This is a genomic window from Rhodopseudomonas palustris HaA2, from assembly GCF_000013365.1.
Taxonomy (GTDB): Bacteria; Pseudomonadota; Alphaproteobacteria; order Rhizobiales; family Xanthobacteraceae; genus Rhodopseudomonas; species Rhodopseudomonas palustris_J.
Genome location: NC_007778.1, coordinates 285,436 through 398,606, shown reverse-complemented (window position 1 = coordinate 398,606; position 113,171 = coordinate 285,436). Strand labels below are relative to the sequence as shown.

At 66.8% G+C, this 113,171-nt stretch carries 107 protein-coding genes and 2 tRNA genes (2 of these 109 only partly in view); 56 read left to right on the top strand and 53 right to left on the bottom strand.

What is annotated here, in order from left to right:
- The 3 genes in view from RPB_RS01805 to RPB_RS01795 are tightly spaced (at most 4 nt apart) and all read right to left on the bottom strand, a layout consistent with a single transcriptional unit that may run on beyond the window.
- On the bottom strand, positions 1–386 hold the start of the coding sequence (locus RPB_RS01805; protein ID WP_011439257.1) for an MBL fold metallo-hydrolase. The gene continues 676 nt to the left of window position 1, outside the view; the window shows 386 of its 1,062 coding nt (coding positions 1–386); it begins with the start codon at positions 384–386; the stop codon falls past the left edge of the window.
- A 4-nt stretch (positions 387–390) separates the two neighbouring features.
- Positions 391–792, bottom strand: a complete 402-nt coding sequence (locus RPB_RS01800; RefSeq protein ID WP_011439256.1) for a type II toxin-antitoxin system VapC family toxin — start codon at positions 790–792, stop codon at positions 391–393.
- Between the two features lies 1 nt (position 793).
- Positions 794–1,039 carry a type II toxin-antitoxin system Phd/YefM family antitoxin gene (locus tag RPB_RS01795; RefSeq protein WP_011439255.1) on the bottom strand — a complete coding sequence of 82 codons (246 nt, stop codon included), beginning with the start codon at positions 1,037–1,039 and terminating at the stop codon, positions 794–796.
- A 266-nt stretch (positions 1,040–1,305) separates the two neighbouring features.
- Between RPB_RS01795 and ffh the strand changes: the two genes are divergently transcribed.
- From ffh to leuC, 7 genes are all read left to right on the top strand, one after another.
- The gene (gene ffh / locus RPB_RS01790; RefSeq protein ID WP_011439254.1) at positions 1,306–2,850 is read left to right on the top strand and encodes a signal recognition particle protein; all 1,545 of its coding nucleotides are present in this window, start codon (positions 1,306–1,308) and stop codon (positions 2,848–2,850) included.
- A 1-nt stretch (position 2,851) separates the two neighbouring features.
- Positions 2,852–3,445: a hypothetical protein gene (locus RPB_RS01785; RefSeq protein WP_157038765.1), complete on the top strand. Its 594-nt coding sequence runs from the start codon at positions 2,852–2,854 to the stop codon at positions 3,443–3,445.
- Complete coding sequence (gene rpsP / locus RPB_RS01780; RefSeq protein ID WP_011439253.1) at positions 3,445–3,777, top strand: 30S ribosomal protein S16; 333 nt, start codon at positions 3,445–3,447, stop codon at positions 3,775–3,777. The genes RPB_RS01785 and rpsP overlap by 1 nt, the downstream gene beginning before the upstream one ends.
- A gap of 6 nt (positions 3,778–3,783) precedes the next feature.
- Positions 3,784–4,332 carry a ribosome maturation factor RimM gene (gene rimM, locus RPB_RS01775; protein WP_011439252.1) on the top strand — a complete coding sequence of 183 codons (549 nt, stop codon included), beginning with the start codon at positions 3,784–3,786 and terminating at the stop codon, positions 4,330–4,332.
- A gap of 148 nt (positions 4,333–4,480) precedes the next feature.
- Entirely contained in the window at positions 4,481–5,239 is a 759-nt protein-coding gene (gene trmD / locus RPB_RS01770) for a tRNA (guanosine(37)-N1)-methyltransferase TrmD (RefSeq protein WP_011439251.1), read from the top strand.
- Between the two features lie 112 nt (positions 5,240–5,351).
- Positions 5,352–5,747, top strand: coding sequence for a 50S ribosomal protein L19 (gene rplS / locus RPB_RS01765; protein ID WP_011439250.1), 396 nt, complete (start codon positions 5,352–5,354; stop codon positions 5,745–5,747).
- Between the two features lie 315 nt (positions 5,748–6,062).
- Positions 6,063–7,475, top strand: coding sequence for a 3-isopropylmalate dehydratase large subunit (gene leuC / locus RPB_RS01760; RefSeq protein ID WP_011439249.1), 1,413 nt, complete (start codon positions 6,063–6,065; stop codon positions 7,473–7,475).
- Between the two features lie 156 nt (positions 7,476–7,631).
- Here leuC and RPB_RS01755 read toward each other — a convergent pair whose 3' ends face one another.
- The 4 genes from RPB_RS01755 to RPB_RS01740 form a co-directional block, all read right to left on the bottom strand.
- Complete coding sequence (locus RPB_RS01755) at positions 7,632–8,297, bottom strand: hypothetical protein (RefSeq protein ID WP_011439248.1); 666 nt, start codon at positions 8,295–8,297, stop codon at positions 7,632–7,634.
- A 146-nt stretch (positions 8,298–8,443) separates the two neighbouring features.
- A complete protein-coding gene (locus tag RPB_RS01750) occupies positions 8,444–8,791 on the bottom strand; it encodes a hypothetical protein (protein ID WP_011439247.1) in 348 nt (115 codons plus the stop codon).
- 136 nt (positions 8,792–8,927) lie between these two features.
- The gene (locus RPB_RS01745; protein ID WP_011439246.1) at positions 8,928–9,206 is read right to left on the bottom strand and encodes a hypothetical protein; all 279 of its coding nucleotides are present in this window, start codon (positions 9,204–9,206) and stop codon (positions 8,928–8,930) included.
- 268 nt (positions 9,207–9,474) lie between these two features.
- The gene (locus tag RPB_RS01740) at positions 9,475–9,807 is read right to left on the bottom strand and encodes a hypothetical protein (RefSeq protein ID WP_011439245.1); all 333 of its coding nucleotides are present in this window, start codon (positions 9,805–9,807) and stop codon (positions 9,475–9,477) included.
- A 115-nt stretch (positions 9,808–9,922) separates the two neighbouring features.
- Between RPB_RS01740 and RPB_RS01735 the strand changes: the two genes are divergently transcribed.
- Both RPB_RS01735 and leuD read left to right on the top strand, forming a co-directional pair.
- Positions 9,923–10,324: a metallopeptidase family protein gene (locus RPB_RS01735; protein WP_011439244.1), complete on the top strand. Its 402-nt coding sequence runs from the start codon at positions 9,923–9,925 to the stop codon at positions 10,322–10,324.
- A 230-nt stretch (positions 10,325–10,554) separates the two neighbouring features.
- Positions 10,555–11,160, top strand: a complete 606-nt coding sequence (gene leuD, locus RPB_RS01730) for a 3-isopropylmalate dehydratase small subunit (protein ID WP_011439243.1) — start codon at positions 10,555–10,557, stop codon at positions 11,158–11,160.
- A 284-nt stretch (positions 11,161–11,444) separates the two neighbouring features.
- Here the strand turns inward: leuD and RPB_RS01725 are convergent, their stop codons facing one another.
- A complete protein-coding gene (locus RPB_RS01725; RefSeq protein ID WP_011439242.1) occupies positions 11,445–12,323 on the bottom strand; it encodes an HpcH/HpaI aldolase/citrate lyase family protein in 879 nt (292 codons plus the stop codon).
- 184 nt (positions 12,324–12,507) lie between these two features.
- On the opposite strand from RPB_RS01725, the gene RPB_RS01720 reads away from it, so the two are divergent.
- On the top strand, positions 12,508–13,152 hold the full coding sequence (locus RPB_RS01720; RefSeq protein WP_011439241.1) for a carbonic anhydrase: 645 nt from the start codon (positions 12,508–12,510) through the stop codon (positions 13,150–13,152).
- A 174-nt stretch (positions 13,153–13,326) separates the two neighbouring features.
- Here RPB_RS01720 and RPB_RS01715 read toward each other — a convergent pair whose 3' ends face one another.
- Positions 13,327–13,890: a TIGR00645 family protein gene (locus RPB_RS01715; protein WP_011439240.1), complete on the bottom strand. Its 564-nt coding sequence runs from the start codon at positions 13,888–13,890 to the stop codon at positions 13,327–13,329.
- Positions 13,891–14,147: 257 nt separating this feature from the next.
- A complete protein-coding gene (locus RPB_RS01710; RefSeq protein ID WP_011439239.1) occupies positions 14,148–15,182 on the bottom strand; it encodes an aspartate-semialdehyde dehydrogenase in 1,035 nt (344 codons plus the stop codon).
- Positions 15,183–15,340: 158 nt separating this feature from the next.
- Between RPB_RS01710 and RPB_RS01705 the strand changes: the two genes are divergently transcribed.
- Together RPB_RS01705 and RPB_RS01700 are read left to right on the top strand one after the other, a co-directional pair.
- On the top strand, positions 15,341–16,144 hold the full coding sequence (locus RPB_RS01705; RefSeq protein ID WP_011439238.1) for a hypothetical protein: 804 nt from the start codon (positions 15,341–15,343) through the stop codon (positions 16,142–16,144).
- 163 nt (positions 16,145–16,307) lie between these two features.
- Positions 16,308–16,700 carry a hypothetical protein gene (locus RPB_RS01700; protein ID WP_011439237.1) on the top strand — a complete coding sequence of 131 codons (393 nt, stop codon included), beginning with the start codon at positions 16,308–16,310 and terminating at the stop codon, positions 16,698–16,700.
- 286 nt (positions 16,701–16,986) lie between these two features.
- Here RPB_RS01700 and leuB read toward each other — a convergent pair whose 3' ends face one another.
- Positions 16,987–18,099: a 3-isopropylmalate dehydrogenase gene (gene leuB, locus RPB_RS01695; protein WP_011439236.1), complete on the bottom strand. Its 1,113-nt coding sequence runs from the start codon at positions 18,097–18,099 to the stop codon at positions 16,987–16,989.
- Between the two features lie 223 nt (positions 18,100–18,322).
- Here leuB and RPB_RS01690 point away from each other — a divergent pair, with 223 nt between their 5' ends.
- Positions 18,323–19,510, top strand: coding sequence for a YbfB/YjiJ family MFS transporter (locus tag RPB_RS01690; protein ID WP_011439235.1), 1,188 nt, complete (start codon positions 18,323–18,325; stop codon positions 19,508–19,510).
- A 134-nt stretch (positions 19,511–19,644) separates the two neighbouring features.
- On the opposite strand, the gene RPB_RS01685 is transcribed toward RPB_RS01690, so the two are convergent.
- The 4 genes from RPB_RS01685 to RPB_RS01670 form a co-directional block, all read right to left on the bottom strand.
- Positions 19,645–20,424 (bottom strand): molybdopterin-dependent oxidoreductase, encoded by a 780-nt coding sequence (locus RPB_RS01685; RefSeq protein WP_011439234.1) that lies wholly within the window; start codon positions 20,422–20,424, stop codon positions 19,645–19,647.
- A 3-nt stretch (positions 20,425–20,427) separates the two neighbouring features.
- Complete coding sequence (locus tag RPB_RS01680) at positions 20,428–21,060, bottom strand: cytochrome b/b6 domain-containing protein (protein WP_011439233.1); 633 nt, start codon at positions 21,058–21,060, stop codon at positions 20,428–20,430.
- Positions 21,061–21,281: 221 nt separating this feature from the next.
- Positions 21,282–21,863: a fasciclin domain-containing protein gene (locus RPB_RS01675; protein ID WP_011439232.1), complete on the bottom strand. Its 582-nt coding sequence runs from the start codon at positions 21,861–21,863 to the stop codon at positions 21,282–21,284.
- 559 nt (positions 21,864–22,422) lie between these two features.
- The gene (locus tag RPB_RS01670; RefSeq protein ID WP_011439231.1) at positions 22,423–23,172 is read right to left on the bottom strand and encodes an SDR family oxidoreductase; all 750 of its coding nucleotides are present in this window, start codon (positions 23,170–23,172) and stop codon (positions 22,423–22,425) included.
- An 89-nt stretch (positions 23,173–23,261) separates the two neighbouring features.
- Between RPB_RS01670 and RPB_RS01665 the strand changes: the two genes are divergently transcribed.
- A complete protein-coding gene (locus tag RPB_RS01665; RefSeq protein WP_041798507.1) occupies positions 23,262–24,773 on the top strand; it encodes a malonate--CoA ligase in 1,512 nt (503 codons plus the stop codon).
- Between the two features lie 155 nt (positions 24,774–24,928).
- Here the strand turns inward: RPB_RS01665 and RPB_RS01660 are convergent, their stop codons facing one another.
- Entirely contained in the window at positions 24,929–25,918 is a 990-nt protein-coding gene (locus RPB_RS01660) for a cation diffusion facilitator family transporter (protein WP_011439229.1), read from the bottom strand.
- 377 nt (positions 25,919–26,295) lie between these two features.
- Here RPB_RS01660 and sdhC point away from each other — a divergent pair, with 377 nt between their 5' ends.
- From sdhC to RPB_RS01625, 7 genes are all read left to right on the top strand, one after another.
- Positions 26,296–26,694 carry a succinate dehydrogenase, cytochrome b556 subunit gene (sdhC, locus tag RPB_RS01655; RefSeq protein WP_011439228.1) on the top strand — a complete coding sequence of 133 codons (399 nt, stop codon included), beginning with the start codon at positions 26,296–26,298 and terminating at the stop codon, positions 26,692–26,694.
- Positions 26,691–27,113, top strand: a complete 423-nt coding sequence (gene sdhD, locus RPB_RS01650) for a succinate dehydrogenase, hydrophobic membrane anchor protein (RefSeq protein ID WP_011439227.1) — start codon at positions 26,691–26,693, stop codon at positions 27,111–27,113. Before sdhC ends, sdhD begins: the two co-directional genes overlap by 4 nt.
- A 3-nt stretch (positions 27,114–27,116) precedes the next feature.
- Positions 27,117–28,940 (top strand): succinate dehydrogenase flavoprotein subunit, encoded by a 1,824-nt coding sequence (gene sdhA, locus RPB_RS01645; RefSeq protein ID WP_011439226.1) that lies wholly within the window; start codon positions 27,117–27,119, stop codon positions 28,938–28,940.
- A 107-nt stretch (positions 28,941–29,047) separates the two neighbouring features.
- The gene (locus RPB_RS01640) at positions 29,048–29,830 is read left to right on the top strand and encodes a succinate dehydrogenase iron-sulfur subunit (protein WP_041797866.1); all 783 of its coding nucleotides are present in this window, start codon (positions 29,048–29,050) and stop codon (positions 29,828–29,830) included.
- A 148-nt stretch (positions 29,831–29,978) separates the two neighbouring features.
- Positions 29,979–30,467: a pyridoxamine 5'-phosphate oxidase family protein gene (locus RPB_RS01635; protein WP_011439224.1), complete on the top strand. Its 489-nt coding sequence runs from the start codon at positions 29,979–29,981 to the stop codon at positions 30,465–30,467.
- A 2-nt stretch (positions 30,468–30,469) separates the two neighbouring features.
- Positions 30,470–30,724: a hypothetical protein gene (locus tag RPB_RS01630; RefSeq protein ID WP_041797865.1), complete on the top strand. Its 255-nt coding sequence runs from the start codon at positions 30,470–30,472 to the stop codon at positions 30,722–30,724.
- A gap of 274 nt (positions 30,725–30,998) precedes the next feature.
- Positions 30,999–32,954, top strand: a complete 1,956-nt coding sequence (locus RPB_RS01625) for an OmpA family protein (protein ID WP_011439222.1) — start codon at positions 30,999–31,001, stop codon at positions 32,952–32,954.
- Between the two features lie 259 nt (positions 32,955–33,213).
- On the opposite strand, the gene RPB_RS01620 is transcribed toward RPB_RS01625, so the two are convergent.
- The 6 genes from RPB_RS01620 to tsaD all read right to left on the bottom strand — a co-directional run bounded on the left by RPB_RS01620 (position 33,214) and on the right by tsaD (position 40,079).
- Positions 33,214–33,741 (bottom strand): L,D-transpeptidase, encoded by a 528-nt coding sequence (locus tag RPB_RS01620; RefSeq protein ID WP_011439221.1) that lies wholly within the window; start codon positions 33,739–33,741, stop codon positions 33,214–33,216.
- 358 nt (positions 33,742–34,099) lie between these two features.
- A complete protein-coding gene (gene acs / locus RPB_RS01615; protein ID WP_011439220.1) occupies positions 34,100–36,058 on the bottom strand; it encodes an acetate--CoA ligase in 1,959 nt (652 codons plus the stop codon).
- A gap of 429 nt (positions 36,059–36,487) precedes the next feature.
- Positions 36,488–37,147 (bottom strand): class I SAM-dependent methyltransferase, encoded by a 660-nt coding sequence (locus RPB_RS01610; RefSeq protein WP_041797863.1) that lies wholly within the window; start codon positions 37,145–37,147, stop codon positions 36,488–36,490.
- Between the two features lie 191 nt (positions 37,148–37,338).
- Positions 37,339–37,752 (bottom strand): EVE domain-containing protein, encoded by a 414-nt coding sequence (locus RPB_RS01605; RefSeq protein ID WP_011439218.1) that lies wholly within the window; start codon positions 37,750–37,752, stop codon positions 37,339–37,341.
- Between the two features lie 3 nt (positions 37,753–37,755).
- Complete coding sequence (locus RPB_RS01600) at positions 37,756–38,745, bottom strand: NAD(P)H-dependent glycerol-3-phosphate dehydrogenase (RefSeq protein ID WP_011439217.1); 990 nt, start codon at positions 38,743–38,745, stop codon at positions 37,756–37,758.
- A 260-nt stretch (positions 38,746–39,005) separates the two neighbouring features.
- Positions 39,006–40,079: a tRNA (adenosine(37)-N6)-threonylcarbamoyltransferase complex transferase subunit TsaD gene (gene tsaD / locus RPB_RS01595; protein ID WP_041797862.1), complete on the bottom strand. Its 1,074-nt coding sequence runs from the start codon at positions 40,077–40,079 to the stop codon at positions 39,006–39,008.
- A gap of 194 nt (positions 40,080–40,273) precedes the next feature.
- Between tsaD and RPB_RS01590 the strand changes: the two genes are divergently transcribed.
- The 6 genes from RPB_RS01590 (at position 40,274) to RPB_RS01565 (ending at position 47,341) form a co-directional block, all read left to right on the top strand.
- Positions 40,274–41,017, top strand: coding sequence for a uroporphyrinogen-III synthase (locus RPB_RS01590; RefSeq protein WP_041797860.1), 744 nt, complete (start codon positions 40,274–40,276; stop codon positions 41,015–41,017).
- 220 nt (positions 41,018–41,237) lie between these two features.
- Complete coding sequence (locus tag RPB_RS01585; protein ID WP_157038764.1) at positions 41,238–42,506, top strand: COG4223 family protein; 1,269 nt, start codon at positions 41,238–41,240, stop codon at positions 42,504–42,506.
- 7 nt (positions 42,507–42,513) lie between these two features.
- Positions 42,514–44,265 carry a heme biosynthesis HemY N-terminal domain-containing protein gene (locus RPB_RS01580; RefSeq protein ID WP_011439213.1) on the top strand — a complete coding sequence of 584 codons (1,752 nt, stop codon included), beginning with the start codon at positions 42,514–42,516 and terminating at the stop codon, positions 44,263–44,265.
- A 193-nt stretch (positions 44,266–44,458) separates the two neighbouring features.
- Positions 44,459–44,534: transfer RNA gene (locus tag RPB_RS01575), tRNA-Thr, on the top strand.
- A 207-nt stretch (positions 44,535–44,741) separates the two neighbouring features.
- The gene (locus RPB_RS01570; protein ID WP_011439212.1) at positions 44,742–46,214 is read left to right on the top strand and encodes an MBOAT family O-acyltransferase; all 1,473 of its coding nucleotides are present in this window, start codon (positions 44,742–44,744) and stop codon (positions 46,212–46,214) included.
- 2 nt (positions 46,215–46,216) lie between these two features.
- Positions 46,217–47,341 carry an alginate O-acetyltransferase AlgX-related protein gene (locus tag RPB_RS01565; protein WP_011439211.1) on the top strand — a complete coding sequence of 375 codons (1,125 nt, stop codon included), beginning with the start codon at positions 46,217–46,219 and terminating at the stop codon, positions 47,339–47,341.
- Positions 47,342–47,600: 259 nt separating this feature from the next.
- Here the strand turns inward: RPB_RS01565 and RPB_RS01560 are convergent, their stop codons facing one another.
- From RPB_RS01560 to RPB_RS01535, 6 genes are all read right to left on the bottom strand, one after another.
- Positions 47,601–48,434: an ABC transporter permease gene (locus RPB_RS01560; RefSeq protein WP_011439210.1), complete on the bottom strand. Its 834-nt coding sequence runs from the start codon at positions 48,432–48,434 to the stop codon at positions 47,601–47,603.
- Positions 48,431–49,675 carry an ABC transporter substrate-binding protein gene (locus tag RPB_RS01555; protein WP_011439209.1) on the bottom strand — a complete coding sequence of 415 codons (1,245 nt, stop codon included), beginning with the start codon at positions 49,673–49,675 and terminating at the stop codon, positions 48,431–48,433. Before RPB_RS01555 ends, RPB_RS01560 begins: the two co-directional genes overlap by 4 nt.
- 12 nt (positions 49,676–49,687) lie before the next feature.
- Positions 49,688–50,569, bottom strand: a complete 882-nt coding sequence (locus RPB_RS01550) for an ABC transporter ATP-binding protein (protein ID WP_011439208.1) — start codon at positions 50,567–50,569, stop codon at positions 49,688–49,690.
- Positions 50,570–50,645: 76 nt separating this feature from the next.
- Positions 50,646–51,527: a sulfurtransferase gene (locus RPB_RS01545; RefSeq protein WP_011439207.1), complete on the bottom strand. Its 882-nt coding sequence runs from the start codon at positions 51,525–51,527 to the stop codon at positions 50,646–50,648.
- Positions 51,528–51,666: 139 nt separating this feature from the next.
- Positions 51,667–52,797, bottom strand: a complete 1,131-nt coding sequence (locus RPB_RS01540; protein WP_011439206.1) for an acyl-CoA dehydrogenase family protein — start codon at positions 52,795–52,797, stop codon at positions 51,667–51,669.
- Between the two features lie 29 nt (positions 52,798–52,826).
- The gene (locus RPB_RS01535; RefSeq protein ID WP_011439205.1) at positions 52,827–53,399 is read right to left on the bottom strand and encodes an OsmC family protein; all 573 of its coding nucleotides are present in this window, start codon (positions 53,397–53,399) and stop codon (positions 52,827–52,829) included.
- Positions 53,400–53,721: 322 nt separating this feature from the next.
- Between RPB_RS01535 and RPB_RS01530 the strand changes: the two genes are divergently transcribed.
- Positions 53,722–54,270 (top strand): TetR/AcrR family transcriptional regulator, encoded by a 549-nt coding sequence (locus RPB_RS01530; RefSeq protein ID WP_245258294.1) that lies wholly within the window; start codon positions 53,722–53,724, stop codon positions 54,268–54,270.
- A gap of 10 nt (positions 54,271–54,280) precedes the next feature.
- Here the strand turns inward: RPB_RS01530 and RPB_RS01525 are convergent, their stop codons facing one another.
- Positions 54,281–56,263 (bottom strand): acyltransferase family protein, encoded by a 1,983-nt coding sequence (locus tag RPB_RS01525; protein WP_011439203.1) that lies wholly within the window; start codon positions 56,261–56,263, stop codon positions 54,281–54,283.
- Positions 56,264–56,529: 266 nt separating this feature from the next.
- Here RPB_RS01525 and RPB_RS01520 point away from each other — a divergent pair, with 266 nt between their 5' ends.
- Both RPB_RS01520 and RPB_RS01515 read left to right on the top strand, forming a co-directional pair.
- Complete coding sequence (locus RPB_RS01520) at positions 56,530–56,958, top strand: secondary thiamine-phosphate synthase enzyme YjbQ (RefSeq protein WP_041797858.1); 429 nt, start codon at positions 56,530–56,532, stop codon at positions 56,956–56,958.
- A 99-nt stretch (positions 56,959–57,057) separates the two neighbouring features.
- Positions 57,058–58,353, top strand: a complete 1,296-nt coding sequence (locus RPB_RS01515; RefSeq protein ID WP_011439201.1) for a RuBisCO large subunit C-terminal-like domain-containing protein — start codon at positions 57,058–57,060, stop codon at positions 58,351–58,353.
- Positions 58,354–58,375: 22 nt separating this feature from the next.
- Here RPB_RS01515 and RPB_RS01510 read toward each other — a convergent pair whose 3' ends face one another.
- Complete coding sequence (locus RPB_RS01510; protein ID WP_011439200.1) at positions 58,376–59,461, bottom strand: hypothetical protein; 1,086 nt, start codon at positions 59,459–59,461, stop codon at positions 58,376–58,378.
- Positions 59,462–59,684: 223 nt separating this feature from the next.
- Positions 59,685–60,473 (bottom strand): cobalamin B12-binding domain-containing protein, encoded by a 789-nt coding sequence (locus RPB_RS01505; protein ID WP_245258293.1) that lies wholly within the window; start codon positions 60,471–60,473, stop codon positions 59,685–59,687.
- Between the two features lie 918 nt (positions 60,474–61,391).
- On the opposite strand from RPB_RS01505, the gene RPB_RS01500 reads away from it, so the two are divergent.
- On the top strand, positions 61,392–62,174 hold the full coding sequence (locus tag RPB_RS01500; RefSeq protein WP_011439198.1) for a HAMP domain-containing protein: 783 nt from the start codon (positions 61,392–61,394) through the stop codon (positions 62,172–62,174).
- Positions 62,175–62,519: 345 nt separating this feature from the next.
- Here RPB_RS01500 and RPB_RS01495 read toward each other — a convergent pair.
- Positions 62,520–62,594 (bottom strand) — tRNA-Gly (locus tag RPB_RS01495).
- A gap of 409 nt (positions 62,595–63,003) precedes the next feature.
- On the opposite strand from RPB_RS01495, the gene RPB_RS01490 reads away from it, so the two are divergent.
- The 3 genes from RPB_RS01490 to RPB_RS01480 all read left to right on the top strand — a co-directional run bounded on the left by RPB_RS01490 (position 63,004) and on the right by RPB_RS01480 (position 64,911).
- Positions 63,004–63,924, top strand: a complete 921-nt coding sequence (locus RPB_RS01490; RefSeq protein WP_011439197.1) for a thioredoxin family protein — start codon at positions 63,004–63,006, stop codon at positions 63,922–63,924.
- 27 nt (positions 63,925–63,951) lie between these two features.
- Positions 63,952–64,626 carry an LON peptidase substrate-binding domain-containing protein gene (locus RPB_RS01485; protein WP_011439196.1) on the top strand — a complete coding sequence of 225 codons (675 nt, stop codon included), beginning with the start codon at positions 63,952–63,954 and terminating at the stop codon, positions 64,624–64,626.
- Positions 64,627–64,713: 87 nt separating this feature from the next.
- Positions 64,714–64,911, top strand: a complete 198-nt coding sequence (locus tag RPB_RS01480; protein WP_011439195.1) for a Trm112 family protein — start codon at positions 64,714–64,716, stop codon at positions 64,909–64,911.
- Positions 64,912–65,065: 154 nt separating this feature from the next.
- Here RPB_RS01480 and RPB_RS24450 read toward each other — a convergent pair whose 3' ends face one another.
- From RPB_RS24450 to ccmA, 3 genes are all read right to left on the bottom strand, one after another.
- Positions 65,066–65,242 (bottom strand): hypothetical protein, encoded by a 177-nt coding sequence (locus RPB_RS24450; protein ID WP_157038763.1) that lies wholly within the window; start codon positions 65,240–65,242, stop codon positions 65,066–65,068.
- Between the two features lie 88 nt (positions 65,243–65,330).
- Complete coding sequence (gene ccmB / locus RPB_RS01475) at positions 65,331–65,999, bottom strand: heme exporter protein CcmB (protein ID WP_011439194.1); 669 nt, start codon at positions 65,997–65,999, stop codon at positions 65,331–65,333.
- Between the two features lie 370 nt (positions 66,000–66,369).
- On the bottom strand, positions 66,370–66,972 hold the full coding sequence (gene ccmA / locus RPB_RS01470; RefSeq protein WP_011439193.1) for a heme ABC exporter ATP-binding protein CcmA: 603 nt from the start codon (positions 66,970–66,972) through the stop codon (positions 66,370–66,372).
- A 219-nt stretch (positions 66,973–67,191) separates the two neighbouring features.
- On the opposite strand from ccmA, the gene acnA reads away from it, so the two are divergent.
- The 3 genes from acnA to RPB_RS01455 all read left to right on the top strand — a co-directional run bounded on the left by acnA (position 67,192) and on the right by RPB_RS01455 (position 71,552).
- Entirely contained in the window at positions 67,192–69,909 is a 2,718-nt protein-coding gene (gene acnA, locus RPB_RS01465) for an aconitate hydratase AcnA (protein ID WP_011439192.1), read from the top strand.
- A 158-nt stretch (positions 69,910–70,067) separates the two neighbouring features.
- Positions 70,068–70,823: a DUF1223 domain-containing protein gene (locus RPB_RS01460; RefSeq protein ID WP_041798501.1), complete on the top strand. Its 756-nt coding sequence runs from the start codon at positions 70,068–70,070 to the stop codon at positions 70,821–70,823.
- A gap of 360 nt (positions 70,824–71,183) precedes the next feature.
- Entirely contained in the window at positions 71,184–71,552 is a 369-nt protein-coding gene (locus tag RPB_RS01455) for a DUF2794 domain-containing protein (protein WP_011439190.1), read from the top strand.
- Positions 71,553–71,698: 146 nt separating this feature from the next.
- Here the strand turns inward: RPB_RS01455 and RPB_RS01450 are convergent, their stop codons facing one another.
- From RPB_RS01450 to RPB_RS01435, 4 genes are all read right to left on the bottom strand, one after another.
- Positions 71,699–72,250: a GNAT family N-acetyltransferase gene (locus RPB_RS01450; RefSeq protein WP_041797856.1), complete on the bottom strand. Its 552-nt coding sequence runs from the start codon at positions 72,248–72,250 to the stop codon at positions 71,699–71,701.
- Positions 72,251–72,496: 246 nt separating this feature from the next.
- Positions 72,497–73,288 carry a Bax inhibitor-1/YccA family protein gene (locus tag RPB_RS01445; RefSeq protein ID WP_011439188.1) on the bottom strand — a complete coding sequence of 264 codons (792 nt, stop codon included), beginning with the start codon at positions 73,286–73,288 and terminating at the stop codon, positions 72,497–72,499.
- Between the two features lie 318 nt (positions 73,289–73,606).
- A complete protein-coding gene (locus RPB_RS01440) occupies positions 73,607–76,189 on the bottom strand; it encodes an ABC transporter permease (RefSeq protein WP_011439187.1) in 2,583 nt (860 codons plus the stop codon).
- A 3-nt stretch (positions 76,190–76,192) separates the two neighbouring features.
- Entirely contained in the window at positions 76,193–76,933 is a 741-nt protein-coding gene (locus tag RPB_RS01435; RefSeq protein WP_011439186.1) for an ABC transporter ATP-binding protein, read from the bottom strand.
- Between the two features lie 91 nt (positions 76,934–77,024).
- On the opposite strand from RPB_RS01435, the gene RPB_RS01430 reads away from it, so the two are divergent.
- The 12 genes from RPB_RS01430 (at position 77,025) to RPB_RS01375 (ending at position 90,670) form a co-directional block, all read left to right on the top strand.
- Positions 77,025–77,633, top strand: a complete 609-nt coding sequence (locus RPB_RS01430; RefSeq protein WP_011439185.1) for an arylesterase — start codon at positions 77,025–77,027, stop codon at positions 77,631–77,633.
- Between the two features lie 192 nt (positions 77,634–77,825).
- Positions 77,826–78,392: an RNA 2',3'-cyclic phosphodiesterase gene (gene thpR / locus RPB_RS01425; protein WP_011439184.1), complete on the top strand. Its 567-nt coding sequence runs from the start codon at positions 77,826–77,828 to the stop codon at positions 78,390–78,392.
- A 57-nt stretch (positions 78,393–78,449) separates the two neighbouring features.
- On the top strand, positions 78,450–79,631 hold the full coding sequence (gene zapE, locus RPB_RS01420) for a cell division protein ZapE (RefSeq protein WP_011439183.1): 1,182 nt from the start codon (positions 78,450–78,452) through the stop codon (positions 79,629–79,631).
- Between the two features lie 189 nt (positions 79,632–79,820).
- The gene (mdh, locus tag RPB_RS01415) at positions 79,821–80,789 is read left to right on the top strand and encodes a malate dehydrogenase (RefSeq protein ID WP_011439182.1); all 969 of its coding nucleotides are present in this window, start codon (positions 79,821–79,823) and stop codon (positions 80,787–80,789) included.
- A 91-nt stretch (positions 80,790–80,880) separates the two neighbouring features.
- Entirely contained in the window at positions 80,881–82,077 is a 1,197-nt protein-coding gene (gene sucC, locus RPB_RS01410; protein ID WP_011439181.1) for an ADP-forming succinate--CoA ligase subunit beta, read from the top strand.
- Between the two features lie 60 nt (positions 82,078–82,137).
- Positions 82,138–83,022, top strand: coding sequence for a succinate--CoA ligase subunit alpha (gene sucD, locus RPB_RS01405; protein WP_011439180.1), 885 nt, complete (start codon positions 82,138–82,140; stop codon positions 83,020–83,022).
- A 128-nt stretch (positions 83,023–83,150) separates the two neighbouring features.
- Positions 83,151–86,108 (top strand): 2-oxoglutarate dehydrogenase E1 component, encoded by a 2,958-nt coding sequence (locus RPB_RS01400; protein WP_011439179.1) that lies wholly within the window; start codon positions 83,151–83,153, stop codon positions 86,106–86,108.
- Positions 86,109–86,208: 100 nt separating this feature from the next.
- Positions 86,209–87,444 carry a 2-oxoglutarate dehydrogenase complex dihydrolipoyllysine-residue succinyltransferase gene (gene odhB / locus RPB_RS01395; protein ID WP_011439178.1) on the top strand — a complete coding sequence of 412 codons (1,236 nt, stop codon included), beginning with the start codon at positions 86,209–86,211 and terminating at the stop codon, positions 87,442–87,444.
- A gap of 60 nt (positions 87,445–87,504) precedes the next feature.
- Entirely contained in the window at positions 87,505–87,906 is a 402-nt protein-coding gene (locus RPB_RS01390) for an MAPEG family protein (protein ID WP_011439177.1), read from the top strand.
- Positions 87,907–87,913: 7 nt separating this feature from the next.
- Complete coding sequence (locus RPB_RS01385; RefSeq protein ID WP_011439176.1) at positions 87,914–88,660, top strand: SDR family oxidoreductase; 747 nt, start codon at positions 87,914–87,916, stop codon at positions 88,658–88,660.
- 30 nt (positions 88,661–88,690) lie between these two features.
- Positions 88,691–90,094: a dihydrolipoyl dehydrogenase gene (lpdA, locus tag RPB_RS01380; RefSeq protein ID WP_011439175.1), complete on the top strand. Its 1,404-nt coding sequence runs from the start codon at positions 88,691–88,693 to the stop codon at positions 90,092–90,094.
- 36 nt (positions 90,095–90,130) lie between these two features.
- Positions 90,131–90,670 carry a hypothetical protein gene (locus tag RPB_RS01375; protein WP_011439174.1) on the top strand — a complete coding sequence of 180 codons (540 nt, stop codon included), beginning with the start codon at positions 90,131–90,133 and terminating at the stop codon, positions 90,668–90,670.
- Between the two features lie 35 nt (positions 90,671–90,705).
- Here RPB_RS01375 and RPB_RS01370 read toward each other — a convergent pair whose 3' ends face one another.
- Both RPB_RS01370 and RPB_RS01365 read right to left on the bottom strand, forming a co-directional pair.
- Positions 90,706–91,296, bottom strand: coding sequence for a DUF4337 domain-containing protein (locus RPB_RS01370; protein WP_011439173.1), 591 nt, complete (start codon positions 91,294–91,296; stop codon positions 90,706–90,708).
- Between the two features lie 129 nt (positions 91,297–91,425).
- On the bottom strand, positions 91,426–92,379 hold the full coding sequence (locus RPB_RS01365; protein ID WP_157038762.1) for a tyrosine recombinase XerC: 954 nt from the start codon (positions 92,377–92,379) through the stop codon (positions 91,426–91,428).
- A 219-nt stretch (positions 92,380–92,598) separates the two neighbouring features.
- Between RPB_RS01365 and RPB_RS01360 the strand changes: the two genes are divergently transcribed.
- Positions 92,599–94,806 (top strand): primosomal protein N', encoded by a 2,208-nt coding sequence (locus tag RPB_RS01360; RefSeq protein WP_011439171.1) that lies wholly within the window; start codon positions 92,599–92,601, stop codon positions 94,804–94,806.
- Between the two features lie 151 nt (positions 94,807–94,957).
- Here RPB_RS01360 and RPB_RS01355 read toward each other — a convergent pair whose 3' ends face one another.
- A complete protein-coding gene (locus tag RPB_RS01355) occupies positions 94,958–95,440 on the bottom strand; it encodes a septal ring lytic transglycosylase RlpA family protein (RefSeq protein ID WP_011439170.1) in 483 nt (160 codons plus the stop codon).
- A 622-nt stretch (positions 95,441–96,062) separates the two neighbouring features.
- On the opposite strand from RPB_RS01355, the gene RPB_RS01350 reads away from it, so the two are divergent.
- The 5 genes from RPB_RS01350 (at position 96,063) to RPB_RS01330 (ending at position 101,210) form a co-directional block, all read left to right on the top strand.
- Positions 96,063–96,623 (top strand): F0F1 ATP synthase subunit delta, encoded by a 561-nt coding sequence (locus tag RPB_RS01350; RefSeq protein WP_011439169.1) that lies wholly within the window; start codon positions 96,063–96,065, stop codon positions 96,621–96,623.
- A complete protein-coding gene (gene atpA / locus RPB_RS01345) occupies positions 96,623–98,155 on the top strand; it encodes a F0F1 ATP synthase subunit alpha (protein ID WP_011439168.1) in 1,533 nt (510 codons plus the stop codon). Before RPB_RS01350 ends, atpA begins: the two co-directional genes overlap by 1 nt.
- A 141-nt stretch (positions 98,156–98,296) precedes the next feature.
- Positions 98,297–99,172, top strand: coding sequence for a F0F1 ATP synthase subunit gamma (locus tag RPB_RS01340; protein ID WP_011439167.1), 876 nt, complete (start codon positions 98,297–98,299; stop codon positions 99,170–99,172).
- 70 nt (positions 99,173–99,242) lie between these two features.
- The gene (atpD, locus tag RPB_RS01335; protein ID WP_011439166.1) at positions 99,243–100,673 is read left to right on the top strand and encodes a F0F1 ATP synthase subunit beta; all 1,431 of its coding nucleotides are present in this window, start codon (positions 99,243–99,245) and stop codon (positions 100,671–100,673) included.
- Between the two features lie 129 nt (positions 100,674–100,802).
- Positions 100,803–101,210: a F0F1 ATP synthase subunit epsilon gene (locus tag RPB_RS01330; RefSeq protein ID WP_041797853.1), complete on the top strand. Its 408-nt coding sequence runs from the start codon at positions 100,803–100,805 to the stop codon at positions 101,208–101,210.
- A 183-nt stretch (positions 101,211–101,393) separates the two neighbouring features.
- On the opposite strand, the gene RPB_RS01325 is transcribed toward RPB_RS01330, so the two are convergent.
- Positions 101,394–101,888 carry an RNA pyrophosphohydrolase gene (locus tag RPB_RS01325; protein WP_011439164.1) on the bottom strand — a complete coding sequence of 165 codons (495 nt, stop codon included), beginning with the start codon at positions 101,886–101,888 and terminating at the stop codon, positions 101,394–101,396.
- A 23-nt stretch (positions 101,889–101,911) separates the two neighbouring features.
- Positions 101,912–102,859, bottom strand: a complete 948-nt coding sequence (locus tag RPB_RS01320; RefSeq protein ID WP_041798496.1) for a UDP-glucuronic acid decarboxylase family protein — start codon at positions 102,857–102,859, stop codon at positions 101,912–101,914.
- Positions 102,860–103,080: 221 nt separating this feature from the next.
- On the opposite strand from RPB_RS01320, the gene RPB_RS01315 reads away from it, so the two are divergent.
- Positions 103,081–104,151 carry a glycosyltransferase gene (locus RPB_RS01315; protein ID WP_011439162.1) on the top strand — a complete coding sequence of 357 codons (1,071 nt, stop codon included), beginning with the start codon at positions 103,081–103,083 and terminating at the stop codon, positions 104,149–104,151.
- A gap of 118 nt (positions 104,152–104,269) precedes the next feature.
- Here RPB_RS01315 and RPB_RS01310 read toward each other — a convergent pair whose 3' ends face one another.
- From RPB_RS01310 to proB, 9 genes are all read right to left on the bottom strand, one after another.
- A complete protein-coding gene (locus RPB_RS01310) occupies positions 104,270–104,773 on the bottom strand; it encodes an RNA pyrophosphohydrolase (RefSeq protein WP_011439161.1) in 504 nt (167 codons plus the stop codon).
- A gap of 132 nt (positions 104,774–104,905) precedes the next feature.
- Positions 104,906–106,123, bottom strand: coding sequence for a divergent polysaccharide deacetylase family protein (locus RPB_RS01305; RefSeq protein WP_011439160.1), 1,218 nt, complete (start codon positions 106,121–106,123; stop codon positions 104,906–104,908).
- 147 nt (positions 106,124–106,270) lie between these two features.
- Positions 106,271–107,644 carry a S41 family peptidase gene (locus tag RPB_RS01300; RefSeq protein WP_011439159.1) on the bottom strand — a complete coding sequence of 458 codons (1,374 nt, stop codon included), beginning with the start codon at positions 107,642–107,644 and terminating at the stop codon, positions 106,271–106,273.
- A complete protein-coding gene (locus tag RPB_RS01295) occupies positions 107,641–109,026 on the bottom strand; it encodes a murein hydrolase activator EnvC family protein (protein ID WP_011439158.1) in 1,386 nt (461 codons plus the stop codon). The genes RPB_RS01300 and RPB_RS01295 overlap by 4 nt, the downstream gene beginning before the upstream one ends.
- A 19-nt stretch (positions 109,027–109,045) precedes the next feature.
- The gene (rlmH, locus tag RPB_RS01290; protein ID WP_011439157.1) at positions 109,046–109,528 is read right to left on the bottom strand and encodes a 23S rRNA (pseudouridine(1915)-N(3))-methyltransferase RlmH; all 483 of its coding nucleotides are present in this window, start codon (positions 109,526–109,528) and stop codon (positions 109,046–109,048) included.
- Positions 109,529–109,631: 103 nt separating this feature from the next.
- Positions 109,632–110,039: a ribosome silencing factor gene (rsfS, locus tag RPB_RS01285; RefSeq protein ID WP_011439156.1), complete on the bottom strand. Its 408-nt coding sequence runs from the start codon at positions 110,037–110,039 to the stop codon at positions 109,632–109,634.
- 217 nt (positions 110,040–110,256) lie between these two features.
- Positions 110,257–110,886 carry a nicotinate-nucleotide adenylyltransferase gene (locus RPB_RS01275; protein ID WP_011439155.1) on the bottom strand — a complete coding sequence of 210 codons (630 nt, stop codon included), beginning with the start codon at positions 110,884–110,886 and terminating at the stop codon, positions 110,257–110,259.
- Positions 110,887–110,916: 30 nt separating this feature from the next.
- The gene (locus tag RPB_RS01270) at positions 110,917–112,209 is read right to left on the bottom strand and encodes a glutamate-5-semialdehyde dehydrogenase (RefSeq protein ID WP_011439154.1); all 1,293 of its coding nucleotides are present in this window, start codon (positions 112,207–112,209) and stop codon (positions 110,917–110,919) included.
- A gap of 152 nt (positions 112,210–112,361) precedes the next feature.
- Positions 112,362–113,171 carry the 3' portion of a glutamate 5-kinase gene (gene proB / locus RPB_RS01265; RefSeq protein WP_011439153.1) on the bottom strand. It continues 321 nt past the right edge of the window, so only the last 810 of its 1,131 coding nucleotides appear in the window; its start codon lies beyond the right edge, outside the window — the gene reads right to left on this strand; the stop codon is at positions 112,362–112,364.

Here is a 113,171-nt window from a genome sequence, read left to right as displayed (position 1 = left end):
CCGGCGAAGCTGACCGGCGACACCCGCTCCGACCACACCGGATCGACCAGGATATTGAGCCCGCCGGTCTGAATCAGCCAGCTCGCATGACCGACGAAACTCAGCCGCGCCCTGGCGCCTTCGACGCGCGGCGGCGGGGTGTCGGCGAACGGGCTCGGCGCCCAGTCCGGCCATTTGGCCGGCTTGGTGGTGAAGCGCCAGCGCAGCACGTCGAGCCACCCCTTCGGCGCCGCGCCGTCGCGATCGAAGAAGCGCTCGCCGTCGAAATGATCGGTGATCGGGCCTTTGTAGGAGGTCATGCGGGAAACCCAGAACGAGGAAAGCCCGGCCGTGGCGGCGAGGGCGGCGAGGCTCGCCAGCAACGTTCGGCGCGAGATCGGGTTCATCGGCTCATGCGATCAGCGCGACGTCTTCGGACTTCGCCGCGCGCGCCAGCGCCTTGTCGAGCGTCGCCAGCTCGATTCGCTCGCGTTGCGCCAGTTCGAGATAGGCGGCGTCGTAGAAGGTCAGGCGATGGCGCTGGGCCAACGTGATGAGAGAGCGGTCGTCAGGAATTGGAGCAATCTCGATCGCCACAAGATTGAGTTGCAGTAAAAAGCTCTCGAGACGTGGAAGCTCCAATCGCTTACGGCGAACTGCCACCAGCAATGCATTTCGTGTTTCGAACCACCAGTGAGCTGGAACGATTGCGGTCGCGATTCTCGAAAGATCGAATGCTCTATCCGCTATAGCCGAAGCTTCGTCCTGCATGCACCACGACACGGCAACGGACGCGTCGACAACGAAGCGCACGTTAGCTCCGTCCCTCGTCGCGCCAGGACAGGATCTCTTCCACAGTGGCACGCGGCGCGGTCTTTCGGAGCTCGCGAATTTCTTCGATCGCTCGGCGAGCTTCTTCTCTTCTGCTCTCGTCGAACGGCGGCGCGATGTCGAACGATTTTGCCCCATCTCGGCTGATCGTGACCGTCTCGCCGCGCTCGACCTCGTCGAGCAGCTCCGCGATGTTGGCGCGCGCATCCGCCAGGCTGACGTGCTTCATGACTTTCGACCTCTGTTAAGTCACCGATATATAGCAGTTTTCCGTCCGCCCGGCAGTCCCGTCGAAAGCGCCAAATGCCGCAATTCTTGACTTCGGCGCGGCGTCGCGTCTAGATGCCCGCGAAATCTCGGAAAGTTTTCTTTTCGATCCGCCGACCGGCCCTCGAGACCGGAGGTCAACGCCCGACAGCGCGATGCGCCCTCGGGCGCCATAAGTGTTTGCTTCTGTAGGCCTTTCACCGGAAGGCCGTCGCTGGAACTGGGCCGATGTTCGACAATCTGTCGGAAAAGCTGGGTGGGATTCTCGATCGGCTGACCGGGCGCGGGTCGCTGAGCGAGGCCGATGTCGATGCGGCGATGCGCGAGATCCGCCGCGCGCTGCTCGAGGCCGACGTCGCGCTCGAAGTGGTGCGCTCGTTCACCGACAAGGTCCGCGAGCAGGCGGTCGGCGCCACCGTCGTCAAATCGGTCAAGCCCGGCCAGATGGTGGTCAAGATCGTCAATGACGAGCTGATCGCCATGCTGGGCTCCGACAGCCAGGCGATCGACCTCAATGCCGTGGCGCCGGTGCCGATCATGATGGTCGGCCTGCAGGGCTCGGGCAAGACCACCACCACCGCCAAGCTGGCGCGCCGGATGACCAGCCGCGACAAGCGCAAGGTGCTGATGGCGTCGCTCGACGTCTATCGCCCGGCGGCGATGGAGCAGCTCGCGGTGCTCGGCCGCGACCTTTCGATCGACACGCTGCCGATCGTCGCCGGGCAGAAGCCGCCGGATATCGCGCGGCGCGCGATGGAAGCCGGACGGCTCGGCGGCTACGACGTGGTGCTGCTCGACACCGCCGGCCGCACCACGCTCGACGAAGACATGATGACCGAGGCGGCCGAGATCAAAGCCGCCGCCAATCCGCACGAAGTGCTGCTGGTCGCGGACTCGCTGACCGGCCAGGACGCGGTCAATCTGGCGCGCGCCTTCGACGAACGCGTCGGCCTCACCGGCATCGTGCTGACGCGGATCGATGGTGACGGCCGCGGCGGCGCGGCGTTGTCGATGCGCGCGGTCACCGGCAAGCCGATCAAGCTGATGGGCACCGGCGAAAAGACCGATGCGCTGGAAGATTTCCACCCGAGCCGGATCGCCGGCCGCATCCTCGGCATGGGCGACGTCGTCTCGCTGGTCGAGAAGGCCGCCTCGACGCTCGACGCCGAGAAGGCCGCCGCTGCCGTCGAGAAGATGCGCAAGGGCAAGTTCGACCTCGCCGACATGCGCGAACAGCTCGAGCAGATGACCAAGATGGGCGGCATCGGCGGGCTGATGGGCATGATGCCCGGCATCTCCAAGATGAAGAACCAGATCGCCGCCGCCGGCGTCGACGACAAGATCCTCAAGCGCCAGGTCGCGATCATCGATTCGATGACCCGCGAGGAGCGCAAGAACCCCGACATCCTCAAGGCCAGCCGCAAGAAGCGGATCGCCGCCGGCGCCGGCATCAAGGTCGAGGACGTCAACAAGCTGCTGAAAATGCACCGCAACATGGCCGACATGATGAAGGCCGTGGGCCGCGGCAAGGGCGGCCCGATGGCCGGCCTGGCGCAGGCGATGGGCTTCGGCGGCGGCTTGCCCTCGGCCGAGCAGATCAAGGCGATGCAGGACAAGATGCAGTCGGGCGAGATGCCCGGCGGGCTGCCCGAGCTGCCGAAGGATCTGCCGCCGAGCCTGCGTGGCGGCCTGCCCAATCTGCCCGGCCTCACGGGTCTTTCCGGCAAGCCGACCCTGCCCGGCCTCGGCGGCCTGTTCGGGAAGAAGAAATGACATGTTTGAATCCGCCTCTAATCTGGCAGTTCCGATCATATCCGCCCTTGCCTCGATCGGAGCTTCGGTGGTCTCAGCTAGCGTTTCCGTATGGGCATCAAGGCGCAGTGGCTCGCAAAAGCTTGCCGAAATGCGCGAGGCTTGGATCGACGATCTTAGGAATAAACTTGCTGAGTTCGTCGGTACGATGCATCGGATTATGAACGAGGCTGATACTTCAGTTACTAAGGAGCGGGAGATGCTTCTCAGGCAACTGAATTCGGATCTGATGCGAACCGAGAGCTATATCTCCATGAAAGTAAATCATGGAGAGGCAGTGTCGCAGCGACTGCTGGATTCTATGGCTCAGTCTCGCGGCTGCGCAGCATATATTTCGAACGGAGCGCGAGACCTCGTGGAACGAGCGCAGCTTCACTTGGATGAGATGCAGGCAATCAGTCGCTTGGTAATGAAGTCAGAGTGGAACCGTGTGAAGAATGACTTCATTCGACCAAGCAAGAGAATTCTAGAATCTCAGCAATCAAACCTTCAGCGCCAACTCGATCAAATTCCTAATAGTTGCGCGCCGTTCCAACCCAAAGGAGAAATACGTTAATGTCCGTCGTCATCCGCCTCGCGCGCGCTGGTACCAAGAAGCGCCCGTTCTATCACGTCGTCGTCGCCGATTCGCGCTTTCCCCGCGACGGCCGCTTCATCGAGCGGCTCGGTTACTTCAATCCGCTGATGGCGAAGGACAACGAGGCGCGCCTCAAGCTCGACCTCGACAAGGTCAAGGATTGGCTCGCCAAGGGTGCGCAGCCGTCCGACCGCGTCGCCCGCTTCCTCGACATCACCGGCGTCAAGAAGCGCGAAGCCCGCAACAATCCCGAAAAGGCGGTGCCGCGCAAGGAGCGCAAGGCCGCCGCCGAAGCCGCCGCCAAGAAGTAAGCGCGGATGCCGTCCGGGCCGATTTCCGTCGCCCGGCAAGTCTGCGTCGCGCGAATCGGCGCGCCGCACGGCGTGCGCGGCGCGATGCGGCTGTGGAGCTTCACCGCCGATCCGCTCGCCGTCGGCGACTACGGCCCGCTGTCGACCAAGGACGGCACACGCTCGTTCGAGATCGCCACCGCGCGCGCCGCCAAGGATCATCTGGTGGTGACGCTGAAGGGCGTCACCACGCGCGACGAGGCGGTGCGCCTCAACGGCCTCGAACTGTATGTGCCGCGCGACGCCCTGCCGCCGACCGAGGACGACGAGTACTATCACGCCGACCTGATCGGCCTGCCGGCGATCACGACGTCCGGCGAGCCGCTCGGCCGCGTGCTGGCGATCCACAATTTCGGCGCCGGCGACATCATCGAGATCGCGCCGGCTTCCGGCCCGACGCTGCTGCTGCCGTTCACCAACGCGGTGGTGCCGACGGTCGACCTCGCCGCCGGGCAGGTGATCATCGAACTGCCCGCCGAGATCGAGGGCGACACGCCGAACCATCCGGAGGCGTGAGGCGCGAGGCGGCATTGTTTCGCGGACGCGTCGCAACACTTATGATCGTCATCGCCGGGCTTGACCCGGCGATCCATCTTCTTGCGAAGGCGATGGATGCCCGGATCAAGTCCGGGCATGACGTCCGAATTCGCTGCACGGCCTACACATGACCTGGCGCGCCACCGTCCTCACGCTGTTTCCGGAGATGTTTCCCGGGCCGCTCGGCGTCAGCCTGGCGGGGCGGGGGCTGGCGGCCGGGCTGTGGGCGCTGGAGGCGCGCGACATCCGCGACTCGGCCACTGACCGACACCGTAGCGTCGACGACACCCCGGCCGGCGGCGGGCCCGGCATGGTGCTGCGCGCCGACGTGCTGGCGGCGGCGATCGACGCCGCCGATCCTGTGCCGGGCCGTCCCCGGCTGGTGATGAGCCCGCGCGGTCGGCCATTGACCCAGGCGCGCGTCGCGGAACTGGCGGCTGGGCCCGGCCCGCTGATCGTCTGCGGCCGGTTCGAGGGCATCGACCAGCGCGTGATCGACGCCCGGAACCTGGAGGAGGTCTCGATCGGCGACTACGTGCTGTCCGGCGGCGAGATCGCCGCGCTGGCGCTGATCGATGCCTGCGTCCGGCTGCTGCCCGGGGTGATGGGCAAGCTCGATTCCTCGGCCGAGGAGAGCTTTTCGGCCGGGTTGCTGGAATATCCGCAATACACAAGGCCGAAGAGTTTCGAGGGCCGTCCGATCCCCGAGATCCTGACCTCGGGCGACCACGCCAAGGTCGCCGCCTGGCGGCAGGCCGAGGCCGAGGCGCTGACCCGGGCGCGCCGGCCTGATTTGTGGGCCGCAAGATCTGTGGCAAGACCCGCCGCAAACGCCCCCGCAAAAGGCGAATCGCAAAAAACGCCAAAAAACAAGACGGACGGGTGACAAACCCCCAGGATTGCCGTATAGCACCGGCAAATCCGTGCAATGGCAGGACAGTGATCTTCGCGCAGCCCGCGCCGGGATGGTCGGGCGCGCCGCCGATGGAGAGTTACCGATGAACCTCATTCAGACGCTCGAAAAAGAGCAGTTCGACAAGCTGTCCGCCGGCAAGACGATTCCGGAATTCGGCCCCGGCGACACCGTCATCGTCAACGTGAAGGTCGTCGAAGGCGAGCGCTCGCGCGTGCAGGCCTATGAGGGCGTCTGCATCGGCCGCTCCGGCGGCGGCATCAACGAGAGCTTCACCGTCCGCAAGATTTCCTACGGCGAAGGCGTCGAGCGCGTGTTCCCGCTGCTGTCCCCGATGATCGACTCGATCAAGGTGGTGCGCCGCGGCAAGGTGCGTCGCGCCAAGCTGTATTACCTGCGCAACCTGCGCGGCAAATCGGCCCGCATCGTCGAAAAGAAGCAGGACCGCCCGGCCAAGGTCGCCGCCGGCGCCGCCGAGTAATTCCACCCCCATCCGGGTGACAGATAGCGCGGCCTTCGGGTCGCGCTTTTTTGTTGCGGCTGCCGTGCCGGCGCGCGCGACCTCGGTACATTGTCGGCCGCGCCTGACGTGCTATATGGATGGAATGTTTCCAGACAGCCCGCCCACCTTGCCGATCGTACTCGACGACCGCAGCCGCCTGCCATGGCGGTTCTTCGGGCGGCTGACGACGTCGGCGCTCGCGGCCTGAGCGCAAACGCTTTCGCGCGGTTGTCGCGCTGATGCGACGCACGCTTCCCAAACTCCGCTTCAAATTCCGGTTCGAGGACTGACACGATGTCCGCTGCAAAACCCACCACGCTGTACGACAAGATCTGGAACGACCATCTGGTGCACGAGGCCGAGGACGGCACCTGCCTGCTGTATATCGACCGTCATCTGGTGCACGAAGTGACCAGCCCGCAGGCCTTCGAAGGGCTGCGCACCGCCGGCCGCAAGGTCCATGCGCCGGAGAAGACGCTGGCGGTGGTCGATCACAACGTGCCGACCACCGATCGCTCCAAGCCTAATCCGGATCCGGAGAGCGCCGAGCAGATCGCCGCTCTGGCCGAGAACGCCCGCGACTTCGGCGTCACCTACTACAACGAGTTCGACAAGCGGCAGGGCGTGGTCCACGTCATCGGCCCGGAGCAGGGCTTCACGCTGCCCGGCACCACCATCGTCTGCGGCGACAGCCACACCTCGACGCATGGCGCGTTCGGCGCGCTGGCGCACGGCATCGGCACCTCCGAGGTCGAGCACGTCCTCGCCACCCAGACGCTGATCCAGAAGAAGGCCAAGAACATGCGCGTGACCGTCGACGGCGATCTGCCGGACGGCGTCACCGCCAAGGACATCATCCTGGCCATCATCGGCGAGATCGGCACCGCGGGTGGCACCGGCTACGTGCTGGAATACGCCGGCGATGCGATCCGCGCGCTGTCGATGGAAGGCCGCATGACGGTCTGCAACATGTCGATCGAAGGCGGCGCCCGCGCCGGCCTGATCGCGCCCGATGAGAAGGCCTATGCGTACTTGAAGGGCCGCCCGATGGCGCCGACCGGCGCCCATTGGGACGCCGCGATGCGCTATTGGGACACGCTGCGTTCCGACGAGGGCGCGCATTTCGACCACGAACTCCGGCTCGATGCCGCAGCGCTGCCGCCGATCGTGACCTGGGGCACCTCGCCCGAAGACGTCATCTCGGTCACCGGAAAGGTGCCGAACCCGGCCGACATCGCCGACGAGGCCAAGCGGCTCTCCAAAGAGCGCGCGCTGGCCTATATGGGGCTGACGCCGGGGACGAAGATCACCGACATCAAGATCGACCGGATGTTCATCGGTTCCTGCACCAACGGCCGGATCGAGGATCTGCGCGCCGCCGCCAAGGTCGCCGAGGGCAAGACCGTCAACGCCAATGTCAACGCCATCATCGTGCCGGGCTCCGGGCTGGTGAAGGAACAGGCCGAGGCCGAGGGGCTGGACAAGATCTTCGTCAAGGCCGGCTTCGAATGGCGTGAGCCGGGCTGCTCGATGTGCCTCGCCATGAACCCCGACAAGCTCGCCCCGGAAGAGCGCTGCGCCTCGACCTCGAACCGCAATTTCGAAGGCCGTCAGGGCTTCAAGGGCCGCACCCATCTGGTGTCGCCTGCGATGGCGGCGGCGGCGGCGATCGCCGGCCACTTCGTCGACATCCGCGACTGGCGCTGAGCAACGCAATCATTGCCGGGCTCGACCCGGCAACCGCTCTTCAGAAGAGCGATGGACCGCCGAATCAAGTCCGGCGGTGACGGTCGGAGCGATGATGGGATGAAACACAACAGGCGCCCCTCGGGCGCCTGTTGCGGTTTCAGCGGTCGCTGTGAGCTACCAGTACACCCGCCAGGCGCGGTGGTGGCGGTGGTGGTGCCGCCACGGCCGCAATTTGCAGACGCGACGCGGGCCGTAATAAGTGTAGACGATGCGGCAGAACCGGCGCGGGGCGTAGTAGCGCGGGCCGTAATACACCGGCGCGTAGTAGCGCGGCCCGTAATAGCCGTAGACGCGCGGGCGGACATAGTGCCGACGGACGCCGTAATGCGGCCGATAGCCGTAGTGACGCGGACCGAAGTGTCGCGGACCGACGAAGCGCGGGCCGCCGTAGAACTGCCGTTGATGGACGATCGGGCCGCGTCCGATGTGACCGCCGCCGCGATAGCCGCCGCCGTGGAATGCCGGGCGGAAACCGCCGCCGCGGAACCCGCCGCCATGATGAACTCCGCCGCCGCGGAAGCCACCACCGCCATGAAAGCCTCCGCCGCCGCGATGACCGCCGCCGCCGATCTGACCCACCACGGGAATCGGGGTCTCGGTCGCGACCTTGCTGGTGGTGGCGGTGGCCGGGCTCGCCGGCGACAGCGCCTGCGCGCGCGGCGCGGCGGCGATCGAGACGGCCAGAGCCGCGACGGTCGCGACCGCGATCGAGCCGATCCGGCTCAGCAGTGTGGTCCGATCGGAACGGCGTGGTGTGAGGATTCTCGCAGGCGCAATCATCGGCGCTCCCCCGGCGCCGTCACGCGGCGCGCTGACGAATTGGTTTTGTCGCTCCCACGCGCAGGCTAGGAGGCGCAAACTGAACGCGCCATGAATAGGCGCCGGCGGCAGCGCGCCGGCTTGCTACGCCGATCAGCCCGTGGCGCTTACCAGGATGGCTGGAGGCCGTAGCCGCCGAAGCCGAACGGGAAGAACGGCGCCATATCGTACGGACGATAGTAAGAGGGGCGCCCGTCGTAGCGCGGCGCGACGTAGCGCTGATGCGCGCCCCGGCGAGGATGCCGATGCGCGAATCGCCGGGCCTGGCGATGCGCATGGGCGCGGCCGCGATGCCGCGCGCTGAACTCGGTCGCGGCCATCGCGCGCGCCTCGCCGGCCTGTGCGGCGCGCGGTGCGCTCACCGTCGAGGGCTGCGCCGCCACTGCCGGCATCACCACTTCCGGCATCGCGCCGAGCACGGCCGCAACGATCGTTGCTGCTATCCAACATCGCATCGCATCATCCTCCGCCGCATGACCGATCGCATTGCCGTCATGGTAGCGCGACGCGCGTCATCGCGACAGCCGAAACACAAACAGGCCCGAACAACGGGCCTGTTTGCTGAACAAGAGGTTCAGATTCGCGCGGCGATCAACGCCAGTGGCGGCGATAATGGTGGCGCGGCCCGTAGTGCCGGTGCGGGCGATGCATGTGACGGCGGTAGGCGCGGTGGTGGCGGTAGCGAGGGTGATGCCGATAGCCGCGGTGATGACGGTACTGCACTTCGCTGGCTTCGGGGATCACGTCGCGCTGAACCGTGGTGGCGAGCCCGGCGCTCGACATCGGCGCGGCCTGCGCGCGATCGGCCGGGGCGGCGATCAGCAGCAATCCCGCGATGGCGGCGAGACCGGAGAGCTTCAGAATCTTCATTGATCAGTTCCTTGGTTCGAGATGCGCTTCGTCCAGCGTGATGCGGCTTGGTGTCGATCACCGCAGAGCGACCGGCGTCGCTCGTGATCATGCTGAGGCGCGTGGCGTGAATGCGGAGTGAATGCGTCCCGCGCTGGTGAATGCGCAGAGTGTCGCCGTGGTTCCTGAGATCGGGAGAATTGAAGCGTGCGCCAGCAACAGTTCCGCTGCTACGCGTCTCGCGACGGGATGCGCGCGAAGACCAGCGCGGCCGGCGTGGCGGTGCTTGTCAGCCGCGGCGCCAGTAACAGTTCATCCGCGGCGTGATCACGGTTCCGCTCGGGCGATATTCCTGCACATAGGTCGCGGTGCATTCGCGCACGGCATTGCGGCCGGGAAAATAGCGCGGATAGACGTCGTCGCCCGGGGCCACGCGCGGATAGATCCGCAGCCGGCGCGGCGGGCGCCGCTCTTGCGCGGACATATCGGTCAGGGGCGCGGCGGCGGCCGAAGCCTGCGGCCGGGATGTCTGCGCCTGCGCCGGTTCCGCGGCCTGCAGCAGCAGCGCTGCGGCCAGCGCCGCTGCCGCCAGCCCCGCCGTGTTGGTCATCCGTCGGATCATCACAACCGCCCCGTCCCCGTGTCGCCGCCGGCAAAGTCCCCGATCGGCGCGCCGCCGTCAACCGCAGCAATCTGCCGCCTTTGCCGAACGCCCCGCCATCCCCTACAACGCCACCATGTGGATCACCGCCAAGGCGCCCTCGCTCGCCGAGTTCGAGGAGATGGCGCACGAGATGTTCGGCAAGCTGCCGCGGGAGTTTCGCGCCCTGTGCGAGGGCGTGATCATCCGCGTCGACGACTTCCCGACCGACGAGGTGCTGGATGAGCTCGGCGCCCAGACCGAATACGACCTGCTCGGGCTGTTCCAGGGCATCGGCCTGCCGCAGCGCTCCAGCCAGGACATCGCGCCGATGCCGAACATGATCTGGCTGTATCGCCGGCCGATCCTGGATTACTGGGCCGAGAACGACGAGACCCTGGGCCACATCGTCAGCCACGTCCTGATCCACGAAATCGGCCACCATTTCGGCCTGTCCGACGACGACATGGAAGAGATCGAGGCGCAGGTGGCGGACTGACAGGCCCGCTCCTCCGTCATTGCGAGGCGCACCCGGATCGGCGCTGTGCGCCGTCCGGGCACAGGCTCCGCGACAAAGCAATCCAGCCCAGTGCACGGCGCTCTGGATTGCGTCGCTTCGCTCGCAATGACGAGTGGGCTGAGCCCCCGCGTCACCCAGCCTCCCGAAAGAATCGCCTTGGAACGCTGGGCCGGGCCGGCTAAAATCCGGCCTCAATCTGGGAAAATCGCATGGACAAGTTCACCACGCTGGAAGGCGTCGCGGCGCCGCTGAAGATCATCAATGTCGACACCGACATGATCATCCCCAAGCAGTATCTGAAGACCATCAAGCGCACCGGCCTCGGCAAGGGCCTGTTCTCGGAACAGCGCTACCAGGACGACGGCAGCGAGAACCCGGACTTCATCCTCAACAAGCCGGCCTATCGCAGCGCCAAGATCCTGGTCGCCGGCGACAATTTCGGCTGCGGCTCGAGCCGCGAACACGCCCCCTGGGCGCTGCTGGATTTCGGCATCCGCTGCGTGATCTCGACCTCGTTCGGCGACATCTTCTACAACAATTGCTTCAAGAACGGCGTGCTGCCGATCCGCGTGTCGCAGGACGATCTCGACAAGCTGTTCGACGACGCCGAGCGCGGCTCCAACGCCACCGTGACCATCGACCTGCCGGCGCAGGAAATCCGCGGCCCGGACGGCGGCACGGTGAAGTTCGAGATCGACCCGTTCCGCAAGCACTGCCTGATCAACGGCCTGGACGACATCGGGCTGACGCTCGAGAAGAAAGCCTCGATCGACAGCTACGAAGACAAGCTCAAGACCGAACGCGCCTGGGCGTGATTTATACCTCTGCCCGCGCGCGGGGAGAGGTCGACCGGCGGAGCGCAGCGAAGCCGGTCGGGTGAGGGGGCGTTTCCGCGAGGCCGAGACTCAGTGCCCGCGTCGCCCCCACCCCAACCCTCTCCCCGCAAGAGCGGGGCGAGGGAGCAGGCTGCGGCTGTTGCGACGCCGTGCCGTCAACTCATGTCTCAGCCGTCATGCGCGGGCTTGACCCGCGCATCCATCTTCTTACGAAGATGGTGGATCGCCGGGTCGAGCCCGGCGATGACGTTGGTGGGTAGAAATCACCGCCCCGCCCGCTCGATCGCGTCGGCGATCGCGATGGTCTTTTTGGCGATTTCGGCGTGCAGGCGCTCGACCATGCGGCCGTCGAGCTGGATCGCGCCGCGGCCGGCATTTTCCGGGCGCTCGAAGGCGGCGAGGATCGCGCGGGCCTGCGCCACGTCCTCCGCCGGCGGCGTGAAGGTGGCGTTGCAGGCGTCGATCTGGCCGGGATGGATCAGCGTCTTGCCGTCGAAGCCGAGATCGCGCGCCTGGGCGCATTCCTGGGCGAAGCCGTCGACATTGGCGATGTCGCTGTAGGGGCCGTCGAGCACCACGAGGCCGTGCGCGCGGGCGGCGAGGATGCAGTGGCTGATCATCGGAATCATCGTGGCGCGGCCCGGTAGCATCCGGATGCCGGTCTCGCGTGAAATGTCGTTCGGCCCGAACACGAAGCCGGCGAGCCGGGTGCCGGCGATGTGGGTCTGCGCCGCCAGCTCCTCGGCGTGCAACACGCCGCGCGCGGTCTCGATCATGATCCAGACCCGGATCGCCGGATCGGCGTCGAGCTCGGTGAGGCGCTCGGCGATGGCGGCGATATCCTCGATGCTCGACACTTTCGGAACCAGGATACCGTCGGGGCCGACCTTGGCGGCCATCGCGATGTCGTCGCGCCACCACGGCGAATCCAGCGCATTGATCCGCACCAGCACCTCGCGGTGGCCGTATCCCTTGGCGGCGACCGCGGTTGCGATCTGGTCGCGCGCGGCGGCCTTGGCGTCCGGCGCCACGGCGTCCTCGAGGTCGAGGATCAGGCCGTCGGCCGGCAGCAGGCGGGCCTTCTCCAGCGCGCGCGCATTCGACCCCGGCATGAACAACAGGCTGCGGCGCGGTCGGATCATCGGTCTGTTCCCTCGGTGCGCGGAAAACGATGGCGATATCATCTCGGCCTGCGCGCCGGAAGACTTGTTCGCGGCGGCATCCTGTGATTATGCGGGCGGGATCAGGCGCACGCGCATCCTGGTCGCTGCAGCGGGTTCCGCTTCCCTAGACGCGACGACACCATTCCCTGGAGAGACAGCGCCGATGACATCGTTTCCGAAAGCCCTGGTCGAGGGCTACGAGGCGTTCCGGACGCAGCGGCTGCCGACTGAGCAGACCCGCTACCGCGAACTCTCGGAGCGCGGTCAATCGCCGGAAGTGATGGTGATCGGCTGCTGCGATTCGCGCGTCTCGCCCGAGGTGATCTTCGACGCCGGCCCGGGCGAGATGTTCGTGGTCCGCAACGTCGCCAATCTGGTGCCGGTCTACGAGCCCGACGGCGGCGCCCACGGCGTCTCCGCGGCTCTGGAATTCGCCGTGCAGGTGCTCAAGGTCAAGCACATCGTGGTGCTCGGCCACGCCCAATGCGGCGGTATCAAAGCCTTCACCGACAAGACCCCGCCGCTGACCGAGAGCGATTTCATCGGCCGCTGGATGGCGATGTTCACCAAGCCCGGCGAGGTGGTCGAACAGCGCGACCACGAGACCATGCAGGAATTCCGCACCCGGATCGAGAAGGCCGCGGTGCATCGCAGCCTCGAAAACCTGATGACGTTTCCCTGCATCCAGATCCAGGTCGCGCGCGGCAAGATCCAGCTCCACGGAGCCTATTTCGGCGTCGCCGCCGGCGATCTGTTCGTGCTCGACCCCGACAGCAAGGACTTCCGCCCCGCCGTCCCGCGCGGGTGAGCGAGCCGCCCCGATCATGAGCGTCATCCTGAGGTGCGCGCCCTTGCGCGCCTCGAAGGATGGCCGCAAAGGCGGGGCTCGCAGCCGCATCCTTCGAGGCTCGCTACGCTCGCACCTCAGGATGACGACGTGGACGTGACGGTTGCGTCGATACAGCGGGCGAAGCGACGCCCGCTAATGCCCGCCCTTGTCGTCGCCGCCGTGGCCGCCCCAGCGGTCGGACAGCGCCATCACCAGGGTCGAGACCACGAACACCAGATGGATGCCGATCAGCCAGCCGAGCTTGGTCGAGTCGTAGCCGGTGTCGAGATTCATGAACGCCTTCAGCACCTGGATCGCCGAGATCGCCACGATCGAGGCGAGCAGCTTCTGCTTCAGCCCGGCGAAGTCGACCTTGGTCATCCATTCCGGCCAGTCGGGATGGTCGCGCGGATCGATCCGCGACACGAAATTTTCGTAGCCGGAGAACACCACGATCAGCACCAGATTGCCGGTCAGCGACACGTCGATCAGGCTGAGCACGCCGAGGATGATGTCGGATTCCTTGGCGAGGGTGGCGTGCAGGATCAGTTCGCCGAGCAGCACCACGAATTTGTACAGCAGCACCAGCAGGCTGAGCACGAGGCCGAAATAGAACGGCGCCATCAGCCAGCGGCTGTTGAACAGCACGGTCTCGAAGCCGCGCTCGATGCGCTTGGTCGACGACAGGGGCTTTGGCGGATCGGGCTGGTCGGTCATGCTGCGGCCGTGGGCGATGAAGCTGCGCCAGCCTAGCGCGCCGGCGCGCTCGCGTCAGTACCGTTGCGCACCGTGAATGCAAATGGCCGGGGACGAGCCCCGGCCATTTGCAACCCTTTGCACGAAACCGTCATCCTGAGGTGCGAGCGAAGCGAGCCTCGAAGGATGCGGCGACGGCTGCAGCGTGTGCGGCCCATCCTTCGAGGCCGCCGCTGCGCGGCGGCACCTCAGGATGACGGAGCAGATCCGGCCGGCGACTACGCCGCTTTCTTCTTCGCGGTGATCAGCTTGCGGTTGATCAGCACTTCGGCGATCTGGATCGCGTTCAGCGCCGCGCCCTTGCGCAGATTGTCCGAGACGCACCACAGCACCAGGCCGTTGTCGACGGTCGGGTCGGTGCGGATGCGGCTGATATAGGTCGCGTCCTCGCCGGCGGCTTCATACGGCGTGACGTAGCCGCCCGGCTCCTGCTTGTCGATCACCAGGCAACCCGGCGCGCTGCGCAGGATGTCGCGGGCCTCGTCGGCGGAGATCGGGTTCTCGAACTCGATATTGACCGCTTCGGAATGGCCGACGAACACCGGCACCCGCACGCAGGTGGCCGAGAGCTTGATGGCGGGATCGAGAATCTTCTTGGTCTCGACCATCATCTTCCACTCTTCCTTGGTGTAGCCGTCCTCCATGAAGACGTCGATCTCGGGGATCACGTTGAAGGCGATCCGCTTCGGGAACTTCTTATTGATCAGTTCCTGATTGGTGTAGACGGCCTTGGTCTGCGAGAACAGTTCGTCCATGCCCTCTTTGCCGGCGCCCGACACCGACTGATAGGTCGACACCACCACGCGGGTGATCTTCGCCTTGTCGTGCAGCGGCTTCAGCGCCACCACGAGCTGCGCGGTCGAGCAGTTCGGATTGGCGATGATGTTCTTCTTGGTGAAGCCCGCGGCGGCCGCGGCGTTCACTTCGGGCACGATCAGCGGCACGTCCGGGTCCATCCGCCAGGCGCTGGAATTGTCGATCACCACCGCGCCCTGCGCGCCGATCTTCGGCGACCATTCCTTCGACACGGCGCCGCCGGCCGACATCAGGCAGATGTCGATGTCGCTGAAATCGTAGTGCTCCAGCGCCTTGCATTTCAGGGTCCTGTCGCCGTAGCTGACCTCGACGCCGATCGAGCGGCGCGACGCCAGCGCCACCACCTCGTCCGCCGGGAACTTGCGCTCGTCCAGAATGGCGAGCATTTCGCGCCCGACATTGCCGGTCGCACCCACTACCGCGACTTTGTAACCCATCGTTCACTCTCCGAAGGAATTTGCTCCGCCGCGGCGCGCCGCAGCAAGGAGAAGTCAGCGCTTCTATGCGAGAAACGCGGCCGACACAACTTGATACCTGCCCGCGCTTTTCCCTGCATTCTCAATCCTTCCGCGAGTATCGCCCGGAGTCTTTGCCGATGGGTTCGAATCCGGCCTTCCGGGCCGCGCCGCCGCAGAGCCGGATCCACCCGGCGCTGCGCAGCTTCGCCGACGAATGCCGCGAAACCGTGATGCGCATCCTGGCCTATGTGGGCGCGCTGGCGCTGATCGGGCTGATCATTTTCACCGCCGCCAATCCGCTGACCGACGCCGCGATCACCGCCGCCACCACGCCCGGCGACCGGCCGGGCTGGAGCATGGCGACGCACTCGCATCCCGCTTTCGCCGTCAGCCAGATCGACCTGCCCGGCGCCGTCGCGAGCACCGAAATCCTCCGGCATCCGGATGGCGGCCGCAAGGATGTCCTGCGCTGGGCCGCCCCCGGGCAGGCGCCGGCCGTCGAGATCGAACTGTACCGCCTCGGCGACGAGGCGCACGGCGTGCCGGACGCAGCGGCCGACCTCGCCGCCCGAATCGGTGCGGAGCGCGCCGAGAGCGCGCAGCCGGCCGGCCTGATCGACAGCAAGTTCGGGCCGGTGACGCTGTTCGATCTCGCCGGGCCATCGACCCGCTGCCTCGGCTTCTTCAGGAGGATCGACGACGCGGCGCTGCGCATCTCCGGCTGGACCTGCCAGGGCGACAGCCTGCCGCAGCGGCGCGCCGCGGCCGCCTGCATGCTGGACCGGCTGGTGCTGCTGACCGCCGGCGGCGATGCGGCTTTGGCCGACACCTTCGCCCACGCCGAACTGCGACGGCAGGGCTGCACGCCGGCGCCTGGGCAGGCGGCCCGTGCCGACTGGGTGTTCGGCGCGCAGAATCCGCGTCTCCGCGGCGCATTCTGACAGCGAATCGCACGCGTCGTTTAACCGTTGGATTCCATGCAACATTCCGGCAAGCCCGGAATTGCATATTTGCGCTCGGTGTGGCCGGATTGACCTTGTGGCGCGGCCATGCTGGCGGCTAGAAAGAGGCGTAATTTGCAATGCGCCTGCCGATGAGGACCCGATGACCCTGAAATTCCCAGCCGCCCAAACCTGCGCGAAGACGTTTGCGGTGCTGCTCGCGACGGTGGCCGTGGTGGCAATCGGCGTCGAATCGGCGGATGCGCAGCAGACCAGCAAGAAGCGCGTCTATCGCAGCAGCGACCAGATCCGCTACGGCGACCGCGGCCCGAACTCGTCGTACCAAGCCGGCCCGCGCACCCGCGTCTACGTCACCAAGCGCTCCTGGCTCGACGCCGGCACCGAAGTGCTGCCGGGCGATCGCAAATTCTCCGATTACGCCTTCCCGCCGGGCTATTCCTTCGCCCGCGAAAACGGCCAGCGCCCGCTCGACCGCCAGCCGCTCAACCCGGCCTCCGACCTCGGCGGCTACCCGGAGCGCTTCCCGCTGTACTGAGCGGCGCGGGTTCTCATCGGATGCGAAAATGCCCGGCTCAGCCGGGCATTTTTTGTTTCAGGACGTCGTTTCTCTGAAGAATCGTCATCCAGAGGTGCGCGCTCTTGCGCGCCTCGAAGGATGCGGCCACGGGTGCCGGCGGCCCATCCTTCGAGGCCTATCGCACCGCGCATAGCGCGGCACGATGGGCACCTCAGGATGACGCGGAAGGCGTTTGCGGCGTTGAGTCCGGAGGGTGGGCAGAGGCGCGCTGTTGCGCCGTGCCCACACGCTTCGAGCGCGCTCCTCAGCCGTGCAGCGCCTGCATCTCCTGGACGATGGCTTCGCCCATCTGGCTGGTCGACACCACGGTGGAGCCTTCGCTCTTGATGTCGGCGGTGCGCAGGCCGCGGGCCAGCACCACGGCGATGGCTTCGTCGAGCTTGTCGGCGAGCTCGCCCATGTCGAGCGAATAGCGCAGCGCCATGCCGAACGAGGCCAGCATCGCCACCGGATTGGCCAGGCCCTTGCCGGCGATGTCGGGCGCCGAGCCGTGCACCGGCTCGTACATCGCCTTGCGCTTGCCGGTGGTGTCGTCGACCGCGCCGAGCGAGGCCGAGGGCAGCATGCCGAGCGAGCCGGTCAGCATCGCGGCGATGTCGCTCAGCATGTCGCCGAACAGATTGTCGGTGACGATGACGTCGAACTGCTTCGGCCATTTGACGAGATTCATGCCGCCCGAATCGGCGAGCTGGTGCTCGAGCTGGACGTCCTTGTATTCGCGCGCGTGCACCTGGGTGATCACCTCGTTCCAGAGCACGCCCGTCTTCATGACGTTGCGCTTCTCCATCGAGGTGACCTTGTTGCGGCGCTTGCGGGCGAGGTCGAAGGCGACGCGGCCGATCCGCTCGATCTCGTAGGTGTCGTAAACTTGCGTGTCGATCGCGCGCTTCTGGCCGTTGCCGAGATCGGTGATGGTCTTCGGCTCGCCGAAATAGACGCCGCCGGTGAGTTCGCGGACGATCATGATGTCGAGGCCCTCGACCACTTCGGGCTTCAGGCTGGAAGCCTCGGCGAGCGCCGGATAGCACACCGCCGGACGCAGATTGGCGAACAGCGCCAGATCCTTGCGCAGCCGCAGCAGGCCGGCCTCGGGGCGGGCGTCATACGGCACCGCGTCCCATTTCGGCCCGCCGACCGCGCCGAAGATCACCGCGTCGGAGGCCTGCGCCAGCGCCATGGTGGCGTCGGTGATCGCGACCTTGTCGGCATCATAGGCGGCGCCGCCGACCAGGCCGTGCTCGGTTTCGAAGCTGGCAATGCCGGCTTTGTTCAGCCAGTCGATCAGCCGCGACACCTCGGCCATCACTTCGGTGCCGATACCGTCGCCGGGAAGAAGCAGCAGTTTATGCGTCGCCATGATTTGGGGTCCTCAGATCTACGACACCGTCATTGCCGGGCTTGACCCGGCAATCCAGCTTCTCGCGAAAATGATGGATGCCCGGGTCAAGCCCGGGCATGACAGCGGAAACGGAAAGCGGCCGAGTGCTAAAGCGCCGTTGCGGGCTTGGCAAGACAGTGTTGCTCGGGGCTCGGTTGCCCAAACGGCGAACTCCCTGCCACAATGGCGGCGGGAGAAACGCTTGACCCTGCTCGACCGCCCTGACGCCCCGCCGGCCCATCCGGCGCGGCTGATCCTGATCCTGTCGCTCGCGCCGACCGTCGGTCTGGGGATCGGCCGCTTCGCCTATTCGCTGCTGCTGCCCGACATGCGCGACAGCCTGCAATGGTCCTATTCGGCGGCCGGCTTCATGAACACCGTCAATGCCGCCGGCTATCTCGCGGGCGCGCTGGCGACCTCGCAGCTGGTGCGCCGCTACGGGCTGGCGGCGATCGTCCGCGCCGGCACGCTGGCCTGCGTGGCGTCGCTGGCGCTGTGCGCATTGTCGGGGAGTTTCGTGGCGCTGTCGGCGGCGCGGCTGATCGCCGGGATCGGCGCGGCGCTGGCCTTCGTCGCCGGCGGGGCGCTGGCGACCACGATCGCGCAGTCGCAGCCGGCGCGTTCGGCGTTTCTGCTCAGCCTGTTTTACGCCGGCCCGGGCATCGGCATCCTGTCGTCGGGGCTGATCACGCCGTTTCTGCTCGAGGCCGCCGGTCCTGGCTCGTGGTGGATCGGCTGGCTGGTGATGGCGGTGCTGTCGGCGGCGATGACGCTGCCGCTGCTGCTGGCACCGCTGGCCAGCGCCGCCAACCTCGGCGGCGGTGCGGCGCGCTTCACGATCCGCCCGGTGTGGATCTATCTGGCCGGCTATTTCATGTTCGGCGCGGGCTACATCGCCTACATGACCTTCATGATCGCCTATGTGCGCGATGCCGGCGGCGGGGCTGCGGCGCAGAGCGCGTTCTGGTGCCTGATCGGGGCCAGCGCCTTCGTCACCCCGTGGGTCTGGCGCCGGATCATGGCGATGGACCGCGGCGGCATGTCGACCACGATCATCCTCGGCGTCAACGCGGTCGGCGCGGTGCTGCCGCTGTTCGGCCTGTCGCCGCTGATGCTGGCGATCTCGGCGCTGGTGTTCGGCGTGTCGTTTTTCGCGGTGGTGGCCTCGACCACCGCCTTCGTCCGCTTCAACTACAGCCAGGCGCAATGGCCCGGCGCGATCGCCGCGATGACGATCGCATTCGGCATCGGCCAGACGCTCGGCCCGCTGCTGGTCGGCGCCATCACCGACGCGATCGGGTCGCTGTCCTCGGCGCTGGCGGTCTCGGCCGCGACGCTGGCGCTCGGCGCGGTGCTGTCGGCATTCCAGCGGCCACTGCGGCGTGCCTGATCCAAGTAAGTCATTCCGGGGCGCTCGCGCAGCGAACGAACCCGGAATCTCGAGGTGATGAGCACCGCAGAACAGCTCGTGATTCCGGGTTCACGCGCGTCGCGCGTGCCCCGGAATGACGGTGGAAGGAGCGATTACAGTCCGCTGAACGAATTGTAGCCCTGGTCTTCCCAATAGCCGCCTTTGTAGTCGTTGGTGACTTCCATCGCGACGACGTATTTCGGATTCTTGAAGCCGAGCTTGGTCGGGATTCGGATCTTCATCGGATAGCCGTAGGCGCGCGGCAGGATCTGGCCGTCGTATTTCAGCGTCATCTGGGTCTGCGGATGCAGGGCGGTCGGCATGTCGATCGGCGAGGTGTAGTCGTCGGCGCAGCGGAACCAGACGTATTTGGCGTTGGTGTCGGCGCCGACCAGTTTGAGGAAATCGCTCAGCCGCACGCCGCTCCACGAGCCGATCGCGCTCCAGCCCTCGACGCAGATGTGCCGGGTGATCTGCCCGACTTCGGGGAGCTGCGTCAGTTCAGCGAGCGTCCAGCTCTTCTTGCTGTCGACCAGGCCCGAGACTTCGAGCGCCCAATCCTTGCCGTCGATCTCCGGCGCCTCGTCCAGCGAGTAATACGCGTTGAACGGGAACGGCCGGGTGATGTCCTTTTCGCTGTAGGTCGGCGCCAGCGTGTTCGGATCGAAGATCGCCGCCTGCACCGCATCGTTGAACTTCGACACCTTGGCGAGCAGGTTCTCGGCCGAGGCGCCGTCGATCACGTCGCAGCCGGTCAGCAGCGTCAGCGCGCCGAGGCTGGCGCCGCCGGAGAGAAAACGCCGGCGCGTGAGATCCGGCATCAGCCGGGCGGCGTCCTTGACCAACAGCGTCTTGTCGACGCCGGGGATCAGCAGCGATTTGATGCGCAGCATCGACTATCTCCCGAGGATCATCGCCCGCAGGCTCTTCGGCACCAGCACCGCCAGCACGACGTGAATGACGAGGAATCCGACGATCGCCGCCATCGCGAAGAAATGCACGTAGCGCGCGGTGTCGTAGCCGCCGAACAGGGCCGTCAGCGTCTGGAACTGGACCGGCTTCCAGATCGACAGGCCCGACAGCACGGCCAGGATTCCGACCAGAATGATGCCGGCATAGAGCAGCTTCTGGACATAGTTGTAGGTGGTGAGGTCGGCGTGCGACAGCCGGAAGGTCGCGGCCCTGGCGAGGTCGGTGACGACGCCGGAGGGCGTGATCGGCCACAGCTTGCGGCGGAAGCGGCCGGTGGCGAAGCCGACCGCGAGATACACCAGGCCGTTGAGCATCAGCACCCACATCGCCGCGAAGTGCCACAGCAATCCGCCGCCGAGCCAGCCGCCCAGCGTGATCGCGCGCGAGAACTGGAAATCGAACAGCGGCGAAGCGTTGTAGATCTGCCAGCCGGATAGGATCATCACGATCATCGCGGCGGCGTTGATCCAGTGCACGACCCGCACCCAGGCGGGCTGGATCACTTGTCGCGCAGCGCCGGCGGCGGCATCGTTTTCACTGAGCGTGGTGCTCGACATCGGACATCCTGAAGCGGTTCGTCATCAAAGCGATGGCCTTGACGATACGGACTATAACCCCGCCTCGTTACGCCCGCTTCCCTTCCACGGCGAGATCGACATCACCGTTTCGATCACGAAAGCGCGAGCCGGTGTCCCGGCCCGCGCCCTTCGCGAAGCAGCGTGGTGGTCGCCGCTTCATCCGCCGCCTCGGGGGACGTTGGAAGCAGCGGAAGCGATCGTCAGGACGGCATCAGCACGGTGTCGACGACGTGAATGACGCCGTTCGACTGGTTGACGTTCGGGATGGTGACGGTCGAGCTGCCGCCCTTGCTGTCGACCAGCATCACGCTGTCGCCGGCGCGCTTGACGGTCAGGACTTCGCCCTCGACGGTGGTCAGCTTCTTGCCGTCGGTGAGGTCGGCGGCGACGAGCTTGCCGGGCACCACGTGATAGGTGAGGATCTTGGTGAGCTGCTGCTTGTTCTCGGGCTTCACCAGCGTGTCGACGGTGCCGGCCGGGAGCTTGCCGAAGGCGGCGTTGGTCGGCGCGAACACCGTGAACGGGCCCTTGCCTTCCAGCGTCTTGACCAGGCCGGCGGCCTTCACCGCGGCGACCAGCGTGGTGTGATCCTTGGAGTTGACGGCGTTCTCGACGATGTTCTTCGACGGATACATCGGCGCGCCGCCGACCATCACGGTGTCGCCGCTCATCTCGCTCTTCATCATCTTCTTGGATTCGGCCTGCGCCGGTACGGTCACGGTCGCGGTGAGCGCCAATGCGCTCAGCGCCGCGGCGGACAGATAGGCAATTCGCTTCGACATGTTTCGTCTCCCGATTCGGTTGGACCCGCGGCCAAGCACGCGGGCGAGGTTCGCAACGACGGCGCGTTGGGGGGCTGGAGGGCTCCGTCGTTGCAGCCAGCTACGGGAGTTGCGATGGGCAGTTTCAGAATAGATTTTTTGTCGCAGGCTGAAACTAATCGCCGGGATCGGCGTTCGCGCGTGCCCTGCTCGGTTGCATCACGCGCTGATGACGGCGACTTGATAGTGGGGCTCGGGGAGAATCGCGCGCGCCGTTTCCCCCACCCCAACCCTCCCCCGCGAGCGGGAGAGGGGGCGCGCTGATTGCGTTGCGGACGATGCGGATGATCAGTTCGGCCAGAACGCTCCGAGCTATTTCATCAATGAGTATCGATAACTGATTGAAAGAGGATGATCAGCGCCGCCTCCGACCGCAGCCTGACTCCCTCTCCCGCTTGCGGGAGAGGGTTGGGGTGAGGGCGAGCCGAGCATTGAGAAAGCAATTACCAAGAGTCAGCTTCCCCCACCCGGATCGCTACGCGATCCGATCTCCCCCGCAAGCGGGAGAGGTCACTCGAACTCACAACCCGCCGACGAACGACCGATTCCAGGTCGGGCTGATCAGGATCTCGTTGACGCAGACATGCGGCGGCATCGTTGCGACGAAGGCGATGGTGCGGCCGAGATCGTCGGGCTGCAGCATCCGCGCCTGATCCTCGGCGCTCGGCACCACCGGCCGCAGTTTCAGGATCGGGGTGGCGACCTCCGCCGGCATCAGGCAGCAGGCGCGCAGGCCGTTGACGCATTCGTCCATGTTGAAGGAATGCGTCAGCGCCAGCACCGCGTGCTTGGTGGCGGTATAGGCCGGCCCCGGCATCTTGGAGACGTGGCGCCCAGCCCAGGACGAGACGTTGATGATGCAGCCGTCCCGCTGCGCCCGCATCGTCGGCAGCACCGCGCGCATGCAGTACAGCACGCCGTCGAGATTGATCTCGACGAGCTTGTTCCAACCGTCGAGCTCCATGTCGGCCCAGGAGCGTTTCGGCACGTTGAGGCCGGCGGAGTTGACGAGACAGTCGATCCGGCCATGCGTGGCGACGATCCGGTCCGCCGCGGCGATCACGGCGCCGGAGTCACTGACGTCCAGCGCGATCGCTGCGGCCGTGCCGCCGCGCGCTTTGATCTTCGCCACCACCTGGTCGAGCGCCTCCGCCCGCCGTCCCGACACCACCACGGTGAAGCCATCGGCAGCGAGCGCTTCCGCGCCGGCCTCGCCGATACCGCTGCCGCCGCCGGTGACCCAGGCCACGCGGTTCCCGTTCCTGTTCATGCAAACTGTCTCCGTTGCTTTGCGATGGACGTTCTTGCTATGCAATCGCCCTTCGCGAATGTTGCATGAACGCGCACGGAAACACCAACATGAACGCCAATCTGTTTGCTCGCCTGTTCGATGCGCCCGGTGATCCTGACAAACGCGCGATCGAGACCGCCGACGGCGGCAGCATCAGCTACGGCGAACTGGTCGCGCGCGCGGGCCGCGTCGCCAATGTGCTGATCGCGCGCGGCGTCAAGATCGGCGATCGTGTTGCAGCGCAAACCGAGAAATCGGTCGAGGCGCTGGTGTTGTATCTCGCCACAGTGCGCGCCGGCGCGGTCTATCTGCCGCTCAATACCGCCTACACGTTGCACGAACTCGATTACTTCATCACCGACGCCGAGCCGTCGCTGGTGGTGTGCGATCCGGCCACGCGCGACGGGATCGCGGCGATCGCCGCCAAGGTGAATGCGGCTGTCGAAACGCTGGATGCCGGGGGGCAAGGTTCGTTGACCGATGCGGCAGCGCAGGCCTCGTCCGACTTCGCCACCGTGCCGCGCGAAGGCTCCGATCTCGCCGCGATCCTCTACACCTCGGGCACCACCGGCCGCTCCAAGGGCGCGATGCTGTCGCACGACAATCTCGCCTCGAACTCGCTGACGCTGGTCGACTATTGGCGCTTTTCGCCCGACGACGTGCTGATCCATGCGCTGCCGATCTATCACACGCATGGGCTGTTCGTGGCGAGCAACGTCACGCTGTTCGCCCGCGCGTCGATGATCTTCCTGCCGAAGCTCGATCCGGAGCGGATCATCGATCTGATGCCGCGCGCCACCGTGCTGATGGGCGTGCCGACATTCTACACGCGGCTGCTGCAGAGCCCGCGGCTGACCAAGGATGCGACCAGCCATATGCGGTTGTTCATCTCCGGCTCGGCGCCGCTGCTCGCCGAGACCCATCGCGAATGGTCGGCGCGCACCGGCCATGCCGTGCTCGAGCGCTACGGCATGACCGAGACCAACATGAACACCTCGAATCCGTATGACGGCGAGCGCGTGCCCGGCGCGGTCGGGTTTCCGCTGCCCGGCGTGTCGGTGCGCGTCACCGATCCGGACGCCGGCCGCGAATTGCCGCGCGGCGAGATCGGCATGATCGAGGTGAAGGGCCCGAACGTGTTCAAGGGCTATTGGCGGATGCCGGAGAAGACCGCGGCGGAATTCCGTCCCGACGGCTTCTTCATCACCGGCGATCTCGGCAAGATCGACGAGCGCGGCTATGTCCACATCCTCGGCCGCGGCAAGGATCTGGTGATCACCGGCGGCTTCAACGTCTATCCGAAGGAGATCGAGAGCGAGATCGACGCCATGCCGGGCGTGGTCGAATCTGCGGTGATCGGCCTGCCGCACGCCGATTTCGGCGAGGGCGTCACCGCGGTGGTGGTGCGTAGCAGCCAATCCTCGCTCGACGAGGCGGAGGTGCTGAAGAGCCTCGACGGCCAGATCGCCAAGTTCAAGATGCCCAAGAAGGTGATCATCGTCGACGAACTGCCGCGCAACACCATGGGCAAGGTGCAGAAGAACGTGCTGCGCAGCACCTACAAGGATATTTACAAGTAACAAGCGCCGGGCGCTGTGCGGGGCTCCCCTCCCCCCTGCGGGGAGGGGTCGGGGGTGGGGGTCCGCGAGCACAGCGTGCGTTGCTACCCCCACCCGACCGGCCTTACGGCCGGCCACCCTCCCCGCAAGGGGGAGGGAAACTTCGAGTGCCTCGCCTACACCACGTGATCCGGCGCCAGCGCGCAGGGCGTTTCCGGGTCGGTCTCGATCTGCACGGTGGCGTGGGCGATGCCGAAATCGTGCTGCAGCGCGTGGGCGATCTCGATCAGGAAGGCGTCGCCGGGGGAGCCCGACGGAATCACCAGATGGCAGGTCAGCGCCACCTCGGTGGTCGACATCGGCCAGATGTGCAGATCGTGCAGCTGCGTGACGCCGGGCCGGCTCGCCAGGAAGGCGCGTACCGCGGCCGGATCGATGCCGCGCGGCACCGCGCCGAGCGACATCGCGGTGGAGTCGCGCAGCAGGCCCCAGGTGCCCCAGACGATCACGCCGACCACCAGCAGGCTGACCGCCGGGTCGATCCAGGTCCAGCCGCTGAACAGGATCACGACGCCCGCGACGACGACAGCAGCCGACACCGCGGCGTCGGCGATCATGTGCAGATAGGCGCCGCGGATGTTGAGATCGTCGTGACGGCCCGAGAAGAACAGCCAGGCCGTGGCGGCGTTGATGCCGATGCCGACGCCGGCCACCACCATCATGGTGACGCCGGCGACCGGCTCGGGATTGAACAGCCGCAGCATCGCCTCCCAGCCGATCGCGCCGACCGCGAGCAGCAGGAACACCGCGTTGAACAGCGCGGCGAGGATCGACGAGCCGCGCAGCCCGTAGGTGAAACGGGCCGAGGGCGGCCGCTTCGACAGTTCCGCCGCGATCCAGGCCACGGCGAGGCCGAGCACGTCGGACAGATTGTGGCCGGCGTCGGCCAGCAGCGCCATCGAATTGCCGAGCCAGCCGAACACCGCCTCGACGATCACGAAGCCGATGTTGAGCCCGATCCCGATCGCAAAGGCGCGGCCGAAATCCTTCGGCGCATGGCTATGCGCGCCGTGCCCATGGGCATGCGCGTGGTCACGACCGGCGATCTCACCGGAATCGTCCGGGTGCGCGTGGTCGTCGTGGCAAAGGTCGTGGGCGTGGGTCATCTGGGCTTCGCGCGGGAGTGTCGGCGGGGCTTCGGCGAGCATTGCACGGGGGCGGGATGGCGGGAAGCGGCGACGCGCAAGATCGCTTAGAGCGGTTCGAAAGTGCAGCAGTTTCTTACCTTTGGCGCGCAACGGGGGTTGCGCGATCACGGGCCTAAACGTCGCCCCAGCGAGCGATGAATCAGGCTTCACTGATGCCCTCAGGGCGCTGCGACGTAACGCATCATCGCCTTGGCGCAGCGTATACTTCAAACAGTGATTTAAAATTCAATAATTGTGAATTCATCGTTGCACTCGTTGAACGTCCTTCGTAAATAAGGTCACCTTCGCGAGCCCTGACCGGGCCCTGTCCGCTTGCAGCCAACCCATAGCAGCCGATGACCGCCAGGATCGACCGACCGCTTTCGCCCCATATGCAGGCCTACCGCTGGAGCCTGACGATGGCCCTGTCCATCGTCCACCGCGCCACCGGCATTGCGCTGTATTTTGGAACCCTTCTGCTGGCCTGGTGGCTGATCGCCTGCGCGGCCGGCCCCGCCGCCTACGCCAACGTCCAGGCCTTCACCGGCAGCTGGATCGGCCGGCTGATCCTGTTCGGCTACACCTGGGCGCTGATGCACCATCTGCTCAGCGGCGTCCGGCATTTCGTCTGGGATCTCGGCTATGGCTTCAAGACCGCCGACCGGGAATGGCTCACCTGGGCCGCGCTGATCGGCGGCATCGTGCTGACCGTGCTGCTCTGGGTGGTCGCCTTCACGATGGGGGTCGCCCGATGAGCGTCGAGGAATCCCACGGCACCGCACGGCGGCGCGAGCGCACGATGCGCACGCCGATGGGCAAGGTGCGCAAGCTCGGCCCGGCCGGCTCCGGCACCTCGGACTTCTGGCAGCAGCGCATCACCGGCGTGGCGATGACGCTGCTGATCCTGCCGGTGATCGTCGTGATCATGATGCTGCTCGGCCGCAATCAGGCCGGCGCGGCGCAGATCCTCGGTTCGCCGCTGATCTCGCTGACCATGATCCTGTTCATCATCGCCAGCGCGATCCACATGAAGATCGGCATGCAGGTGGTGATCGAGGACTACATCCAGAACGAGAAGCTCAAGCTCGTCACGGTGATGGCCAACAATTTCTTTTCGATCGCCGTGGCGCTCGCCGCGATCTTCGCGATCTTCAAACTCGCATCCGGAGTGTAACGCATGGCGGCGAACGGCAACGGCGCAGCGGCCGCGGGCGGCCACGCCTATCCGATCGAAGATCACGTCTATGATGTCGTCGTGGTCGGCGCCGGCGGCGCCGGCCTGCGCGCGGTGGTGGGCTGCAGCGAAGCGGGGCTGCGCACCGCCTGCATCACCAAGGTGTTTCCGACCCGCTCCCACACCGTGGCGGCGCAGGGCGGCATCTCGGCCTCGCTCGGCAACATGCACAAGGACGACTGGCGCTGGCACATGTACGACACCGTCAAGGGGTCGGACTGGCTCGGCGATCAGGATTCGATCGAGTACATGGTGCGCAACGCGCCCGAGGCGGTCTACGAGCTCGAACATTGGGGCGTGCCGTTCTCGCGCACCGAGGACGGCAAGATCTATCAGCGGCCGTTCGGTGGCATGACGCTGGACTTCGGCAAGGGCCAGGCACAGCGCACCTGCGCGGCCGCCGACCGCACCGGCCACGCCATGCTGCACACGATGTACGGCCAGGCGCTGCGTCATTCGGCCGAGTTCTACATCGAGTTCTTCGCCATCGACCTGATCATGGACGACCAGGGCGTCTGCCGCGGCGTCATTGCGCTCAAGCTCGACGACGGCACCATCCACCGCTTCAAGGCGCAGACCACGATCCTGGCCACCGGCGGCTACGGCCGCGCCTACGCCTCCTGCACCTCGGCGCACACCTGCACCGGCGACGGCGGCGCGATGGCGCTGCGCGCCGGTCTGCCGCTGCAGGACATGGAGTTCGTGCAGTTTCACCCGACCGGCATCTACGGCTCGGGCTGCCTCGTCACCGAAGGCGCCCGCGGCGAGGGCGGCTATCTGGTGAATTCCGAAGGCGAGCGCTTCATGGAGCGCTACGCGCCCTCCGCCAAGGATCTCGCCTCGCGCGACGTCGTCTCGCGCGCGATGACGATCGAAATGCGCGAAGGCCGCGGCGTCGGCAAGAAGAAGGACCACATCTTCCTGCACCTCGACCATCTGGCGCCGGAAGTGCTGCACGAGCGGCTGCCGGGCATCTCCGAATCGGCGCGGATCTTCGCCGGCGTCGACGTCACCCGCGAGCCGATCCCGATCCTGCCGACCGTGCACTACAACATGGGCGGCATCCCGACCAACTTCCACGGCGAAGTCGTCACCAAGAAGGACGGCGACGACAACGCGGTGGTGCCGGGCCTGATGGCGATCGGCGAGGCCGCCTGCGTGTCGGTGCACGGCGCCAACCGCCTCGGCTCGAATTCGCTGATCGACCTCGTGGTGTTCGGCCGCGCCGCCGCCTTGCGCTGCGCCGAGAAGCTGACCCCCAACGGCAAGCAGCCGGAGCTGCCGGCGGATTCCGCCGACCTGTCGCTCGGCCGGCTCGACAAATATCGCTACGCCAAGGGCGGTACCCCGACCGCCAAGCTGCGCGAAAGCATGCAATCGGTGATGCAGAACAATTGCGCGGTGTTCCGCACCGGCGAGGTTCTGTCCGAGGGCAAGGATCTGATCCGCAAGGTGTATGGCGGCGTCGGCGACGTCGGCGTGTCGGACCGTTCGCTGGTGTGGAATTCCGATCTGGTCGAGACGCTGGAGTTCGACAATCTGATCATCCAGGCGGTGGTGACGATGAATTCCGCCGCCAACCGCACCGAAAGCCGCGGCGCCCATGCGCGCGAGGATTTTCCGGATCGCGACGACACCCAGTGGATGAAGCACACGCTGGCGTGGATCGGCGACGACGGCGGCACCACGATCGATTACCGCCCGGTGCACGACTACACGATGACCAACGACGTCCAGTACATCCCGCCGAAGCCGCGGGTGTATTGATCCAAGATCGTCATGCCCGGGCTTGACCCGGGCATCCATCGCTCTTCGCAAGAAGATGGATTGCCGGGTCAAGCCCGGCAATGACGAACAGAGCCAGAGGCAACGAGATGGTTGAATTCGCACTTCCGAAGAATTCGAAGATTGTCGGCGGCAAGGCCTGGCCGAAGCCGGAAGGCGCGACGGAAGTTCGCGAATTCCGCGTCTATCGCTGGAATCCCGACGACGGCAAGAACCCGAGCGTCGACACCTACTACGTCGACAAGCACGATTGCGGCCCGATGGTGCTCGACGGCCTGATCTGGATCAAGAACAACATCGATCCGACGCTGACCTTCCGCCGCTCCTGCCGCGAAGGCGTGTGCGGCTCCTGCGCGATGAACATCGACGGCGAGAACACGCTGGCCTGCACCAAGGCGATGGACGACGTCCGCGGCGAGGCGGTGAAGGTCAACCCGCTGCCGCACCAGCCGGTGGTCAAGGACCTGGTCCCCGACCTCACCAATTTCTACGCGCAATACGCCTCGATCGAACCGTGGCTGCAAACGGTGACGCCGACGCCGCAGAAGGAATGGCGGCAGAGCCACGCCGATCGCGAGAAGCTCGACGGCCTGTACGAGTGCATCCTGTGCGCCTGCTGCTCGACCTCGTGCCCGAGCTATTGGTGGAATTCCGACCGCTTCCTCGGACCGGCCGCGCTGCTGCAGGCGACCCGCTGGGTCGAGGATTCGCGCGACGAAGCCACCGGCGAGCGGCTCGACAATCTCGAGGATCCGTTCCGGATCTATCGCTGCCACACCATCATGAACTGCGCCAAGGCGTGCCCGAAGGGCCTCAACCCGTCGGAAGCGATCGCCAGCCTCAAGCTCAAGCTGGTCGAACGCCAGATCTGAGGGCGCCGATCGTTTGCTGCGTTGCAATGGCCGGGCCTCGTCCCGGCCATTTGCTTGTCTGCGCCCGCCCGACACCATCGCCATCGCCATTGCGGAACATCGCCGCGAGCGAATCGTTATGCCGCCGAACAGGCATGGAGATGGACGGATGGCGGTGAACACCAATCAGGGCGACGCGCAGCACGCCTGGGATCTGATGAAGACAATCACCTTCGCGATGCTGGCGACGCGCGACGGCGAGAAGATTCGCTCGCGGCCGATGGCGGCCTATATCCGTCCCGACGAAGGCCTGATCTATTTTCTCACCGACGTGCGCCGCCACAAGGACGACGAGATCGCGCAGGATCACCACGTCAATCTCGGTTTCGCCGACGCAAGCGCGCAGAAATACGTCTCGGTGTCCGGCTATGCGGCGATCTCGAATGATCGCGGCAAGATCAAGGAGCTGTTCGGCACCGCTGCGAAAGCGTGGTGGGACAGTCCCGACGATCCGAACATCCGCATCCTCAAGGTCACGCCGGAGGAAGCCGAGTACTGGGACTCGCCCGGTACCCTCGTCAGCTACGTCAAGATGGCGGTGGCGGCTGCGACCGGCACACGCCCCGACCTCGGTGACAATCGCAAGGTGGCGATTTGACGATGCCAGAGCCCCAGGAAGTCCCTGATACGCCGGGCCCAACCGAGCCCCCGCCGGAGGTGCCGCCGAGCACCCCCGGCACGCCGACCGAACCGCCGCCGGAATCGCCGCCGGGCAATCCCAATCCGGATATTCCGCCGCCGATCGACGAACCCGGCGCGCCGCCGGTGCCGGAAGAACTGCCGGGACAGACGCCGGACGAAGTACCGATGCCACCTTCACCCGGGCCGGGCGCGCCGAACCCGGCCATCATGTGACCGCCGCGTCGTCGCACGACGACGAGCGGCGTGTTGCGATGCCGTCGCGATCGCGCGGCGTGATCACCGACCGCGGCGGCCGCCGCGGTATCCGGCGTCTGAATGCGCGATGAATAGCGGCTCGTTCGCCGACGACACATCTCGAAATAATTAGTTGCGCCGCCGGGCGGAAGGCCACAATCCGGCCCCACGGGTCATCGTTGATCGAATCGACGGGCCGGCTTCGTCCGATGGATAGTTCGGCTCGCGGCATTTTGATACGCGGGGAATACCAATGAAGAGAATTCAGCTCGCCTTACTCGCCTCGACAGCGATCGTCGTGTGGCAGTCCACCACGCTCCCGGCGCATGCCGATGCGACGTCGGTGATCGCGACGCCGATGCTGATGGCGCAAGCCGCACCAACCGACAAGGGCGACGAGAAGAAGGGCCCGCCCGCGGGCGAGCGCAAGGGTCCGCCGCCGGGCGCAGCGCCCGGTGCCGCTCCGCCGCCGCGTCCTGCTGCTCCGCCGGCCCCTCCCGCCGGCCGCATCGGCGAACCGCCGGCCGCGCCGCGCGCCGAACCGCCGCCGCGTCCCGCTGCTCCGCCGCCTCCGCCGCCGCCGCGGGCTGAACCGCCGGCTGCACCGCGCGCAGCGCCGCCGCCCCCTCCGCCTGCTGCCGCGACACCACCGCGTCCGCCATCGCCGCCGGCCGAGAAGAGCGCGCCGCGGGCCGAGCCGCCGGCCGCTCCGCGTGTTGCGCCGCCGCCCCCGCCGCCTCCGGCTGCTGCTCCGCAGCGACAATCCGCGCCGCCGCCTGCCGAGAAAGCTGCTCCGCCCCCGCCCCGTCCGGCGCCGCCGGCTGCGGGTCAGATCGGCGCGCCGCCGGCGGGCCAGACCCCGCCTGCCGCAGTGCAGAAGGGCGCCCCGCCGCCTCCCGCACAGCCGTCCGCCGCCCCGCCGCCGGCCGTGCAGAGAGAGCGAGCAGCTCCGCCGCCCGCTGCGGCGCCTGACGCCGGCCGGATCGGCGCGCCGCCTGCGGTGACGCAGACGCCGCCTCCGCCGCCGACCACGCAACAGCGCGACGCCCCGCCGCCCGCCACGGCTCCGGCCGAACGGGGCACCGTGGCACCTCCGCCTCCGCCGCCTGCTGCAGGAACGATGGGTCCGCAGGGCGCCCAGCCCGCTGCGCCGGGCTCCCTGCCGGCTGGTGCGCCGGTCGCCCGCACGCCGCCACCGACGGTGACAACGCCGATCCCGGCTGCCCCGCCGCCGCCGCAGGCGCTCGCGCCGATCGCCCCGGGCGCCGTCGCGCCGGGTCCCCGCAACATGAGTGACTTCCGCGGCGAACGCCGCGAGGTCCGTGAGGGTGGCCGCATCGTGATCACCGAGCCGGGCCGGATCATCGTGCGCGATCCGGGCGGCCGGGAATTCATCCGCCACAACGAGATGGATCGCTTCCGCTACGGCGCCCGCGACATTCGCACCGAGGACGTCCGCGGCGGCGGCACCCGGACCGTCGTGGTGCGGCCCGACGGCACCGAGATCATCAACGTCATCGGCGGCGACGGTCAGTTGCTGCGGCGGATCCGCCGCGACCGCGACGGCCGCGAGATCGTCATCATCGACAACTCGTTCGGTCCGCGCGACCGGGCGAGCTTCTATGTCGACCTGCCGCCGCCGGTGCTGCGGATTCCGCGCGACCGCTACATCGTCGACTACGAGGACGCCTCGCCGGAGCTGATCTACGACACGCTCGAAGCGCCGCCGGTGGAGCGGATCGAACGCCGCTACTCGATGGACGAGATCCGCTACAGCCCGTCGGTGCGGCAGCGGATGCCCTCGATCGATCTCAACACCATCACCTTCGAGACCGGATCCTGGGATATTCCGCCGGATCAGGCCGCCAAGCTGCAGGTGATCGCCGATGGCCTCAACCGGGCGATCCAGCGCAATCCGCGCGAGGTGTTCCTGATCGAGGGCCACACCGACGCGGTCGGCAACGACACCGACAATCTGTCGCTGTCCGATCGCCGCGCCGAGTCGGCCGCCACGCTGCTCACCCAGCAGTTCGGGGTGCCGGCGGAGAACCTGACCTCGCAGGGCTATGGTGAGCAGTACCTGAAAGTGCCGACCGATGGACCGGAGCGGCAGAACCGCCGCGTCACCGTCCGGCGCATCACGCCGCTGCTGAACGGCGGCCAGGCCGCGCTGCCGCCGCCCCCGCCCGGCACCGCGCCGCCGCGCTGAGCGGCGCGCTCACACGGACTGAAAAGCCGCGCCTCATCCGGGCGCGGCTTTTTATGGGCTGGTATCAAGTCGACCAACCAGCACCGCCGTCATCCTGAGGTGCGAGCGCAGCGAGCCTCGAAGGATGCTGTCGGGTACCTGCGGCCCATCCTTCGAGGCACGCCCGCCGCGCAAAAGCGCGCCGGGCGTGCGCCTCAGGATGACGCAGAGAGAGTGGGGCGCTTAGCGAAACAGCCGGCTCGCGAGCGCGAGCCCGCGCTCAACGCGTCACGACCACCTGGGTGCCGACCGGGACGCGCTGATACAAATCGGTGATGTCGTCGTTGAGCATCCGGATGCAGCCATAGGAGACGAAGCCGCCGATCGAGTTCGGCCGGTTGGTGCCGTGGATGGCGTATTCGCCGCCGGCCAATGTCATCGCCGCGACGCCCATCGGATTCTCCGGCGTGCCGCCGGCGATCACATCCGGGATGGCCGGATTGTCGCGCTTGACGTCCGCGGGCGGCGCCCAGGCCGGGTTGCGATACTTGCCGTCGATCTTGGTGACGCCTTGCCAGCTCTTGCCGGGCTTGCCGACGCCGACCGGATAGCGCACCGCCTGGCCCGGCTCGACCACCAGATACAATTTGCGCTCGTGCGTTTTGACCACGATGGTCCCGGGCGAGTAGTCGCCGCGGAAGGCGACCAGGCTCGGCCCTGCCTCGGCGCCGGGCGCCGCCAGCATCGACGTCGCGGCCAGCACCGCGCCTGCAACCGCCATCTTCGCCGACCGAAATCCAACAGACATCCGTCTCTCCAGTGTCCCGTGCAGGTCTCGTCGTCCGTCCCGCCGCCGCTACGCGATGCCATTGTAACGACGCGCGTTAACCGACCGGTACCGTGCGGTGGCGGACGGGGAGCCGCGTGCGGCATTGAAAGAAAATCCGCCGATCAAAGTAAATGACCTGGAAACAACACTCGTCTGCAAAGTTGCGGGTGTGCTCAGCATCACACACAGTGTCGAAGCGGAGCGAGCGGGCGCCGTTGTGGTTGGCGCTTGGCCGAGGGATGACGGGCGTCAGATCATCCGGCCACGGCACGAAAAAGCCCCGCCCCTCGCGCGAGGGACGGGGCCGATCGTGACGCCCTGCGAGCCGGCTTGCGGCTCAGCCGACCTTGTCCTTGTGGTGCTTGTTCTGGCGATGCTCGACGAGATCGTCGACCACCGCGGGATCGGCCAGCGTCGAGGTATCGCCGAGCGTCGAGGGCTCGTCCTCGGCGATCTTGCGCAGGATGCGGCGCATGATCTTGCCGGAGCGGGTCTTCGGCAGGCCGGGCGCGAACTGGATCAGGTCCGGCGAGGCGATCGGGCCGATGTCCTTGCGGACCCAGGCCACCAGCTCCTTGCGCAGCTCCTCCGACGGCTCGATCCCGGCCATCAGGGTCACATAGGCGTAGATGCCCTGACCCTTGATGTCGTGCGGATAGCCGACCACGGCGGCCTCCGACACCTTGGGATGCGCCACCAGCGAGGACTCGACCTCGGCGGTGCCCATGCGGTGGCCGGAGACGTTGATGACGTCGTCGACCCGGCCGGTGATCCAGTAATAGCCGTCGGCGTCGCGGCGGCAGCCGTCGCCGGTGAAGTATTTGCCCTTATAGGCCGAGAAATAGGTCTGCTCGAACCGTTCGTGGTCGCCATAGACGGTGCGCATCTGCCCCGGCCAGGACCGCGCCAGGCACAGATTGCCGGTGCATTCGCCTTCCAGCACCACGCCTTCCGGATCGAGGATCTCCGGCACCACGCCGAAGAACGGCCGCGTCGCCGAGCCGGGCTTCAGCTTGGTCGCGCCGGGCAGCGGCGTGATCAGGATGCCGCCGGTTTCGGTCTGCCACCAGGTATCGACGATCGGGCAGCGGTCGTCGCCGACGACGCGGTGATACCACTCCCAGGCTTCCGGGTTGATCGGCTCGCCGACCGAGCCGAGCAGCCGCAGCGATTTGCGCGAGGTCTTTTTCACCGGCTCGTCGCCGGCCTGCATCAGCGCCCGGATCGCGGTCGGCGCGGTGTAGAAGATGTTGACCTTGTGCTTGTCGATGACGTCCCAGAACCGCGAATTGGTCGGGTAGTTCGGCACGCCTTCGAACATCAGCGTGGTGGCGCCATTGGCGAGCGGCCCATAGAGGATGTAGCTGTGGCCGGTGACCCAGCCGACGTCGGCGGTGCACCAGTAGATGTCGCCGTCGTGATAATCGAACACGTATTGGTGCGTCATCGAGGCGAACACCAGATAGCCGCCCGAGGTGTGCAGCACGCCCTTGGGCTGGCCGGTCGATCCCGACGTGTACAGGATGAACAGCGGATCTTCCGCGTGCATGTGCTCGATCGGGCACTCGGTGGTCACCATCTCGGCGGCCTCGTGGTACCAGAAGTCGCGAACGTCATCCATCTCGATGGCGGCGCTGGTGCGCTTCACCACCATCACCCAGTCGACGCCGTCGCACTTCTTCAGCGCGGCGTCGACATTGGCCTTCAGCGGCACCTTCTTGCCGCCGCGCAGGCCTTCGTCGGCGGTGATCACGATCTTGGACTGGCAGTCGTTGATGCGGCCGGCCAGCGAGTCCGGCGAGAAGCCGGCGAACACCACCGAATGGATCGCGCCGATCCGCGCGCAGGCCAGCATCGCGAAGGCCGCTTCGGGGATCATCGGCAGATAGATGGTGACGCGGTCGCCCTTCTCGACATTGCGGCTGCGCAGGATGTTGGCGAATTTGCAGACCTCGTCGTGCAGCTCGCGATAGGTGATGTGGCGCGACTGCGACGGGTCGTCGCCCTCCCAGATGATCGCGACCTGGTCGCCGCGGGTGGCGAGATGGCGGTCGATGCAGTTGTGCGCGACGTTGAGGACGCCGTCCTCGAACCATTTGATCGAGACGTTGCCGGGCGCGAACGAGCAGTTCTCGATCTTGTGCGGCGGCTTGATCCAGTCGATGCGTTTGGCTTGGTCGGCCCAGAAGCCGTTCGGGTCATTGACCGAGCGGGCGTACATCTCGCGGTACTTCGCGTCGTCGACGAAGGCGCGGCTCGCCCATTCCGAGGGCACGTCGTAGATCTTCTCGGACATTCTTTCCTCCACCCGAATACGCGGCCTTGCCGCACCCGCCGTCGGTGCACGGACCGCAAATCGCTTCAAACCCGGCGGGCTCATCCGTCAGCACCTTCCGCTCGCCGGACCCTAGAACCCGGATCGGGCGAAATCGCGAAGATTGCTGATGGATGAGGTTCGCCGGCGAAAAGACGTGCGATCGTCTGACCATCCGGCCGTTGTTATTGGTGTGATTATGCGTTGCCGCCCCCCGCGCCGACAAGCGGGGCGTTCATCCGACTTTTGGCGCTGATGGCGGCCGGCCGAATGCGCCGGGCCGCAGGACCAAGCGGCGACGGAGCCGGGGCGATCCGCCGCGTCGAACGTTCGGCAAATCGCCCGATGCCTCGCAAGGCCATGATCGATCGACAGAATCTCAAACTGTCCGCGGAACGGCCGTCCGCCCGATCATGTCAGCGTCCACACGCCGGTCGCCTTGATCTCGGCGTCCTCGAGTTCGCGCGTCACCGGGACGCCGTAGCTGGCGAGCTGGCTGAGCCTGTCCTTCGGCAAATAAGTGCGCCCAGGATCGCCGATCAGCACCTGCGCGCCGCCGGCCGAGCGGCGCTGCAGCATGGCGAAGGCCAGTTCGGCGATGTCCTGCTGATAGAAGATGTCGCCGGCGAGCACGGTCTGCGCCGGCGCGGCGTGCTCGGCGGCGAGCAGATCGTCGCCGCAGATGGCGAGCGCGACGCCGTTCGCCGCCGCGTTGACGGCGATCGCCTCGCGGGCGAAGCCGTCGATGTCGAAGGCGGTGACGCGGCGCGCCCCGGCCTTCATCGCCGCGATCGCCACCAGCCCCGAGCCGGAGGCGAAATCGATCACGTCGCGGCCGGCGACGCAGTCCGGATGATCGAGCACATAGCGCGCCAGCGCCTGCCCGCCGGCCCAGGCGAACGCCCAGAACGGCGGCGGCAGCCCGGCCTCGCCGAGTTCCTCCTCGGTCTTGCTCCACAGCGGCAGCGCCTCGTCGGCGACGTGCAGCGAGATTTCCGGCACCAGCGGCACGGGCCGCAGCCTCGTGTTGTCGCGAATGAAGGCGAGAGGGTCGGCGATAGCGGTGCTCATCGACGGGTGATGGAGCGGCGCTGAGGAGATGTCCATGGGGTTGCGGCTGCGCCGCTCGTCCAGGGCAGGGGGTCACAACAAAGCGACCAGTCATGCGCGGGCTTGACCCGCGCATCCATCATCCGCGAAGCGGACCGAAAACTCGCGAAGAGGATGGATTGCCGGGTCAAGCCCGGCAATGACGAGTTGGATTACAACCCGCCCATCTTGCAGACCAGTTTCCATTCGTCGGCGGTGACCGGCTGCACCGACAGGCGCGAGTATTTCAGCAGCGCCATTTCGGACAGCTTCTTTTCTTCCTTCACGGCCGCCAGCGTCACCGGGGTCTTCAGCTTCTTGTCGGCCTTGAGATCGACGCAGACGAATTTGCCGCTTTCGTCGGTCGGGTCCGGATAGGCCTCGCGGATGATCTCGGCGATGCCGACGATCTCCTTGCCCTCGTTGGAGTGATAGAAGAAGGCGCGGTCGCCTTTCTTCATCGCCATCATGTGCAGCTTGGCGGAGTGATTGCGCACGCCGGTCCAGGCTTCGCCCTTGGCGCCCTTGGCGACCTGCTGGTCCCACGACCACACCGAGGGCTCCGATTTCACCAGCCAGTAAGCCAAATCCTATTCCTCCGCCTTCAATGGCCGCGTCAGCAGGCCCTCGATCGCCGCATCGACGCCGAGCCGGCCGTCGAGGATCGCCGCGACCGCGGTCGAGATCGGCATCTCGACGCCTTTCGCCTGCGCCATCTCCAGCAGCACCGGCGCGGTGTAGTAGCCTTCCGCGAGCTTGCCGTGCGCGGCGGTGTCGATGCTCTCGCCGCGGCCGAGCGCCATGCCGAACGAAAAATTGCGCGATTGCGGCGTCGAGCAGCACATCGTCAGATCGCCCAATCCGGACAGACCGTGCATGGTCTCGATCCGGGCGCCGTAGGCTTTGCCGAACCGGACCAGTTCGACGAAGCCGCGCGTCGTCATCGCCGCCAGCGCCGAGGCGCCGAGCTGGCGGCCGGCGACGATGCCGGCCGCGATCGCCATCACGTTCTTGGTGGCGCCGCCGAGTTCGACACCGCGCACGTCGGTGGAGTGATAGGGGCGGAACGAGCCGGAATTCATCGCCTGCGCCAGCGCCTGCGCGACATCGGCGTCGGTGGCGGCGATCGTCACCGCGGTCGGCAGCCCGCGGGCGACGTCGGCGGCGAAGCTCGGGCCGGACAGGATCGCCGGCACCGCATTCGGCGCGCATTCGGCGATGATCTCGGTCATGAAGCGGTGGGTGCCGTGCTCGATGCCCTTGGCGCAGGCGATCAGCGGCGTGCGCGCCGCGATCAGCGGCTGCAGTGAGGTCGCCACCGACCGCAACACCTGCGCCGGCACCACCAGCAGCAGCGCCTGCGCGCGTGCGGCTTCGGCGAGATCCTGCGTCACCTTGATCGAATCGTCGAGCCGCACGCCCGGCAGAAACCGGCTTTCGCGCGCCTCGATCAGATGCTGCGCATTGCCGGCATCGTGCTCCCACAGCGTCACGCTGCGCCCGGCGCGTGCCGCCGTCAGCGCCAGCGCCGTCCCCCAGGCGCCGCCGCCGAGCACCGCGATCGTGTCGAATGAACTCATCGGATGGCCTCGTTGAAGCGATGGCAATCAGCAACAGCCGAAGTGAGTGAACGCAGAGCCGCCGCGTATGCGGCCTGCTCCCTCGCCCCGCTCTTGCGGGGAGAGGGGTGGGGTGAGGGGTGCGGCGGGCACGGCCTCTCGGCTGCGGCGAGACGCCCCCTCACCCGCCGCGCATCTGGCGATGCGCGTCGACCTCTCCCCGCGCGCGGGGAGAGGAGAGGAGGCGCTGCGGCGCGTGGAAGGACCACTTGGTGACTCCGTTAAAATCCCGCGCGGGTATTGGCGAATTTGCCCGGCGCCGTCGCGTTGGCGTCGAGCAGCCAGCGGGCGCGGGGGGCGGCGTCCATGCTGTCGGTGAGGCCGAGCGCCAGGCGCTCGGCGCCGGCCCAGGCGATCATCGCGCCGTTGTCGGTGCACAGCGCCGGCGGCGGCACGATCAGCGTGGTCTGGGCCTTGGCGGCGACCTCGCGCAAGGCGCGGCGGATCGCCTGATTGGCGGCGACGCCGCCGGCCGCGACCAGCGCCTTCGGTGCGCCGAAGCGCTCGCGGAACAGCCGCAGTCCGGAGGTCAGCCGGTCGGCCATCGAGTCCAGCACCGCGGCCTGGAAGCCGGCGCACAGATCATTGATGTCCTGTGGCTCCAGCGGCGTCAGCCGGCTGGCCTCGTTGCGCACCGCTGTCTTGAGACCGGACAATGAGAAATTGGCGTCGGGCCGCCCCAGCATCGGCCGCGGAAACGCGAACCGCACCGCATCGCCGGAGGCTGCGGCGCGCTCGACCTGCGGCCCGCCCGGATAGGGCAGGCCGAGCATCTTGGCGATCTTGTCGAACGCCTCGCCGATCGCGTCGTCGACCGTGGTGCCGAGCCGGACATAGTCGCCGACGCCGCGCACCGCGACGATCTGGGTGTGGCCGCCGGAGGCGAGAAACAGGCAATAGGGAAACTCGGTCGCATCCGTCAGCCGCGGCGTCAGCGCGTGCGCTTCCAGATGATTGACCGCGATCAGCGGCGTGTTGTGCACCAGCGCGATCGCCTTGGCGGTGGTCAGCCCGACGATGACGCCGCCGATCAGCCCCGGCCCTGCCGCCGCCGCGACGCCCGACAATTCCGGGAAGCCGGTTCCCGCCTCCCGCATCGCCCGCGCGACGATGCCGTCGAGCAGATCGACATGGGCGCGCGCGGCGATTTCCGGGACCACGCCGCCGAACGGCGCGTGTTCGTCGGTCTGCGAGCGTACGATATTGGAGAGAATCCGGCCGCTGCCATCGGCGCGGCGCTCGACCACCGCGGCTGCGGTTTCATCGCAGGTGGTCTCGATTCCAAGCACCAGCAAGGTCTGTTCACTAGTCAAATTGAGCCCTTGCGTTTGCCGCCGAACCGGCGTTCTCCTTGCCTCGCGTAGCATTGCGGGGTCTCGGAATGCAATCATCCGGTCGGCTCCCCGCGGCTCCGGCAAGGTCCGACGGCCCGCTGGTGCCGGCGGCCGCAACGGCTCCTGTTTCCCTCTCACAGGCGAGGACGTCAGGCGTGGCACTGCTTGTCACCCGCCCGCAACCCGACAACGACGCCACCGCCGCCGCGCTGCGCGCGAAGGGCTACGACGTGCTGCTGGCGCCGATGCTGCGGTTCGAGCCGGCGCCGTTTCCGGACGATCAGGACACCGACTATACGGGCGTGATCGTCACCAGCGCCAATGCGCTGCGGGCGATCGCCGATCAGCCCGGTTTCGCGCGGCTGCTGAAGCTGCCGCTGTTCGCGGTCGGCAAGCACACCGCGCGCGCGGCCCGCGACGCCGGCTTCAAGGACGTCATCGTCGCCGAGGGCGACGCCGCCAGACTGCGGCTGAAGGTCGCCGATAGCGTCAAAGGGAAAAAGAAGGCGGCCGGCGCGTTGCTGTATCTGGCCGGCGCCGATCTGTCGCGCGACCTCGCCGGCGAATTGCGCGAGGACGGCTTCCACGTGGTGATGCAGACGACCTACAGGATGCTGCCGGTGCAGACGCTGCCGGCGACCATCTGCGACGAATTTGCGGCCAATCGGATCGAGGCGGTGCTGCATTACTCGCGGCGCAGCGCGCGCGCCTTCATCGACGCGACGCGGGCGTCCGGGATCGAGATCTCGGCGCTGGCGATTCCGCAATGCTGCCTGTCGGACTCGGTGTCCGACGTGGTGCGCGAGGCCGGCGCGACGCAGGTGATGGTGGCGCGCACGCCCGACGAGAAGGCGCTGTTCGAGGCGCTGGACCGTGCGGTCGGTGCGCCCGCGCGCTGAACGAACAACGCGCCGGGCCGGCAACGGATTCGGCAGGAGTGACGAGGAACGATTGCGGATGGTCGAGAACAGGCCCGGACACGAGGATACGCAGCACGGAGAGGACCGGCGGCTCCCGCCGGCGCCCGATGGCGCGCCCGATGCGCATGCCGAACCCATCACCGAGGTGGATGTCGATGCGCCGATCGAGGCGCCATCGCATCCCGCCCCAGATTTGACCATGGAGCAGCTTCCCGCCAGCGCGGCGGAGGAGCAGGAAGACGAGCGCCGGCTGCAGGCCGCGATCGACGCCGCGCCGCTGCCGGAGCCCGCGGCGGACCAGCCCGAGACTCGGTTTGCCGCCGCATCGCCCGAGGCAGCGGAGGAGCCCGCCGCGCGGCCGTCGGCGGCCGAACCGCGCCGGCCCGGCATCGCCGCGGCGATGCTGCCGCCGGTGCTCGCGGTCGCGATCGCCGCCGCGGTGGTGGTCGGCGCTGCGAAGACCGGCTTGCTGCCGGACTATTTCATGACCGGCGCCAGCGCGCCGCAAGGCGATGCCGCCGCGCTCGACGCACTGAAGGCAAGGCTCGCCAGCCTCGAGGCCCGGCCGGTCGCCGGTCCTGATTCCGCGGCGACGCCTGCCGCTGCAGCCGATCCGGCGCTGGCCGGCAGGGTCGAGGCGCTGGAGAAGACCGTGGCTTCGCTGAGTGGCGAGTTGGCCGCGCTGCGAACCCGCGCCGAGTCCGCGCCGGCCGCCGCTGCCGCCGCCGCGGCGTCGACCGATGGGACCGCGACCGATAGGCCGGCGGCCGACAAGCCTGCCGGGGATTCGTCCTCGGTCGATGCGGCGGCCGCGCTGGCGGCGATCAATACCCGGCTGACCGAACTCGAACAGGCCGCCAAGGCCGCGCCCGAAGCAAAGGCCGCGCCCGAAGCCAAGCCCGCGCCCGAAGCCGCCCCCCAGGCCGCGCCGCCGCCCGCCACGGCCGATGATGTGCCGCTGCGCCGGCTCGTCACCGCCACCATGCTCGATCTGACCGTCACGCAAGGCGCGCCCTATGCGGCGATCCTGAAAGCGGCGCAGCCGCTCGCCGCCGATCCGGCCGCGCTGCGGCCGCTCGCGCCGTTCGCCGAAACCGGCGTGCCCGGCGCTGCCGCGCTCGGCCGCGAGCTGCTCGCGCTGCTGCCGAAACTGCTGCCCGGCGGCGACCCGGCCAACACCACCAGCTTCATCGACCGGTTCCAGGCCAATGCCGAGCGGCTGGTGCGGATCCAGCGTTCCGACGTCGCCGCCGGGGTCGATCGGATTGCGGTGGTCGGCCGCCTCACCGCCGCCGCACAGCGCGGCGACCTTGCCGAAGCGCGGCGCGAGCTGAAAGCGCTTGCGCCGGCCGACCGCGCTCCTGTTCAATCCTGGATCGACCGATCCGAGGCGCGCGATCAGGCTGTCGCCGCTTCGCAGTCTTTCGCCACCGCGGCGCTGGCCGCGCTGTCAAAACCGTCGCCATAGGATCCCCATGCTGCGCATCATCCTGTTTCTCGTGATCATCGCGCTCGCGGCCGCGGGCGCAGCCTGGGTGGCCGAACAGCCCGGCGATGTCGTGCTGTCGTGGAACGCCTGGCGCGCCGAGATGCGGCTGCCGGTGTTCATCCTCGGCCTCGGCGGCGCGATCGTGGCGATTGGGCTGGTCTGGGCGATCATCGCCGCGCTGTGGCGGGCGCCCAAGCGGATGAAGCATGGCCGCGCGGCGCGGCGCAGCGGCAAGGCCAACCGCGCCATCACCCAGGGCCTGCTCGCGGTCGGCCATGGCGATGCGGCCGCCGCCCGCAGCCACGCCACCGCGGCGCGCCGGCATGCGCCGCACGATCCGCTGGCGCTGCTGCTGCAGGCGCAAGCGGCGCAGCTCGAAGGCGACCGCGACGGCGCGCGCCGCGCCTTCCTGGCGATGGCCGGGCGCGACGACACCAAATCGCTCGGCATGCGCGGGCTGTATATCGAGGCGCAGCGCGCCAACGATCCGCAGGCGGCACTGGCGATCGCCGAAGAGGCGCTGCGGCTGCAGCCGAATGCGGCCTGGGCGTCGCAGGCGGTGCTCGGCTTCCGCTGCGCCCGCGCCGACTGGACCGGGGCGCTCGAGATTCTGGAAACCAATCTGTCGTCCGGCCTGGTCGACAAGAAGGCGTTCCGCCGCCAGCGCGCGGTGCTGCTGACGGCGCGGGCGCTCGACGTCGAGGACAGCGACCAGAGCCTGTCGCGCGACAGCGCGCTGGAGGCCAACAAGCTGGCGCCGACGCTGGTCCCGGCCGCGGTGCTGGCCGCGAAGTGCCTCGCCGAGACCCATCAGGTGCGCCGCGCGATGAAAGTGCTGGAGACGGCTTGGCAGGCCGAGCCGCATCCCGATCTCGCCGAGGCCTATGCGCATATCAAGCCGGGCGATCCGCCGGCCACCCGGCTGGCGCGGATCGAGAATCTGATCGGCAAGAAGGCCACGGATTTCGAAAGCGCGCTGGCGCTGGCCCGCGCGGCGATCGACGCCGGCGAATTTTCGAAGGCGCGCCTGGCGCTGCAGCCGTATCTCGACAATCCGACCCAGCGCGTCGCGATGCTGATGGCCGAGATCGAGCACGGCGAGCGCGGCGATACCGCCAAGGCCCGGGCCTGGACGTTGCGCGCGGTGCGCGCGCTGCCGGATCCGGTGTGGACCGCCGACGGCTACATCTCCGACCATTGGCGCCCGGTGTCGCCGGTCAGCGGCCGGCTCGACGCGTTCCAGTGGCAGGTGCCGCTCGCCGCGTTGCCGGCGAAGAAGACGGTGGTGATCGAGGACAACCCTTTCCACGACGCGCTGATCGCCTCCTCGGCGCCCGAGGCGCTGCCGCCGGCCAAGGCCGACGCCGCCGTCATGGTCACGGTCGAGCCGGTCGCCGACGATGCGATCGTGACGCCGAAACAGCCGGAGGCGACCGTGATCGCGGTCGAGCCGGAGCCCGCCGCCGACAAACCGAAGGAGGCGAAGGAGCAACGCAAGGATTCCGCCAAAGAGCCGGCCAAGGCCGCCGCGCAGGCCGGGCCCGACACCGTGATCCCGATGCCGTCGCCGCCGCTGTTCCATCGCCGCCCCGCCGCGCAGGCGACCTCCCCGGTGATCCCGATCGTCCGTGCGCCGGACGATCCGGGCGTCGACGAGGAGCCGGCGCCGGAGGAATTCGACGAACGCTCGACGGCGCCTGCGGCGCCGGCGGGCAGCTGGCGCGGCTATCGGCCGTAACGGGCGCCGGTGGACGCGCAACAGCGTCGCAAGGCCGGGACTGCGCCGCGCATCGCCTGACCGGCCGTTTCCGGACAATCCCGCGGCCGGTGGTTCTTGCCAATCCGCCCGCCGGCCGATATCAGAAGGCCGGTGTTTCCGGGGCCGAGTTTCGGCCCCCCGTTTTCGGGCGGCGCATCACCCGCCCGAGGTCGCCGCAATAGCTCAGCTGGTAGAGCACGTCATTCGTAATGACGGGGTCGGGGGTTCGAATCCCTCTTGCGGCACCACCCCCTTCTCCGCCCGGCCTCGCGATATCGGTGGCGGATCATTCCCGAGACATGCGTGACAAGCCGTCGGTGACAATGCCGGACCGCAAGGTTTGCGACGTGTGCACCGTGTCTGCCCCCGATCCTCGCCCGGCCGGTCGCGAGCCGAACCTCGCGTCGCCCCCGGCCGTGTTGACGCGGACCGCGAAGGCGTTTGAATGACGCCCGATGCTGTTCAGTTCGCCCGTCTTTCTGTTCCTGTTCATGCCGCTGCTGCTGCTCTGCTATTGGAGCGTGCCGCGGTCGCTGCGCAATGCCATCCTGCTGGTCGCCAGCATCGTCTTCTACGTCTGGGGCGAGCGCTTCTTCTTTGTGGTGATGCTGGCCTCGATCGCCGCCAACTGGCTGCTCGGGCTGGCGCTCGACGCGCTGGACGCGCCGCGGCAACGCAAGGCGGTGGTGGCCGGCGCGGTGGTGCTGAACATCGGGCTGCTGGCGTTCTTCAAATATTCCGAGTTCCTGATCGCCAATCTGAACGACCTGCTCGCGGCGATCGGCGTGGCGCCGGTCACCGTCGTCTCACCGCATCTGCCGCTCGGGATCTCGTTCTTCACCTTCCACGCGCTGTCCTATGTGATCGACGTCTACCGCGGCGTCGCGACCGCGCAGCGGCGGCCGGTCGATTTCGCGCTGTACATCGCGTTCTTCCCGCAGCTGATCGCCGGCCCGATCATCCGCTATCACGACATCTATCGGCAGCTCACCCGGCGCACCGTGATGCTGGAATTATGCGCATCGGGCATCGAGCGGTTCCTGGCCGGGTTCGGCAAGAAGATGCTGCTGGCGAATCCGCTCGGCGAGGTCGCGGACAAGATCTTCGCGCTACCGGTCGCCGAGCTCAGCCCGGGCGCCGCCTGGCTCGGCGTGCTCTGCTACACGCTGCAGATCTATCTGGATTTCTCCGCCTATTCGGACATGGCGATCGGGCTGGCGCGGATCTTCGGTTTCCATTTTCTGGAGAACTTCAACTACCCGTATCTGTCGCGGTCGATCCAGGAATTCTGGCGGCGCTGGCACATTTCCCTCTCCAATTGGCTACGCGACTATCTCTACATCCCGCTCGGCGGCAGCCGCGTCGCCAACTGGCGGATCTACTTCAATCTGCTCGTGGTGTTCTTCATCTGCGGGCTGTGGCACGGCGCCAACTGGACGTTCGTGGTCTGGGGCATGATCCATGGATGCTTCCTGATCCTCGAACGGATCGGCCTGGCGCGGCTGCTGGCCCGGCTGCCGCGGCCGTTGGGCCACCTCTATACGCTCGCCGTGGTGTCGCTGGCCTGGGTGTTCTTCCGCTCCGCCGACGTGCACCAGGCGATGCTATACCTTCAGACGATGTTCGGCGGCGGTGGCGGCGCGCCGTCGCTGGACGCGCTGCGCTATGTCGATCCGCTGGTGATCGGCAGCCTGATCGTCGGCAGCCTCGCCAGCGCCGGAATGTTCAGCCGGCTGACCTCCGACTGGCGCTGCCGCGCCGGCCAGCGCGAGGGTGTGCTGCATCCACCGCTGGGCGAGGTCCGCCTCGATGCGGACGGCGGCCGGGTGCTCGGCCTGAGATTGGTCGTGTTGCTGACGGTCGGGCTGCTGGCTTGCAGCCAGGTCGCGGCCGGCACCTATAATCCCTTCATCTATTTCAGGTTCTAGCGATGCGCCGCGCCTCTTTGACGACCCGGATCTATGCCGGCGCCATGATCGGCCTGGTGGTGCTGTTCTCCGCCGTCGGCCTGGCCGCGTCGGCGTTCCGCCAGGCCGCGGTCGGCGGCGAAAACCGGATGTTCGCGCAACTGCCGGGCTGGCCGCGTTCGCTGGCGGAGTGGGAGAGCTTTCCGCAACGCTTCGACGATTACTTCAACGACCATTTCGGGCTGCGCAAGCTGCTGCTGCGGCTCAACACCAACATCAACGCGCTGATGCTCGGGCGGCTGCCGTCCGACCGGGTCATCCTCGGCCGGGACGATTGGCTGTTCTATGCGGGCGAGGAGTCGCTCGAACTGTATGCCAACAAGCGCCCGCTCAGCGGCGCGCAGCTCGACGACGCGCGCGATTCGCTGACGCGCCGCGTCGGCCGGGCGAAACAGCTCGGCGCCGCCTATGTGCTGATCATCGCGCCCGACAAGCACAGCATCTATCCCGAACACATGCCGCGGTTTCCGACGCGGCGCGGCGGACCTTCGCAGCTCGATCAGCTGCTCGCCGTCGCCCGGCCCGCCGGCCTGCCGGTGGTCGATCCGCGCCCCGCGCTGTTGCAGGGCAAGGCCGACGGGCTGGTCTACTACAAGGACGACACCCACTGGACCGATTGGGGCGCCTATCTCGGCTACCGCGCGCTGATGGCGGCGCTGCCGCTGCCCGAGGTGCCGATCGTCCAGCTCGATCGCCGCCAGTTTTCGGTGCCGGGCGAGATGAAGGGCGGGCTCGCCGACATGGCCAATCTCCCCTGGGTCGAGCAAACCCGGAAGGTCGACCCGGCGGCCAGCCGCTGCGACGTCACCAGAACCCCGTTCGAGCGGCTGTCACCGAATCTGTCGATCGCCCGAACGCACTGCGCCGGCGCCAAGTACAAGGTGATCTATATCGGCGACTCGTTCTCCGACTGGATCATGCCCTATCTGTCGCAGAGCTTCGGAGAAATCGTCCATATCGCCCGCTCCGGCTTCACGCCGTGGCGCGATCTGCAGCCGACCATCGATCGCGAAGCGCCCGACCTGATCATCGAGGAACTGGTCGAGCGCCACGTCTCGTCGATCGCCGACGCGCGAGAGAGCGAGTAGCTGAGCCGGTGCTTTTAAGATCAGCGCTTTTGGGCGGAGCATCATCCCTCTCGTGGTCGCCGAAATAATGCACCTGCTAGAGCACGTCATTCGTACTGACTGGGGGTGGGGGTTCGAATCCCTCTTGCGGCACCTTTTTTGGCGATTTTCAGCGGTCGTCGCTTCGACCCCCCACGCCAATTCTCTGGACGAAAATGCCCGCGACGCGCGCGGGCATAACGTCTCGATGCGGCGGCGCCGTTGGGATCACTCCTCCCGCTCACTCCTCCCTTGCCCAGCTGGCGCGTTTGACGGCGCGTTCGCAGAGGAAGTCGAGGGCGAAGCCGATCAGGCCGATGATCACCACGGTGGCGGCGAGGCGGTCGTATTCCAGCGTGTCGCGGGCGTCGTTGATGGCATAGCCGAGGCCGGAAGTGACGCCGAGGAATTCGGCCGGCACCAGCACGATCCAGGCGACGCCGACGGCGAGCCGGATGCCGGCCAGCGAATCCTGCATGATCGCCGGCACGATGATGGTGAACAGCATGTGCCACGGCCGGGCGCCGAGATTGCGCGCGACCTTGAACCACGCCGGGTCGATCCGACGGAAGCCGTGCGCGGTCGAGAACAGGATCGGCCAGATCGCCGCCACGCCGATCAGGAACACGATCGCGGCGTTCCAGCTCGCAAACGCCATCACGGCGATCGGCATCCAGGCCAGCGGCGAAATCATCCGCAGGAACTGGAACGGCACCGAGCTCGCCTCGCGCATGCCGCGGAAACGGCCGACCAGAATGCCGAGCGGCACGCCGAGCGCGATCGCCCAGGCGAGCCCGCCGGCGATCCGGCCGAGACTCGGCCACGCCATCTTGGCCGCCTCGCCGCTGATCAGCATCTGCCACAGCCGCTCGAAGGTCGGCTGTGGGGCGAAGTCGGCGAAATTCGCGGTGCGCGGATCGGAGGCGACGATGAAGCCGCCGATCCACCACACGCCGAGCAGCACCGCGATGCCGAGCGCGATATGGCCGGAGCTGCGCAGCCGGCCGGCGAAGGCGGCGTTTCGCGCCGCCGCCGCCGGTGCCGGGGCGTCGTCGATCGTCAGATCGAGGCTCACAGCGACAGCACCTCGGTCCGGGCGAACGGATCGTCGGGATTGACGCTCGGCGATGTCTTCCAGTCCGGGTACTTCGTCATCGCCTGCTTGACGAAGTGATAGTCGACCAGATCCTTGGCGACGAATTCCGGATCGAGCTTCTTCAGGAAGGTGGTGTCGCCCGAGACCACCGTCTCGTTCATCGCGCCGACGATCAGCTTGGTCGCCGACGGATACGGCCAGGGCTGGAAGTCGATCCGGCCGAGCTTCCAGTCCGGATGGGTAATGGCGCCGCTCTCGCCATAGGTCTTGTCGTCGTAGTAAGTCATCGCGCGCTCGATCACCGGCGCCGGCAGCGGCAGATAGCCTTCGCCGTCCTTCGACAGCAGCTTGGCGACTTCCTTCTTGTTGGCGCTGGCGTAGATCTCGGCGCGGACCAGGGCGTTCATCACCTTCTGGGTCCATTCCGGCTTCTTTCTGGTCACCTCCTCGTTCATGCACAGCACGCAGCAGGGGTGATTCTTCCAGATGTCGCCGGTGAAGCGCAGCATCCGGCCGCCGGCCTTGGTTTCGCCCAGCGCGTTGAACGGCTCGGCGACGATGTAGGCGTCGATCTTTTTGGCCGCGAGCGCCGGCGGCATGTCGGGCGGCGCCATCACCTGCAGATTGCACTCGTCGGCCGCGAGCGTCTCGCCCTGGCCCTTGATCACCGGCTTGATGCCGGATTTGCGCAGCGCGTATTGCAGCACGATGTTGTGCATCGAGTACCAGAACGGCACCGCGACCTGCTTGCCGCCGAAATCCTTGAACGACGCGATGCCGCTCTCGCCGCCGACCACGACGCCGGAGCCGTTGGTGTGGGCCCAGGCCATGATCTTGACCGGGAAGTTGTTGTTGTAGCGCATCCACACCGGGATCGGCTTGAGCAGATGCACCAGGTTGAACTTGCCGGCCGCGAAGCTCTCCACCAGCGGCGACCAGCCGCGGATCAGCGTCGGGCGCTCGGCCTCGAGACCCTCGTCCTTGAAGTAGCCCATGCCGTGCGCGACCAGGAGCGCGGTGGCGTCGGTGATCGGCAGATAGCCGATGCGGACGACGTCGTCGTCGGCCGCGCGTGCGGATTGGCCGAAGCCGCCCAGCATGGTGCCGAGCGCGGCGAGGCCGCCGGCGGCGAGCATGTCGAGCGTCTGCCGGCGGTTGATCGCGAACCGGAAGCGATCGTCATCGGCATGAACGATGTCATTTCCGCAATTGATGCACATTACGAGATCCTTTCAGCGGTGGCCGGCAGCGACGATCTTGAGCGGTTCCGTCCGTGGCGTTTCTTGGTTGTGGGAGTCGGGAGTCAGCGATGCGTCCGGCGCGGCCGGGCCGGTGGCGCGTTCGAACGCCGCCTGCAGCCGCGCCTGCGCGGCCTGGATGCTGGCCGCCCGGCGCTCCGGATCGGCGTCGCTGCGATCGACCGCGACCGGCACGATCTCGGCGATGCGGCCGGGGTCGGACCGCATGATCACCGCGCGATCCGCCATCGTCACCGCTTCCGGAATGTCGTGGGTGACGATCACCAGCGTGATCTTCATTTCCTCGGCGATGCGGCGGACGTCGCGCTGCAAGGCGCGGCGGGTGACGGCGTCGAGGGCGGAGAACGGCTCGTCCAGCAGCAGCACTTCCGGGCAGGTCGCGAGCGAGCGCGCCAGCGCGACGCGCTGCTGCTGGCCGCCGGACAGGTCCTGCGCGTTGCGCTCGGCGTAGCCGTCGAGTTCGACGAGATGCAGCAATTCGCCGACCCGCGCGGCGATCTCCGCGCGCGGGCGGCCGGCGAATTTCAGCCCGAGCCCGACATTCTGCGCCACGCTCATCCACGGATACAGATGCGGCTGCTGGAACATCACGACCCAGCGCGGCGATGCGCCCTCGACCCTGGCGCCGTCGATGCGGATCTCGCCCATGCTCGGCGCGACCAGTCCGGCGATGATGTGCAGCAAGGTCGACTTGCCGCAGCCGGAGCGCCCGACCAGCGCCACCGCCTCGCAGGGCTTGATCTCGAGATCGATGCCGCTCAGCGCGTTGCCGCTCGCGCGGCGGTAGCGGTGACTGACGCCCTGGATGGCGATATGCGCCCCGGGCCAGGCCTTTTTGGGTTGAAATGCCGGCATCGCCTGCAGCCGCTCCTCGAACAGGGTTCCTTGCGGATCGGCGGAGCCGGCCAGCGCGACCGGCCCCGCCGCGCGATTACTCCGCCGCCATCAGCGACGGCGCCGCATAGGGCGCGCCTTCCTCGATCGGCAGCGACGGGTCGCGCGACCATTCGTTCCAGGAGCCGAAATACAGGCTGACGTCCTTGATGCCGGCTTCCTTCAGCGCGACCAGCGTGTTGGAGGCGCGGGCACCCTTGAAGCAGTAGAGGACGACCGGGGTGTCCGGCGTGATACCGACGCTGGCGCATTCGGCGAGAATCTCCGCCGACGATTTGAACATCGGGCCGGCCGCCGACGGCTTCATCATGCGGTACCATTCGATCCAGACCGCGCCGGGGATGCGACCCTTGCGCGGGCAGAAGTCCTTGCCGTAGGGCGACGAGCTTTCGCCGATCCATTCGTCGACGTCGCGGGTGTCGAGCTTGACCTTGGACTGGTCCGCGACCGCCGCCTTCATCGATTCCAGATCGACCAGGATCGAGGCCGCTTCCGGATCGACCGCGAACGTCTTCGGCGTCGGCGTCGGCACATCGGTGGTGCTCGGCAGGCCGGCCGCGGTCCAGGCCGCGTAGCCACCATGCAGGATCTTGACCTTCGGATAGCCCAGATAGGTCAGCAGCACATAGCCGCGGCAGGATTGGCCGAAGCCGGTGTTCATCGACTGTTCGTAGATCACCGCGGTCTCTTCACCGGACAGGCCGGCGGCGCCGAACGCGGCAGCGAACTTCTCGCTCATCTCCTTGACGCCCTCGGGCGTCGAGGTCGCGAGGTACGTGAAGATCTCGTGGATGTTGACGGCGCCGGGAACGTGGCCGGCCGCATAGGCTTCGGGATTGCGGGTGTCGATCACCACGGTGGTCGGGGAGGCAAGCATTTCGGAGAGTTCGGCGGGCGTGACAAGAACCTTCTCAGTCATGGGTTCGCTCCTGTGTGCATCGTTGAACGTCGGCTGGGAGTGTCTCGGGCACAGGGCAGCGTCCTGTGGTGACTGTTGCCGCGCGCGCGGGAAACGGCACGCGGACGGCGAATGCGCCTCCGCGTCGACCGCGCGCGAACTAATGCGCCATGTCGGCCAGCATCTTGCGGAGCTGCTTGGTGGCGGGTGTCACGATCGCCACGAAGTAAGCCTCGCGCAGGCGGCGCTGCGCGGTGGCGCCGGCGACGTAGCCGCGCGCGCCGCAATGAAGCATCGCGGCATGAGCCGCCGCGACCGAGGCGTCGCCGGCGGCCAGACGCGCCTCGATCACCGCCCGCCAATAGTCGCGATCGCTTTCGAACGGCGTCGCGGCGAGGCGCGCGACCTCGGCCTCCATGGCGGCGAGCCCTTCGGCGAGCGGCTCGGCCTGGACGTCGAGGTATTTGTTGACGTGGCCGAGCGGGCTCTTGCACTGCTCGATCAGCCGCAGGCAGTCGCGGATCAGGCCGAACGCCATGCCGGCCTGCAGCAGGATGAAGCCGGCGCGGATGCGCTTGATGTAGTCGTCGACCGGATCGGCGATCACCCAATTGTCCGGCACCATCACGTCGCGCATCTGCACCGCGAAGGTGCGGGTGCCGTCGAGCGCGGTGAACTTCGCGTTGTCGGCGAGGCTCAGGCCTTCGGCGGCGCAGGGAATCGCCGCCATCACGTTGCGCGTCGTGCCGCCGTCCTCGACCTCGAAGATGCCGCCGAAATAGTGATCGGGGCCGAGATTGGAGACGTAGGGCAGCAGGCCCTTGACCACATAGCCGCCGGCGACGCGGCGGCCCTTCAGCCGCATCGGCTCGATGCCGAACAGCGACTTCATCGGGTTCGACAGCGCGGTGCCGCCGAGCACCGCTCCGCTGGCGATCTGCGGGCCGATGCCGGTCCGCAGATGCTCGTTGTCGGAGGCGTAGATGTACCAGGCCAGCGCGTCCTGACACCACATGCAGAACGACGTCGACAGGCAGTGCTCGCCGGCCGCCGCCATGGCGTTGATCGAGGTCATCAGATCGACGCTCGGGCTCTTGCCCGGAAGGTGATGCGCATAGGCGCCGAGACGCCCGAAGGCGCGCATCAGATCTTCCGGATAGTAACCGTCGACATCGATCCGGTTGACCAGCGACGGCAGCTCTCGCGCCGACAAGGCGCGCACCGCTTCGACGACCTCGGCGCCGGGAAGCGCCGCGGCATCGCCTGTGTTCATCGACTGGACATCCAGCATGGCTCAGCTCCGCTGTTGGAGGGCTGGGATCAGGCCATCGTCACGTCGAGATTGACCGGGCGGGAGAAGGTGTTCGCCACCGGCGACCACAGCCGCGCATGCGCGACCAGCGCGTCGAGTTCCTCGCGCGGACGGTCGGCCTCGAACTTCACCTTGGCGCGAACGTCGGTGAAGCCGACCGGCTTCTCGGACAGGTCGCCGGTGCCCCAGACGCCGGTGATGTTGAGGTCGCCTTCGAGTTCGATCTCGAGCGTGTAGACGGTGATGCCACGCGCCACCGCGTTGGCGTGGATGCCGACCGCGAGGCAGGAGCCGAGCGCGGCCAGCGAGGCTTCCGACGGGTTCGGCGCGGTGTCGTCGCCGAGCAGGCCCGGCGGCTCGTCGACGATGTAGGGCGGCAGGGTGCGGACGAAATTGAGATGCCGGAAGCGACCCTCGGCGACGGTCTTGCACTTCAGCGTCTTGACCGCGGTCGGATCGGCCTTGCCCTTGGCGATCAGCTCATCGAGCCCGGCCTTGTCGATCGGCGCGAGGCATCCGGTCATGGCGACGGGGCTATCCGGGGTGAGGCAGGCGGTCATCGCGGTGGCGGCTTTGGTCATGGGATCTCCTCTGGCTGCCGTGGGTCCGGCGGCATCTAGGCTACAGACCGTTCTGTATTAGCAGGAAGCATGCCAGATGGGCCGATCTGGAAAAGGCCAACTGAATCAGAGGTGCGACCGCAGAAACAAGCCTGCTCGCCAATTAGGCGCGCCGCTTTTGCGGTCAAATCGCCCTCTCGGTTGCCTGCATCGGCGTCAGCAAGGTTGCGAACAGACCATTCGGTTTCCCGGATTGCAGTTTGGCAGAGGCGGGGGTATTTGCGTCTGAATGGTCCAGGCAGCGCCCCATCCCACGATCGATTCGCCGGCGCCCGATGTGCGGATGTCCCCGCGCGATCGGCTGATCGAAAGCGCCCGCGTGCTGTTCTGCCGCTACGGCATCAACTCGGTCGGGGTCGACGCCATCATCGAGAACGCCGGTACCGCCAAGACCACCCTGTACAAGCTGTTCGGCTCCAAGGACGGGCTGGTCGAAGCCGTGCTGCAGCGCGAGGGGCAGAGCTGGCGCACCTGGTTCATCGACGAGATCGATGGGCCGGGCGGCAGCGCGCGCGAGCGGCTGGCGCGGATCGGCCCGGCGCTGAAGGGCTGGTTCAGCCGCCCCGATTTTTACGGCTGCCCGTTCATCAATGCGGTCGGCGAATCCGACAAGGCTGACGACCGGATGCGCAGCCTGGCGATTGCCCACAAGACCATCGTCCACGACCGGCTGACCGCGCTGTGCACCGAGGCCGAGATCGCCGAGCCGGCGCAGGTGGCGCATACGCTCGGGCTGGTGATCGACGGCGCCATCGTGATGGCGCTGGTGACGCGCGACGCCGGCGCCGCCGATGTCGCCGGCCGCGCTTGCGCGGCGATCCTGCCGGCGTGAGGCTGCAGGTTCAGCGTCCGAACAGTTGGCGCGCGGTTTCGCGGACGAAGAAGATCGAGCTTGCGGCGGTCAGGTGGCTGCCGTCGTACACCACCGGCGTGCCGTTGCTGCGCGGCACCGCCAGCAGACAACCGTCGCGATCACAATAGGTCGACGTCGGCGAGACGAACGCGACGCCTGCGGCTTCGAAGAACCTCCGCAGTCCTTCGTTCTCCTCGGCGCGCGACGAGTCGAGATGGCGACTGCGATCCCGCTCCGGAATCGCCCCGGCCGTCGCCACCCCCGCCGCCCGTGCGCGGTAGTACCCGGCGAGAATACGTCGCGGCGGCGTGCGCCAGTTCGGAAACATCCCGACCACCACGATGCGCCGGACGCCGGTGGCCCGGACCTCGGCGAGCGTCGCGCGGATCATCTCGTCGACGGCCTGCGGGTCGCGATCGGGGCCGTGATAGTCGTGCCACTGCCGCGCCACCATGATCACGGTGTCGGGCTTCAAGGTCCGCAGCCGCTCGAGCGCCATGGCGTTGTTGGCGGCGCAGACCTTCGACGGCGGGTCGGGCAGGCCGAGGATCGGCGGGCAGCCGGCCGTCGTATATTGCGAGATCCGGAAGCTGTTATCAGCCCGCTGCCATTCGCGCAGGCCCGGATACAGCTGCGCGGCGTGGGAATCGCCCCACAGCACGACCCGCGGCGCATCCGCGGGCGTGGCGTCGTCGCATTGCTCCTGAAACTGCGCGCTTCCTTCGAAGAAGCATGCGCCGGCGCGAAAAGCGACGGTTGCTTCGGCGTTCAGGTCCCCGAGGATCGCCTGCAGGTCGGGCCCGAAGCGTGACGGAAATCCGCTGGCCGCATAGATGCCGGCTCCGGCGATGCCGGCGATCGCCACGGCGGCGAACGCCGCCGCGGTCTTGCGGCGGCTCGGGCGCGCGCGGAACGGCGGCTCGATGAATCGCCAGGTGAGATGCGCCAGGGCGAAGGCGACGAGGATCGTGATCGCCTTCATCAGCAGCGGCGGCTCTTCACCGAACCGGACGATCCGGATCGCGGCGAGCAGCGGCCAGTGCCACAGATACAGCGGATAGCTGATCAGCCCGACATAGACCATCGCGCGGTTGCCGAGCAGATACCGGCTCACCCAGGGCGAAGGTCCGGCGAAAATCAGCAACGCTGCGCCGAGCACCGGCAGTACCGCCCACCAGCCGGGGAAGCCGCGATCGTTGCTGATCAACGCCGCGCCAGCGGCGAGCAGCCCCAGCCCCAACCAGGCGCAGGCGGCACGGATCGCCGCCGCGTGGCGTTCGAACAGCCTCCGCACAACGCCGAGCGCCGCGATCGAGGTGATGTCGCGGCCGGGCCCCGCATTCGCCGCAAGGGCGAGCACGCAGCCGGTCATCAATTCCCAGAACCGCGTCACCGGCAAATAGAACGCCGCCAGCGGGTTGACGGGCGTCAGTGCGATGTTGGCGGCGAACGACGCCAGCAGGATCGTGAGCGCGGCGATCAGCGCGCCGCGTGGCCACCGCCAGGCCAGCACGATCACCGGCGGCCACAACAGATAGAACTGCTCCTCGACGCCGAGCGACCACAGATGCAGCAGCGGATCGAGTTCGGAGGAGGTCTCGAAATAGCCGGCGCCGTGCAGCAGCGCGAGATTGGAGAGAAACGCGGCGCCGAAGCCGATCGCCTTGCCGGCGTCGCGGTAGTCGACCGGGAACAGCAGGAACCAGCCGGCGACCGCGCAAGTGATCAGCACCAATGCCAGCGCCGGGAAGATCCGGTTGATGCGGCGGGCATAGAAGACGGCGAAGCTGAAGTCGCCGCTGCGTCGGGCCTGGCAGATGATCGAGGTGATCAGGAAGCCGGAGATCACGAAGAACACGTCGACGCCGACGAAGCCACCGCGCACGGAATGCGGGAAGGCATGAAACGCGATCACCAGCAACACGGCGATGGCGCGCAATCCGTCGATATCGCTGCGGTAGGTCGGCCTCATCCTGGTGCTGTTCGGCCCCTGGTTCGCAAAAGCAATCGAACCCGGCAGATCCGAGCCGGGCGGTTCCCGCAGACAAGGACAGAAACATTCGTGCCGGAGGTGTCCAATCGCCAAGCCCGGCGGCGCTGTCAAGCGACCGGCGCTCGCGCGCATCATTCCTTCGGCCAACATGTGGGCCCGGCGTTTGCGTCGATTCGGGCGGTGCGCCTACATTGCGCGTTCCACACGCGGGCGACCTCGCCCGACTTCGAACGCCGGATGCCGCGATGAACATCGTCAGACACAGGATCGAACTCGCCACCACGGCGCCGATCCAGATCATCGACATCACCGAGCAGGTCCGCGGCTTCGTCGCCGGCAGCGGGCTGAAAGACGGCCTCGTCACCGTGAGCTGCCTGCACACCACGGCGCGGATCAACGTCAACGAGCGCGAGGAGAAGCTCGAGCGCGACATGCTGACGTTTCTGAAGCGCGTCGCGCCGCGCGACGGCGACTATCTGCACAACCTCGCCCCGATCGACGGCCGCGACAACGCGCATTCGCATCTGATCGGGCTGTTCATGAATTCATCGGAGACGATCCCGCTTGCCGCCGGCGCGCTGGTGCTGGGCGAATGGCAATCGATCTTCTTCATCGAGCTCGACGGCCCGCGCGAGCGCCGCGGCGTCGAATTGCAGATCATCGGGCAGGGTTAGACCGCTGCAGGCCTATGCCTCCAAAGGATGGGGCTCTTTGCGATGGAACCGCGGGTCGAGCCCGCGTATGACGGCTTGGTATCTGGAGCGGACGACCCCATGACGCCGGACGATATTGCGGGCTTCTACGCGACGCGCGCGGAGCTGAACCCCGACGACTACATCGAGCTCGATTTCGATTTCGAATGCGCCGGCGATCCGCGCGAGGCGGCGGCGCATCTGTGCAGCGAGCAATCCACCGCGCAATGGCGGCGGGTCGGAATCGACGAGGATTTCCGGCCGCGCTTCGCCGCGAAGGTGCTGGAGCTTCACGCCGAGGCGCGGCAGGGCTTCTCCACGGCGGTCGAATGCGCGGTGCGCGGGCCTGTCCACGCCTGCCGCGTCACGATCGCGCATCCCCACCGCAATTTCGGTCCGAAGATTCCGAATCTGCTGTCGGCGGTGTGCGGCGAGGGGGTGTTCTTCTCGCCCGGCATCCCGCTGATCCGGCTGCAGGACATCCGGTTTCCGGACAGCTACCTCGCGGCGTTCGAAGGCCCGCGCTTCGGCATCGCCGGCCTGCGCGAGCGGCTGCAGGCGTTCGACCGGCCGATCTTCTTCGGCGTGATCAAGCCGAATATCGGGCTGCCGGCGGCGCCGTTCGCCGAACTCGGTTACCAGAGCTGGCGCGGCGGCCTCGATATCGCCAAGGACGACGAGATGCTGGCGGATGTCGACTGGTGCCCGCTCGCCGAGCGCGCGGCGCTGCTCGGCGACGCCTGCCGGAAGGCCGCGGCCGAGACCGGGGTGCCGAAAATCTACCTCGCCAATATCACCGACGAAGTGGACCGGCTGATCGAGCTGCACGATGTCGCGGTGGCAAACGGCGCCGGCGCGCTGCTGATCAACGCGATGCCGGTGGGTCTGTCGGCGGTGCGGATGCTGCGCCGGCATGCCACGGTGCCGCTGATCGCGCATTTCCCGTTCATCGCCGCGTTCAGCCGGCTCGCCACTTACGGAATCCATTCGCGGGTGATGACGCGGCTGCAGCGGCTGGCCGGTTTCGACGTGGTGATCATGCCGGGCTTCGGGCCGCGGATGATGACGCCGGAGCACGAGGTGCTGGAGTGCGTGCGCGCCTGCCTCGAACCGATGGGGCCGATCAAACCGTGCCTGCCGGTGCCGGGCGGCAGCGATTCCGCCGCGACGCTGGAGCGGGTGTATCGCAAGGTCGGCAGCGTCGATTTCGGCTTCGTGCCAGGCCGCGGCGTGTTCGGCCACCCGATGGGACCGGCGGCGGGCGCCGCCAGTCTCCGACAGGCGTGGGACGCAATCGCCGCCGGGATTCCGGTCGGCGAGCATGCCGCGAGTCATCCGGAACTCGCGGCGGCGTTGCAGGCGTTCGGCGATCGCTGAGTCCGCTGCGGTCTCGCCGCGCTCAGCGCGGCAGTTCGGTGAAGGTGACGATCACTGCGGTGCGACGGCCCTGCGTCAAGGCAGCGTCGCGGTGGATGCCGGCCGGATCGTACAGCACGGCGTTGCCGTCGCGGCTGGTCACGGCGACCTGGTTGGCCTCGATCGCCGCGGCGAAATTGCTGTCGGCGACCAGGTCGGCGCCGAACGCCGCCTTGCGCTGCAATCCGGCGGGCAGCGCATAGAAGGTCTCGCGCCAGGTCTGCAGCGTCGAGGACAGGCCGGCGAGGTCGTTGGCGCGGCGGATCAGCCCGTCCCAGAACCGCGTCGCGGCGCGGTTGCTGCCGGCCACATAGGTCAGCGGGCCGTTGCCGGCGCCGACATCGCCGAGATAGATCACCAGCTTCAGCACATTGGTGCCGGGGTCGACCTTGAAGCCGTCGCACGGCGAGGTATCGACGCCGACATCGGCGAACGGGCTGGTGGCCGGCGCGGCCGGCGCGTCGACGACCTCCGCCACGATGGCGCCGACCCCGACCGGGCGCTTGAGATAGGCGCTCGCGGCCTCGGTCAGGCCGAGATCGGCCGCGGTCTGATTGAACCAGCGATAGAGATCAGGCGCCACTGCCGGATCGATCGCCATCCGGCTGCTCGCGGGATCGCCGGCCGGAGTGGCGCGCTGCTCCAGCGTCGTCAGTTGCGGGGCGAGCTGGGTGCGGATCTGCGCGATCGCATCGGCGCCGAGGCGGGTGACGGCGAAGCCGTCGCCCTGCAGCGGCACGAACACGGCGGTGCCGCGCTCGGTCTTCGGCGCATAGGCCTGGCCGGCGGTGACGCGCGCCAGTCGTTGCAGCAGGATCTGGCGCAGCGTGGTCGGCAGGTTGCGCAGCACCGCGACGAAGGTTTTTCCAGCCTCGGCCGGGCGCGGCAGGTGCTCGATGTCGATCAGGCGCTGCGCCGAGGCCAGCAGGAACCCATAGCTGAAATAGCTGATCGCCTTCAGCCTTGCGCCGAGCATCGGCATCGACATCACGCGGCCATAGGCCGGATGGGCGTCGTAATCGATCGCCGGCAGATGATCGAACGGATAGGACTTGCCTTCGGACTGCATGACTGCCCCCTCAGTGGCTCGCGAATGCCATAGACCTCAATTGAGGACTATGGTGGGCAGCGCCGCTTCGCGCGAGATAGCAATACGGCGATGTGCTGCAAAATCCGAGACCATCGGACGTCTGCGCGCCCGCCGAAGCGCATTGGCGCTTAGCGCACGACACGAGATCGCCGGCGGCGCGGCGGATGGTCACGGCGCAGGGCATCAACGGGAAGTTCGGGATTCAGATCCAGGCGAAGTTCGCCGCCGGGCGGGCGGTGCGGTTGAGCAGCGAGCGCATCAGGCAGCGCTCGATCTGGACGGAGGAGACGGTCGCGGCGTCGGCGCCGACCAGCGCGCAGGCATCGGCGCGTTCTGCAAAGACGCGACCGCTGGCGACGACGGCGAGCGCCGGATTGCGCGAGGCTTTGCGGATCTTGCGGATGGTCTCGGCGACGCGGGGCAGCCAGTGCTCGCGGCGCAACGACGGGCTGAGCGACAGGTTGACCGCATCGAACCAGCCATTGGCGACCAAATCGGTGAGCGCCTTTTCGCTGTCGGGAAATTCGCCGACCGTGTTCCAGCCGGCCTGGTGCAGCAATTCGGAATGCAACGCCGCGCAAAACGAATGCGGCTCGCCGGGCTGCGTAATCACCAGCACCGTGCGCGGCTGCGAGCGCGTCAGCGGCGCCGACAGCAGATCGAAGCTGATGCGGCGCATCGCGGTCTGCAGATGGCACAGGCCGATCGCGACCTCGAATTCGCTGCACGCATCCTCGCTCCACAGATCGCCGAGCTTGCGCGCGGTCGACTCGAACAGTCCGGTGAACAACGCGGTCGGCGAGGCCGCGCGGGTCAGCGAATGGTCGATCAGGTCGAAGGCATCGTCGAGGTTGGGCGCAATCAGCAGCCGGGCCAATTCATCGGCGCGAGCGTCGGCGGGGTCTTTGGCGGCACGGAGCCGCGCGGGTGCGGCGGCGTGCTTCACGAGGAGATGCGGGATGACCGTCGAGACGATGCTTTCTGGATGCACGGCGCTTTCTGGATGCACGGCACGCACTCGATCTGGTTGCCCTCGGACCATCGGGAATTGGCACTGTCGTGACCCAGCGAGACTGCCGAGGGAGCAGATCGGGGTTTCCTCGTGCGGTCACGAGCTCGGAATAAAACCGGCAGCGCCGTTGCCGCGTCGCGAAGGGAGCCTCGGAATCGACAAGGCGTCTTTGCTCTGGATCAAAATGGCGCCGCGATCGTCATCGGGTCGGCTGCGACGCCCGGCTCGGCATACGGACGCAGCGGCATAGCGTCGCGAGGCTCGTCGAGGCAGCCCATCGACCAGGCAGGACTTAGATACCGCTCGCTTCGCGCGCCGCCGACCGCCCGATGTCCTGACTGGGGCCGCGGGCCATCACCTCTTGGCTGTTCCGGCGAATCTCGATTCGTGGTATCTGTTTGATCAGGCTGGGGTCCGCGATTCTCGTGAGCGGGCATCCTGCGGAGTGTCGGGGACCATCAGCGCCGAACGAGGGTGGACTAACCATTGGCGCGCAGCTGCGCGGAAGGTATCCTCCGGCAGTTAGTTGGCAAAGACTGAAGCCCGCTTGCGTCTTTGTTTTGAATCAATCGATCCGCGTATCGGCTACGTATATTTACAGTTGTGCGAATCAGCGCAAAACTGAATCGACGAGTCTATCTAGGCTGAGCAACTACCAAGTTTAATCAAAGCGTTAGACTGGTTTTTGACTCACAGGTGATTCGCGATTCTGAAGAACGAGTGTCTGGTTACCAGCGCTCGTTCACCGTTCCAGCGTGAGGGCTTTTCTGGCGTGAACCGGACTGACCGATTTCGCCGAAACTTGAGGTTTCGTTAACCTTAATGAGTAAAGCGTTGATCACGCTGTTCACCTTAGGGGGCAAGCCGCCCCTAATTGAAGAAAGCTGGAGAAGAACCATGCATTTCGACCTTTCAAACCGGAACCTCGCGCAAAAGATCTCGATTCTGGTGCTGGGAATTACCTTCGTTGTCGCGCTCGCCATCGGCGGCGTCAGTCAGCTGGTGCTGCACAAGGTCACGACCGACCAGGCCAAGCAGCAGGCCAGCGTGGCCTCGCTGGACCGCCTGATCGGACATGGAGGGGCGACGTTGTCGCCGGTCCGGGCGGCGGATGGCAGCATCGTCGGGATGCTGGTGATGCAGCAGGATTCCGGGGCGGTGGTGATGCCTGCGTCCTATGAGGGCCAGGGCCTCGTGGTCCAGGCTGCCGAGACCGTCACCGCGCCGGCTGCGAACTACGCGATGAGCGCCGCCAACACCATGCTGCTGCTCGCCGGGATCGTGGTGTTCGCCGTGGTCGGCCTGATCGGCACCCGGATCTCCCGCGGCCTGCTGGCTCCGCTCGGCGAACTCGAGAAGGACGTCGAGAAGCTCGCCAGCGGCGAGACCAACATCCGCATTCATGCGCTCAGCCGCTCCGACGAAATCGGCCGGATCGCGCGCTCGATCGCCAAGATCCAGGAATCGCTGATCGAACTCGCCAAGCTCAAGACCCAGCGGGTGGTCGGCGGCGCCAATTCGATTCTGGAGAATCTCAAGGAGATGTGGGGCGATCTGAGATCCGCCGCCCGCAATGCCCGCGAGATGCTGTTCACCGACGGCAAGACCATCAGCGAGACGTTGTCGCGATCGTGGAGCGAATGGGTGCATAACGGCCTCGGCGTCCCCAAGCGCGCCTGACGCGACTCGCCTCGCGCGCCTCCTTCGGCCGGAGGGGGCGCGGGTGGTGACCTGCCTCGATCAAGTTCAAAAGCCCGCGCTCGCCGCGGGCTTTTTGTTTGGAGGGCGGGTTTGAGTGGCGGTTGGGTCGCGCGCGGGGTCGCGATGGAAGCCCGAGCCGATGCGCGGAGCGGCCGTACAGACAAACGCGACTCAGAGGTCTGCGACCGGAACGGCGACGCAATGCCGTCGACGCGACCAGGGCTTGGAATGACGTTGTGAGGGAAGCAGGGCGCCCAAGGTCCCGTAGGGCCTGACAGGCACTGCAATCCAAGCAGCAGTCCGAACGTCGGTCCGGAGATTTTCTGGAGCGGGCGAAGGGATTCGAACCCTCGACCCCAACCTTGGCAAGGTTGTGCTCTACCCCTGAGCTACACCCGCATCCGAGAAACGCCGAAGCTTGCGCCGCGGCCGTGCGCAGTCCTATGCCAAATGCCGCACGCGAATGCAACAGCCCTCGGCGGGTTGAATCCGCCCCTTTTGCAGGGGGGGTGCCAAAAACGCCCTCGTCCGAGCCGATCGCGATGTTCCGCCCGCCGGCGGCGGCCGGCCGAAAACTCGCCGGCGCCATCGCCGAAGTCCCGAGACAGCGTACCCCTTCGCGGCGGGTTCCGGTTGAAAACGAAACGTCGCGCGCCATTTACTGGGCATGCTAGAGCATGATCCCGAAAAGTGGATGCCGGTTTTCGGAACCGATCATGCTCGAATACGAATCTGGAGCAGGATGACGATTCGAACAGACGTCATCCTGATCTAAACTGCGCACTTCCGGACATCAGGCGAGGATCACGTGACAATCATCGAGCAGGGCAGCGGTGCGGCCCCCCAGGCGGCGCCCGATCTGATCAAGGACACCACGACGCAGACCTTCGTCCGCGACGTCATCGAAGAGTCCAAGCTCCAGCCGGTGCTGATCGACTTCTGGGCGCCCTGGTGCGGTCCCTGCCGCCAGCTCACCCCAATGCTGGAAAAGGCGGTCCGCGCTGCCGGCGGCAAGGTCAAGCTGGTCAAGATGAACATCGACGAGCATCCGTCGATCCCGGGCCAGATGGGCATCCAGTCGATCCCCGCGGTGATCGCCTTCGTCGACGGTCGCCCGGCCGACGGCTTCATGGGCGCGGTGCCGGAGAGCCAGGTCGCTGCCTTCATCGAGAAACTGACCGCCGGCGTTCCCGGCGGCGCGCCGACGGCCGCGGAACTGCTGCAGGAAGCCGAGGCGGTGATGGCCGAGGGCGATCTGCAGACCGCCGGCGCGATCTATGCCGAGGTGCTGCGCGCCGACGCCGCCAATGTCGAGGCGATCGTCGGGCTGGCGCGCTGCTACATGGTGTCCGGCGCGGTCGACGAGGCCAAGGCGACGCTGGCCCAGGTGCCCGAAGCCAGACGCGAGGACGCCGCCGTCAAGGCGGTGCAGGCGATGATCGATCTCGCCGCGCAGGCCGAGCAGGTCGGCCCGATCGCCGAGCTGGAGCAGAAGGTCGCCGCCGATCCGCTCGACCATCAGGCGCGGTTCGATCTCGCCACCGCGCTCAATGCGGCCGGCCGGCGCGACGAGGCCACCACGCATCTGCTGGAGATCGTCCGGCGCGACCGCAAGTGGAACGAGGACGGCGCCCGCAAGCAGCTGGTGCAATTGTTCGAGGCCTGGGGCCCGACCGACGACGCCACCATCGAGGGGCGCAAGCGGCTCTCGACCATTCTGTTCTCTTAATTCGCTCTCGAACCGCGGGATTCGCCGATGCCGATCAATGCCGATTATCGCGGCCCCGCCGATCTTCCCGAGGTAATCCCGGTGTTTCCGCTGCCGGGCGCGCTGTTGCTGCCGCGCGGCCAGATGCCGCTCAACGTGTTCGAGCCGCGCTATCTCGAAATGGTGGACGATGCGCTGCGCGACGGCCATCGGCTGATCGGCATGATCCAGCCCGACGTGACGCATTCGGAGCGGGACGAGGCGCCGAAGCTGTTTCAGGTCGGTTGCGTCGGCCGCATCACCCAGCTCGCCGAATCCGGCGACGGCCGCTACATCCTCGAACTCACCGGCGTGTCGCGCTTCAAGGTGGTCGAAGAATTGAAGGTCGCGACGCCGTACCGGCAATGCAAGGTCGATTACTTCCCGTTCGTCGATGATTTCACCGCCCGCAAGGGCGAGGACGAGGTCGATCGCGACACACTGCTCACGGTGCTGACCGATTTCCTCAAGGCCAACAATCTCAAGGTCGATTGGGACGGCGTCGAGAGCGCGCCGAACGAGGCGCTGGTCAACGCGCTGGCGATGATGTCGCCCTATGGGGCGCCGGAGAAGCAGGCCCTGCTGGAAGCGCCCGACCTCAAGACCCGCGCCGAGATCCTGATCGCCGTTACCGAAATGGACCTCGCCAAGAAGCGCACCAGCGGCGATCCTCCGCTGCAGTGAGCGCAGCCCCGAATTGCGCCGCCGCGTTGACGCCGGCGCCGACTTGCCTCTTCAATCCCGCAATATTCCCCATCCAGATCGTGGACCATGACGACACCCCCCGAGCGCCCCGAGACCTCCGTCGATCGCAAGCTCCTCGAAATCCTGGTATGCCCCGTCACCAAGGGGCCGCTGGAATTCGACGCCGCCCGGCAGGAATTGATCTCGCGCGGTGCCAAGCTGGCTTATCCGATCCGCGACGGCATTCCGATCATGCTGCCGGAAGAGGCGCGCAAGCTGGGGTGAGGTTGCCGCGGGCGTCGGCTTAGCGGCACAGCCTGGCGGCCTGGGTTCAATCCAGCCCGTGGCGCAGGCTCGCCGCGGCGCCCAGCGGTCCGATCACCCTGTGATCGCCGCCTGCGAGGCGGCGACGCTTCGGTTGGATAGAACCCGCCTGTCGCTACTTCGTGGGAATGCACGGGGCTTGCTTCTTAATCACGTCGTCCATATTTTGACATTTGGCCTTCTTCCTCTTGTTGGGCTTCGAGAAGTCGGCTTGAGCCATCGCGCTGCCGGTGGCGGTGGCGGTGACGGCGCCAAACGCAAAGGCGGCGCAGAGCAGCAATCTTGCAAGCATGTCGAGTTCGTTCCTGATTGATCGGGTTACTTGGCGGCCTGATTCTATCAAGAGCGGCGAAATTCAATCAAGGCCGAGATGGAACTGCTCAATCCAGCCCGTGGCGCAGGCTCGCCGCGGCGGCGAGTGGTCCGATCACCAGGCTCGCCAGCGACAGCGCGCACAGGATCGAGAACGGGGTGCCGAACGGCACCGGCCCTGTGATCGCCGCCTGCGAGGCGGCGACGCCGAAGATCAGCACCGGGATCGACAGCGGCAGCACCAGCACCGCCATCAGCAGCCCGCCGCGGCGCAGCGCCACCGCCAGCGCCGCGCCGATCATGCCGGTGAAGGTCAGCGCCGGCGTACCGGCGAGCAGCGTCGCCATCACCGCGAGCGAGGCGGTGCCGTCGAGATTGAGCAACAGCCCGAGCACCGGGGTCGCGACGATCAGCGGCAGGCCGGCGGCGAGCCAATGCGCGAAGGCCTTGGCGGCGCAGGTCAGTTCCAGCGGCGTGCGGCTCATCACGATCAGATCGAGCGAGCCGTCCTCGGCATCGGCGGTGAACAGTCGGTCGAGCGTCAGCAGGCTCGCCAGCAGCGCGCCGAGCCACAGGATCGCCGGGCCGAGCCGCTGCAGCAGCTTGAGGTCGGGGCCGACCGCGAACGGCATCAGCACCACCACGGTGAGGAAGAACAGCACCCCGATCAGCGCCCCGCCGCCGACCCGCAGCGCGATCGCGACGTCGCGGCGGATAATGGCGCCGAGGGCGGTCATCGCGGGCCTCCTGCGCTGCGCGCGGCGATCGCATCTGAGGGTTTGCGGCTGCCACGAGGAATACCCTCCCCTGGAGGGGGAGGGTCGCTCGCGCAGCGAGCGGGGTGGGGTGGCGAAGAGTTCATCCGCCGTGCCCGCTGCTCACCCCACCCCGTCACCCACGCCGCTTCGCGGCCTGGGTGCCGACCCTCCCCCTCCAGGGGAGGGTGAAGAGAGCCCCCGTGCCGTCGAAATTCGATATGTGATTGCCCTGCCCTCTGGGAGGGAGCCTGCCCATGGCTCGGTCCGGAGTCGGGGGTGGGGGTCCCCGAGCACGACGCCGGCGATCGCGCCGCCGCGAAACGCAATCCGTTCATGACCCGCACCCCGCTCACGCCGCCGCTCCGATCCGCATCTCGCGCGTGGTGATGCCGAGCGGGCTGTGAGTGGCGGCGACGATCAGGCCGCCGCTTGCGAGGTGGTCGCTCATCAGCCGAGCGAACATGGCCTGACCCCTGACGTCGAGCGCCGAGGTCGGCTCGTCGAGCAGCCAGATCGGCCGGCGCACAACCAGCAGTCGCGCGATCGACAACCGCCGGCGCTGGCCGGCGGACAAATAAGCCGCCGGCAGTTCCGCGGCGTGCGACAGCCCCACGGCGGTGATCCCGGCCATCAGATCGGTCGGTTCGCCGCCGAGAAAGTCGCGCCAGAACGCGAGATTTTCGACGACGCTGAGCGACGGCTTCAACGCGTCGCGATGGCCGAGGTAATGCGCCTGCTCGGCCACCGGCGTGTCCGGCTCGCTGCCGTCGAAGTCGATACTACCCGCCGCCGGCATCAGCAGGCCGGCGATCAACCGCAGCAACGACGTCTTGCCGGCGCCGTTACGGCCGATCAGCGCCAGCGCCTCGCCGCCGGCGGCCTCGAAATCGAGTCCGTCGAACACCTCGCGGCCGCCTCGCACACACCTCAGTCCGCGTCCCGAAAGCCGCATTCCAAATCGCCTGTTCCGCCCCCGGAATCGGGATCGCCTTGCTTACAATCGATGCGGGCGCTAGTCGTTGTCGAACTGGCGGCGCATCTGGAAAGGTTCTATAAGCCGGAACTTGATGCAGTACACCATCGGCGCCTGCAAGCCGTTCGGCTCGCTTCTCCCGGCGCCGCAAGAATGCTCGCCCGCCCATCGAAAACGAAAATCTGGGACCCGCCCTACATGACCTCGCTCGACAGCTTCAAATGCCGGAAGATCCTCAAGGTCGGCAGCAAGTCTTACGTCTATTACAGCCTGCCCACCGCCGAGAAGAACGGCCTGAAGGGCATCTCCCGGCTGCCCTATTCGATGAAGGTGCTGCTGGAGAACCTGCTGCGCAACGAGGACGACCGCACGGTCAAGAAAGCGGACATCCAGGCGGTCGCGAAGTGGATGCGCAAGAAGGCGCTGGAGCACGAGATCGCGTTCCGCCCGGCGCGGGTGCTGATGCAGGATTTCACCGGCGTTCCCGCGGTGGTCGATCTCGCCGCGATGCGTAACGCCATGCAGGCGCTCGGCGGTGACGCGGAGAAGATCAACCCGCTGGTGCCGGTCGATCTCGTCATCGATCACTCGGTGATCGTCAACTTCTTCGGTGACAACAAGGCGTTCGGCAAGAACGTCGCCGAGGAGTACAAGCAGAACCAGGAGCGCTACGAGTTCCTGAAATGGGGCCAGAAGGCGTTCTCGAACTTCTCCGTGGTGCCGCCCGGCACCGGCATCTGCCATCAGGTCAATCTCGAATATCTGGCGCAGACGGTCTGGACCCGGAAGCAGAAGATGACGATCGGCCGCAAGACCGGCACGTTCGAAGTCGCCTATCCGGATTCGCTGGTCGGCACCGATTCGCACACCACCATGGTCAACGGTCTCGCCGTGCTCGGCTGGGGCGTCGGCGGCATCGAGGCGGAAGCCGCGATGCTCGGCCAGCCGCTGTCGATGCTGCTGCCTGAAGTGGTCGGCTTCAAACTGAGCGGCGCGCTGAAAGAGGGCGTCACCGCCACCGATCTGGTGCTGACCGTGACGCAGATGCTGCGCAAGCAGGGCGTGGTCGGCAAGTTCGTCGAGTTCTTCGGCCCCGGCCTCGACCATCTGTCGGTCGCCGACAAATCGACCATCGCCAACATGGCGCCGGAATACGGCGCGACCTGCGGCTTCTTCCCGGTCGACGCCGAGACCCTCGGCTATCTCAAGACTTCCGGCCGCGCCTCGGCGCGGGTCGCGCTGGTCGAGAAATACGCCAAGGCGCAGGGCCTGTTCCGCACGTCGAAGTCGCCCGATCCGGTGTTCACGGTGACGCTGAAGCTCGACCTCGCCGACGTGGTGCCGTCGCTGGCCGGCCCGAAGCGTCCCGAGGGCCGCGTCGCGCTGCCGGCGGTCGCCGAAGGCTTCACCGCCGCGATGGACGCCGAATACAAGAAGGCGCTGGACGGCGCCCGCTACAAGGTCGACGGCCGCAATTTCGACCTCGGGCATGGCGACGTGGTGATCGCCGCCATCACCTCCTGCACCAACACCTCGAACCCGAGCGTGCTGATCGGCGCCGGCCTGCTGGCGCGCAACGCCGCCGCCAAGGGCCTCAAGGCCGCGCCGTGGGTCAAGACCTCGCTGGCGCCGGGCTCGCAGGTGGTTGCCGAGTATCTCGCCAATTCGGGGCTGCAGAAGGATCTCGACAAGGTCGGCTTCAACCTGGTCGGCTTCGGTTGCACCACCTGCATCGGCAATTCCGGCCCGCTGCCGGAGGAGATTTCGAAGTCGATCAACGACAACGGCATCGTCGCCGCCGCGGTGCTGTCGGGCAACCGCAATTTCGAAGGCCGGGTCTCGCCGGACGTGCAGGCCAACTACCTCGCCTCGCCGCCTTTGGTGGTCGCCTATGCGCTGGCCGGCACCGTGACCAAGAATCTCTCGGTCGACCCGATCGGCACCGGCAAGGACGGCAAGCCGGTCTACTTGAAGGACATCTGGCCGACCACCAAGGAGATCAACGCCTTCGTCAAGAAGTACGTCACCTCGACGATCTTCAAGAAGAAGTACGCCGACGTGTTCAAGGGCGACACCAACTGGCGCAAGATCAAGACCGTCGACAGCGAGACCTACAAGTGGAACATGAGCTCCACTTACGTGCAGAATCCGCCTTACTTCGAAGGCATGAAGATGCAGCCGGAGCCGATCGTCGACGTCGTCGACGCCCGCATCCTGGCGGTGTTCGGCGACAAGATCACCACCGACCACATCTCGCCCGCGGGCTCGATCAAGCTGACCTCGCCGGCCGGCAAATATCTGTCGGAGCATCAGGTGCGCCCGGCCGATTTCAACCAGTACGGCACCCGCCGCGGCAACCACGAAGTGATGATGCGCGGCACCTTCGCCAACATCCGCATCAAGAACTTCATGCTCAAGGGCGCCGACGGCAACATCCCGGAAGGCGGCCTGACCAAGCACTGGCCCGACGGCGAGCAGATGTCGATCTACGACGCCGCGATGAAGTATCAGGCCGAGCAGGTGCCGCTGGTGGTGTTCGCCGGCGCCGAATACGGCAACGGCTCGTCGCGCGACTGGGCGGCGAAGGGCACGCGCCTGCTCGGCGTGCGCGCCGTGATCTGCCAGAGCTTCGAGCGCATCCATCGCTCCAACCTGGTCGGCATGGGCGTGCTGCCGCTGACCTTCGAGGACGGCACCTCGTGGGCCTCGCTCGGCATCAAGGGCGACGAGACCGTGACGATCAAGGGCCTGCAGGGCGATCTCAAGCCGCGGCAGATGCTCGAGGCGGAGATCACTCCGGCGGGCGGCAAAATGCGCCGCGTGCCGCTGCTCTGCCGCATCGATACGCTGGACGAACTCGAATATTACCGCAACGGCGGTATCCTTCACTACGTTCTCAGGAAACTCGCAGCCTGAGCGGGGCACGCAGGCCACATCAGTGGCCAAAAAGTCTCACTGCGAAGTGAGTGGCAGGTGAACGGAAGGCGGCCTATGCAATGGGCCGCCTTTTCGTTTTAAGGCGCTCCCGAACGACGGTGGAAGCCGTCGTCACCTGCTCCCATGCAAAGGCGATGATGATCGGTGTAGATGGCTTTTCGCGATGGTCCGGCGCCCTCGGTCTGTGCGCGCTGATCGCGATGGTTCGTCCCAGCGCCGCCGATCCGCGCGCGGTGGTGGAACTGTTCACGTCGCAGGGCTGCTCGTCGTGCCCGCCGGCCGACCGGATCATCGGCGAGCTCGCCCGCGATCCGTCGATCATCGCGCTGAGTATGCCGATCGATTACTGGGACTATCTCGGCTGGAAGGACACGCTGGCGGATTCCCGCTTCAGCGCCCGGCAGAAAGCCTATTCGCAGATGCGCGGCGATCGCGACGTGTACACGCCGCAGGTCATCGTCAACGGCCAGACGCATCTGGTCGGCAGCAACCGCGTCGGCATCGACGGGGCGATCAAGAGCACCGATCAGATCCCCGGCACGATGACGGTGCCGGTGCGGATGGCGGTCAATGGCAAGGAGATCAAGGTTTCGGTCGCGGCGGCGCCCCCCGGGGAGAGAGTCGCGCAGGGCGAGGTCTGGATCTGTTCGGTCTCGAAGGCGGTGCCGATCGCGATTGCACGCGGCGAGAACCGCGGCCGCGAGGTCGTGTATCACAACGTCGTCCGCAACCTGCTCAAGGTCGGCGACTGGAACGGCGCCGCCGGCAGTTGGTCGGTGCCGCTGGAAAACATCGCCCATGACGGCATCGATGCCGCCGCGGTCTATGTCCAGGACGGCAACCGCGACAGGCCGGGCGCGATGCTCGGCGCGGCCTTCACGTCGCTGCACTGAGGAGTGCAGTTCCGATCGATCGGTCGGGTGAGCGGAGGCCCAAAAACAAAAAAGGCCAACTCACGTTGGCCCAGGCTGGGGGATTGGTTGCTGCGTCAGGCCCGACCCCGACGACCTCGGGGGGCTGGGGGCTGAGGAATCCGAGACCGCCTGGATCGGGCCAACGCCAGGATGTTTTCGCAAGTCGACCGGGCGTTCGATGGGCGAAAATCTGGCGGTAATAAGATTCGGCTAACGAAGGCGTGAGGCGCACTTTCCCCGCGCCCCGGCGCGATCGGCCGGCCGCCTGTTGCGCCAAGGGCCCCCTTGCAGCGGGCCGCGCTCGGAGCAATCATGTCACGGCAGTGACAGGAGGCGCCGATGAGCTCGATTTCCGAGGAGGCCGATCCCGGCGACAGCCGCGCAGCGGAGCGCCAAGGCGCCGCTCCGCTGCAGGGACGGGTGACATTCAATCGCCTGGAGCTCAATCGCATCCTCAACCTCTACGGCCGGATGGTCGCCGACGGCGAGTGGCGCGATTACGCGATCGACTTTCTCAAGGACCACGCGGTGTTCTCGGTGTTCCGCCGCGCCTCCGAAGTTCCGATCTACCGCATCGTCAAGGACCCGCGGCTGGCGCGCAAGCAGGGCGCCTACAGCGTGGTCTCGGCCTCCGGCCAGATCCTCCGCCGCGGCCATGACCTCGATCGCGTGCTGCTGGTGATCGACCGCAAGCTGGCGTTGGTGTGAGAATCCCGCTGAGGTCGTGAGGCGTCGCGCCGTAACGGAGGTCATTGCCCGGCTCGACCGGGCGACCCAGTACCCCGGAGCGTCGGCGATCCAATCGCCAGCGCTCTGCAATATTGGGCCCTCCGCTTTCGCGGAGGGTGACGACATCACGCGTTGCTCGGCCCCGCTCCCACCTCCGGCACCGTCTCGCCGCCCGCGCCGAGCGCGCGTTGCATCATCACGGTGTCGAGCCAGCGGCCGAATTTGAATCCGACATTGCGGTGGACGCCGATCAGGTCGAAGCCGCTCTTGCGATGCACGGCGACCGAGCCGGCATTGGTGGAATCGCCGATCACCGCGATCATCTGGCGGAAGCCGCGCGCCTCGCATTGCGCGATCAGCTCGTGCAGCAGCGCGGTGCCGAGGCCGCGGCGATGCGCGAGCGGATCGAGATAGACCGAGTTCTCCACGGTGAAGCGATAGGCCGGACGCGGCCGGTACGGTCCCGCATAGGCGTAGCCGGCGACGCGGTCGCCAAGCAGCGCGACCAGATAGGGAAAGCCGCCGCCGGCGAGCGTTTCGAACCGCCGCGTCATTTCGGCGAGATCCGGCGGCGTCAGTTCGAAGGTCGCGGTGCCGGTGCGCACCGCGTCGGCGTAGATCGCGGTGATGGCGGGCAGGTCGGCGGCGGCGGCCGGGCGGATCAGGAGGTCGGACATGCGAAATTCAACTCGTGGCTGATCGCCAATCCCAGCGTCATACGCGGGCTTGACCCGCGTATCCATCCCCTTCGCAAGGCGGCATGACAGGTTCTCTCCAGAGGATGGATCGCCGGGTCAAGCCCGGCGATGACGACCGTGTTGGAGCATCTGCCTTCGCATCCTGGTCAGCCCGACGTTCACCCGCCCAACAAAAAAGCCCCGGCGCGAGGCCGGGGCTTTCGACTTCACCACTGGTGAAGGGGCTTACTCTTTCTGTCCCAGCAGCTGCAGCAGCAGCGTGAACAGGTTGATGAAGTTCAGGTACAGCGACAGGGCGCCGGTGATCGCGGCGCGCTCCGCCACGTCGCCGCCTTCCGAGGCGTAGCCGTACATGTAGTCGTTCTTCAGCCGCTGCGTGTCGTAGGCGGTGAGGCCCGCGAACACCAGCACGCCGACCACCGAGACGATGAACTGCAGCATCGACGAGGCGACGAACAGGTTGACCACGCTGGCGATGATGACGCCGAACAGGCCCATGATCAGGAACGAGCCCATCCCGGTCATGTCACGCTTGGTGGTGTAGCCGTAGAGGCTCAGCGCACCGAACGACGCGGCGGTGATGAAGAACACCCGCACGATCGAGGTGTGGGTGTACACCAGGAAGATCGACGACAGCGAGATGCCCATCAGGGCGGCGAACGCCCAGAACAGCAATTGCGCGGTCGCGGGCTTCAGCCGGTTGATGCCGAACGAGATCGCGAACACCATGGCGAGCGGCGCCAGGATGAACACCCACTTCAGCGGGCTGGCGAACATCGCGACGCCGAAGGTGGTGAGGTAGGTGTTGCCGATCTTGCCGGCCGCACCGGCCGCATCCGGGGTCACGGCGCCCATATAGACGCCGAGCGCCGCCAGGCCGGTGATGGCCAGGCCGATCGTCATGTAGTTGTAGATGCGCAGCATATAAGAGCGCAGGCCAGCATCGACGGCCGCGCTGTCGACGCGTCCGGCGGCCCGGCCGAAGGGAGAGGCGTAGTTACGGTCCAAGTCCGACATGGTCGAGATCCTGAGTTGGTCCGGCCGACGCAAAGGGTGGCGAAGGCCGGCGCGAAATTATCCCGGACGGTGATGCGCGGTAGACGTTAAATTTCGGTCATCCGCGCGCCGCCCGACCCAATCTGGTATGTGGGAAACTAACACAATCGGGGCAAGGGTTTATGCGCGGCTGAATGTCGCTCCGCAGCATCAGGGTTAAACGCGGTTTTCGACCATGGTCGAATCGCCGCGGTTTCCGGCGCCGGCAGTGCCGCGCCGGACCCGCCACGCCAGCCTTCGATCGAGATTTCCCCAATCAGGCGTTCCGCCAATCGCAGGCTACAGATTCCGCAGGACGGAGGCGGGCTTCTGGTTCAGCGCCAGCAGCGTCCCCACCAGGCCGAGGCCGACCGTCACCACCAGGGCGGCCACCACCACGCCGGCGGCGGAGCCGGCCTGCCAGGCGAAGCTCAGCGACATCAGTCGTGTGACAATCAGCCACGCGGCGGCGGAGCCGGCGATCACCCCAAACACCGCGGTGGCGAGCCCGATCATCATGTATTCGAGCGCGAAGGCCCCGATCAGCCGGCCGCGGGTGGCCCCGAGCGTTTTCAGGATCACGGCGTCATAGACGCGGTGGCGGTGGCCGGCGGCGAGTGCGCCGCCCAGCACCAGGATCGCCGAGATCAGCGTCACCGAGCTGGCGCCCCGCACCGCCAGCGCCAGATTGCCGACCACGCCGCCGACGGTCTCGAGCGCTTCGCGGACGCGGACGCTGGTCACCATCGGGAATCTGTCGGCCACCTGCTTGATCAGGGCCGCGTCGCTCTCTGTCGTGCTGCCGTGTTCGGTCAGGGTGGCGATATGGGTGTGCGGCGCGCCACGAAACGTATTGGGCGAGAACACCAGCACGAAATTGATGCCGAGGCTCTGCCAGTCGACGCTGCGCAGATTGCTGATGGTCGCAGTGAGTTCGCGGCCGAGGACGTTGACGGTGACCTCGTCGCCGATCTTCAGGCCGAGCCCGTCGGCCAGTTTTTTCTCGAACGATACGAGCGGCTTGCCGTCGTAATCCTTGGGCCACCAATGGCCTTCGACGACCTTGGAGCCGGGTGGCATCTCGGCCGCATAGGTCAGGCCGCGGTCGCTCTGCAGCACCCATTCGGCGTCCTGCCCCGGCTTGAGATCCTCGGCGCGGACGCCGCGCGCGGCGACAATCCGGCCGCGCAGCATCGGCACGTCCTCGACCGTGGCGTTCGGCGCAGCCTGTTTCAGGAAGGCGCCGAATTGCTCGGTCTCGCTCGACGGGATGTCGATGAAGAAGAACGTCGGCGCCCTTTCGGGCAGCGCGGCGAGGAATTGCCGCCGCAGATTGCCGTCGATCTGCGCGATCGTCACCAGCACCGAGAGGCCGAGGCCGAGCGACAGCACCACCGACGGGGTCAGCGCGCCCGGGCGGTGGATGTTGGCGATCGCCAGCCGCAGCATGGTGATGCGCGAGCGCGGCAGCCGCCGTGCGATCGCCATCAGCCCCGCCGCGACGCCGCGCAGCAGCAGGAACACCAGCACCGCAGCGACCACGAAGGCGATCGCGACGCGCTTGTCGTAAGCCAGCCCGATCACCACCGCGAGTAGCAGCGCGATCACCGCGCCGATCCAGACGATGTGCCGCAGGCTCGGCCGATGCGCATCCGCGGTCGCGGCTTCGCGGAACAGCGTCGCCACCGGCACATCGCGCACTTGCGCCAGCGGCCACAGCCCGAAGGCGAGTGCGGTCAAAAGGCCGTAGACCAGCGACAGAATCAGCTCCCCGGGATGCAGCGCCGCCACCACCGGCAGCGGCAGCAATGTGCCGAACGCGCCGACGATCAGAAACGGCAGCGCCGCGCCGAGCGCGAGCCCGATCAGCGAGCCGATCGTCGCCAGCACCAACACCTGGGTCAGATAGATCGCGAACACGTCGCGGCCGGTGGCGCCGAGCGCTTTCAACGATGCGATCACGTCGCGGCGGCGGTCGATGTGGCTCTTGACCGCGTTGGCGACGCCGACGCCGCCGACCAGCAGCGCGGCGAGGCCGACCAGTGTCAGGAACTGGGTGAAGCGGGTGATGGTGCGCTCGAGCTGTGGCGAAGCGTTGCCGCGGCTGCGGATTTCCCAGCCGGCCTGCGGCAGCGCCGCGCGGGTGGCGTCGGCGAAATCCTGCGCCGCCTTGTCGTCGGCGCGGTTGTCGGGCAGCCGGACGCGATAGATCCAGCGCACCAGGCTGCCGGGCTGCAGCAATTGCGTGGCGCGCAATGCGTCCTCACTGATCAGGAAGCGCGGTCCGAAGCCGGGATTGCCGGCGAGCTTGTCGGGCTCGGAGGCGACCACGCTGCGGATCTGGAACGCGGCGCTGCCGACACTGACGCGGTCGCCGATCTTGAGGTCGAGCCGGGCGAGAAACGCGGCGTCGGCGGCGGCGCCGAACGCGCCGTCGCGCTTCGCCAGCACGTCGGCGAGCGGCAGCGGCGGATCGAGCTTCAATTCGCCGAGCATCGGATACAGGCTGTCGACCGCCTTGATCTCGACCAGCGCCGAGGCGCCTTCGGCGGTGCGCGCCATGCCCCGCATCGATGCCGCGACCGAGACCGGCGCGCGGTCGCGCAGATAGCCGAGTTCTTGCGGCGTCGCCTCGCGCTGGATCAGCGAGAACGCGACATCGCCGCCGAGCAGGGTGCGGCCTTCGCGGGCGAGGCCTTCGCCGAGGCTGGCGGCGACCGAGCCGACCCCGGCGATCGCCATCACGCCGAGCGCGATGCAGGCGATGAAGACGTAGAAGCCGTTGAGACCGCCGCGCATCTCGCGCAACGCATAGCGCAACGGCAGCGACCAGCCGCGCGACGGCGGCGCGGATCTGGCGAGCGGATCGGCGACCAGCGTCATGGCTCAGGCCGATCGTGCCCGGGCATTGCCCGGCATCGTGGTGTCGACCCGCCCGGAGCGCAGCCGGACGACGCGGTCGCAACGCTGCGCCAGCGCGGTGTCGTGGGTCACCAGCACCAGCGTCATGCCGCGTTCGGCATGTTTGGTGAACAAGAGGTCGACGATCTGCCGGCCGGTCGCCTCGTCGAGATTGCCGGTCGGCTCGTCGGCGACCAGGATCGCCGGGTCGGGCGCCAGCGCCCGCGCCAAAGCGACGCGCTGCTGCTCGCCGCCGGACAGCTGCGACGGATAATGGTTCAGCCGTTCGCCAAGTCCCACCGAAGCCAGCTCGCGCGCCGCCCGCGCGGCGGCGTCGGGCGTGCCGGCCAGTTCGAGCGGCACCGCGACGTTTTCCAGCGCCGTCATGGTCGGGATCAAATGAAAGGACTGGAAGACGATGCCGACGGCGCGGCCGCGAAACCGCGCCAAGGCGTCCTCGCTGAGGCCATTGAAAGCGGTGCCGCTGACCACCACCTCACCGCTGTCGGGCCGCTCCAGCCCGGCCATCACCATCAGCAGGGTGGATTTGCCCGATCCCGACGGGCCGATCAGGCCGATCGCCTCGCCGGGCGCGACGCGGAGGCTGATATCCTTGAGGATGTGCACCCGCGCGGCGCCACTGCCCAGCGACAGATTGACGTTCGAAATGGAGATGGTGTCCGGCGTGGTGCCGGGCCGTGACGAGGGTTCAATGAAGCTGTCCATGGCTGCTGCATATGGCGATTGTTTCGGTGCGGTCGAGAGGGCGGGGCGCACGATTGCGTGGGCGATGGTGACCGCCGTGTTGGTGGTGACCATGGCGCCGACCCGGCAGGCCGAGGCGCAGACGGCCGCCAAGCCGCTGAAGGTGGTGGTGCTGGGTGACTCGCTGTCCGCCGGTTATGGACTACCGGCCAATGCAGCGTTTCCGGCCAAGCTGCAGAAAGCGCTGCAGGCCAAGGGGATCGCGACCGACATGATCAATGCCGGGGTGTCGGGCGACACCGCCAGCGGCGGGCTCGCCCGGCTCGACTGGTCGGTGCCGCCGGACACCGATGCGGTGATCGTCGAGCTCGGTGCCAACGACGCGCTGCGCGGCACCGATCCCAAGGTCCCGCAACAGGCGCTGGACGAGATCGTCAAACGGCTGAAAGCGCGCAACATCGCGGTGCTGCTCACCGGAATGCTGGCGCCGCCGAATTACGGGCCGGACTACGCCAAACAGTTCAACGCGATCTATCCCGATCTGGCGAAAAAATACGACGTGCCGCTGTACCCGTTCTTCCTCGACGGCGTCGCCGCGGTGGCCGGCCTCAATCAGCCGGACGGCATCCACCCGACCGCAGCGGGCATCGACCTGGTGGTCGCCAACATCCTGCCCACAGTGGAGGCATTTCTGCGATCGGTCGCTGGGCAGAAAGGCTGAAAATCCCGGCAATTCCCCTCTAAGGGGCGGATTGCCCTCAACTTTTTCGCTATCCCAGCGTTGTAGCGGTAGCGCTGTAACATAAACGCGCTACAGAATTGGTGAGTTGATTCGCCGGACGTTTTGCGGAGTGCAAAGTCCCGAACGACAGGGACGGCGACCGCAATCGGGCCTCAGACCGGGGGAGTTCCGATGCCGCGTTTGTTCACTGGACTGGAGATTCCCGCCGACGTCACCCGGACCCTGTCTCATCTCCGCGGCGGCCTGCCCGGCGCGCGCTGGGTCGATCCGGAAAACTATCACCTCACGCTGCGCTTCATCGGCGACATCGACGGTGTCACCGCCAACGAAATCGCCTCGACGCTGTTTCGGATCAACCGCAAACCGTTCGACGTGCAATTGCAGGGGCTGGCGAGCTTCGGCGGCCGCAAGCCGCGCGCGGTGGTGGCGTCGGTGGTGCCGTCGAAACCTTTAGTCGAACTGCAGGCCGAACTGGAGCGGCTGCTGCGGCGGGTCGGGCTCGATCCCGAAGGCCGCAAATTCACCCCGCACGTCACGCTGGCCTGGCTGCGCGACGCCTCCTGCCAGGACGTCGCCGATTATCTGTCGCTCCGCGGCTATTTCCCCGCCAAGGTGTTCAAGGCCGAGCGCTTCGTGCTGTATTCGTCCCGCGCCTCGACCGGCGGCGGGCCGTATGTGGTCGAGGCGCCGTACGCGCTCAAACACACCGAAGAGACAAGGGCCGTCCGAACTGCATAGCCGCCAGCAAGAATCCCGGCTTGCATTTTGTCGCAGGCTGAGGCGGTAAGGGCGTCCATGTCCCCGCCGCTCTCGTTTCGTCAACATTATCAGTCCCTGGTCGCCTCCGGTGCGATCGAAGCCGACCCCGCCCAGGCGCGCGCGGTCGAAGCCTTCGGTGCGCTCGACGACACCCTGGCGAATTACAAGCCGCCGAAAAAGCAGGGTTTTCTCGGCCGGCTGTTCGGCGGCGGCGAACCCGACAAGCCGCCGCGCGGGCTTTACGTCCATGGCGAGGTCGGCCGCGGCAAGACCATGCTGATGGATTTGTTTTTCGATGCGTGTCCGGTGCCGCACAAGCGCCGCGCGCATTTCCACGAATTCATGGCCGAGGCCCACGAACGCATCAACGCCTTCCGACAGAACATCAAGCGCGGCGAAATCCCCGACGGCGACGTTATCGGGCTGACCGCGGCGTCGATTTTCGAGGAAGCGTGGCTGCTGTGCTTCGATGAATTCCACGTGACCGACATCGCCGACGCGATGATTCTGTCGCGGCTGTTCGGCAAGCTGTTCGAACTCGGCACCGTCGTCGTCGCGACCTCGAACGTTGCGCCCGACGATCTCTACAAAGGCGGTCTTAACCGCGCGCTGTTCGTGCCGTTCATCGGCCAGGTCAAGCAGCACATGGAGGTGCTCCGGCTCGACGCCCGCACCGATTATCGGCTGGAGAAATTCGCCGGGATGAAAGTGTGGCTGGCCCCGGACGATGCCGAGGCCACCGCCGCGCTCGATCGCGCCTGGAGCCGGATCACCGGCGGCGCCGCCGGCAAGCCGCGCGACATCGCGATCAAGGGCCGGCATCTGCACGTGCCGAAATCCGACCATCACGTGGCGCGTTTCGATTTCGCCGATCTTTGCGAAAAGCCGCTCGGCGCGTCGGACTATCTGCGGCTCGCGCACGAATATCATACGCTGCTGATCGATCACGTGCCGGCGATGGACTATGCCGACCGCAACGCCGCCAAGCGCTTCATCGCGTTGATCGACACGCTGTACGACAACGCGGTGAAGCTGATGGCGTCCGCCGCGGCCGAGCCGGCCGATCTCTACAGCGCCTCCGAAGGCGTCGAGGCGATGGAGTTCAATCGGACGGTCTCGCGGCTGATCGAGATGGGCTCGGAATCCTATCTGGCGCTGCCGCATGGCCGCAGCGACTCGCTCGCCTCCGGCGCCACGACCGGCTTGGTCGAGACCTAGGCCTTTGGTTTCGATCGGTTTTGCGACGCAAACCCGTTCGACCCCGCACGAATACGCGGCGGCAATGCCCCGCCCCCGGCTGGCCAACAATTGGGCGCTGCCCGACTTGAACGCGTCCGGCGAAAGGGATAACCACCCAAGCGGATTTCCCACCCTCTCCCTCCTTCGGGCTCAAAGGACTCCTTTCCCATGGCGCGCGACAAGATTGCTTTGATTGGCTCCGGCCAGATCGGCGGAACGCTGGCTCACATGATCGGGCTGAAAGAGCTCGGCGACGTGGTGCTGTTCGATATCGCCGAGGGCGTGCCGCAGGGTAAGGCGCTCGACATCGCGGAATCCTCGCCGGTCGACGGCTTCGACGCCAACTTCACCGGCGCCAATTCCTACGAGGCGATCGAAGGCGCGAGCGTGGTGATCGTCACCGCCGGCGTACCGCGCAAGCCCGGCATGAGCCGCGACGACCTCCTCAGCATCAATCTGAAGGTGATGGAGCAGGTCGGCGCCGGCATCAAGAAATACGCCCCCGACGCGTTCGTCATCTGCATCACCAACCCGCTCGACGCGATGGTCTGGGCGCTGCAGAAGGCCTCCGGCATGCCGGCCAAGAAGGTGGTCGGCATGGCGGGCGTGCTGGACTCGGCGCGCTTCCGTTACTTCCTGGCCGACGAATTCAACGTTTCGGTCGAGGACGTCACCGCCTTCGTGCTCGGCGGCCACGGCGACACCATGGTGCCGCTGGTGAAGTACTCGACGGTGGCGGGCATTCCGCTGCCGGACCTGGTGAAGATGGGCTGGACCTCGCAGGCTCGCCTCGACGAGATCGTCGACCGCACCCGCAACGGCGGCGCTGAGATCGTCAACCTGCTCAAGACCGGCTCGGCGTTCTACGCGCCGGCCGCCTCGGCGATCGCGATGGCCGAGAGCTATCTGCGCGACAAGAAGCGCGTGCTGCCGGTCGCCGCCTATCTCAACGGCGAATACGGCGTCAAGGACATGTATGTCGGCGTGCCGGTGGTGATCGGCGCCAAGGGCGTCGAGCGCATCGTCGAGATCGAAATGGCCGGCAAGGATCGCGAAGCGTTCGACAAATCGGTCGGTGCGGTCCAGGGTCTGGTCGACGCCTGCAAGAAGATCGCGCCCGATCTGCTCGGACGCTAAATCAGTGTAAGCCTGCCGTGGTAAGCTCCGCCCGGCGAGGGCGCGCCACGGCGGTTCAACCGGCTGGACGCGTTCCGGCGAGGGGCAAGCGATGAATATCCACGAATACCAGGCCAAAGCGGTGCTGCGCGAATTCGGCGTGCCGGTGTCGCACGGCTATCCGATCTTCAAGGCGTCCGAGGCGGAGGCCGCCGCCACCAAGCTCGGCGGTCCGGTCTGGGTGGTGAAGAGCCAGATCCACGCCGGCGGCCGCGGCAAGGGCAAGTTCAAGGAAGCCTCCGCCGGCGACAAGGGCGGCGTGCGCCTCGCCAAGTCGGTCGACGAGGTCAAGACTTACGCCGAGCAGATGCTGCACGCGACGCTGGTGACGGTGCAGACCGGCCCGGCCGGCAAGCAGGTCAACCGGCTGTACATCGAGGAAGGCTCCGAGATCGACAAGGAGTTCTATCTGTCGCTGCTGGTCGACCGCGCCACCTCGCGGATCTCCTTCGTGGTCTCGACCGAAGGCGGCATGTCGATCGAGGACGTCGCCCATGACACCCCCGAAAAGATCGTGTCGTTCACGGTGGATCCGGCGACCGGCATCATGAGCCATCACGGCCGCGCCGTCGCCAACGCGCTGGGGCTGAAGGGCGACCAGGCCAAGCAGGCCGAAAGCCTGGTGACCAAATTGTACACCGCGTTCCTCGCCAAGGACATGGAGATGCTCGAGATCAACCCGCTGGTGCTGACCAAGCAGGGCGATCTCAAATGCCTCGACGCCAAGATGTCATTCGACGGCAATTCGCTGTATCGCCACGCCGACATTCAGGGCCTGCGCGACGAGAGCGAGGAAGACGCCAAGGAAATCGAGGCGTCGAAATACGACCTCAACTACGTCACCCTCGACGGCACCATCGGCTGCATGGTCAACGGCGCTGGCCTCGCGATGGCGACGATGGACATCATCAAGCTCTACGGCATGACCCCCGCCAACTTCCTCGACGTCGGCGGCGGCGCCAGCAAGGAGAAGGTGACCGCGGCGTTCAAGATCATCACCGCCGATCCGAACGTGAAGGGCATCCTGATCAACATCTTCGGCGGCATCATGAAGTGCGACATCATCGCCGAGGGCGTCGTCGCCGCGGTGAAGGAAGTCGGCCTCGACGTGCCGCTGGTGGTGCGCCTCGAAGGCACCAATGTCGAAGCCGGCAAGAAGATCATCAAGCATTCCGGCCTCAACGTGCTGCCCGCCGACAATCTCGACGATGCCGCGCAGAAGATCGTCAATGCCGTCAAGGGAGCCTGAGGCCGCCCCGGCCTCGCTCGCTTCCGACCAACCCGTTCGACCGCGAAAGCAACCCCGCCTATGTCCATCCTGATCGACGCCAACACCAAAGTCATCTGCCAGGGCTTCACCGGCAAGAACGGCACCTTCCATTCCGAGGCCGCGGTGGCCTACGGCACCAAGATGGTCGGCGGCACCTCGCCGGGCAAAGGCGGCACCACGCATCTCGGCCTGCCGGTGTTCGACACCGTGCGCGAGGCGCGCGACAAGACTGGCGCCGATGCGTCGGTGATCTATGTGCCACCGCCGGGTGCTGCGGATGCGATCTGCGAGGCGATCGACGCCGAGATCCCGCTGATCGTCTGCATCACCGAGGGCATCCCGGTGCTCGACATGGTGCGGGTCAAGCGCTCGCTGGTCGGCTCCAAGTCGCGGCTGATCGGGCCGAACTGCCCGGGTGTGATGACCGCGGGCGAATGCAAGATCGGCATCATGCCGGCCAACATCTTCAAGCCCGGCTCGGTCGGCATCGTGTCGCGCTCCGGCACCCTGACCTATGAGGCGGTGTTCCAGACCACCAGCGAGGGTCTGGGCCAGACCACCGCGGTCGGCATCGGCGGCGATCCGGTCAAAGGCACCGAATTCATCGACGTGCTGGAGATGTTCCTGGCCGACGACAAGACCGAGTCGATCATTATGATCGGCGAGATCGGCGGCTCCGCCGAGGAAGAGGCTGCCCAGTTCCTGATCGACGAGGCCAAGCGTGGCCGCAAGAAGCCGATGGTCGGATTCATCGCCGGCGTCACCGCCCCTCCGGGTCGGCGTATGGGGCATGCCGGTGCGATCATTTCGGGGGGCAAAGGCGACGCGGCGTCGAAAACCGCCGCGATGGAAGCCGCTGGCATCACGGTTTCGCCGTCGCCGGCGCGTCTCGGCAAAACGCTTGCCGAAAAATTGAAGTCCTAATTCAAACCTTGTTTCATTACGAGCTTACATTTCCCTAGAATCCGATAAAAGGTGCACTATGTTGCTGATCCGGTAACCGGATCAGCTTATCGCGTGTTCAACGCGATGATCATCATCAGGACGCAATCATGTCTCGCCAGGACGCGAATGCCGCTTTCGCCCTCTCTTCGTTTCTGCAGGGCGCCAATGCCACCTATATCGACGATCTCTATTCCCGCTACGAAAACGACCCGAACTCCGTCGATGCCGACTGGCAGGCATTCTTCAAAAGTCTGAAGGACAATCCCGGAGACATCCAGAAGAACGCCGAGGGCCCGTCCTGGGAGCAGGCCCACTGGCCGCTGACGCCGCGCGACGACCTCACCTCGGCGCTGGACGGCAACTGGGCCCAGGTCGAAAAGACCGTCGGCCAGAAGATTCAGTCCAAGGCCCAGACCAAGGGCGTCGAGCTGTCGACCTCCGACGTCAACCAGGCCACCCGCGATTCCGTCCGCGCGCTGATGCTGATCCGCGCCTATCGCATGCGTGGCCACTTCCACGCCAAGCTCGATCCGCTCGGCCTGGAGCCGGCCAAGGATCACGAGGAACTCGACATCCGCTCCTACGGCTTCACCGAGGCCGATCTCGACCGCAAGATCTTCCTCGATCACGTGCTCGGCCTCGAATACGGCTCGTTGCGCGAGATCGTCGCGATCTGCGAGCGCACCTACTGCCAGACCATGGGCATCGAGTTTCTGCATATCTCGAACGGTGCCCAGAAGGCCTGGTTGCAGGAGCGGATCGAAGGTCCCGACAAGGAGATCAGCTTCACCCGCGAAGGGCGTCGCGCGATCCTGATGAAGCTGGTCGAGGCCGAAGGCTTCGAGAAGTTCTGCGATCTGAAATTCACCGGCACCAAGCGGTTCGGCCTCGACGGCGGCGAGTCGCTGATCCCGGCGCTGGAGCAGATCATCAAGCGCGGCGGCAATCTCGGCGTGCGCGAGATCGTGCTAGGCATGCCGCATCGCGGCCGGCTCAATGTGCTGACCCAGGTGATGGGCAAGCCGCACCGCGCGCTGTTCCATGAATTCAAGGGTGGCTCGGCCAATCCGGACGAGGTCGAAGGCTCGGGCGACGTCAAATATCACCTCGGTGCCTCGTCGGATCGCGAGTTCGACCACAACAAGGTGCATCTGTCGCTGACCGCCAACCCGTCTCACCTCGAGATCGTCGATCCGGTGGTGCTCGGCAAGGTCCGCGCCAAGCAGGACCAGCACGGCGATCTGCCGGAAGAGCGCGTCTCGGTGCTGCCGCTGCTGATGCACGGCGACGCCGCGTTCGCCGGACAGGGCGTGGTGGCGGAATGCTTCGGCCTGTCCGACCTGAAGGGCTACCGCACCGGCGGTTCGATCCACTTCATCGTCAACAACCAGATCGGCTTCACCACCTATCCGCGCTACTCGCGATCGTCGCCGTATCCGTCGGACGTCGCCAAGATGATCGACGCCCCGATCTTCCATGTGAACGGCGACGATCCGGAAGCGGTGGTGTTCGCGGCCAAGATCGCGGTCGAGTACCGGCAGAAGTTCCACAAGCCGGTCGTGATCGACATGTTTTGTTACCGTCGCCACGGTCACAACGAGGGCGACGAGCCGGCCTTCACCCAGCCGATGATGTATCGCAAGATCGCGGGCCATCCGTCGGCGCTGGAACTGTATTCGAAGCGGCTGATCGCCGACGGCGTGATCACCGAAGGTGAAGTCGAGAAGGCCAAGGCCGACTGGCGCGCCCGGCTCGACGCCGAACTCGAGGCCGGCTCCAGCTATCGGCCGAACAAGGCCGACTGGCTCGACGGCAAATGGGCCGGCTTCAAATCCGCCGATCAGGAAGAGGATCCGCGCCGCGGCATCACCGGCGTCGATCTCGCCAACCTGAAGGAGATCGGCCGCAAGATCACCAAGGTGCCGGAAGGCTTCCGGGTGCATCGCACGGTCGGGCGTTTCCTCGAGAACCGCGCCAAGGCGATCGACAGCGGCGTCGGCATCGACTGGGCCACCGGCGAGGCCTTGGCGTTCTGCACCCTGCTGCAGGAAGGCCATCGGGTCCGCTTGTCCGGCCAGGATTCCGAACGCGGCACCTTCTCGCAGCGCCATTCGGTGCTGTTCGATCAGGAAGACGAGACCCGCTACACCCCGTTCAATCATCTCTCGCCCGATCAGGGGCATTATGAGGTGGTGAACTCGATGCTGTCGGAAGAGGCCGTGCTCGGCTTCGAATACGGCTACACGCTGGCCGAGCCGAACGCGCTGACGATCTGGGAAGCGCAGTTCGGCGACTTCGCGAACGGCGCCCAGGTGCTGTTCGACCAGTTCATTTCGTCGGGCGAACGCAAATGGCTGCGGATGTCCGGCCTGGTCTGCATGCTGCCGCACGGCTACGAGGGCCAGGGACCGGAGCATTCTTCCGCCAGGCTCGAGCGCTTCCTGCAGATGTGCGCCGAGGACAACATGCAGGTGGTGCATGCCACCACGCCGGCGAACTTCTTCCACGTGCTGCGCCGCCAGCTCCGTCGCGAGATCCGCAAGCCGCTGATCCTGATGACGCCGAAGTCGCTGCTGCGCCACAAGCGGGCGGTGTCCAGGCTCGACGAATTCGGGCCCGACACCAGCTTCCATCGCGTGCTGGCCGATGACGCCCAAGTGCTGCCGGACGAGAAGATCAAGCTGGTGCCGGACGCAAAGATCCGCCGCGTCGTGATCTGCTCCGGCAAGGTCTATTACGACCTCTACGAGGAGCGCGAGAAGCGCGGCATCGACGACATCTATCTGTTGCGCGTCGAGCAACTCTATCCGGTGCCGCTGAAGACGCTGGTGCAGGAGATGTCGCGCTTCAAGGAGGCCGAACTGGTGTGGTGCCAGGAAGAGCCGCGCAACATGGGCGCCTGGCACTTCATCGAGCCTTATCTGGAGTGGGTCCAGAATCAGGCCGGCGCGACCCATCGTCGTCCGCGCTATGTCGGCCGCCCCGCCTCGGCGGCCACCGCCTCGGGCCTGATGTCGAAGCATCTGGCCCAGCTCAAGGCCTTCCTCGACGAGGCGATGCGTTGACGCCACGGGCCGCCGCGCGCCGGCGGCCGGTGTCGTTCGAGACATTTGGATCAGGGGCGAGCCGCCGCAGCAGCGGTGACGCCGCAAGAGGACAAAAACGATGACTGAAATTCGCGTTCCGACGCTCGGCGAATCCGTGACCGAGGCGACCATCGGCCGCTGGTTCAAGAAGCAGGGTGACGCCGTCGCGGTCGACGAGCCGCTGGTCGAACTCGAGACCGACAAGGTCACCATCGAAGTGCCGGCGCCGTCGGCCGGCACCCTCGGCGAAATCATCGCCAAGGACGGCGAGACCGTCGCCGTCGGCGCGCTGCTGGGCCAGATCTCGGAAGGGGGCGGTGCCGCCAAGCCCGCCGCGCCGGCCAAGCCGGCCGCCGCGCCGGCTGCCGCCGCTGCAGCGCCCGCTGCGGCCGCGCCCAAGGCCGCGCCGGCCGATGCGCCGCAGGCACCGTCGGTGCGGCGGCTGTCGACCGAGAGCGGCGTCGATGCCTCGACCGTGCCGGGCTCCGGCAAGGACGGCCGCGTCACCAAGGGCGACATGCTGGCGGCGATCGAGAAGGCGGCGTCGGCGCCGACCCCGGTCAACCAGCCCGCCGCCGCCGTCCAGGTCCGCGCCCCGTCGCCGGCCGACGATGCCGCGCGCGAGGAGCGCGTCAAGATGACCCGGCTGCGCCAGACCATCGCGCGCCGGCTCAAGGAAGTTCAGAACACCGCCGCGATGCTGACGACCTTCAACGAGGTCGACATGACCAACGTCATGGCGCTGCGCAGCCAATACAAGGACGTGTTCGAGAAGAAGCACGGCGCCAAGCTCGGCTTCATGGGCTTCTTCACAAAGGCCTGCGTGCAAGCGCTGAAGGACATCCCGGCGGTCAATGCCGAGATCGACGGCACCGATTTGATCTACAAGAACTACTACCATGTCGGCGTCGCGGTCGGCACCGACAAGGGCCTGGTGGTGCCGGTGGTGCGCGATTGCGACGAGAAGTCGATCGCCGCGATCGAGAAGGGCATTGCCGATTTCGGCAAGCGCGCCCGCGACGGCCAGCTCAAGATCGAGGAAATGCAGGGCGGCACCTTCACGATCACCAATGGCGGCATCTACGGCTCGCTGATGTCGACGCCGATCCTCAACGCGCCGCAGTCGGCGATCCTCGGCATGCACAAGATCCAGGAGCGGCCGGTGGTCGTCGCCGGCAAGATCGAAATCCGGCCGATGATGTATCTGGCGCTCAGCTACGATCACCGCGTGATCGACGGCAAGGAAGCGGTGACCTTCCTGGTCCGCGTCAAGGAAAGCCTGGAAGACCCGGCCCGGCTGGTGCTGGATCTGTAAGAGCGACGTCGACACGGGCAGGAAAGCCGGCGTTTCGTCGAAGCGGATTGGGGGGACATGATGCAGCCGATGCCGACCGAGATCGTGGTGCTGGGCTGGAGCGTCGTGCTGCTGATCGGGCAGATGTTCTTGGCGTCGATCCCGGCCACGATGGAGCTGGGCGGTCCGTATCAGGCCGGTCCCCGCGATGAAGGCAAAGTGGCGCAGGGCCGGTTCGCCGGCCGTGCGGCGCGCGCCTTCCGCAATCTGCTCGAGACCTATCCGGCCTTCGTCGCGTTGGCGCTGGCGCTGGCCGTCACCGGCAAGACCGGCGGCTATGCGGCGACCGCCGCGGTGATCTGGCTGGTCGCGCGGGTGCTGTACGCGCCGCTCTACATCATCGAGATTCCGTTCGCCCGCAGCATCGCCTGGTTGGTGTCGCTGCTGGCGCTGATCGCGATGCTGATCCGGCTGCTGTCGTGAGGTGCGCATGAACGACCGCGTCGTCGTCATCACCGGAGGCAGCCGCGGCATCGGCCGCGCCACCGCGCTCGCCGCTGCGGCCCGCGGCTTCAAGGTCGTGGTCGGCTACGCCAGCAATGCGGAGGCGGCGCAGGAGACCGTGTCGGCGATCGAGGCCAGCAACGGCCGGGCGATCGCGGTGAAATGCGACGTCGGCGACGAGGCGGATATCATTGCTTTGTTCGAGGCCGCCGACAAATTCGGGACGCTCGGCGCGCTGGTCAACAATGCCGGCATCGTCGGCCCGACCGCGCGGGTCGACGAGATGTCGGCGGAGCGCATCCAGCGGATGATGGCGGTCAACGTCACGGGCAGCATCCTGTGCGCGCGCGAGGCGGTGAAGCGGTTGTCGACCCGGCACGGCGGCCCCGGCGGCGTGATCATCAATCTGTCGTCGGTCGCAGCCAAACTCGGATCGCCGAATACTTACGTTGACTACGCCGCTTCCAAGGGCGCGATCGATTCCTTCACTATCGGGCTCGGCCATGAGGTCGCCGGCGAAGGCATTCGCGTCGCCGCGATCCGCCCCGGCCTGATCGACACCGAGATCCACGCCTCCGGCGGCGATCCGGACCGCGCCCACCGGCTCAGCGGCCATGTGCCGATGCAGCGCGTCGGCCGCGCCGAGGAAATCGCCAACGCCGTGGTCTGGCTGATGTCGGACGAAGCCTCCTACGTCACCAGCGCCATCATCGATGTCTCGGGCGGACGATAGTCCACCCTGCGCCAACTACAGGACTTCCCTATGGCCAACTACGATCTCGTCATCATCGGCACCGGCCCCGGCGGCTATGTCTGTGCGATCCGCGCGGCGCAGCTCGGCCTCAAGGTCGCGGTGGTCGAAAAGAACCCCACGCTCGGCGGCACCTGCCTCAATGTCGGCTGCATGCCGTCGAAGGCGCTGTTGCACGCCTCGGAGCTGTTTGAGGAGGCCGGGCACTCCTTCGCCAAGATGGGGATCGGCGTGCCGGCGCCGACGCTCGATCTGCCGACGATGATGAATTTCAAGCAGCAGGGCATCGACGGCAACGTCAAGGGCGTCGAGTACCTGATGAAGAAGAACAAGATCGACGTGCTGGTCGGCCGCGGCAAGGTGCTCGGCACCGGCAAGGTCGAGGTCACCGGCAATGACGGCAAGGCGCAAACCGTCGAGACCAAGTCGATCGTGATCGCCACCGGCTCGGACGTGGCGAAGCTCAAGGGCATCGAGATCGACGAGAAGCGCATCGTGTCGTCGACCGGCGCGCTGTCGCTCGACAAGGTGCCGGGCAAGCTGATCGTGGTCGGCGCCGGCGTGATCGGGCTCGAACTCGGCTCGGTGTGGCGCCGGCTCGGCGCCCAGGTCACCGTGGTCGAATTTCTCGACCGCATCCTGCCCGGCATGGATGCCGAGATCGTCAAGCAGTTCCAGCGCATCCTCGAGAAGCAGGGTTTTGCCTTCAAGCTCGGCGCCAAGGTCACCGGGGTCGACAGTTCGGGCAAGCAGCTCAAGGTCAGCGTCGAGGCCGCGGCCGGCGGCAATCCGGAGACGCTCGAAGCCGACGTCGTGCTGGTCGCGATCGGCCGCGTGCCCTTCACCGAGGGGCTCGGGCTGCAGGAAGCCGGCGTCGCGCTCGACGAGCGCGGCCGCGTGGCGATCGACGATCACTTCGCCACAAGCGTCCAGGGCGTCTATGCGATCGGCGACGTGGTGAAGGGCCCGATGCTGGCGCACAAGGCCGAGGACGAGGGCGTCGCGGTCGCGGAAATCATCGCCGGCAAGGCCGGGCACGTGAACTACGACGTCATTCCGGGCGTGGTCTACACCACGCCGGAAGTCTCATCCGTCGGCAAGACCGAGGAAGACCTCAAGCAGGCCGGCGTCGCCTACACGGTCGGCAAATTCCCGTTCACCGCCAACGGCCGCTCCAAGGTCAATCAGACCACCGACGGTCTGGTGAAGATCCTGGCCGACGCCAAGACCGACCGCGTGCTCGGCGTGCACATCGTCGGCCGCGAAGCCGGCGAGATGATCCACGAGGCCGCAGTGCTGATGGAGTTCGGCGGCTCGGCCGAGGATCTGGCACGGACCTGCCACGCTCACCCCACCCGCTCCGAAGCGGTCAAGGAAGCCGCGCTTGCGGTCGGAAAACGCGCCATCCATATGTAAACGAGTGCCGGCATCGTCCGGAAACCGGACGACTCCATGAAGCGCCGCCTGCTGCAACCGCTGTGGTTCATCCTCGCCGTCCTCTTTCTGGTCGAGGCATGGCTGTGGGAGCATCTCGAGCCGTGGGTGGAGCGCATCGTCGCGGCACTCCCGCTGCGCGAGCTGAAAGCGTGGACGGCGGAGCGCGTCGCGCATCTGTCGCCGCCGCTGGCGCTGGTGGTGTTCGCGGTGCCGCTGATCCCGCTGTATCCGTTCAAGCTGTTCGCGCTGTGGCTGATGGCGACGCAGCACTTCATCGCCGGCCTTCTCGCCTTCGTGCTGGCGCAGTTCGTCGGCCTCGGGCTGATCGCCTTCATCTTCGACGTCACCAAGCCGAAGCTGATGCAGATGGCGTGGTTCGTGCGCGCCTATCAGTTCGTGCTGGCGATCAAGGCCAAGGCGCATGCGATCGTGGCGCCGGTGATGGCGGCGATCCGGGCCCGGATCAGCGCGCTGATCGGCGAAGGCGACGGCCCGATGCAGCGGCTGCTGCGCAAGGCGATGCAAGTCCGCAAGCGGATCCGCGCCTCGCGCTGAGCCTCGCGTGCCGAGGCTGCGTCACAGCGACGATGTCAGAACAGGTGCACCGCATGCGGCGCGAACAGGCCGATCGCGGTGAAAGCCAGCCCCCCCAGCGCCAGCAGTCCGGAAATCCACGCCAGCGCGATCATGCCGGTGATGATCGTCGCCGAGGCCAGCACGATGCCGATCTGGAAAGCGGCCGAGGCCAGCTCGTAGTGATGGTAGCGCGCCTGGGCGAGGTCGCGGTCGTGCTCGGCGTGCTTGGCGCGGGCGGCGAGCTGCTCGGAGCCTTCGCCGGTCTCCGGCTCGGAGCGATAGCGCTGCGCGGTCTTCTGCCATTCCTCGATCTGCTTCTGCAGTCCGGCTTTGGCGGCGTCGTCGCCGACCGTGCCCATGCTCAGGCGCGCCTGCTCGGAAACCGTCTGCACCACCGTTCGGCGGATGCTCTTGGCCTGAAAGAACGCCCACAGGTTCGAGGCCTCGACGTTCTTGGCGAGGGATTCGGTCTGGGCGGCCTTGCCGAGCGTTTCGGAGAAGGCCAGGAACAGCGCGATCACCGCAATCAGCAGTGCGATCTTTTTGTTCGAGCCTGACGCATGCTCCGCGTGTTCGGCATGCTCCATGCTTTCGTGCGCGCCCATGCCATTCTCCCGTCATCCATTCGTCATGCCCGGCACCGGCCGGGCAACTGATCATCAGATCAGGAACTTGTCAGTTGGAAGGCGTTGCGGGTCAAGCCCGGTGATCGCGTGCTAACAACTTCGGCGTCGTCACGCGCGCGGATGGGCGCTGGCGTAGACTTCCAGCAGCCGCTCGGTGTCGATGCCGGTATAAATCTGCGTGGTCGACAGCGAGGCGTGGCCGAGCAATTCCTGGATCGCGCGCAAATCGCCGCCGCGGCTCAGAAGATGCGTCGCGAAAGAGTGCCGCAGCGCGTGCGGGGTGGCCGAATCCGGCAGTCCAAGCGCGCCGCGCAGCCGCTCCATCGCCAGCTGGATGATTCGCGGGCTGAGCGGCCCGCCGCGCGCGCCGACGAACATCGGCCCGTCCGGCGGCAGCGGATGCGGGCAGGCTTTCGCGTAGTCGGCGATCTGCGCCAGCACGGCGTCGAGCACCGGCACCATCCGGGTCTTGTTGCCCTTGCCGAGTACGATCAGGGTGTCGCCCTTGCCCGGCGCCGGTACGTCGCGACGCTTCAGCCCGAGCGCTTCGGAGATGCGCAGGCCGGAGCCGTACAGCAACGCCATCACGGCGGCGTCGCGAACCAGCACCCAGGTCTCGCGATCCTCGCCGGCGCGCTCGTCGGCGTCCGCCAGCCGCTTGGCGGCGGCGATCTGGATCGGCTTCGGCAGGCTCTTCTTGATCTTCGGCGCCCGCACCGCCGACAGCGCGCCGACGCTGCCCTTGCCCTCGCGTTCGAGGAAGCGGCCGAACGAGCGCAGCCCGGCCAGCGCCCGCATCAGCGAGCGGCCGGCGATCGCATCGCCGCGCCGCGCCGCCATGAAGGCGCGCACGTCGGTTGTTTCCAGTCGCGCGAAGCGGCCGAGCGTCACCTCGCCGCCCCAATGGCCGGCGAGAAAAAACAGAAACTGGCGCAGGTCGCGCGCATAGGCCTCCAGCGTCTTGCCGGACAGCCGGCGCTCGGCGCGCAGATGCGACAGCCAGCGGGTGAATTCCGCGTTGAGATCGGCGGCGGCGCAAGGCAGGTCGATCGGAGGGGGCATGGGCTGTGATTTGGCCATGTGGTGCTTATGCCGGATGCCGACTGAAACGAGATCCTCTCCGTCATTGCGAGCAAAGCGAAGCAATCCAGAAGCGCCAGGCATGGGGCTCCTGGATTGCTTCGTCGCTTCGCTCCTCGCAATGACGCGGAGGTTGTGGCCCGATCATAGCCGATTTCCTTTCCCATTGATGAAAGGCCGCTTTAGCGGCACACCGGCGCGATGGACGACTCTCCCACCAGCCCGGCCTCGCCCTCGGCAATGCGCGTCGTCGACGTGCAGGTGCCGGTCGCGATCGATCAGGCCTATTCGTACCGGGTGCCGCGCGGGCTCGAGCTGAAGCCCGGCGACGTCGTCGCGGTGCCGCTCGGGTCGCGCGAGGTGATGGGGGTGGTCTGGGCCGAGAACGAAAATCCCGATCCGCGGCTGCACAATCGCCTCAAGGATGTTGCCGAGAAGCTCGACGTGCCGCCGCTGCGCGAGGAGCTGCGCCGGCTGGTCGACTGGGTCGCCAATTACACGCTGTCGCCGCGCGGCCAGGTGCTGCGGATGACGCTGCGGATGGGCGAACTCGGCCCGGAGCGGGTGCGGACGGGAGTCCGCCTGATCGGCCCCCCGCCGCAGCGGATGACGCCGGCGCGGCGGCGGCTGATCGAGATCCTGTCCGACGGCCTGCTGCACGGCAAATCGGACGCGGCGAAGGAGGCGGGCTGCAGCGCCGGGGTGATCGACGGGCTGGTCGACGAGGGCACGCTCAGCGTCGAGCCGATGCCGCGCGAGCCGGCGGCGCCGACGCCCGATCCGGATTTTGCGCCGGCGGATTTCTCGCCGGAGCAGGCGGCGGCGGCCGAGACGATGCGCGAACTGGTCAAGTCCGGCGGCGGCTTTCAGGCGGCGCTGCTCGACGGCGTCACCGGCTCCGGCAAGACGGAAGTGTATTTCGAGGCGGTCGCCGAAATCATCCGCCAGGGGCGGCAGACGCTGATCCTGATGCCGGAGATCGCGCTGACCGGGCAATTCCTCGACCGCTTCGCGCTGCGCTTCGGCGTCCGGCCGCTGGAATGGCATTCTGAACTCACGCCGCGCACCCGCGCCCGCAACTGGGCGGCGATCGCCGCCGGCGAGGCGCAGGTGGTGGTCGGGGCGCGTTCGGCGCTGTTCCTGCCTTACGCCGATCTCGGGCTGATCATCGTCGATGAGGAGCACGACCAGGCCTACAAGCAGGAGGACGGCGCGCATTATCACGCCCGCGACATGGCGGTGGTGCGGGCGTCGATCGCGAAAATTCCGATCGTGCTGGCCTCGGCGACGCCGTCGGTCGAGACCGAGGTCAACGCCCGCAAGGGCCGCTACAGGCGGATTCCGCTGCCGTCACGATTCGGCGGCCAGCACATGCCGCAGATCGAGGCGATCGATCTGCGCCGCGCGCCGCCGATGCGCGGGCGCTTCATCTCGCCGCCGCTGGCCGAGCAGATCGGCCACGCCATCGAACGCGGCGAACAGGCGCTGCTGTTTCTCAACCGCCGCGGCTATGCGCCGCTGACCTTGTGCCGGGCCTGCGGTCACCGCTTCGCCTGCACCATCTGCGACGCCTGGCTGGTCGATCACCGCTTCCGGCAGCGGCTGGTGTGCCACCATTGCGGCTTCTCGATGCCGCGCCCGCACCAATGCCCGCATTGCGGCGCCGAGGAATCTTTAGTCGCAGTCGGGCCCGGCGTCGAACGGCTGCAGGAGGAGGCGGCCAGCCTGTTTCCGCAGGCGCGCACCATGGTGCTGTCGAGCGACCTGATCACCTCGATCGAGGCGATGCGCAGCGAACTCAACGATATCGCCGAGGGCCGGGTCGACATCATCATCGGCACCCAGCTTGTGGCGAAAGGTCACAACTTCCCGCGGCTGAACCTGGTCGGTGTGGTCGATGCCGATCTCGGCCTGAGCAATGGCGATCCGCGCGCCGCCGAGCGCACCTTCCAATTGCTCAATCAGGTGATCGGCCGCGCCGGCCGCGATCAGGGCCGCGGCGTCGGCTTTCTGCAGACGCATCAGCCGGAGCATCCGGTGATGAAGGCGCTGGTCGCGTGCGACCGCGAGGCTTTCTATGCCAGCGAGATCGACGCCCGCGAACGCACGTTGTATCCGCCGTTCGGCCGGCTCGCGAGCCTGATCGTGTCCGCCGGCGACCGGCCGAGTGCGGAAGGCTTTGCGCGGAAGCTGGCGTCCTGCGCGCCGGTGGACGAGCGCGTCCAGGTGCTGGGACCGGCGGAAGCGCCGCTGGCGGTGATCAAAGGCCGCTATCGCTTTCGGCTGCTGGTGAAGTCGGTGCGGTCGTTCGATTTGTCGAACTACTTGCGGTCATGGCTGGCGCAAGGACCGAAGACGAAAGGAAACCTGAAGCTCGAGGTCGACGTCGATCCGCAAAGCTTCCTGTAATCTTCCTTCGCGTCGGCGGGAGCGCGCGTGTCACAAAAACGAAAGCCTGCCGTCATCGCTGACGGCAGGCTGCAGTTCGGGCTCGCGACGATCGCGGCCTAATCGATGAAGTGCTTGTCTTGATGACCGGGAAGCGAACCGCGTCCTGCGGTTACATCACTTCCGCAACGACCCGGCCGACCCCGCGGCTGGTCAGACCGATCGCGCGCGCGGCGCCGGTCGACAGGTCGAGCACACGGCCGCGAATGAACGGACCGCGATCATTGATGGTGACGACGACGCTGCGGCCGCCATGGGTGACGCGCAGCTTGGTGCCGAACGGCAGGCTGCGATGGGCCGCCGTCATCGCACTGGCGTTGAAGCGCTGGCCTGATGCGGTGCGGTTGCCGGATTCATTGCCGTAGTAGGACGCGACCCCCGAAAACGTGCGACCGCCGCCGCCCTCTGCGAGCGTGGCATTGGCGTTGCGCCAGTCGTTCTGGACGTGATGGCGCTGATGATGGTGCTTCTGCTTCGACCGCGCCGAAGCTTCGGTGATGGCTGCCCCGCTCAGCAGCACCGTTGCGGCGATCAGCGCAGCCGTGGTGCGCGGCCGGGTTACGATTCCCGGCGGAGACTTCTTAGCGTTAGTCATAAATGTAAGCCCTCAGTATTGCCACATGCGCGGCAAGTGGAACCCCCGTCCCGTTTACGATGGCAGACCGTTCGCTGCGTAATGAGGCGAGAAATTGACGAACAGCCGAATCGTTTCTCCGCTGAAACATCTTTTGACGCGATGCGCCGGATCAAAAAGTCCCGCATTGCGTTGGACGGAAAATCTGCCTAATGCTTTCGTATACATATGAATACTAAAGGAGTAAGTCTTTATAAGCGGAAGACTTGGGTTCCGTAGTCGTCGCCAAGAAATCGCGCGTCATTGCGATGCGTTCTCGCAGGTCATGAGAGGTCTCGACGGCGGCACGGCGCGGCGCTCTTTTTTGCAGCGCGGTCGCCTCGATGCGGTGCTGCGGGGCTTGCGAATTCCGTCGTGCGAAGAAGGCGCGATGAAGAATGCGACAGACCGTCTTCTCACGGCGCGTCATGTTGCGCCTGCGCGCGCGCTATGTTAGCAAAGCCGCGATTTTAAAGGCTGCCGGCTACGATCGTACCGGTCCAAAATCGAAGTCCAGCTTGAATTCCAAGGGCTTAAATCGGGGGCGCCGCGACTTGGCGACGGTTTCGACCTTGGCAATTTGACAGCACAAAAGAGCGCGTCTGTGGCATCTGAAGATCCATCGGTATCCGGAGTCTCCGGTCGTTACGCGACTGCCCTGTTTGAATTGGCGCGCGATGAAAAAGTGGTCGACGCCGTCACGGCCGACCTCGACAAATTCAAGGCCATGCTGGCGGACAGTCCAGACCTGTTGCGGCTGGTTCGCAGTCCGGTGTTCGGCGCCGAGGCGCAGGCCAAGGCGCTCGGCGCGGTGCTCGACAAAGCTGGGATCACCGGCATCAGCGCCAACTTCCTGAAGCTGCTTGCCGCCAATCGGCGCCTGTTCGTGGTCGCCGACGTGATTCGCGCCTATCGGGCGCTGGTCGCGAAGTTCAAGGGCGAGGCGACCGCCGACGTCACCGTTGCCGAGACGCTCGGCGACAAGAACCTCGAAGCGCTGAAGGCGGCGCTGAAGGCGGTGACCGGCAAGGACGTCACGCTCAACATCAACGTCGATCCGGCGATCATCGGCGGGCTTGTCGTCAAGCTCGGCAGCCGCATGGTCGACAGTTCGATCCGCACCAAACTCAATTCGATCAAGCACGCGATGAAAGAGGCAGGCTGATGGACATCCGCGCCGCGGAAATTTCCGCGATCCTCAAGGACCAGATCAAGAACTTCGGTCAGGAAGCCGAAGTCACCGAAGTCGGACAGGTGCTGTCCGTCGGCGACGGCATTGCCCGCGTCTACGGTCTGGACAACGTCCAGGCCGGTGAAATGGTCGAGTTCGAGAACGGCACGCGCGGCATGGCGCTGAACCTCGAAACCGACAATGTCGGCGTCGTGATCTTCGGCGCCGACCGCGAGATCAAGGAAGGCCAGACCGTCAAGCGCACCCGCTCGATCGTCGACACGCCGGTCGGCAAGGGCCTGCTCGGCCGCGTCGTCGACGCGCTCGGCAATCCGATCGACGGCAAGGGTCCGATCCAGGCGACCGAGCGCAAGCGCGTCGACGTCAAGGCGCCCGGCATCATTCCGCGCAAGTCGGTGAACGAGCCGATGGCGACCGGCCTCAAGGCGATCGACGCCCTGATCCCGGTCGGCCGCGGCCAGCGCGAGCTGATCATCGGCGACCGTCAGACCGGCAAGACCGCGATCGCGCTCGACACCATCCTGAACCAGAAGCCGCTCAACGTCGAAGGCGCGCCGGAAGGCCAGAAGCTGTACTGCGTCTACGTCGCGGTCGGCCAGAAGCGCTCGACTGTCGCGCAGTTCGTCAAGGTGCTGGAAGAGCAGGGCGCGCTCGAATATTCGATCGTCGTCGCCGCCACCGCCTCCGATCCGGCACCGATGCAGTACATCGCGCCGTTCACCGGCTGCACCATGGGCGAATACTTCCGCGACAACGGCATGCACGCCGTCATCATCTATGACGATCTGTCCAAGCAGGCCGTCGCCTATCGCCAGATGTCGCTGTTGCTGCGCCGCCCGCCGGGCCGCGAAGCCTATCCGGGCGACGTGTTCTATCTGCACTCCCGCCTGCTCGAGCGCGCCGCCAAGCTGAACGACGATCACGGCGCCGGCTCGCTGACCGCGCTGCCGGTGATCGAAACCCAGGCCAACGACGTCTCGGCCTACATTCCGACCAACGTGATTTCGATCACCGACGGCCAGATCTTTCTGGAAACCGATCTGTTCTTCCAGGGCATCCGCCCGGCGGTGAACGTCGGTCTGTCGGTGTCGCGCGTCGGATCGTCGGCGCAGACCAAGGCGATGAAGAAGGTCGCCGGCAAGATCAAGGGCGAGCTCGCGCAGTACCGCGAAATGGCGGCGTTCGCGCAGTTCGGCTCCGATCTCGACGCCTCGACCCAGCGCCTGCTGAACCGCGGTGCCCGCCTGACCGAACTCCTGAAGCAGCCGCAGTTCTCGCCGCTGAAGATGGAAGAGCAGGTCGTGGTGATCTACGCCGGCGTCAACGGCTATCTCGATGCGCTGCCGGTCGCCAAGGTGCGCGCCTTCGAGGACGGCCTGCTGTCGCTCCTGCGCGGCAAGGAAGTCGGCATTCTCGATGCGATCCGCACCAGCCGCGATCTCTCCGACGACACCGCCGCCAAGCTCAAGGCGGTCGTCGAGAGCTACGCCAAGACGTTCGCGTAACGTTCATGGCCGGCGACACGCCGGCCATTCACGCTTCTGGCGTGAAGCATTTCAAGTCGTGGATGCCCGGGACGAGCCCGGGCATGACGAGTGTGAGGGTCGCGGTCGGATCACTGATCGGATCGCCGGGGTGGACTGAGAATGGCTTCACTTAAAGACATGCGCGTCCGCATCGCCTCGACCAAGGCGACGCAGAAGATCACCAAGGCGATGCAGATGGTCGCCGCCTCCAAGCTGCGCCGCGCCCAGATGGCGGCGGAAGCAGCCCGGCCCTACGCCGAGAAGATGGATTCGGTGATCTCGAACATCGCCGGCGCCGCGGCGGGCTCGCCCGGCGCACCGGTGCTGCTGGCCGGCACCGGCAAGGACCAGGTGCATCTCTTGCTGGTCTGCACCGGCGAGCGCGGCCTGTCCGGCGCGTTCAACTCCTCGATCGTCCGCCTCGCCCGCGAGCGCGCCTACGCGCTGATGAACCAAGGCAAGGAAGTCAAATTCTTCTGCGTCGGTCGCAAGGGTTACGAGCAGCTGCGCCGCACCTTCGACAAGCAGATCATCGAGAACCTCGAGCTGCGCTCGGTGCGCCAGCTCGGCTTCGTCAACGCCGAGGACATCGCCAAGAAGGTGATCGCCCGCTTCAACGCCGGCGAGTTCGACGTCTGCACGCTGTTCTATTCGCGCTTCAAGTCGGTGATCTCGCAGATCCCGACCGCGCAGCAATTGATCCCGCTGGTGGTCGAGGCGCCGGCCGCGGGTTCCGTCGCGACCTCCTACGAATACGAGCCGGAAGAGGACGAGATCCTCTCGACGCTGCTGCCGCGCAACCTCGCGGTCCAGATCTTCCGCGCGCTGCTGGAGAACAACGCGTCGTTCTACGGCGCCCAGATGAGCGCGATGGACAACGCCACCCGCAACGCCGGCGACATGATCAGGAAGCAGACGCTGATCTACAACCGGACCCGGCAGGCGATGATCACCAAGGAACTGATCGAGATCATCTCGGGCGCCGAGGCGATCTGACGACACGACTTCAGGCTTACATCCGGTCGACGACCGCGATTTGGATTTCGGACTTCAGGGAGAGAGTTTAATGGCTACACCCGCCAATCAGACCGGACGCATCACCCAGGTCATCGGCGCCGTCGTCGACGTGCAGTTCGAAGGCCATCTGCCGGCCATTCTGAACGCGATCGAGACCAAGAACGGCGACAACCGCCTGGTGCTCGAAGTCGCCCAGCATCTCGGCGAATCGACCGTCCGCACCATCGCGATGGACACCACCGAGGGTCTGGTCCGCGGCCAGGAAGTCACCGACACCGGCAACCCGATCATGGTGCCGGTCGGCGTCGGCACGCTCGGCCGCATCATGAACGTGATCGGCGAGCCGGTCGACGAGCAGGGCCCGGTCGCCAATGAGGGTCTGCGTCCGATCCACGCGGAAGCCCCGACCTACACCGACCAGTCGACCGAAGCGGAAATCCTCGTCACCGGCATCAAGGTCGTCGACCTGCTGGCGCCCTACGCCAAGGGCGGCAAGATCGGCCTGTTCGGCGGCGCCGGCGTCGGCAAGACCGTGCTGATCCAGGAACTGATCAATAACGTCGCCAAGGCCCACGGCGGCTACTCGGTGTTCGCCGGCGTCGGCGAGCGCACCCGCGAAGGCAACGACCTCTACCACGAGTTCATCGAATCCGGCGTCAACAAGAAGGGCGGCGGCGAAGGCTCGAAATGCGCCCTCGTTTACGGCCAGATGAACGAGCCGCCGGGCGCCCGCGCCCGCGTCGCGCTGTCGGGTCTGACCGTCGCCGAGCATTTCCGCGACCAGGGCCAGGACGTGCTGTTCTTCGTCGACAACATCTTCCGCTTCACCCAGGCCGGCTCGGAAGTGTCGGCGCTGCTCGGCCGTATTCCTTCGGCGGTGGGCTATCAGCCGACGCTCGCCACCGACATGGGCGCGCTGCAGGAGCGCATCACCACCACCCATAAGGGCTCGATCACGTCGGTGCAGGCGATCTACGTGCCGGCCGACGATTTGACCGACCCGGCGCCCGCCACCTCGTTCGCGCATCTTGACGCGACCACCGTGCTCAACCGCGCGATCTCGGAAAAGGGCATCTATCCGGCGGTCGACCCGCTCGACTCGACCTCGCGCATGCTCTCCCCGCTGATCGTCGGCGAGGAGCACTACCAGACCGCCCGTATGGTCCAGCAGGTGCTGCAGAAGTACAAGTCGCTGCAGGACATCATCGCGATTCTCGGGATGGACGAACTGTCCGAAGAGGACAAGCTCGCCGTCGCCCGCGCCCGCAAGATCGAGCGCTTCCTGTCACAGCCGTTCTTCGTCGCCGAAATCTTCACCGGCTCGCCGGGCAAGTTCGTCGACCTCGCCGACACCATCAAGGGCTTCCGCGCGATCTGCGAAGGCAAGTATGATCACCTCCCGGAGGCCGCCTTCTACATGGTCGGCGCCATCGAAGAGGCGGTCGAAAAGGGCAAGAAGCTGGCCGCGGAAGCGGCCTGATCAACTAAGCCTCACCCTGAGGAGCCGGCCGTAGGCCGGCGTCTCGAAGGGTGACGAACAACTCACTCATCCTTCGAGACGCGCGCAACGGCGCGCTCCTCAGGATGAGGGCAGCGGATGAGCGCAGGCATGGCCACCTTCCACTTCGATCTGGTTTCGCCCGAAATGGTCGCCTTCTCCGGCGAGGTCGATCAGGTCGACATCCCGGGCGCCGAGGGTGATTTCGGCGTGCTCGCCGGCCACGCGCCGGTGGTGGCGGTGATCCGTCCCGGCATTCTGACGGTGACCGCCGGCGGCGCTCAGCAGAAGATCGTGGTGCTCGGCGGCATCGCCGAAGTCTCCGAGAAGGGCTTGACCGTGCTGGCCGACGTCGCCACCGCGACCGCTGATGTCGACATGCAGGACTTCGCCGAGACCATCACCACCATGGAGCAGCAGCTCCCCGGCAAGGTCGGCGACGAACTCGATCGCTCGATCGAGCGGCTGGATCACTACAAGAGCATCCAGCACCAGCTCTCCACGACAGCGATGCACTGAGCGGCGTTGCGGCCGCAGCAGGATTTCGAATGGCCGGGCATCGTCCCGGCCATTCGCTTTTCCGGTCCGATTCTCACACCTCGTCATTGCCGGGCTTGACCCGGCATCCATCTCCTTTCCGAAGAGCGATGGATGCGCGGGTCAAGCCCGCGCATGACGGTTCTTTGCGAAGGAGCGCTGCGGTTAAGTCGCGGGCAACACGAACCGCGCGAAGCTCCTTGCGACTTCGCGATAGACCTCGCGCCTGAACGGCACCACCAGGTCGGCGACGCGATCGAGCCGCTCCCAGCGCCAGGCGTCGAATTCAGGTGGCATGTCGTTGCGCACCGCGAGCGGATCGATCTCGCTGTCATTGCCGGTGAAGCGCAGCGCGAACCATTTTTGCCGTTGGCCGCGAAAATGCTCGAGCCGATGCGGCGGGCCGTCATAGGGCGGGAAGTCGTAAGCGATCCAATCGGCTTCGCCGAGCAGCTCGGCGTGCTGCACGCCGGTCTCCTCCCACAATTCGCGCATCACCGCGGTGTGCGGCTCCTCGCCTTCGTCGATGCCGCCTTGCGGCATCTGCCATTCGAGGCCGGGCAGGATGATCTCCGGGCCGTCGTCGCGGAAGCGGCGGCCGATCAGCACCCGGCCTTCGGCGTTGAACAGCGCGATTCCGACATTGCGCCGGTACGGCATCGAGTCGACCGCCGGCCGGTCGCTCACGACGCCAGCAGCTTGCGGAAGTAGGAGATGGTCTCCTTCAGCCCGTCGGCGAGTGCGACCTTCGGCTCCCAGCCGAGCGCGCTGCGGGCCAGCGCGATGTCGGGCTGGCGTTGCCTCGGATCGTCGGCGGGCAACGGCCGCGCCACGATCTTCGACGTCGAATCCGTCATCTCGATCACCAGCTCGGCCAACTGCCGAATGCTGAACTCGACCGGATTGCCGAGATTGACCGGCCCGATGAATTCATCGCCGCTCGCCATCAGCCGGCCGAAGCCGTCGAGCAGATCGGTGACGTAGCAGAACGAGCGGGTCTGGCTGCCGTCGCCGTAGATGGTGATGTCGTTGCCGGACAGTGCCTGGACGATGAAGTTCGACACCACGCGGCCGTCGTTCGGATGCATCCGCGGGCCGTAGGTGTTGAAGATCCGCGCCACCTTGATCCGCACCTTGTGCTGGCGGTGATAGTCGAAGAACAGCGTCTCGGCGGCGCGCTTGCCCTCGTCGTAGCAGGCGCGGATGCCCAGCGGATTGACGTGGCCCCAATAGCTCTCCGGCTGCGGATGCACGGTCGGGTCGCCATAGACCTCGCTGGTCGAGGCCTGGAAGATCTTGGCGCGGGTGCGCTTGGCCAACCCCAGCATGTTGATCGCGCCGTGCACGCTGGTCTTCAGCGTCTGCACCGGATCGTGCTGGTAGTGCACCGGCGAGGCCGGGCAGGCGAGATTGTAGATGTCGTCGACTTCGACATAGAGCGGAAAGGTGACGTCGTGGCGCATCACCTCGAAGCGCGGCGTGCCGACCAGATGCTCGATGTTGCGCCGCCAGCCGGTGAAGTAATTGTCGACGCACAGCACTTCGTGGCCTTCGGCCAGCAGCTTGTCGCACAGATGCGAGCCGATGAAGCCGGCGCCGCCGCTCACGAGAATTCGTCGAGAAAGTCGCATGTGCATCCCGGGCTGATCCCGCCCCGATGTCGCGACGGCCGTTGTCCGCCGCATTGAATGGCAAGAAACCCCATGCTAGGCAAGCGCCGAAACCGGCCCCGGCGGGCGCTTCCGGCGCGTGAACCACCGGCCGCGGCGGCCCGCCGGATCGCTCCGGTCAGCGCGACCCCCGAGCCCGGGCGTGCCCGTAGGCGACCTCACGCGATAGGCAATCTCGAGCGATGACCGCGCCCGTCGACCCTTCCAACGCACGGATCCTCGAGATCGGCGGCGGCTATTTCAAGCTGCAATATCCGGAGCGCACCACCTGTCTGTGGACATGGACCAAGCTCACCGACGATTTCGGCAAGCTCGACGGCTTTTCGACGCCGGACCGGATCTGGCGCGAGCTGCGCGCGGCGCGTGACGGCAAATACGATGTCGTGGTGGTCAACACGCTGCGCTATTCGCCATGGCATCCGCGCTATTGGGCGCGCGGCATCTTCTACACGCCACGCGACCCGTGGGCGGCGCTGACGCGGCAGTTCGGACCCAGCATGCTGCGCTGGCTCGACGTTCCGGTGCCGCTGGTCGCGGTCGAGATGGACGATCATTTCGGCATCGCCAAGAGCAGCGTGTTCCTGCTCGACAAGGCCAAGGCCTATTTCAAGCGCGAGCTGCCGGCCGATGCATGGCAGGTGTTGTCCGGCTCGGTGCATCCGCATCTGCCGACGCTGCGCTATCGACGCAATGAGAAATGGAAGCGCCGGATCGGGCGGCTGCAGCCGATCTCACTGCCGCAATACCGCTTCGAGTCGCGCTGGCGCGACGCGCCGTTTCCGGACAAGACCCACGATCTGTTCTTCTCCGGCGGCATCGATGGCAATTCGACGGTGCGCGCCGCCGGCCTGCCGGAGCTGGAGCAGCTGCGTGCGATGGGCGTGCGGATCGACCAGCCGACCGAGCGGCTGCCCTACGACGCTTTCATGGAACGCATGTCGCATTCCTGGCTGGCGTGGTCGCCCGAGGGCATGGGCTGGGACTGTTACCGCCACTACGAGGCGCCGATCGTGCAGGCGGTGCCGGTGATGAACAACCCGACCATCGTGCGCTACGCGCCGCTGCTGTCGGGCGTGCACGGCGTCTATTACGATATCGAACCGGGCGGACTGGTCCGCGCGGTGACCGCGGCGCTCGCCGACAAGGACAAGCTCCGCAGCATGGCGCTGACGGCGCGCGACCACGTCTTGGCGCATCACACCGTGAAGGCGCATTGCGACCATATCCTGCGGGCGGCGCTGGCGCCGGAATAAGTGCCGTCATTGTGAGGAGTCAGCGACCGAGCAATCCAGCCGCGATCCGAGAACCACGCGTTCAGTCGCCCCTGGATTGCTTCGCGACGCACGCAATGACGGCGAAGCCGGGTGATCCTCAGACCGCGATGGCGAGCTGCGAGAATTCCTTCACCACGCGCTCATAGACCGGGCGTTTGAACGGAACGATCAGGTCGGGCAGATTCAGCATCGGCTCCCAACGCCAGCTGGTGAATTCGGATTTGTGACCCGGGGGCGCAATGATGTCGATCTCGGAGTCCTGGCCGGTGAAGCGGATCGCGAACCATTTCTGGCGCTGGCCGCGATAGCGGCCTTTCCAGGCACGGCCCGCGACGGTGCGCGGGATGTCGTAGATCAGCCAGTCGGGCACCTCGGCGATCTTCTCCACCGAACGGACGTTGGTCTCCTCGTACAGCTCGCGCTTGGCGGCTTCCCAAGTGTCCTCGCCGGGATCGACGCCGCCCTGCGGCATCTGCCAGACGTGGGTGTCGTCGACATGCTCGATGCCGCCGGCGCGGCGCCCGATGAAGACGAGACCCGCCCGGTTGATCAGCATCATGCCGACGCATGTTCGATAGGGCAGGTCTTCGTAGCGCGCCATTCGGTCAGTGCCTCGTCCGTCCACGGCCTGCGGACTGTTGTGTGGTTCCAAGCGAAGCGAGCCGTTGCGTGAAGAAAACGCCTCGAAACAGCAACCCGGAGACTCGGTGCCGAATCTATCAGAACCGGGGCGCTAGGTTGATTTTGATTTCAGCATCGCCGTTGTCAATGGCACCAGCAGGATGCCGCGGCTTTCCAAGCTCTTGCTCCAGCTGACAATTCGTTCAATCGACAGCGGCAGCGCCGAGGCTGTACCGATGGCGAGGCCGCGTTCCTTGGCGAGCCCCTCGAGCCGCGCCAGCGCTTTGTCGATCTCGCCGCCGGTCGGCACGCTGTCGATGGCGAGGTCGGCGCGGGCGAATGGCATCGCCAGCGATTTGGCCAGGGCCGGCGCGACGCTGCGCGGCGCGGAGCCGTCGTCGAGGTAGCCCAATCCGCGCTTGGCGGCTTCGCGAATGATCGGCTGCATCGCCGCCTCGGTCGCGACGAAACGCGCGCCCATGAAATTCGACAGGCCGACATAGCCCTGGATCCGGCTGAGGTGCCAGTTCAGGCGATCGAGATTCTGTTCCGGCGCGCCGGAGGTCAGCAGCGTCTGCGGGCCGGGATCGTTGTCCGGATAGTCGAACGGCTCCATCGGGATCTGCAGCAGCACCTCGTGCTGCTTGGCCCGGGCCTGTTCGACAAGCTTGCCGGGATCGGCCCCGTAGGGCGTGAAGGCCAGCGTCACCGCGCGCGGCAGCTTGATCACCGCGTCGTTGGTGCGTGCGGCGCCGACGCCGAGCCCGGTGACGACGATCGCGATGGTCGGCATCCTGTCGGCCTTGGCGCGCTCCGCATCGGTCGACATCGCATAGGCCGAAAACGGCTTCAGTGCGCCGGCCATGACTGGGATCATGCCGTAGCGCGACTGCTCCAGCAGCCGCGGATTGATGCCGCCCGCCATCGCCGGTTCGGCCGGCGGCGTGTCGGCCTTGTCATCGTTCCCGGCCGAGACCACGACGTCCTGGCGGGTGCCCTTGGAGCCGTCGATGATGGTGATGGTCTTCTGCCCGGGCAGCGCCGCGTCCTTGGCGGCGGCGCGTTCGGTCTTCTCTGTCTTGGCGCCGTTCGCCTTGTCGGCCGCGGCGGCGGCTTCCTTGGCCTCGTCGGGGGTGGGCGGCTTCAGGGTGATGTGCGCGATCGGTTCGCCGCCGAGCGGATCGTCGTTGAACAGCGCAAAGCCGACGAAGGCGAGCAGGAACAGGCCGAGCAGCGTCGCGATCGCCTGCGTCACCGTGAAGGGCAAGCGGAACCGGCGCAGCCGGCTGCGCTTCTGACCCAGCGGTGTGCTCAGTTCGTCCGCGGACACTGCCGACCATCTCCCGAATCACCTGCGCGACGATACCACGTCGCGGCGCGGCGGCGGGATCGCCGGCCCGCAACCACGCGGACCTGCTCATCAAAAAGGGCGGCCCGAGAGCCGCCCTTCGCAGAGAAACCGAACAGTCGCGATCGATCAGTTCGCGGCCTTGTTGCCGGCCGGCTTGTCGATCGCCGCCTTCTCGCCGGTGACCGGCGCCGTCGGCGTAGTGGCGGTCGCCTTGATGCCGTGCAGCAGATCGGCGGCGGTCTTCAGCGCCTTGTCGTCCTTGGCCTCCGGCGGCACGTAGGACTGCGAGCCGGTCTTCTCGTCGCCGTCCTGGCCCTTCAGATGGCCGCGCAGCGAGGCCTCGCCCTTGGTGTCGGTGCGGGCCTTGAGATCGTCCGGCACGTCCTGCAGCACTTCGATGTCCGGGGTGATGCCCTTGGCCTGGATCGACTTGCCCGACGGCGTGTAGTAGCGCGCGGTGGTGAGCCGCAGCGCACCGTTTCCGCTTCCGAGCGGGATGATGGTCTGCACCGAGCCCTTGCCGAACGAACGGGTGCCGATCAGCGTCGCGCGCTTGTGGTCCTGCAACGCGCCGGCGACGATTTCCGAGGCCGAGGCCGAGCCACCGTTGATCAGCACCATCACCGGCTTGCCCTTGGTGAGGTCGCCGGCATGAGCGGAGCGGCGCTGGGTTTCCTCGGCGTTGCGGCCGCGCGTCGAGACGATCTCGCCGCGATCGAGGAAGGTGTCGGAGACCGTCACCGCTTCCTCGAGCAGGCCGCCCGGATTGTTGCGCAGGTCGAGAATGAAGCCCTTCAGCTTGTCGGCGCCGATCTGCTTGGTGAGATTGGCGATCTCCCGCTTCAGGCCCTCGGTGGTCTGCTCGTTGAAGGTGGTGATGCGGATGTAGCCGATGTCGTCGGACTCGACGCGCGCGCGCACCGACCGGACCCGGATGTTGTCGCGCACCAGCGTGACCTCGATCGGATTGTCCTGGCCCTTGCGCATGATCTTCAGCCGGATCTTGGTATTGACCGGTCCGCGCATCTTCTCGACGGCCTGGTTCAGGGTCAGACCCTGCACCGCCTCGTCGTCCAGATTGGTGATGATGTCATTGGCCATGATGCCGGCTTTCGACGCCGGGGTGTCGTCGATCGGCGACACCACCTTGATCAGGCCATCTTCCATCGTGACCTCGATGCCGAGACCGCCGAACTCGCCGCGGGTCTGCACCTGCATGTCGCGGAAGCTCTTGGCATCCATGTAGCTCGAATGCGGATCGAGCCCGGTGAGCATGCCGCTGATCGAGGATTCGATCAGCTTGCTGTCGTCGGGCTTCTCGACATAGTCGCTGCGGACCCGCTCGAACACGTCGCCGAACAAATTGAGCTGACGGTAAGTATCAGACGTCGCAGCGCGCGCGGTCGAGCCCATCAGCACCGAACGGGGCTGGGTGACGAAAAGTGTCAGCGCGGCACCGGTAACGGCGCTGAGGAGGATTACCGAAGTCTTGCGCATCATCCGCGAACCTTTTCGCCTTCATTTGCGGCCCACCATGGGCCTGGGTCGATGGGAGTGCCGTCCTTACGGAACTCGATATAGAGCACGGGCTGCGTGGCGTTCGCCGCGAGGATCGACGCGACCTGCGATGTCGATCCCATGGTTGCCACCGGCTCCCCCGTGAGCACGAATTGGCCGATGTTGACCGAAATGCGCTCCATCCCGGCGATCAGGACATGATATCCGCCACCGGCATTGAGGATCAAGAGTTGTCCGTAGGAGCGAAACGGTCCGGCATACACAACCCATCCGTCACACGGGGTTGTGACCTGCGCGCCCGGCCTCGCCGACAGCGAAATCCCGCGTTCCACCCCGCCGACCCCGTCGGGGCGGCCGAATTCGCGGATCTTGGCGCCATTGACCGGGAATGCCAGCATACCTTTGGCGGAGGCGAAAGCGACCGCCGGGCTGAGCCGGCCCGGATCCTTCAGCGCCGCCAGATTGGGTTGGCCGTTGAGCGCCACTGGGCTCCCCTTCTGGGTCGCGGCGGCGGCGGCCTTCGCGGCGCTCTTGAGGTCCTGCTCCATCTTGGCGATCAGGCCCTGCAGGCTGTCGACCTGTCGCGACAGCGAGAGCGCCCGCGCGCGCTCGGTTTCGATATCCTTTTCGACCCCGCTCTGCTTGTGCTGACGTTCGTCGATCAGCGCGGCGAGCCGGGTCTGGTCGGCGGTCATGCTGCCGCGGTCGGTGGCGAGCTGGTCGCGCTCCGCGGCGATCGTCTTGCGGACGGCGATCAGTTCGCCGAGGTCGGTGGCGAGCCGGTCGGCGCGCTCGCGCAAGTCGGGCACCACGGCGCCGAGCAGGATCGCTGTGCGAAGTGATTTCAGCGCATCTTCGGGGCGGACCAGCAGCGCCGGCGGCGCACGGCGACCGGCGCGCTGCAGCGCGGCCAGAACTTCGCCGATTTCGCCGCGGCGCTGATCGAGCGACGTGCGGATCCGGCTCTCGCGGGCGTCGAGCGGAACCAACCGCGCTTCGGCCTCGCTGATGCGGGCTTCGACCGCGCGGACCTTGGCGGCGATGTCGATCAGTTGCTGATTGAGTTTGGTGCGATCCTCACCGATCGCGGCGAGATCCGCCCTGAGCTTGTCCTGCAGCTCGGTGGCGCGTTTCTGCTGCTGGCGCGCGGCTTCGAGTTCCTGTTCGCGTTGCCGGATCAGATCGATGGTCGGCGGTGGCGCCGGCACCGCGGCCGGGACTGTCTGCGCCTGCGCCGCGACAATGGTCGCGCCCGACATCAAAACCAATCCACCGGAGACGAGGCTCGCCGAGAGCAGCGCGACCGACGGCCAGCCCGCACCCGAGGCTTGGTCCTTCGCAGCCGTGGCAAGGTGGTGTTGCATCTGATCGCTGCGGCGCTCGCTAGGCACGGTGATAAGGATGTCCCGCCAAAATCGTCGCGGCCCGGTAGATCTGCTCCAGCAGCATCACGCGGACCATCTGGTGCGGCCAAGTCGCGGCGCCGAACGACAGGCACAGCTTTGCCTTGCGCCGCAATTCAGGCAAAAGTCCGTCCGCCCCGCCGATCACGAAAATAGTACCGGGCACCGATTCGTCCCGCCAGCGGCCGAGCTGGGCCGCGAAGGCGGCGCTGTCGACGCTCTTGCCGCGTTCGTCGAGCGTCACCAGCGCCCCGCCGTCCGGAACCAGCGCCGCGATCGCGGCGGCTTCCTCCGCCATCCGCGTGGCGGCATCGCGGGCGCGGCTCTCGCTGATTTCATGGATGTCCAGGCCGCGAAAGCCGAGCTTGCGGCCGATATCGTCGAACCGGGCGCGATAGCGCTCGGCGAGTTCGCGTTCGGGGCCTTGCTTGAGTTTGCCGACGGCAATCACGGTCAGGCGCATCGGCTTGCGCTCCCCGCGCTGCGCCGTCCTGTCTCAGGCGTCGACTGAGAGACACGCACATGCATACACGCGCTCGCGGACAGCGCGGGCAAGATCTCGACGGCTACAGCGTCTTCGCCGGTTGAGGTCCCTGAGTCCACAATCGTTCGATATTGTAGAACTCGCGAACCTCCGGCCTGAACACGTGCAGCACCACGTCGCCGCAATCCATCAGCACCCAATCGCAATTGGTCAGGCCCTCGACGTGGATCTTGGTGATGCCGGCTTCCTTCAGCGCCTTCGCGACGTTTTCGGCGATCGCGCCGACATGGCGGTTCACCCGACCGCTGGCGACGACGACGTAGTCGAACATGGCCGACTTGCCACGGATATCGATGGCGATCGGCTCCTCCGCCTTCATGTCGTCGAGGCGGGAGAGGATCAGTTGCAGCGTCTCCTCGGCCGTCAACGGCGTCGCGGAGATCGCATCGGGAGTCAGCGATTCAGCGGCGGATCGCGAAGCGGCAGCCATCGAGGTGGGAGCCTTCGAGTTTGCAGTCTTCGAAGTCGCCGTCCTGGACTTGACCGCCTTCGCGGCGGCCGGCTTCGGCAGAGCCGACTTGGACAATACAGATGTGGTCAGGGACCTTTCCTTTCACTGTATCGCGCGCGCGCCGAATCCCGGCGCCTGAGAACCATACTAGGCATGTGGGGGGCGCGGTTTCAACATTCCAGACGGCGCGGCTGCTTCATTTCTTCCAACTTCCGTCGGGGTTCCGGAGCGAGGTCGACGATAGCGGCGATTTCAGGCCGGTCAGGAAGATCCATGAGGGCGGCGCCCGGTCGGCCAGCGTCGCGGCGGCATTGCCTGCGAGTCGGTAGCGCTTGAGAGTCTGGGCGGCGGGCGCGGCGAGGGCGCGGAACGTCGCCGGCGGGCGGTCGATCACCGCGATCGGCAGCGACGTCGCAATTCGCTGCCAGCGCTGCCAGCGATGGAACTGCGCCAGATTGTCGGCGCCCATGATCCAGACGAAACGTGCGCCCGGGCAGTGTCGCAGCAGATAGTCGATGGTGTCGGCGGTATAGCGGGTGCCGATCGCGGCTTCGAGGCAGCTCACCTGGATGCGTGGATCGTCGGCCATCGCCTGCGCCGCGCCGACTCGGGCGTCGAGTTCGCGCAAGGCCGTGACGTCCTTCAGCGGGTTGCCGGGCGACACCAGCCACCAGATCCGGTCGAGCTTGAGCCGGGTCAGCGCGAAGCGGCTGATCGCGCGATGCGCTTCGTGCGGCGGGTTGAAGGAGCCGCCGAGCAGGCCGATCCGCATCCCGGGGCTGTAGGCCGGAACGGCGCGGCGGGCCGCCACAGGATCGGGCGTCAATTCAGGCTCCGCGCCGGCGGGTCGGGTTGCTCACGGCCGGGTCTGCCCGGTGCCGTGAATGCGATACTTGAAGGTCGTGAGCTGCTCGGCGCCGACCGGGCCACGGGCGTGGAACTTGCCGGTGGCGATGCCGATCTCGGCACCGAAGCCGAACTCGCCGCCGTCGGCGAACTGGGTCGAGGCGTTGTGCAGCACGATCGCGGAATCGACCTCGCCGAGAAATTTCGCGGCGGTCTGCGCATCCTCGGCGACGATCGCGTCGGTGTGGTGCGAGCCGTGATCGTGGATATGCACGATCGCATCGTCGACGTCGTCGACCACCTTCGCGGCGATCACCGCGTCGAGATATTCGGTGTCCCAGTCCTGATCGGTCGCGGGCTTCACCCGCGCATCGGCGTGCTGCACGATGGCGTCGCCGCGCACTTCGCAGCCGGCGTCGATCAGCATCGCCACCAGTGGCGCGAGATGCGTATCAGCGGCAGCGCGGTCGATCAGCAGCGTCTCGGCGGCGCCGCACACGCCGGTGCGCCGCATCTTGGCGTTGAGCACGATCGACTTCGCCATGTCGAGATCGGCGCTGCGATCGATATAGACGTGGTTGACGCCTTCGAGATGCGCGAATACCGGCACGCGCGCTTCACTCTCGACCCGCGCCACCAGGCTCTTGCCGCCGCGCGGCACGATCACGTCGACAGAGCCGTTCAGCCCGCCAAGTAACAAGCCCACCGCGGCGCGATCGCGGGTCGGCACCAGCGTGATAGCGGCTTCCGGCAACCCCGCCTCGCGAAGACCCTGCACCAGACAGTCGTGGATCGCACGGCCGGAGCGAAAACTCTCCGAGCCGCCGCGCAGGATCACCGCATTGCCGGATTTCAGGCACAGCACGCCGGCATCGGCGGTGACGTTGGGGCGGCTCTCGTAGATCACCGCGACGACGCCGAGCGGCACCCGGACGCGCTCGATCGTCATGCCGTTCGGCCGCTGCCAGCTTTCGGTGACGGCGCCGACCGGATCAGGAATGCCGCGGACCACGGCGATGCCTTCGGCCATGGCTTCGACCCGCGCGGGCGTCAGCGTCAGCCGGTCGAGGAAGGCGGAATTGGCGCCCGAGGCGTTGGCGTCGGCGACGTCCTCGGCATTGGCGGCCAAAATCTTGTCGGCGCCGGCCCGGATCGCCCGCTCCATCGCCTCCAGCGCGCGGTTCTTCTGCTCCGGCGAGGCCAGCGCCAGCACCCGCGCCGCAGCGCGCGCGCGGCGTCCGAGGTCGTGCATCAGCGTCGCGAGCTCGGCGCTGCCGTCGATGGCTTTGAGCGAGGCGGTCATGGGCGGTTCGGCCTGAAAAATACCTGTCTGATCATGTAAATAGGCGGAAAATGCCGGATCGCCAAGCTGGTTGCGGAGAAACCGGGCGAATACTCGCGCGTTGACAGCAGGCGGCGCCTCGCCGACAGCAGCCCGGAATTCGCGGCCCGAGACTAGCCCGGCGCCGTTCCCACCACCAGATCGTCGCGGTGGATCATCTCGGCGCGGCCGCTGACGCCGAGGATGCTCATCACGTCGGGCGAGGAGCGGCCCTTGATCCTGTCGGCGTCGTCGGCGTCGTAGGCGACCAAGCCGCGGCCGATTTCGTGGGTGTCCGGGCCGCGCACGATCACCGCGTCGCCGCGGGCGAACTGGCCGTCGACCCGGATCACGCCGGCCGGCAGCAGGCTCTTGCCGGCGCGCAGCGCCGTCACCGCGCCGGCGTCGATCGTCAGCGTGCCCTTCGGCTCCAGAGAACCCGCGATCCAGCGTTTGCGAGCCGTCACCGGGTTCGCGGGTGTCAGGAACCAGGTGCAGGGGCCGCCGCCGGCAATGGCCTTGAGCGGATGGTCGATCTTGCCCGAAGCGATCAGCATGTGGGTGCCGGCCGAGGTCGCGATCTTGGCGGCCTCGATCTTGGTGCGCATCCCGCCGCGCGACAGCTCCGAGCCGGCCGCGCCGGCCATGCCCTCGATTTCGGCGGTGACGGAGTCGACCACCGGGATCAGCTTCGCATCCGGATTGCTGCCGGGCGGGGCGGTGTAGAGGCCGTCGATGTCGGACAGCAGGATCAGGAGATCCGCACTCGCCATGGTCGCGACCCGCGCGGCGAGGCGGTCGTTGTCGCCGTAGCGGATTTCGTTGGTGGCGACGGTGTCGTTCTCGTTGATCACCGGTACCGCGCGCCATTCCAGCAGCTTGGCGATGGTCGAGCGGGCGTTGAGATAGCGCCGCCGCTCCTCGGTGTCCTGCAGCGTCACCAG

Coding starts and splice junctions, on each gene's coding strand:
- RPB_RS01745 (WP_011439246.1), bottom strand. CDS start 9,206: ATGAAGATTCTGAAGCTCTCCGGTCTCGCCGCCATCGCGGGATTGCTG.
- leuB (WP_011439236.1), bottom strand. CDS start 18,099: ATGGCGACGCATAAACTGCTGCTTCTTCCCGGCGACGGTATCGGCACC.
- RPB_RS01665 (WP_041798507.1), top strand. CDS start 23,262: ATGAACGCCAATCTGTTTGCTCGCCTGTTCGATGCGCCCGGTGATCCT.
- RPB_RS01640 (WP_041797866.1), top strand. CDS start 29,048: ATGGTTGAATTCGCACTTCCGAAGAATTCGAAGATTGTCGGCGGCAAG.
- RPB_RS01325 (WP_011439164.1), bottom strand. CDS start 101,888: ATGCCGTACCGGCGCAATGTCGGAATCGCGCTGTTCAACGCCGAAGGC.
- RPB_RS01740 (WP_011439245.1), bottom strand. CDS start 9,807: ATGATCCGACGGATGACCAACACGGCGGGGCTGGCGGCAGCGGCGCTG.
- RPB_RS01530 (WP_245258294.1), top strand. CDS start 53,722: ATGTCCCCGCGCGATCGGCTGATCGAAAGCGCCCGCGTGCTGTTCTGC.
- RPB_RS01500 (WP_011439198.1), top strand. CDS start 61,392: ATGCATTTCGACCTTTCAAACCGGAACCTCGCGCAAAAGATCTCGATT.
- RPB_RS01785 (WP_157038765.1), top strand. CDS start 2,852: ATGTTTGAATCCGCCTCTAATCTGGCAGTTCCGATCATATCCGCCCTT.
- mdh (WP_011439182.1), top strand. CDS start 79,821: ATGGCGCGCGACAAGATTGCTTTGATTGGCTCCGGCCAGATCGGCGGA.
- lpdA (WP_011439175.1), top strand. CDS start 88,691: ATGGCCAACTACGATCTCGTCATCATCGGCACCGGCCCCGGCGGCTAT.
- ccmA (WP_011439193.1), bottom strand. CDS start 66,972: ATGCGGCTTTCGGGACGCGGACTGAGGTGTGTGCGAGGCGGCCGCGAG.
- rpsP (WP_011439253.1), top strand. CDS start 3,445: ATGTCCGTCGTCATCCGCCTCGCGCGCGCTGGTACCAAGAAGCGCCCG.
- RPB_RS01795 (WP_011439255.1), bottom strand. CDS start 1,039: ATGAAGCACGTCAGCCTGGCGGATGCGCGCGCCAACATCGCGGAGCTG.
- RPB_RS01580 (WP_011439213.1), top strand. CDS start 42,514: ATGCTGCGCATCATCCTGTTTCTCGTGATCATCGCGCTCGCGGCCGCG.
- RPB_RS01385 (WP_011439176.1), top strand. CDS start 87,914: ATGAACGACCGCGTCGTCGTCATCACCGGAGGCAGCCGCGGCATCGGC.
- RPB_RS01295 (WP_011439158.1), bottom strand. CDS start 109,026: ATGCAACACCACCTTGCCACGGCTGCGAAGGACCAAGCCTCGGGTGCG.
- rplS (WP_011439250.1), top strand. CDS start 5,352: ATGAACCTCATTCAGACGCTCGAAAAAGAGCAGTTCGACAAGCTGTCC.
- RPB_RS01705 (WP_011439238.1), top strand. CDS start 15,341: ATGGGTTCGAATCCGGCCTTCCGGGCCGCGCCGCCGCAGAGCCGGATC.
- RPB_RS01750 (WP_011439247.1), bottom strand. CDS start 8,791: ATGCGATGTTGGATAGCAGCAACGATCGTTGCGGCCGTGCTCGGCGCG.
- odhB (WP_011439178.1), top strand. CDS start 86,209: ATGACTGAAATTCGCGTTCCGACGCTCGGCGAATCCGTGACCGAGGCG.
- ffh (WP_011439254.1), top strand. CDS start 1,306: ATGTTCGACAATCTGTCGGAAAAGCTGGGTGGGATTCTCGATCGGCTG.
- RPB_RS01355 (WP_011439170.1), bottom strand. CDS start 95,440: ATGACTAACGCTAAGAAGTCTCCGCCGGGAATCGTAACCCGGCCGCGC.
- RPB_RS01680 (WP_011439233.1), bottom strand. CDS start 21,060: ATGTCGAGCACCACGCTCAGTGAAAACGATGCCGCCGCCGGCGCTGCG.
- RPB_RS01510 (WP_011439200.1), bottom strand. CDS start 59,461: ATGCAGTCCGAAGGCAAGTCCTATCCGTTCGATCATCTGCCGGCGATC.
- RPB_RS01375 (WP_011439174.1), top strand. CDS start 90,131: ATGAAGCGCCGCCTGCTGCAACCGCTGTGGTTCATCCTCGCCGTCCTC.
- trmD (WP_011439251.1), top strand. CDS start 4,481: ATGACCTGGCGCGCCACCGTCCTCACGCTGTTTCCGGAGATGTTTCCC.
- RPB_RS01340 (WP_011439167.1), top strand. CDS start 98,297: ATGGCTTCACTTAAAGACATGCGCGTCCGCATCGCCTCGACCAAGGCG.
- RPB_RS01555 (WP_011439209.1), bottom strand. CDS start 49,675: ATGTGCATCAATTGCGGAAATGACATCGTTCATGCCGATGACGATCGC.
- rimM (WP_011439252.1), top strand. CDS start 3,784: ATGCCGTCCGGGCCGATTTCCGTCGCCCGGCAAGTCTGCGTCGCGCGA.
- RPB_RS01755 (WP_011439248.1), bottom strand. CDS start 8,297: ATGATTGCGCCTGCGAGAATCCTCACACCACGCCGTTCCGATCGGACC.
- RPB_RS01675 (WP_011439232.1), bottom strand. CDS start 21,863: ATGTCGAAGCGAATTGCCTATCTGTCCGCCGCGGCGCTGAGCGCATTG.
- RPB_RS01700 (WP_011439237.1), top strand. CDS start 16,308: ATGACCCTGAAATTCCCAGCCGCCCAAACCTGCGCGAAGACGTTTGCG.
- leuC (WP_011439249.1), top strand. CDS start 6,063: ATGTCCGCTGCAAAACCCACCACGCTGTACGACAAGATCTGGAACGAC.
- atpD (WP_011439166.1), top strand. CDS start 99,243: ATGGCTACACCCGCCAATCAGACCGGACGCATCACCCAGGTCATCGGC.
- RPB_RS01360 (WP_011439171.1), top strand. CDS start 92,599: ATGGACGACTCTCCCACCAGCCCGGCCTCGCCCTCGGCAATGCGCGTC.
- RPB_RS01670 (WP_011439231.1), bottom strand. CDS start 23,172: ATGAACAGGAACGGGAACCGCGTGGCCTGGGTCACCGGCGGCGGCAGC.
- RPB_RS01330 (WP_041797853.1), top strand. CDS start 100,803: ATGGCCACCTTCCACTTCGATCTGGTTTCGCCCGAAATGGTCGCCTTC.
- sucD (WP_011439180.1), top strand. CDS start 82,138: ATGTCCATCCTGATCGACGCCAACACCAAAGTCATCTGCCAGGGCTTC.
- RPB_RS01300 (WP_011439159.1), bottom strand. CDS start 107,644: ATGATGCGCAAGACTTCGGTAATCCTCCTCAGCGCCGTTACCGGTGCC.
- RPB_RS01445 (WP_011439188.1), bottom strand. CDS start 73,288: ATGTCGGACTTGGACCGTAACTACGCCTCTCCCTTCGGCCGGGCCGCC.
- RPB_RS01485 (WP_011439196.1), top strand. CDS start 63,952: ATGCCGATCAATGCCGATTATCGCGGCCCCGCCGATCTTCCCGAGGTA.
- RPB_RS01600 (WP_011439217.1), bottom strand. CDS start 38,745: ATGAGTTCATTCGACACGATCGCGGTGCTCGGCGGCGGCGCCTGGGGG.
- RPB_RS01450 (WP_041797856.1), bottom strand. CDS start 72,250: ATGTCCGACCTCCTGATCCGCCCGGCCGCCGCCGCCGACCTGCCCGCC.
- RPB_RS01545 (WP_011439207.1), bottom strand. CDS start 51,527: ATGACTGAGAAGGTTCTTGTCACGCCCGCCGAACTCTCCGAAATGCTT.
- RPB_RS01550 (WP_011439208.1), bottom strand. CDS start 50,569: ATGCCGGCATTTCAACCCAAAAAGGCCTGGCCCGGGGCGCATATCGCC.
- RPB_RS01735 (WP_011439244.1), top strand. CDS start 9,923: ATGTGGATCACCGCCAAGGCGCCCTCGCTCGCCGAGTTCGAGGAGATG.
- RPB_RS01400 (WP_011439179.1), top strand. CDS start 83,151: ATGTCTCGCCAGGACGCGAATGCCGCTTTCGCCCTCTCTTCGTTTCTG.
- RPB_RS01435 (WP_011439186.1), bottom strand. CDS start 76,933: ATGGACAGCTTCATTGAACCCTCGTCACGGCCCGGCACCACGCCGGAC.
- RPB_RS01365 (WP_157038762.1), bottom strand. CDS start 92,379: ATGCCCCCTCCGATCGACCTGCCTTGCGCCGCCGCCGATCTCAACGCG.
- RPB_RS01480 (WP_011439195.1), top strand. CDS start 64,714: ATGACGACACCCCCCGAGCGCCCCGAGACCTCCGTCGATCGCAAGCTC.
- RPB_RS01565 (WP_011439211.1), top strand. CDS start 46,217: ATGCGCCGCGCCTCTTTGACGACCCGGATCTATGCCGGCGCCATGATC.
- RPB_RS01620 (WP_011439221.1), bottom strand. CDS start 33,741: ATGTCTGTTGGATTTCGGTCGGCGAAGATGGCGGTTGCAGGCGCGGTG.
- sdhA (WP_011439226.1), top strand. CDS start 27,117: ATGGCGGCGAACGGCAACGGCGCAGCGGCCGCGGGCGGCCACGCCTAT.
- sucC (WP_011439181.1), top strand. CDS start 80,881: ATGAATATCCACGAATACCAGGCCAAAGCGGTGCTGCGCGAATTCGGC.
- RPB_RS01440 (WP_011439187.1), bottom strand. CDS start 76,189: ATGACGCTGGTCGCCGATCCGCTCGCCAGATCCGCGCCGCCGTCGCGC.
- RPB_RS01630 (WP_041797865.1), top strand. CDS start 30,470: ATGCCAGAGCCCCAGGAAGTCCCTGATACGCCGGGCCCAACCGAGCCC.
- RPB_RS01270 (WP_011439154.1), bottom strand. CDS start 112,209: ATGACCGCCTCGCTCAAAGCCATCGACGGCAGCGCCGAGCTCGCGACG.
- RPB_RS24450 (WP_157038763.1), bottom strand. CDS start 65,242: ATGCTTGCAAGATTGCTGCTCTGCGCCGCCTTTGCGTTTGGCGCCGTC.
- RPB_RS01660 (WP_011439229.1), bottom strand. CDS start 25,918: ATGACCCACGCCCACGACCTTTGCCACGACGACCACGCGCACCCGGAC.
- RPB_RS01625 (WP_011439222.1), top strand. CDS start 30,999: ATGAAGAGAATTCAGCTCGCCTTACTCGCCTCGACAGCGATCGTCGTG.
- sdhD (WP_011439227.1), top strand. CDS start 26,691: ATGAGCGTCGAGGAATCCCACGGCACCGCACGGCGGCGCGAGCGCACG.
- rlmH (WP_011439157.1), bottom strand. CDS start 109,528: ATGCGCCTGACCGTGATTGCCGTCGGCAAACTCAAGCAAGGCCCCGAA.
- zapE (WP_011439183.1), top strand. CDS start 78,450: ATGTCCCCGCCGCTCTCGTTTCGTCAACATTATCAGTCCCTGGTCGCC.
- thpR (WP_011439184.1), top strand. CDS start 77,826: ATGCCGCGTTTGTTCACTGGACTGGAGATTCCCGCCGACGTCACCCGG.
- atpA (WP_011439168.1), top strand. CDS start 96,623: ATGGACATCCGCGCCGCGGAAATTTCCGCGATCCTCAAGGACCAGATC.
- RPB_RS01725 (WP_011439242.1), bottom strand. CDS start 12,323: ATGATCCGACCGCGCCGCAGCCTGTTGTTCATGCCGGGGTCGAATGCG.
- RPB_RS01320 (WP_041798496.1), bottom strand. CDS start 102,859: ATGCGACTTTCTCGACGAATTCTCGTGAGCGGCGGCGCCGGCTTCATC.
- RPB_RS01515 (WP_011439201.1), top strand. CDS start 57,058: ATGACGCCGGACGATATTGCGGGCTTCTACGCGACGCGCGCGGAGCTG.
- RPB_RS01460 (WP_041798501.1), top strand. CDS start 70,068: ATGATCGGTGTAGATGGCTTTTCGCGATGGTCCGGCGCCCTCGGTCTG.
- RPB_RS01370 (WP_011439173.1), bottom strand. CDS start 91,296: ATGGGCGCGCACGAAAGCATGGAGCATGCCGAACACGCGGAGCATGCG.
- RPB_RS01520 (WP_041797858.1), top strand. CDS start 56,530: ATGAACATCGTCAGACACAGGATCGAACTCGCCACCACGGCGCCGATC.
- rsfS (WP_011439156.1), bottom strand. CDS start 110,039: ATGGCTGCCGCTTCGCGATCCGCCGCTGAATCGCTGACTCCCGATGCG.
- RPB_RS01455 (WP_011439190.1), top strand. CDS start 71,184: ATGAGCTCGATTTCCGAGGAGGCCGATCCCGGCGACAGCCGCGCAGCG.
- RPB_RS01310 (WP_011439161.1), bottom strand. CDS start 104,773: ATGGCGCGCTACGAAGACCTGCCCTATCGAACATGCGTCGGCATGATG.
- acnA (WP_011439192.1), top strand. CDS start 67,192: ATGACCTCGCTCGACAGCTTCAAATGCCGGAAGATCCTCAAGGTCGGC.
- ccmB (WP_011439194.1), bottom strand. CDS start 65,999: ATGACCGCCCTCGGCGCCATTATCCGCCGCGACGTCGCGATCGCGCTG.
- RPB_RS01535 (WP_011439205.1), bottom strand. CDS start 53,399: ATGACCAAAGCCGCCACCGCGATGACCGCCTGCCTCACCCCGGATAGC.
- RPB_RS01430 (WP_011439185.1), top strand. CDS start 77,025: ATGGCGCCGACCCGGCAGGCCGAGGCGCAGACGGCCGCCAAGCCGCTG.
- RPB_RS01715 (WP_011439240.1), bottom strand. CDS start 13,890: ATGACCGACCAGCCCGATCCGCCAAAGCCCCTGTCGTCGACCAAGCGC.
- sdhC (WP_011439228.1), top strand. CDS start 26,296: ATGACCGCCAGGATCGACCGACCGCTTTCGCCCCATATGCAGGCCTAC.
- RPB_RS01315 (WP_011439162.1), top strand. CDS start 103,081: ATGACCGCGCCCGTCGACCCTTCCAACGCACGGATCCTCGAGATCGGC.
- RPB_RS01540 (WP_011439206.1), bottom strand. CDS start 52,797: ATGCTGGATGTCCAGTCGATGAACACAGGCGATGCCGCGGCGCTTCCC.
- RPB_RS01610 (WP_041797863.1), bottom strand. CDS start 37,147: ATGAGCACCGCTATCGCCGACCCTCTCGCCTTCATTCGCGACAACACG.
- RPB_RS01390 (WP_011439177.1), top strand. CDS start 87,505: ATGCAGCCGATGCCGACCGAGATCGTGGTGCTGGGCTGGAGCGTCGTG.
- RPB_RS01585 (WP_157038764.1), top strand. CDS start 41,238: ATGGAGCAGCTTCCCGCCAGCGCGGCGGAGGAGCAGGAAGACGAGCGC.
- RPB_RS01685 (WP_011439234.1), bottom strand. CDS start 20,424: ATGCTGCGCATCAAATCGCTGCTGATCCCCGGCGTCGACAAGACGCTG.
- RPB_RS01570 (WP_011439212.1), top strand. CDS start 44,742: ATGCTGTTCAGTTCGCCCGTCTTTCTGTTCCTGTTCATGCCGCTGCTG.
- RPB_RS01525 (WP_011439203.1), bottom strand. CDS start 56,263: ATGAGGCCGACCTACCGCAGCGATATCGACGGATTGCGCGCCATCGCC.
- acs (WP_011439220.1), bottom strand. CDS start 36,058: ATGTCCGAGAAGATCTACGACGTGCCCTCGGAATGGGCGAGCCGCGCC.
- RPB_RS01710 (WP_011439239.1), bottom strand. CDS start 15,182: ATGGGTTACAAAGTCGCGGTAGTGGGTGCGACCGGCAATGTCGGGCGC.
- leuD (WP_011439243.1), top strand. CDS start 10,555: ATGGACAAGTTCACCACGCTGGAAGGCGTCGCGGCGCCGCTGAAGATC.
- RPB_RS01720 (WP_011439241.1), top strand. CDS start 12,508: ATGACATCGTTTCCGAAAGCCCTGGTCGAGGGCTACGAGGCGTTCCGG.
- RPB_RS01635 (WP_011439224.1), top strand. CDS start 29,979: ATGGCGGTGAACACCAATCAGGGCGACGCGCAGCACGCCTGGGATCTG.